This is a genomic window from Sulfitobacter sp. UBA1132 (assembly GCF_002311545.1).
GTDB classification, from domain to species: domain Bacteria; phylum Pseudomonadota; class Alphaproteobacteria; order Rhodobacterales; family Rhodobacteraceae; genus Sulfitobacter; species Sulfitobacter pontiacus.
The window spans coordinates 1-97,091 of record NZ_DCAN01000015.1; the positions used below are offsets into that span (position 1 = coordinate 1).

General features: G+C 58.7%; 98 protein-coding genes, 5 pseudogenes and 1 other annotated feature. Of the genes and pseudogenes, 29 read left to right on the forward strand and 74 right to left on the reverse strand.

From position 1 onward, the window contains the following. A partial coding sequence (locus B4F27_RS11515) for a transposase (RefSeq protein WP_414717699.1) occupies positions 1-238 on the forward strand: 238 nt, incomplete at its 5' end. A gap of 124 nt (positions 239-362) precedes the next feature. Here the strand turns inward: B4F27_RS11515 and B4F27_RS11520 are convergent. Genes B4F27_RS11520 through B4F27_RS11535 form a run of 4 tightly spaced genes read right to left on the reverse strand, consistent with a single transcriptional unit; the run spans position 363 to position 4,351 of the window. Continuing rightward, a complete protein-coding gene (locus B4F27_RS11520) occupies positions 363-1,943 on the reverse strand; it encodes a tripartite tricarboxylate transporter permease (RefSeq protein WP_286759718.1) in 1,581 nt (526 codons plus the stop codon). A 10-nt stretch (positions 1,944-1,953) separates the two neighbouring features. Then, positions 1,954-2,577 (reverse strand): hypothetical protein, encoded by a 624-nt coding sequence (locus B4F27_RS11525; protein WP_286759719.1) that lies wholly within the window; start codon positions 2,575-2,577, stop codon positions 1,954-1,956. After that, positions 2,574-3,512: a tripartite tricarboxylate transporter substrate binding protein gene (locus B4F27_RS11530; protein ID WP_286759720.1), complete on the reverse strand. Its 939-nt coding sequence runs from the start codon at positions 3,510-3,512 to the stop codon at positions 2,574-2,576. Before B4F27_RS11530 ends, B4F27_RS11525 begins: the two co-directional genes overlap by 4 nt. A 41-nt stretch (positions 3,513-3,553) precedes the next feature. After that, positions 3,554-4,351, reverse strand: coding sequence for a GntR family transcriptional regulator (locus B4F27_RS11535; protein WP_074637749.1), 798 nt, complete (start codon positions 4,349-4,351; stop codon positions 3,554-3,556). 90 nt (positions 4,352-4,441) lie between these two features. Here B4F27_RS11535 and B4F27_RS11540 point away from each other — a divergent pair, with 90 nt between their 5' ends. The 4 genes and pseudogenes from B4F27_RS11540 to B4F27_RS11555 all read left to right on the forward strand — a co-directional run bounded on the left by B4F27_RS11540 (position 4,442) and on the right by B4F27_RS11555 (position 9,357). Further along, positions 4,442-6,118: a gamma-glutamyltransferase family protein gene (locus B4F27_RS11540; RefSeq protein WP_074637748.1), complete on the forward strand. Its 1,677-nt coding sequence runs from the start codon at positions 4,442-4,444 to the stop codon at positions 6,116-6,118. After that, positions 6,115-6,573: a GAF domain-containing protein gene (locus tag B4F27_RS11545; RefSeq protein WP_005848481.1), complete on the forward strand. Its 459-nt coding sequence runs from the start codon at positions 6,115-6,117 to the stop codon at positions 6,571-6,573. Before B4F27_RS11540 ends, B4F27_RS11545 begins: the two co-directional genes overlap by 4 nt. 268 nt (positions 6,574-6,841) lie before the next feature. Beyond that, positions 6,842-7,970 (forward strand): annotated as a pseudogene (locus tag B4F27_RS11550) (IS3 family transposase). Between the two features lie 25 nt (positions 7,971-7,995). After that, positions 7,996-9,357: an IS1182 family transposase gene (locus B4F27_RS11555; protein ID WP_286759721.1), complete on the forward strand. Its 1,362-nt coding sequence runs from the start codon at positions 7,996-7,998 to the stop codon at positions 9,355-9,357. A gap of 402 nt (positions 9,358-9,759) precedes the next feature. On the opposite strand, the gene B4F27_RS11560 is transcribed toward B4F27_RS11555, so the two are convergent. The 18 genes from B4F27_RS11560 to B4F27_RS11645 all read right to left on the reverse strand — a co-directional run bounded on the left by B4F27_RS11560 (position 9,760) and on the right by B4F27_RS11645 (position 23,683). Beyond that, entirely contained in the window at positions 9,760-12,315 is a 2,556-nt protein-coding gene (locus B4F27_RS11560; protein WP_286759722.1) for an NAD-dependent epimerase/dehydratase family protein, read from the reverse strand. Positions 12,316-12,533: 218 nt separating this feature from the next. Beyond that, positions 12,534-13,262 carry a cytochrome c biogenesis CcdA family protein gene (locus tag B4F27_RS11565; protein WP_005848477.1) on the reverse strand — a complete coding sequence of 243 codons (729 nt, stop codon included), beginning with the start codon at positions 13,260-13,262 and terminating at the stop codon, positions 12,534-12,536. After that, positions 13,255-13,734, reverse strand: coding sequence for a hypothetical protein (locus B4F27_RS11570; RefSeq protein WP_074637741.1), 480 nt, complete (start codon positions 13,732-13,734; stop codon positions 13,255-13,257). Before B4F27_RS11570 ends, B4F27_RS11565 begins: the two co-directional genes overlap by 8 nt. Further along, entirely contained in the window at positions 13,731-14,378 is a 648-nt protein-coding gene (locus B4F27_RS11575; RefSeq protein ID WP_286759723.1) for a hypothetical protein, read from the reverse strand. Before B4F27_RS11575 ends, B4F27_RS11570 begins: the two co-directional genes overlap by 4 nt. Continuing rightward, positions 14,375-15,022 (reverse strand): SCO family protein, encoded by a 648-nt coding sequence (locus tag B4F27_RS11580; RefSeq protein WP_005848473.1) that lies wholly within the window; start codon positions 15,020-15,022, stop codon positions 14,375-14,377. The genes B4F27_RS11575 and B4F27_RS11580 overlap by 4 nt, the downstream gene beginning before the upstream one ends. A 54-nt stretch (positions 15,023-15,076) precedes the next feature. Then, positions 15,077-15,358, reverse strand: a complete 282-nt coding sequence (locus tag B4F27_RS11585; RefSeq protein ID WP_074637740.1) for a hypothetical protein — start codon at positions 15,356-15,358, stop codon at positions 15,077-15,079. Between the two features lie 22 nt (positions 15,359-15,380). Then, positions 15,381-15,644, reverse strand: coding sequence for a hypothetical protein (locus B4F27_RS11590; protein WP_286759724.1), 264 nt, complete (start codon positions 15,642-15,644; stop codon positions 15,381-15,383). 8 nt (positions 15,645-15,652) lie between these two features. Continuing rightward, complete coding sequence (locus B4F27_RS11595; RefSeq protein WP_074637736.1) at positions 15,653-16,168, reverse strand: TlpA family protein disulfide reductase; 516 nt, start codon at positions 16,166-16,168, stop codon at positions 15,653-15,655. Next, entirely contained in the window at positions 16,165-16,743 is a 579-nt protein-coding gene (locus tag B4F27_RS11600) for a DsbE family thiol:disulfide interchange protein (RefSeq protein WP_074637734.1), read from the reverse strand. Before B4F27_RS11600 ends, B4F27_RS11595 begins: the two co-directional genes overlap by 4 nt. After that, positions 16,740-17,216 (reverse strand): c-type cytochrome, encoded by a 477-nt coding sequence (locus B4F27_RS11605; protein WP_005848463.1) that lies wholly within the window; start codon positions 17,214-17,216, stop codon positions 16,740-16,742. The genes B4F27_RS11600 and B4F27_RS11605 overlap by 4 nt, the downstream gene beginning before the upstream one ends. Next, complete coding sequence (locus tag B4F27_RS11610; RefSeq protein ID WP_005848461.1) at positions 17,213-17,344, reverse strand: hypothetical protein; 132 nt, start codon at positions 17,342-17,344, stop codon at positions 17,213-17,215. The genes B4F27_RS11605 and B4F27_RS11610 overlap by 4 nt, the downstream gene beginning before the upstream one ends. Positions 17,345-17,351: 7 nt before the next feature. Beyond that, on the reverse strand, positions 17,352-17,846 hold the full coding sequence (locus tag B4F27_RS11615) for a DUF411 domain-containing protein (protein ID WP_005848459.1): 495 nt from the start codon (positions 17,844-17,846) through the stop codon (positions 17,352-17,354). After that, positions 17,843-18,790 (reverse strand): WD40/YVTN/BNR-like repeat-containing protein, encoded by a 948-nt coding sequence (locus B4F27_RS11620; protein ID WP_286759725.1) that lies wholly within the window; start codon positions 18,788-18,790, stop codon positions 17,843-17,845. The genes B4F27_RS11615 and B4F27_RS11620 overlap by 4 nt, the downstream gene beginning before the upstream one ends. A 98-nt stretch (positions 18,791-18,888) precedes the next feature. Then, positions 18,889-19,338, reverse strand: coding sequence for a hypothetical protein (locus B4F27_RS11625; RefSeq protein ID WP_083350926.1), 450 nt, complete (start codon positions 19,336-19,338; stop codon positions 18,889-18,891). 11 nt (positions 19,339-19,349) lie between these two features. Further along, positions 19,350-20,318 carry a cation diffusion facilitator family transporter gene (locus B4F27_RS11630; RefSeq protein WP_286759726.1) on the reverse strand — a complete coding sequence of 323 codons (969 nt, stop codon included), beginning with the start codon at positions 20,316-20,318 and terminating at the stop codon, positions 19,350-19,352. An 86-nt stretch (positions 20,319-20,404) separates the two neighbouring features. Next, the gene (locus tag B4F27_RS11635; RefSeq protein WP_286759727.1) at positions 20,405-20,839 is read right to left on the reverse strand and encodes a CBS domain-containing protein; all 435 of its coding nucleotides are present in this window, start codon (positions 20,837-20,839) and stop codon (positions 20,405-20,407) included. 95 nt (positions 20,840-20,934) lie between these two features. After that, positions 20,935-21,402 (reverse strand): DUF411 domain-containing protein, encoded by a 468-nt coding sequence (locus tag B4F27_RS11640; protein WP_286759728.1) that lies wholly within the window; start codon positions 21,400-21,402, stop codon positions 20,935-20,937. Positions 21,403-21,421: 19 nt separating this feature from the next. Continuing rightward, positions 21,422-23,683, reverse strand: a complete 2,262-nt coding sequence (locus B4F27_RS11645; RefSeq protein WP_286759729.1) for a heavy metal translocating P-type ATPase — start codon at positions 23,681-23,683, stop codon at positions 21,422-21,424. A 249-nt stretch (positions 23,684-23,932) separates the two neighbouring features. On the opposite strand from B4F27_RS11645, the gene B4F27_RS11650 reads away from it, so the two are divergent. Beyond that, on the forward strand, positions 23,933-24,358 hold the full coding sequence (locus tag B4F27_RS11650; RefSeq protein ID WP_074637724.1) for a MerR family transcriptional regulator: 426 nt from the start codon (positions 23,933-23,935) through the stop codon (positions 24,356-24,358). Continuing rightward, on the forward strand, positions 24,358-24,681 hold the full coding sequence (locus B4F27_RS11655) for a YnfA family protein (protein ID WP_286759730.1): 324 nt from the start codon (positions 24,358-24,360) through the stop codon (positions 24,679-24,681). Before B4F27_RS11650 ends, B4F27_RS11655 begins: the two co-directional genes overlap by 1 nt. A gap of 38 nt (positions 24,682-24,719) precedes the next feature. On the opposite strand, the gene B4F27_RS11660 is transcribed toward B4F27_RS11655, so the two are convergent. From B4F27_RS11660 to B4F27_RS11670, 3 genes are read right to left on the reverse strand one after another with little or no spacing between them, the layout of a single operon-like run. Next, entirely contained in the window at positions 24,720-25,376 is a 657-nt protein-coding gene (locus B4F27_RS11660; RefSeq protein ID WP_286759731.1) for a transmembrane anchor protein, read from the reverse strand. Between the two features lie 17 nt (positions 25,377-25,393). Further along, positions 25,394-26,122 (reverse strand): HupE/UreJ family protein, encoded by a 729-nt coding sequence (locus B4F27_RS11665; protein WP_286759732.1) that lies wholly within the window; start codon positions 26,120-26,122, stop codon positions 25,394-25,396. Positions 26,123-26,179: 57 nt separating this feature from the next. Further along, positions 26,180-26,485 carry a hypothetical protein gene (locus B4F27_RS11670; protein ID WP_286759733.1) on the reverse strand — a complete coding sequence of 102 codons (306 nt, stop codon included), beginning with the start codon at positions 26,483-26,485 and terminating at the stop codon, positions 26,180-26,182. 132 nt (positions 26,486-26,617) lie between these two features. On the opposite strand from B4F27_RS11670, the gene B4F27_RS11675 reads away from it, so the two are divergent. Together B4F27_RS11675 and B4F27_RS11680 are read left to right on the forward strand one after the other, a co-directional pair. Continuing rightward, positions 26,618-26,878: a metal-sensing transcriptional repressor gene (locus tag B4F27_RS11675; RefSeq protein WP_074637716.1), complete on the forward strand. Its 261-nt coding sequence runs from the start codon at positions 26,618-26,620 to the stop codon at positions 26,876-26,878. Between the two features lie 7 nt (positions 26,879-26,885). Beyond that, the gene (locus B4F27_RS11680) at positions 26,886-28,115 is read left to right on the forward strand and encodes an MFS transporter (protein WP_286759734.1); all 1,230 of its coding nucleotides are present in this window, start codon (positions 26,886-26,888) and stop codon (positions 28,113-28,115) included. 42 nt (positions 28,116-28,157) lie between these two features. Here the strand turns inward: B4F27_RS11680 and B4F27_RS11685 are convergent. Further along, positions 28,158-29,012: pseudogene (locus tag B4F27_RS11685) on the reverse strand (sterol desaturase family protein). 171 nt (positions 29,013-29,183) lie between these two features. Beyond that, positions 29,184-30,655, reverse strand: a pseudogene (locus B4F27_RS11695) (IS3 family transposase). On the opposite strand from B4F27_RS11695, the pseudogene B4F27_RS11700 reads away from it, so the two are divergent. Next, positions 30,619-31,767, forward strand: a pseudogene (locus B4F27_RS11700) (transposase); the annotation flags it as partial. The pseudogenes B4F27_RS11695 and B4F27_RS11700 sit on opposite strands and share 37 nt — an antisense overlap. Positions 31,768-32,005: 238 nt before the next feature. Here B4F27_RS11700 and B4F27_RS11705 read toward each other — a convergent pair. The 6 genes from B4F27_RS11705 to B4F27_RS11730 are packed head-to-tail and all read right to left on the reverse strand — an operon-like array spanning position 32,006 to position 36,110. Beyond that, complete coding sequence (locus B4F27_RS11705) at positions 32,006-33,352, reverse strand: dihydrolipoyl dehydrogenase family protein (protein WP_286759736.1); 1,347 nt, start codon at positions 33,350-33,352, stop codon at positions 32,006-32,008. 45 nt (positions 33,353-33,397) lie between these two features. After that, positions 33,398-33,760 (reverse strand): hypothetical protein, encoded by a 363-nt coding sequence (locus B4F27_RS11710; RefSeq protein ID WP_286759737.1) that lies wholly within the window; start codon positions 33,758-33,760, stop codon positions 33,398-33,400. Between the two features lie 4 nt (positions 33,761-33,764). Continuing rightward, on the reverse strand, positions 33,765-35,180 hold the full coding sequence (gene merA / locus B4F27_RS11715) for a mercury(II) reductase (RefSeq protein ID WP_286759738.1): 1,416 nt from the start codon (positions 35,178-35,180) through the stop codon (positions 33,765-33,767). Continuing rightward, positions 35,177-35,413, reverse strand: a complete 237-nt coding sequence (gene merF / locus B4F27_RS11720) for a mercury resistance system transport protein MerF (protein ID WP_074637451.1) — start codon at positions 35,411-35,413, stop codon at positions 35,177-35,179. The genes merA and merF overlap by 4 nt, the downstream gene beginning before the upstream one ends. After that, a complete protein-coding gene (locus B4F27_RS11725) occupies positions 35,410-35,706 on the reverse strand; it encodes a heavy-metal-associated domain-containing protein (protein ID WP_286759739.1) in 297 nt (98 codons plus the stop codon). The genes merF and B4F27_RS11725 overlap by 4 nt, the downstream gene beginning before the upstream one ends. 14 nt (positions 35,707-35,720) lie before the next feature. After that, entirely contained in the window at positions 35,721-36,110 is a 390-nt protein-coding gene (locus B4F27_RS11730) for a mercuric transporter MerT family protein (protein WP_039911262.1), read from the reverse strand. A gap of 75 nt (positions 36,111-36,185) precedes the next feature. Here B4F27_RS11730 and B4F27_RS11735 point away from each other — a divergent pair, with 75 nt between their 5' ends. Beyond that, positions 36,186-36,623, forward strand: a complete 438-nt coding sequence (locus B4F27_RS11735; protein WP_286759740.1) for a MerR family transcriptional regulator — start codon at positions 36,186-36,188, stop codon at positions 36,621-36,623. 201 nt (positions 36,624-36,824) lie between these two features. On the opposite strand, the gene B4F27_RS11740 is transcribed toward B4F27_RS11735, so the two are convergent. Next, positions 36,825-37,457 carry a tyrosine-type recombinase/integrase gene (locus tag B4F27_RS11740; RefSeq protein ID WP_286759741.1) on the reverse strand — a complete coding sequence of 211 codons (633 nt, stop codon included), beginning with the start codon at positions 37,455-37,457 and terminating at the stop codon, positions 36,825-36,827. Between the two features lie 268 nt (positions 37,458-37,725). Here B4F27_RS11740 and B4F27_RS17655 point away from each other — a divergent pair, with 268 nt between their 5' ends. Both B4F27_RS17655 and B4F27_RS11745 read left to right on the forward strand, forming a co-directional pair. Next, positions 37,726-37,962, forward strand: coding sequence for a helix-turn-helix transcriptional regulator (locus tag B4F27_RS17655; RefSeq protein ID WP_414717700.1), 237 nt, complete (start codon positions 37,726-37,728; stop codon positions 37,960-37,962). Between the two features lie 75 nt (positions 37,963-38,037). Then, positions 38,038-38,532: a GyrI-like domain-containing protein gene (locus B4F27_RS11745; RefSeq protein ID WP_286759742.1), complete on the forward strand. Its 495-nt coding sequence runs from the start codon at positions 38,038-38,040 to the stop codon at positions 38,530-38,532. 150 nt (positions 38,533-38,682) lie between these two features. Here the strand turns inward: B4F27_RS11745 and B4F27_RS11750 are convergent, their stop codons facing one another. Continuing rightward, positions 38,683-39,087: a hypothetical protein gene (locus B4F27_RS11750; protein WP_139283845.1), complete on the reverse strand. Its 405-nt coding sequence runs from the start codon at positions 39,085-39,087 to the stop codon at positions 38,683-38,685. A 438-nt stretch (positions 39,088-39,525) separates the two neighbouring features. Between B4F27_RS11750 and B4F27_RS11755 the strand changes: the two genes are divergently transcribed. From B4F27_RS11755 to B4F27_RS11785, 7 genes are all read left to right on the forward strand, one after another. Then, the gene (locus B4F27_RS11755; protein WP_286759743.1) at positions 39,526-40,413 is read left to right on the forward strand and encodes a LysR family transcriptional regulator; all 888 of its coding nucleotides are present in this window, start codon (positions 39,526-39,528) and stop codon (positions 40,411-40,413) included. A 175-nt stretch (positions 40,414-40,588) separates the two neighbouring features. Next, positions 40,589-41,257 carry a DUF4286 family protein gene (locus tag B4F27_RS11760; RefSeq protein WP_286759744.1) on the forward strand — a complete coding sequence of 223 codons (669 nt, stop codon included), beginning with the start codon at positions 40,589-40,591 and terminating at the stop codon, positions 41,255-41,257. 69 nt (positions 41,258-41,326) lie between these two features. Next, on the forward strand, positions 41,327-42,286 hold the full coding sequence (locus B4F27_RS11765) for a TRAP transporter substrate-binding protein (RefSeq protein ID WP_074637462.1): 960 nt from the start codon (positions 41,327-41,329) through the stop codon (positions 42,284-42,286). 96 nt (positions 42,287-42,382) lie between these two features. Further along, positions 42,383-42,892 carry a TRAP transporter small permease gene (locus tag B4F27_RS11770; RefSeq protein ID WP_278376517.1) on the forward strand — a complete coding sequence of 170 codons (510 nt, stop codon included), beginning with the start codon at positions 42,383-42,385 and terminating at the stop codon, positions 42,890-42,892. Positions 42,893-42,894: 2 nt separating this feature from the next. Then, positions 42,895-44,193 carry a TRAP transporter large permease gene (locus tag B4F27_RS11775; RefSeq protein WP_286759745.1) on the forward strand — a complete coding sequence of 433 codons (1,299 nt, stop codon included), beginning with the start codon at positions 42,895-42,897 and terminating at the stop codon, positions 44,191-44,193. An 11-nt stretch (positions 44,194-44,204) separates the two neighbouring features. Beyond that, the gene (locus B4F27_RS11780) at positions 44,205-45,410 is read left to right on the forward strand and encodes an amidase family protein (RefSeq protein WP_286759746.1); all 1,206 of its coding nucleotides are present in this window, start codon (positions 44,205-44,207) and stop codon (positions 45,408-45,410) included. Beyond that, on the forward strand, positions 45,407-46,261 hold the full coding sequence (locus B4F27_RS11785; protein WP_286759747.1) for a hypothetical protein: 855 nt from the start codon (positions 45,407-45,409) through the stop codon (positions 46,259-46,261). The genes B4F27_RS11780 and B4F27_RS11785 overlap by 4 nt, the downstream gene beginning before the upstream one ends. Before the next feature lie 219 nt (positions 46,262-46,480). Here B4F27_RS11785 and B4F27_RS11790 read toward each other — a convergent pair whose 3' ends face one another. Both B4F27_RS11790 and B4F27_RS11795 read right to left on the reverse strand, forming a co-directional pair. Next, the gene (locus B4F27_RS11790) at positions 46,481-48,451 is read right to left on the reverse strand and encodes a pyridoxamine 5'-phosphate oxidase family protein (protein ID WP_286759748.1); all 1,971 of its coding nucleotides are present in this window, start codon (positions 48,449-48,451) and stop codon (positions 46,481-46,483) included. Positions 48,452-48,620: 169 nt separating this feature from the next. Beyond that, positions 48,621-49,244: a glutathione S-transferase family protein gene (locus tag B4F27_RS11795; protein ID WP_286759749.1), complete on the reverse strand. Its 624-nt coding sequence runs from the start codon at positions 49,242-49,244 to the stop codon at positions 48,621-48,623. A 108-nt stretch (positions 49,245-49,352) separates the two neighbouring features. Here B4F27_RS11795 and B4F27_RS11800 point away from each other — a divergent pair, with 108 nt between their 5' ends. Further along, on the forward strand, positions 49,353-50,258 hold the full coding sequence (locus B4F27_RS11800; protein WP_286759750.1) for a LysR family transcriptional regulator: 906 nt from the start codon (positions 49,353-49,355) through the stop codon (positions 50,256-50,258). 6 nt (positions 50,259-50,264) lie between these two features. Here the strand turns inward: B4F27_RS11800 and B4F27_RS11805 are convergent, their stop codons facing one another. Beyond that, positions 50,265-51,152 (reverse strand): LysR family transcriptional regulator, encoded by an 888-nt coding sequence (locus B4F27_RS11805; RefSeq protein ID WP_286759751.1) that lies wholly within the window; start codon positions 51,150-51,152, stop codon positions 50,265-50,267. Between the two features lie 145 nt (positions 51,153-51,297). Here B4F27_RS11805 and B4F27_RS11810 point away from each other — a divergent pair, with 145 nt between their 5' ends. Beyond that, the gene (locus B4F27_RS11810) at positions 51,298-51,630 is read left to right on the forward strand and encodes a YybH family protein (RefSeq protein ID WP_286759752.1); all 333 of its coding nucleotides are present in this window, start codon (positions 51,298-51,300) and stop codon (positions 51,628-51,630) included. A gap of 119 nt (positions 51,631-51,749) precedes the next feature. Continuing rightward, positions 51,750-52,780, forward strand: a pseudogene (locus B4F27_RS11815) (IS3 family transposase). After that, positions 52,075-52,191, forward strand: a sequence feature (AL1L pseudoknot). It overlaps the preceding pseudogene by 117 nt. A 425-nt stretch (positions 52,781-53,205) precedes the next feature. Here B4F27_RS11815 and B4F27_RS11820 read toward each other — a convergent pair. The 9 genes from B4F27_RS11820 to B4F27_RS11860 form a co-directional block, all read right to left on the reverse strand. Next, positions 53,206-53,553: a cupin domain-containing protein gene (locus B4F27_RS11820; RefSeq protein WP_286759753.1), complete on the reverse strand. Its 348-nt coding sequence runs from the start codon at positions 53,551-53,553 to the stop codon at positions 53,206-53,208. Beyond that, positions 53,546-54,211: a cysteine hydrolase family protein gene (locus tag B4F27_RS11825; protein WP_286759754.1), complete on the reverse strand. Its 666-nt coding sequence runs from the start codon at positions 54,209-54,211 to the stop codon at positions 53,546-53,548. The genes B4F27_RS11820 and B4F27_RS11825 overlap by 8 nt, the downstream gene beginning before the upstream one ends. After that, the gene (locus tag B4F27_RS11830) at positions 54,208-55,743 is read right to left on the reverse strand and encodes an ABC transporter ATP-binding protein (RefSeq protein WP_286759755.1); all 1,536 of its coding nucleotides are present in this window, start codon (positions 55,741-55,743) and stop codon (positions 54,208-54,210) included. The genes B4F27_RS11825 and B4F27_RS11830 overlap by 4 nt, the downstream gene beginning before the upstream one ends. Continuing rightward, entirely contained in the window at positions 55,740-56,420 is a 681-nt protein-coding gene (locus B4F27_RS11835) for a cysteine hydrolase family protein (RefSeq protein ID WP_005848365.1), read from the reverse strand. Before B4F27_RS11835 ends, B4F27_RS11830 begins: the two co-directional genes overlap by 4 nt. Further along, positions 56,417-57,427: a formamidase gene (locus tag B4F27_RS11840; RefSeq protein ID WP_286759756.1), complete on the reverse strand. Its 1,011-nt coding sequence runs from the start codon at positions 57,425-57,427 to the stop codon at positions 56,417-56,419. Before B4F27_RS11840 ends, B4F27_RS11835 begins: the two co-directional genes overlap by 4 nt. An 11-nt stretch (positions 57,428-57,438) precedes the next feature. Next, a complete protein-coding gene (locus B4F27_RS11845; RefSeq protein ID WP_037942164.1) occupies positions 57,439-58,365 on the reverse strand; it encodes an ABC transporter permease in 927 nt (308 codons plus the stop codon). Next, entirely contained in the window at positions 58,365-59,471 is a 1,107-nt protein-coding gene (locus tag B4F27_RS11850) for an ABC transporter permease (protein ID WP_286759757.1), read from the reverse strand. Before B4F27_RS11850 ends, B4F27_RS11845 begins: the two co-directional genes overlap by 1 nt. Before the next feature lies 1 nt (position 59,472). After that, positions 59,473-60,594, reverse strand: coding sequence for a BMP family ABC transporter substrate-binding protein (locus B4F27_RS11855; RefSeq protein ID WP_074637495.1), 1,122 nt, complete (start codon positions 60,592-60,594; stop codon positions 59,473-59,475). A 158-nt stretch (positions 60,595-60,752) separates the two neighbouring features. Further along, positions 60,753-61,655 carry a LysR family transcriptional regulator gene (locus tag B4F27_RS11860; protein ID WP_286759758.1) on the reverse strand — a complete coding sequence of 301 codons (903 nt, stop codon included), beginning with the start codon at positions 61,653-61,655 and terminating at the stop codon, positions 60,753-60,755. 153 nt (positions 61,656-61,808) lie between these two features. Here B4F27_RS11860 and atzF point away from each other — a divergent pair, with 153 nt between their 5' ends. Continuing rightward, complete coding sequence (atzF, locus tag B4F27_RS11865; RefSeq protein ID WP_286759759.1) at positions 61,809-63,599, forward strand: allophanate hydrolase; 1,791 nt, start codon at positions 61,809-61,811, stop codon at positions 63,597-63,599. 213 nt (positions 63,600-63,812) lie between these two features. Here atzF and B4F27_RS11870 read toward each other — a convergent pair whose 3' ends face one another. After that, positions 63,813-64,697 carry a hypothetical protein gene (locus B4F27_RS11870; RefSeq protein WP_286759760.1) on the reverse strand — a complete coding sequence of 295 codons (885 nt, stop codon included), beginning with the start codon at positions 64,695-64,697 and terminating at the stop codon, positions 63,813-63,815. A gap of 153 nt (positions 64,698-64,850) precedes the next feature. Here B4F27_RS11870 and B4F27_RS11875 point away from each other — a divergent pair, with 153 nt between their 5' ends. From B4F27_RS11875 to B4F27_RS11885, 3 genes are read left to right on the forward strand one after another with little or no spacing between them, the layout of a single operon-like run. After that, positions 64,851-65,393 carry a hypothetical protein gene (locus B4F27_RS11875; protein WP_286759761.1) on the forward strand — a complete coding sequence of 181 codons (543 nt, stop codon included), beginning with the start codon at positions 64,851-64,853 and terminating at the stop codon, positions 65,391-65,393. Positions 65,394-65,441: 48 nt separating this feature from the next. Continuing rightward, on the forward strand, positions 65,442-66,002 hold the full coding sequence (locus B4F27_RS11880) for a LemA family protein (RefSeq protein ID WP_286759762.1): 561 nt from the start codon (positions 65,442-65,444) through the stop codon (positions 66,000-66,002). A gap of 4 nt (positions 66,003-66,006) precedes the next feature. Further along, a complete protein-coding gene (locus B4F27_RS11885) occupies positions 66,007-67,899 on the forward strand; it encodes a DUF2207 domain-containing protein (protein WP_286759763.1) in 1,893 nt (630 codons plus the stop codon). 93 nt (positions 67,900-67,992) lie between these two features. Here B4F27_RS11885 and B4F27_RS11890 read toward each other — a convergent pair whose 3' ends face one another. Genes B4F27_RS11890 through B4F27_RS11900 form a run of 3 tightly spaced genes read right to left on the reverse strand, consistent with a single transcriptional unit; the run spans position 67,993 to position 71,072 of the window. Further along, positions 67,993-69,240, reverse strand: coding sequence for an acyl-CoA dehydrogenase family protein (locus B4F27_RS11890; protein ID WP_286759764.1), 1,248 nt, complete (start codon positions 69,238-69,240; stop codon positions 67,993-67,995). Positions 69,241-69,274: 34 nt separating this feature from the next. Next, positions 69,275-70,009 (reverse strand): SDR family NAD(P)-dependent oxidoreductase, encoded by a 735-nt coding sequence (locus B4F27_RS11895; RefSeq protein ID WP_286759765.1) that lies wholly within the window; start codon positions 70,007-70,009, stop codon positions 69,275-69,277. A gap of 13 nt (positions 70,010-70,022) precedes the next feature. After that, positions 70,023-71,072, reverse strand: a complete 1,050-nt coding sequence (locus tag B4F27_RS11900; RefSeq protein ID WP_349676284.1) for a phosphotransferase family protein — start codon at positions 71,070-71,072, stop codon at positions 70,023-70,025. Between the two features lie 67 nt (positions 71,073-71,139). Between B4F27_RS11900 and B4F27_RS11905 the strand changes: the two genes are divergently transcribed. Next, a complete protein-coding gene (locus B4F27_RS11905) occupies positions 71,140-71,778 on the forward strand; it encodes a TetR/AcrR family transcriptional regulator (RefSeq protein ID WP_286759767.1) in 639 nt (212 codons plus the stop codon). A 182-nt stretch (positions 71,779-71,960) separates the two neighbouring features. On the opposite strand, the gene B4F27_RS11910 is transcribed toward B4F27_RS11905, so the two are convergent. From B4F27_RS11910 to B4F27_RS11995, 18 genes are all read right to left on the reverse strand, one after another. After that, positions 71,961-72,989 carry a phosphotransferase family protein gene (locus B4F27_RS11910; protein ID WP_286759768.1) on the reverse strand — a complete coding sequence of 343 codons (1,029 nt, stop codon included), beginning with the start codon at positions 72,987-72,989 and terminating at the stop codon, positions 71,961-71,963. 156 nt (positions 72,990-73,145) lie between these two features. Then, positions 73,146-73,916, reverse strand: a complete 771-nt coding sequence (locus tag B4F27_RS11915) for an SDR family NAD(P)-dependent oxidoreductase (protein ID WP_286759769.1) — start codon at positions 73,914-73,916, stop codon at positions 73,146-73,148. 39 nt (positions 73,917-73,955) lie between these two features. Continuing rightward, the gene (locus tag B4F27_RS11920) at positions 73,956-75,044 is read right to left on the reverse strand and encodes a CaiB/BaiF CoA transferase family protein (RefSeq protein WP_286759770.1); all 1,089 of its coding nucleotides are present in this window, start codon (positions 75,042-75,044) and stop codon (positions 73,956-73,958) included. 9 nt (positions 75,045-75,053) lie between these two features. Continuing rightward, on the reverse strand, positions 75,054-76,211 hold the full coding sequence (locus B4F27_RS11925; RefSeq protein ID WP_286759771.1) for an acyl-CoA dehydrogenase family protein: 1,158 nt from the start codon (positions 76,209-76,211) through the stop codon (positions 75,054-75,056). A gap of 51 nt (positions 76,212-76,262) precedes the next feature. Further along, complete coding sequence (locus B4F27_RS11930) at positions 76,263-77,087, reverse strand: enoyl-CoA hydratase-related protein (protein WP_286759772.1); 825 nt, start codon at positions 77,085-77,087, stop codon at positions 76,263-76,265. A 106-nt stretch (positions 77,088-77,193) separates the two neighbouring features. Continuing rightward, entirely contained in the window at positions 77,194-77,973 is a 780-nt protein-coding gene (locus tag B4F27_RS11935) for an SDR family NAD(P)-dependent oxidoreductase (protein ID WP_243251967.1), read from the reverse strand. Positions 77,974-77,994: 21 nt separating this feature from the next. Continuing rightward, positions 77,995-78,756 carry an SDR family NAD(P)-dependent oxidoreductase gene (locus B4F27_RS11940; protein WP_286759773.1) on the reverse strand — a complete coding sequence of 254 codons (762 nt, stop codon included), beginning with the start codon at positions 78,754-78,756 and terminating at the stop codon, positions 77,995-77,997. An 88-nt stretch (positions 78,757-78,844) separates the two neighbouring features. Continuing rightward, positions 78,845-80,092 (reverse strand): acetyl-CoA C-acetyltransferase, encoded by a 1,248-nt coding sequence (locus B4F27_RS11945; protein ID WP_286759774.1) that lies wholly within the window; start codon positions 80,090-80,092, stop codon positions 78,845-78,847. 234 nt (positions 80,093-80,326) lie between these two features. Further along, complete coding sequence (locus tag B4F27_RS11950) at positions 80,327-81,631, reverse strand: TRAP transporter large permease (protein ID WP_074637526.1); 1,305 nt, start codon at positions 81,629-81,631, stop codon at positions 80,327-80,329. Next, positions 81,624-82,172: a TRAP transporter small permease gene (locus B4F27_RS11955; RefSeq protein ID WP_286759775.1), complete on the reverse strand. Its 549-nt coding sequence runs from the start codon at positions 82,170-82,172 to the stop codon at positions 81,624-81,626. Before B4F27_RS11955 ends, B4F27_RS11950 begins: the two co-directional genes overlap by 8 nt. 75 nt (positions 82,173-82,247) lie before the next feature. After that, positions 82,248-83,405: a C4-dicarboxylate TRAP transporter substrate-binding protein gene (locus tag B4F27_RS11960; RefSeq protein WP_074637531.1), complete on the reverse strand. Its 1,158-nt coding sequence runs from the start codon at positions 83,403-83,405 to the stop codon at positions 82,248-82,250. A gap of 133 nt (positions 83,406-83,538) precedes the next feature. Next, positions 83,539-84,699, reverse strand: coding sequence for an acetyl-CoA C-acetyltransferase (locus tag B4F27_RS11965; protein WP_286759776.1), 1,161 nt, complete (start codon positions 84,697-84,699; stop codon positions 83,539-83,541). Positions 84,700-84,737: 38 nt separating this feature from the next. After that, complete coding sequence (locus tag B4F27_RS11970; RefSeq protein ID WP_286759777.1) at positions 84,738-85,529, reverse strand: enoyl-CoA hydratase-related protein; 792 nt, start codon at positions 85,527-85,529, stop codon at positions 84,738-84,740. A 35-nt stretch (positions 85,530-85,564) separates the two neighbouring features. Beyond that, positions 85,565-86,416: a crotonase/enoyl-CoA hydratase family protein gene (locus B4F27_RS11975; RefSeq protein WP_286759778.1), complete on the reverse strand. Its 852-nt coding sequence runs from the start codon at positions 86,414-86,416 to the stop codon at positions 85,565-85,567. Beyond that, positions 86,416-87,747, reverse strand: a complete 1,332-nt coding sequence (locus B4F27_RS11980; RefSeq protein ID WP_074637537.1) for an acyl-CoA dehydrogenase family protein — start codon at positions 87,745-87,747, stop codon at positions 86,416-86,418. The genes B4F27_RS11975 and B4F27_RS11980 overlap by 1 nt, the downstream gene beginning before the upstream one ends. 46 nt (positions 87,748-87,793) lie before the next feature. Next, positions 87,794-88,189: a DUF6285 domain-containing protein gene (locus tag B4F27_RS11985; protein ID WP_286759779.1), complete on the reverse strand. Its 396-nt coding sequence runs from the start codon at positions 88,187-88,189 to the stop codon at positions 87,794-87,796. Then, positions 88,186-89,196 (reverse strand): phosphotransferase family protein, encoded by a 1,011-nt coding sequence (locus B4F27_RS11990; RefSeq protein WP_286759780.1) that lies wholly within the window; start codon positions 89,194-89,196, stop codon positions 88,186-88,188. The genes B4F27_RS11985 and B4F27_RS11990 overlap by 4 nt, the downstream gene beginning before the upstream one ends. Continuing rightward, positions 89,193-90,743, reverse strand: coding sequence for a long-chain-fatty-acid--CoA ligase (locus tag B4F27_RS11995; protein WP_286759781.1), 1,551 nt, complete (start codon positions 90,741-90,743; stop codon positions 89,193-89,195). The genes B4F27_RS11990 and B4F27_RS11995 overlap by 4 nt, the downstream gene beginning before the upstream one ends. Before the next feature lie 416 nt (positions 90,744-91,159). Between B4F27_RS11995 and B4F27_RS12000 the strand changes: the two genes are divergently transcribed. Continuing rightward, the gene (locus tag B4F27_RS12000; RefSeq protein ID WP_005848303.1) at positions 91,160-91,804 is read left to right on the forward strand and encodes a TetR family transcriptional regulator; all 645 of its coding nucleotides are present in this window, start codon (positions 91,160-91,162) and stop codon (positions 91,802-91,804) included. Positions 91,805-91,848: 44 nt separating this feature from the next. Here B4F27_RS12000 and B4F27_RS12005 read toward each other — a convergent pair whose 3' ends face one another. From B4F27_RS12005 to B4F27_RS12025, 5 genes are all read right to left on the reverse strand, one after another. After that, positions 91,849-92,982 (reverse strand): acyl-CoA dehydrogenase family protein, encoded by a 1,134-nt coding sequence (locus B4F27_RS12005; RefSeq protein ID WP_286759782.1) that lies wholly within the window; start codon positions 92,980-92,982, stop codon positions 91,849-91,851. A gap of 12 nt (positions 92,983-92,994) precedes the next feature. After that, positions 92,995-94,200, reverse strand: a complete 1,206-nt coding sequence (locus B4F27_RS12010) for an acyl-CoA dehydrogenase family protein (protein WP_286759783.1) — start codon at positions 94,198-94,200, stop codon at positions 92,995-92,997. 42 nt (positions 94,201-94,242) lie between these two features. Further along, positions 94,243-94,980: an enoyl-CoA hydratase/isomerase family protein gene (locus B4F27_RS12015; RefSeq protein WP_286759784.1), complete on the reverse strand. Its 738-nt coding sequence runs from the start codon at positions 94,978-94,980 to the stop codon at positions 94,243-94,245. Between the two features lie 44 nt (positions 94,981-95,024). Then, entirely contained in the window at positions 95,025-96,002 is a 978-nt protein-coding gene (locus B4F27_RS12020) for an NAD(P)H-dependent flavin oxidoreductase (RefSeq protein WP_286759785.1), read from the reverse strand. Positions 96,003-96,054: 52 nt separating this feature from the next. Next, the coding region (locus B4F27_RS12025) for an acyl-CoA dehydrogenase family protein (RefSeq protein WP_286759786.1) at positions 96,055-97,091 on the reverse strand (1,037 nt) is incomplete at its 5' end.

Genomic DNA, 97,091 nt, shown 5'->3' on the forward strand with positions numbered 1-97,091 from the left:
CGATTACCCCATGTTTTGCGACCCGCAAGCGCCCTATCAGAAAGGCACGGTCGAGAACACGAACAACAGGCTGCGGAAGTACCTGCCCCGCTCAACCGACCCGACGGCGCTGACAAATCGATATTTGAGATCGATTTGCCACCGCCTCAACGCAACGCCGCGCAAGTGCCTAGACTACTGGACGCCCGCTGAGGTCTTTGAAAGCAGGCTGATGGAAATCAGGAACCGATTGGAATAACATTGCAAATCAGAAATTGCGCTTCAATGTGAGTCCACACTACATCATCGCTCTACGAAACAATAAGGTTTTGCCACTTGAGCTAGCTCAGAATGTGGGCATTTTCTTATTAAAGAACTTCAAGCTACGCGCGATTCTGCCGGAACATTCGCACCAGCAACCAGACGGACAGCGCAAGCATCACAAGCGCGATGGGCGACTTCAGGAGAAACCACGGATCGCCGCCCGAGGCGGTAAAGCTGCCGCGGATCAGCCCTTCGAGGGCCGGGGCCAGCAGGAAACCGATGACAAAAGGCAGGATCGAAATCCCGAGGCGCCGCAGCACGTAGCCAATCAAGGCAAAGACGCAGGCACTCAGCAGGCCGACATAGCCGCCGTCCTGCACATAGGCCGCGGTGAGCGAGACGGTCAGGATCACCGGCAACATCACGTCCTTCGGAATCCGAATGAGACGGCCCAACTGGCTCATCAGGAAACTGCCGACGCTCCAGTTGCAGAAGTTGGCGATCACCATCATCGTAAAGAGGCCGAAGGCCATGACCAGATCGCGGTTCATGATCGTATCGAAACCCTCGATCTCTTTAATCGGAGTGAACCGGAAGACCTGCGGCCCAAAGGCGAAATCGCCAATTGTCTCGACCGCCAGGATAATGAAGACGGCGGCGAAATTGCCAGGAATGCCAAGGCTCATTACTGGAATGAGGTTTGCGCCGGAAACGGCCGAGTTCGCCGATTCCGTCGCCACCACGCCCTCGATCGCGCCTTTGCCGAAGGTGTCGGGAGATTTCGAGCGGCGCCGCGCCGTGTCATGCGACAGGGTCGCGGCGGTAGTGGTGCCGATCCCCGGCAGCGCGCCGATCATCGTGCCGATGCTGGCGCCGCGCAAGATCGCCGGCATCATCCGCCAACGCTCGGCCCAGCTCAGCCGCGGCCCCATTTCGGGAGCGGAGACCGGCCCCTTGGCCGCCGCCCGATCGCGGCGCATGTCTTCGACCGCGATCAGCACTTCGGATAGTACCAGCACGCCCAGTACGCAGGAGGTTAGCGGCAGCCCGCCGCCAAGCTCGGGGATGCCAAGCGTCATGCGCGGCCCGTCGCCCGACATCGTTGTCCCCACGAGTGAAACGAACATCCCCAGAAGGCCGCCTATCAAGCCCTTCAACGGGGCCTTGCCGACAACGGCAGCCATGAAACATAGCGACAGGATAATCAGGGCCGATTTCTCGGGCAGGTCCAGTACCCGCTCCACCGCCACCGCCAGCACCGGGGCGGCGATGAAAAGCACGAGGTCGGAAAAGTTGTCCCCCACGACGGAGGCGAAGTGAGCCGTCTGGATCGCCCTGCGCCCCTGTCCCTTCTGCGCCAGCGGATAGCCGTCGACCGTAGTCAGGAAGGCATCGGGCGTGCCGGGGGTGTTGAACAGGATCGCTGGCACCGCGCCACCCACGGTCGCGCCTTTCATGATCCCCAGGAGGCAGCCCAGCACTGGATAGAGCGCCTCGTTCCCGTAGCCGAAGATCGACACCAGAACCGGCAGCGCGATGGCCATGGCGAAGGGGCCAGACAGTCCCGGGGTGGCACCAACAAGAATGCCGATCACCACCCCGGTCAGCACCATGCCCATAGGCAAAAGCCAAAGGCCGCCATCGGCGGCTGTGAAGACGGAAGTGATTCCGAGCGCGAGATATTGCAGCAATAGGTCCAAGGGGTGTCCTTCAGAGGTCGGCGTTCGGCGGCAGTTGGATGTTGTCGAGCAAGCCGGCAAACAGCAGGATCAAAAAAGCGGTCGAGAGCATGGAGACCACGATGTCCCGCGTCCGGAGACTGCGGCGGGTGATGTAAATATAGCTGGCGCTTAGCGCCGTACCGCCGAGGAAGAACCCGGCCACATTGTAGGGAAACCGCCCCGAGGCCGCTCGGTAGCCGGAGAAATCGGAGAAGCCCGCGGCGTTGCTGGCCCATACCACCATCGGCCCGCCCCATGTCATCAACGCCAGCGAAGCAGTGGTGACGAGACCGGCGCGGGTCAGAAACAAAAGGTTGTCGAGACCGAGACGCCCAACGGGCTCTCCCGCCTTGCGACCTTTGGACCGCAACTCTCCCGCAATCAGCAAGAGCGCCAGCGGCACCATCAGCAGAACCAGTAGCGTGGGAAAGAAGGCGTCACCGGGAATGGTATTGCCGGTCAGGCTCTTCTTTAGGAATCCGCTGCTGATGTCCCGCGGAAACCAAACCAGAAGGCAAAGCGCGACAAGCGCCAGCGTGCCCCCGCCCAGCCAGAGGTTCCAGCACCCCCCAGAGGGGGCGCCTTCATCGGTGTCCACGGGACCTCGCGTCATTCGGCCAGTGCCTTCATCATCGATACGTTGGCCTCATAGGTCGAGAGTATCTGCTCGCGCAGCTCCGCGCCCTGCGTCACGATCGGCGCAGGTGGGTACTGCTTTTCGATGAACTGACGTGTCTCACTCTCGGGGTCGGCGAGGATCTCGGCGATTACGCTGCCGATCTCGTCGCGGATCTCGTCAGGCATGCCCACGGGGGCGGTGATGATATACTGGTAGCCGAGGTTCAGGTCGATGCCCTGATCCATCAGCGTCGGCATCTCCGGGGCGAGCGCGACCGGACCGGTCTCGGCGGAGGAGAGGATCACCAGTTCGCCCGCCTCAACCAGCGGTTTCTGCACACCGCCACCCCAGGCGACGTTGGCGTCCATCGACACCAGCGCATTGAGCGTGCCTCGGCCACCCTTCATGCGCAGGTGGTTCACGTCGATCCCGAGCGCGCGGGCGACGATTTCGGCTCCGGCCTCGACCTGCGTGCCCCAGTTGGCCCACACGATGGGCTCATTGGCGGCGGCAGCCTTTAGGTCGTCGAGCGTCTTCCAGCCACTTTCGGCGCGCGCCAGAACCGCCATCTGCGAGCCTGCGGTCGTGGTGATATAGGTGAAATCCTCGGGCGACAGGTTGTCACTGTTCATCGGCGCGAAATCATAGGTAGTGGTGATCGCAAAGCCCAAGGTCTGGCCGTCGGGTGCCTCTCCCTTGAGCTGCGCCGACATCACGGTGCCGTCGTCGCCCGCCTTGTTTTCGGGGATCACCTGCCAGCCACGGTTGGCCTCGATCTCCTTCGCAAGGGTCCGGCCCTGCACGTCGGTCCCGCCGCCGGCTCCATAGCCGATCCACAGGCGGATCGGGCCGTCAGGGTTCCATTCGGCCAGCGCGGGCCCGGCGGCCAGCAGGGCGGTAGCGGCGGTGGTCATCAGAATACGTTTCATGGTCTCTCCACTGTTGATTGGGTTGTTTGTTTTTTTGGTCGTCAGAAGCCCGGTTTGCTTTCCACCAATTCCATTGGGCGGTGGCCCCGGGGCAATTCGAAGCGTTGGATCAGTTGCAGCCTGTCTTGAGCGTCATGCTCATGGGCGTCCCAGATCATCCCCACATGAGGCGCGGCAAGGTCGAGATGCTGGCACGCCTGTCGCGACAGCAGATCGGCGCGCGCCTCGTGGCGGACTTTGGCGGTTCGGATCTGGAACTGCTCCCAGAGCATGCGATGATAGGAAATCCCGTGCAGTTCTTCCAAGGGACGCGACAGCAGCGCTTCGGCGTGGTCGAACCGCAAGTACATAGTGCCGAAGGCAGGTTGCGATCCGGTGACCCAGACCAACCTGTCGATGCGGATCACCTGCTCGGCTTCGAAGCCGATGAGCAGCGGCCCGGATTCGGCGGTGGGCAGACGCTGGATATCGACAACCCGGGTATAGGGCATCTTCCAATCCCCCGTCTCGGGGTCGCGGAAGCGGTAGACATGCACCTCGGGCACTTGATGACGTGCGTCGGCGATGAAGCTGCCGCGCTTGCGGTGGCGCACGATCAGCCCCTGCTCGACCAGCCGCGACAGGCCCTTTTGCACCGTGGACAGGCCGATGGGCAGCGCGGCGGCGATCTCGGTCTCGCCGGGAAGCTGGCCGCCGGGCGCGAAGGTCCCGTCCTGAATGCAGCGGGTAAACGCCTCGCTCAGACGCAGGTACTTGGGCCGACCCTTGCCATCGGGAGCCGTGTCTTCCCATGCGGTGACCAAGGTCTCGAGGGACAGTCTATCTGACGAGATTTCCATACAACTATCATAGAACGAGGGGTATTGCACTTGTCAACTACGTAGTTAATAATTGTCACAGGAATATATTGCAGCGTTGAGAGGGTGGAGATGAGCGAAGAATGGGCAGTGGCAACCGGACACCCCACCGCCACCGGGGCTGCGGAGCGGGTGCTGCGCGCAGGCGGCAACGCCGTGGATGCCGGGGTGGCCGCCGGGATAGCGCTGGCCGTTGTGCAGCCCGATCTGGTGTCCTTTGCCGGGGTCGCGCCGGTAATCCTCTATGACGCGGCGCGCGAGCATGTGACCAGCTATGACGGTGTCGGGGTCTGGCCGCAGGCCGCTGACGTGGTGCAGATGCAGCGCGATCACGGTGACCACGTGCCCGAGGGCCTGCTGCGCACCGTCGTCCCCGCCGCCCCGGCAAGCTGGATCAAGGTTCTGGCGACCCACGGCACTTTCGGTTTCGGCGATGTCGCGCAAGAGGCGGTGCAGGCCGCCCGCGATGGTTTCGACGTCTATCCCCTGCTGGCCGATTTCATCGCATCGCGGGTGGAAAAATACGCGCGCTTTCCGTCCACGGCGGCGATCTTCCTCCCCGATGGCCGCCCGCCGAAGGTCGGAGAGCTTTTCGTTCAGACTGACCTTGCAAAAACCTTGCAACTGCTGATCGACGCCGAAAGCGCCACCCGTGCCGAGGGTGGAGATCGGCGCGCCGGCCTGGCCGCCGCCCGTGCGGCTTTCTACACTGGCCCGATCGCGCAAAAGATCGTTGCCTTTCACGCCAAGGACGGCGGCCTGCTGCGGGCCGAGGACCTCTCCTCGTACGAGGTCCGCGAAGAGCCTACCTTCGCCGTCGAATTCCGGGGCACGCAAATCCACTGCTGCGGCGCGTGGTGCCAGGGCATCTCAATGGCGCAGACGCTTGCCATGCTAGAGCAGGCCGGCCCTGACGCCACCCGCGACAAGGAACAGATTAAACTGCATTTCTTGCTCGAAGTGCTGAAACGAGTGTTCGCCGACCGCGAAGCGCATGTCACCGACCCTCGCTACATGCAGATCGCCCCCGAGGCACTGCTGGACCCCGCCTTCATCGCAGACCGGCTGCGCAGCATTCAAGAGACCTCCGATCCGCTTCCTGCCCCTATGGCCCCGGCTCTTGCGGCTTCGGGCGAACGCCCGGTGTTCGAGGTAGGCTGCGCCGATACATCTCACGTCAGCGTCATCGACGGTGCCGGCAACATCTTCTCCGCCACCCCGAGCGATCCAAGCTATGACACCGTGGTGATCCCCGGCACCGGGCTGTCGGTCTCCTCACGCGGGTCGCAGAGCCGTGCGATCCCTGGTCACCTAAATGCTCTCGCACCGGGCAAGCGTCCGCGGCTCACACCGAACCCTATTCTGGGACTGAAGGATGGCAAACCTTGGCTCGCCATGGGCACGCCCGGCGGCGACGTACAGGTTCAGGCCATGGCGCAGGTATTGTTAGGCATGCTGGACCACGGACAGGCTCCGCATGCGGCGGTCGAGGCGCCCCGCGTGGCTTCATATGCCTATCCCGGCAGCTTCGCGCCACATGACGTCCATCCTAACAAGGTGCTATACGAAGCCGATCTGCCACTGGAGCAGATAAAGGACTTACGCGCACGCGGACATGATCTCGAAGAATGGCCCGCCCGAACCTGGATGGCGGGCGGGATCTGCATCGCCCTGCGCGACGGGGCCGGCGTGGACGCGGTCGCCGACCCGCGGCGCGCGGGCACGGCCAAAACTGGAGCGAAACCATGACAACGGACATTTGCAAACGCATCGCCGATCAGAACATACCGCTGAAGGAGGCGTTTGACCTCTGCGGTGAAGCTCTCGACAATCAGTTGTTCACCGCGATGCGCTTCCACGCCACAACGATGGAGGTGGAACGCCTTCACTCTACCTTGCCCGAGAGCTACCCCGTCAGCGGTCGCAAACCAAAGCGGGATACGGAATGGGGCAAAAACGTTCTGATCGATCGAAAGATAAACCTCGGTTTCGGGGCCGCTGATATCAGATGGGCATTTTCGGATTACGAAACCATTCTTGGGCTCGGGCTCAATGCTGTGTTGAATGTTCCGATTGTTCGTGACCAATCGGTTTTGGGTACGGTCAATTACTTGCGTGGCGATCCGGCCTTCAGTTCGCGAGAAGTGGAGATCGCAGAACAAGTTGCTGCTGCACTGGCCGATCGAAGTGAACTGCTAAACTAACTTTAATACGCCATGGTGCCGTAAGCATCATTTATTCTCGCCGTCTGTTAATTGTCACCGAAACGCATCTTTGGGCTTATTTTGTTGAAAAACTCTTCCTTAATCGCGGCCTGAACTGCTGATTCAATTCCTTTATTCGGGGGGAGTATTGGCGATGATGGGACCACGACAGGAGGCGCAACCGGCGCTGTTATACGGGTAATCCCCCCCAAAATTAGCGGTGTTCAAAAGTAGAATTTTCTCGGCAAGATATCTGAGGAGATTTACGATGAAGAACGGACGATACAGCGACGCGCAAATCATGGCAGTGTTGAAGCAGGCGGAGGGCGGTGTGCCGGTCTCTGAGCTGTGCCGTGAGCATGGCATGAGCAGCGCCAGTTTCTATAAGTGGCGCGCTAAGTTTGGCGGCATGCACTGCACGGCAGGGTTATGCGTAGCATGATCCCGAGAGTGGACGCGTCCTTGATGTCCGAGATGAAGGATATGGCGGAAGAGAACCGTCGTCTGAAGCGCATGTATGCCGAGATGAGCATGCAAAATGATCTGCTGAAGGAAGCCCTTGGAAAAAAGCGTTAAGGCCGTCTCTGCGACGAGAGATGGCCATGAATGCGGTCGCACGACACGGCGTAAGCATCGCGTCGGCGTGCCGGGCGTTCGAGATCAGCGAGACCTGCTACAGATACAGCCCTGTAATGAGTGACGAGAATGAAGAGATCGCCGATTGGCTGGAACGTCTGACAGCAAACAAGCGCAACTGGGGCTTCGGCCTGTGCTTTCTGTATCTGCGCAACGTCCAGGGTTACGGCTGGAACCACAAGCGGGTCTATCGGATCTACTGCGAGCTGGAGCTAAACCTGCGTATCAAGCCCAAGAAACGCTTGAAGCGGGACAAGCCGGAACCCCTGTCTGTGCCTGATAAGCCCAATGAGACATGGTCGATGGATTTCATGGCGGATCAGCTGGCAGATGGGCGCTCGATCAGGACATTGAACGTGCTGGATGACTTCAATCGTGAGGGCCTATGCATCGAAGTGGACTTCTCGCTGCCCGCAGAGAGAGTGGTCAGAAGCTTAAACCAGATCATCGAATGGCGCGGTCAACCGCAGACAATTCGCGTCGATAATGGCCCAGAATATATTAGTGGTAAGCTGATGGAATGGGCCGAAAAACGCAATGTTCGACTGGAATACATCCAGCCAGGCAAGCCACAACAAAATGCCTACATTGAACGCTACAACCGCACCGTTCGCGGCGAATGGCTTGGGCAATACATCTTCGAAACCATCGAGGAGGCACAAGACCAAGCAACTGAATGGCTCTGGACTTACAACAACGAGCGACCCAACATGGGTATCGGCGGCATGACACCCGCCATGAAACTGAAAACAGCCGCCTGAATTCTACGGCTGGACCCCATTAAAAATGGGGGGATTACCCTACGAGTTCTCGCTGGAGGATCATGTTCCCCAAGATCACCTGCTTCGATCCATTGATCGGTTCGTTGACCTGAGCAGCATCCGCGCCCACCTTGCGGATTTCTACAGCCATACCGGCCGCCCGTCGGTCGATCCCGAGCTGCTGATCCGGATGTTGCTGGTCGGCTATTGCTTCGGCATTCGCTCTGAGCGACGGCTCTGCGAAGAGGTGCATCTGAACCTCGCGTATCGCTGGTTCTGCCGCCTCGATCTGAGCGACCGGGTCCCGGATCACTCGACGTTTTCCAAGAACCGGCATGGGCGTTTTCGCGACAGCGAACTGCTGCGCCACCTGTTTGAGACGACTGTCGCGCGCTGCATCGCCGAAGGACTGGTCGGCGGCCAGCGAATGGCGATTGACGCCAGCCTGATCAAAGCCGATGCGAACAAGCAGAACTCCACGCCGAAGGAAGACTGGGACGCAACGCACATTGATCCGGCTGATGCGCCCCGCGCCGTGCGCGAGTACCTCGACACGCTGGATAAGGCTGCATTTGGCGCGGCCAGCAAGGTGCAGCCCAAGTTCACCTCGCATTCTGATCCCGCCAGCCAATGGACGGCGGCGCGTAAGGGTCCGGCATTCTTCAGCTATTCCGATAACTACCTGATAGACACGGATCATGGTGTCATATTGGACGTCGAAGGCACCCGTTCGATCCGACAAGCCGAGGTTGGATCGACCCAGACCATGCTTTCACGGGTGAAAGCCAAGTTCGGCCTGATCCCCGACTGGATGATCGCCGACACAGCCTATGGTTCAGGCCCCATGCTCGGCTGGCTCGTGGAACGCAAGATCGATCCTTACATCCCTGTGATCGACAAGGCCGGACGCCCCGATGGGACCTGGACGCGCACAGATTTTGACTGGGATGCGCTGAACGACCAATACATCTGCCCCGAGGGCCACGCGCTCAAACAGTTCCGCCGGAATTACTCTGATCCAAGCCGGGGGCCGACGGGCAAGGGCACCGCGCACTATCGCGCATTGAAAGAAGTCTGCCAGCTCTGCCCGTCCAAGCAAAAATGCTGCCCCAACGCTGAGGCGCGCAAGATCACCCGCGAGGAGCACGAAGACGCGCGTCAGGTTGCCAGAGATTTGGCCAAAACTGAAGAGTATCAGATTGCGATGAAGCTCAGAAAAAAGGTCGAAATGCTCTTTGCCCACCTAAAACGCATTCTCGGGCTGGGACGACTGCGATTACGCGGCCCATGCGGTGCAAATGACGAATTCCTCCTCGCCGCAACCGCCCAAAACCTCCGCAAACTGGCTAGGATTTTTCCTGCACCGCAGCAAACGCGCAAAGCCTGATAGGAAAGACGCTCGCGCGCTCTTCAAAGCGCAGCTTTCTGCGCAAGCAACACGCTGTTTTTCCACAGAATGGGCGGAAACCGGTCTTTCGCCGCAGACGCGCCCTATACTTGCCGAGGCAGAGGAAGCCAACATCCACCCCAGTATTGCATGAGATCTTTCGCTGCATCGCCGCAAGGCTGCTCTGAGCCCCTTAGTGACCGTGTCACGCTTGGAGCTATGCGCAGTCGCAACCTCGCATTCTTTACAGGCGACGGCCCAAACCGGAGTTGGTCAAACTCGATATGTTGCACTGGGGCTATCAAGAGGCAGTTATTTGGGAGTTAGTCTTCATTTTTAGGCGTAACACGCACTCTAGAAACTCGACGCGGTTACCGCATGCGAATTCTGGACACTTCGACTTCAAACGATATAGCGGTCCCAACTGCCATAATGCTCCGCGTTGCGCTTTCCACGCGGCAGGGTCAACCCCAGCAGCGCGACGCCCGACAGCACACCGATCAGGCTGCCCGCGATGGTGCCGCCTCCCAGAACCCAAGGTGCCACGATCAGCCACAGCCCAAAGCCAATGTTCAAAAACCGAAACGGCCGCGCAACTTCGGCCCAGGCGATGACAGCGGTCGTCAGCACCAATGCGCCAACCAAGTGATCACTGCCCGCCAGCGGCAGGGCATTGTCAAAAATCGCACGCGACAACATCAAAAACAGGCCGATGGCAGCGCTCACCCCTAAGGTCCAAGGCACAGTGACCCCCCGCGCACTTTGCCGGGCGATCTCGCGAGGGTGCGCATCAAAACTCATCGTGCCGCCTTTGCTTGAGCCCGGCAGCGCATCGCCCCGGAAAAACGCCCGCCAAAAGGGGCGCCCACGGCGGGTGTTCCAGACCATGAACTGCAGCATCGCGACGATTTCATCCAAAGAGAACGGGATCATGATCAGCATCGCGGCGGCGGCCAGCAGACAGATCGTGCAATAGGTTCCGATTGCGATGGGCTGGATGATAATAAAATAGATGCTGATCACCCCCAGCGGACCTACGACAATGCCAAAAAGCGCCACCATCCACGGCATCGTGCGCCAGCGCATACGGCTGCCCATAACCCCCATAAGGATCTCGAACATATAGCTCATCGCCCCCAAGCCACCGTCAGCGATGGGCCAAGCCTTGGAGACATCTGAGGTAACAATATATTCGCTGCCGTTGAGGTTGGATGGAGAGGAAAAGAACGGCTCCCAGATTCCATCGACATGCCCCAATTGATAGGCCGAGAGAATGCGCGATAGCAGGAAACCGACCACCCCGAGCGCGATAATTGGCACCCGCTGGACGTAAGTGGAGGGGCAATAGGTCCACCCCGGCGGAATGTCCCCGTCGTCCATCATGCCCTCGCGCGACATGCCGGGCATCATCGGGATCAGGATCGTCAGCGCGATCACCAGCGCGCCGATCAGGGTGTCATTGGCATAAACCGCAGGGTCAGGCGTCCAGAACACCAAGGGCGCGGCAAGCAGCCAGACCCCAAGCGCCGCATTCGCCCATTGCGCCCAACCGTTGCCGGGTTTCATCGAGATGAAGGCCAGCGCGGTGATGGCCAGACCGGTAAAGACATTGTTCCACGCCGTAAGCCAACTGCGCATTGAAGCCGCCCAGAGCCCGCGATCTTCGGTCACGCGCTGCACGGCGGCGCTGAATTCGGTCTGGTCAAATGTTCCGAACACCGAGGGCGCGGTGGCGAGCCAGAGGCCCAATGCCGCAACCAGCCAATGCACCCAAAGCATTTGGAAATGCATCATGCGCATATGTTTGTCGTGCTCGCGCACAGCAATTTGCTGTCCGGCGGCACCCTCGTCTTTCTCCTCGGCTGCAGCCTTTTCTGCCGCCTGCTCCACCTTGGCCGCAGAAACCCGTGCGGCGTTCAAGCCGTTGTCCTTATACCAGCGATACGGATCGTCTTTCAGCTTTTGCAGCATGAGGGGCATATCGTGACGCAGGCTGTGCTTCGGGGTCCATCCCAGATGCTCCTTAGCCTGTGACAGATCAAGCTCGTAGTGATCGCTGGAGATATCCACCATCCACGCACGGATAAAGGCGTCCTCGCCAAAAATGCGGTTCTCGGCCCATGCCCCAAGTTTCGCGGCGGCGGGCGGGATATTCCATGTCACCCAATCTTCGCCATGCAGTTCGCGTCCGATCAACCGCTGCAATTCGCCAAAGGGGATTGGCTCAGCTTCGCCCAACAACACGGGAAAGACTTCCGGCAGGGTCTGGCGGCGGTCGACGATGCGTTCAATGGCATTGAGGAGATCGTCGAGATGCAAAAACGCCTGTCCGCGGGACAGGTCACCGGGATAAACTTTAGCGCTCAGCCGCTTTTCGTAAATACGGGATATTTGATGAGCCAAGAAGGTCGAATGCCCGTCATCATCGTAGATGCCAGCAGGCCGCATGAGAACAAGTTTTTCCTCGCCCTTTTCCTCGCGCAACATCGCCTCGGTGCGGATTTTCGAGGCGCGGTAGGGCAGCTTGGGGTCGAAGGGTGCTTCTTCGTCTATCTTGTCGCCTTGCACGGTGGGCGCATGTGCCAGCATGGTGGAGGTGAAAATGAATTGTTCCAGCTCGAAATTTTGGAGCCCTTTCAGCAGCCGCTTGCTCCCCTCTACCGTCACCGCGTCATAGGCCGGATCGTCCTCCCCGCTCAGGTCAAAAAACGCCGCAAGATGGACGCAGGCCGCGATACGGTCTCCGTAGGCCAACCGCAGTCGCGCCAAGGCTTTGTCGACGCTGCCCTGGTCAGTGATGTCGAAACAAACACATTCAGCCTGATGGGGCGGATGCGGGGGCGAGCTGCGGTCCAACCCCACAACGCGGTAATTTTCGTGCAATCGCTTAACGACCGCCGCACCAAGATAGCCGCTTGATCCGGTCACGACGACGACTGGCTTATCCGACGTTTCCATACCCCACCTATCGTCTTACTTACGCAGATATTTAACCAACGCCGCGATCACCAAAACCAAAAGCACGATAACCAGAAGCCAGCCGACCCCCATGCCAAACATCATGCCCCCGCCCATCATATCACCGTTCATCATCGCTTTTCTCCTTACTGAGCCCCTCCGAAACTAGGTTATACAGACTCAACCAACCTCCTCCGCTGGAAGGTTCCGACATAGTTTCACCCGATTGCTCCCAGGATTGGGAATGTTTCCAATAGCCACCAAGAAAAGGCGCTAAGCTGACCCGTCATCATCCCGATCCCCATCAGGACCATGACCGCGCCCGCCACTTGATGCAGACGCCGCCCGACCGCACCAATCGTCCGCAAGCGCGTTGCAACCTGATCGGTAAAAGCGGCCACGATCAAAAACGGCACGCCAAGACCTGCCGAATAGATCCCTAACAGCCAAACGCCTTCTGATATCGTGGCGCTTGCTGCACTGGCTGTCAGGATCGCACCAAGGATCGGTCCAATACAGGGGGTCCAACCAAAGCCGAAGGCAAGGCCCAGGACATAGGCCGCCACCGGCTGCCCGCCGGGAAGGTCGAGGTTAAACCGCAGGTCACGCTCCATTGTTTGAACGCGCGCGGCCCCCAGCATGAACAACCCAAACAGGATCACGACCGCGCCCCCGATCAGGTTCAGCTCGAACCGCCAGCGCAAGAGCGCCTGCCCCAATGCTGTGGCCGATGCACCGAGCGCCATGAAGATCGTTGAGAACCCCAACACAAAGCAGAAGCTCAGCCAAACCGCTTGGCTCCGACTACGCTCCGCGCCCGCGGCGCCAGTGCGCCCGGCAATATAAGAGACGTAGCCCGGCACCAGCGGCAAGACACAGGGCGAGACAAAGGAGATCGTTCCGGCCAGTAAAGCGGCAATCACCCCGAGGGAGGAGACATCAAGCACCCGGCGCCTCCTTCCCCTTTGATAAGCGCCTGAGCGCACCGAAGTAAGCTGCGAAAGGCACGACGAGCCATTGCAACATCGGTGTCAGTCCTGCGTCGATGAACGGGATGACTGGCATGATCTCGCGGTAGGCCCAAGCCTCACGGACCTCGATATTGAGCCATTCGCTAAAAATCGTGTATCCAAACCCGATCGCTATCATCGCGGTGAATACGGGATAGACCCGCGCCCGTGGCCATGCGCCTGTGCTAAAGATGAACAACGCAAGCAGAAGGCTGCTCATGGCGATTAGCAGGTCGCCTCCGGTGCAATGGACCACGGCAAAGATGATATCGCCCCATGTCCCCTCAACCCAGATTGTATAGAGCGGAATATGGGCAACCTCCCAAAAAAGGTGCCCCAGCAGCGTTAGCAAGGCAAAACGGCGCAGGGTGGTGAGCCAATGTGGCCTGACCAGACTTTGGCTTGTCATTGAAACCACCCCGTTATGCGTTGCCAAAAACCGGGTTCGGCATGGGGCCGCTGGTGCGTCAGCCCGTTGATGTAAAGAACGAGGTTTATCGGCTCAAAGTCTGACCCGTGGAATATGCCAACCTGCGCACCCTCACGGTTGAGCAAATGCACCATCGGGGCTCCATCTTTCCGGGCGCTCACAGAGGCGAAGGCATTCACCGTGTCACCAAGGCGATCAACGTCGGAAAGTTGCGCAGCTGTCCAGTTCTGCTCGGCCGGGACCGCAGGTGCCGTATCGCGCAGGGTGACAAAGATGACCATTTCGCGCATGGCACTGGCATTGAGCGCGGCAAGCGTTTTGCTGAGTTGGTCCTGCTGCGCGTCACAGGGGCTGCCGCAAGCATCAGGAGCAAAACTAAGCACCGTGATCTTGCCCCTCATTGCGTCCAGAGAGCCCGTGTCGCCATCTGGTGCCGTCCATTTCACCTCTGGCACCTCTCGCGCCGCAATGGGTTCAAACGCGGCCTCCTTGCCCACCATCGCTTGGTTCAGGTTCTCCCCTGGGTGGTCCGCAAAGGCAGGCGTTACGGTGAACAGCATCGCGGCGCAAATGCGCGCAGCCCGCAACCCGAAGCGGGGTGGTAACAGTAAATTCTGTGTCAATGGTTTCTCTTCTCTTTCGCGATGCGCATAGAAATTTGTTCAGCCATTTCTTCGACCGGCTGCGCGCTTTCGAGAAATACAGCATCAAACCGACCGTCAGGGGCCATCAGGTAAATGTGACCCGCATGGGCCATCATGTAGCCGTCCGGCGCGGTCTCGTTCGAGAGTTTCTCATGGTAGACCTTGAAGGCATCCGCTGCCGCGGAAACCTGCGCTGTGCTGCCCGTCAACCCGGTCAATTGCGGATGGAAATTTGCAACATAGTCCTTGAGAACCTCAGGTGTGTCGCGCTCTGGGTCCACGGTCACAAACAGCGGGGCGACCTGATTTGCTTCAGATCCAAGCTTGTCCAGCACGCTACCCATATAGGCCAGAGTGGTTGGGCAGATGTCCGGGCAATTGGTAAAGCCGAAGAATACAAGCTGCCAACGACCTTTATAATCGTCTTGGGTGACGGCCTGCTCGTCGTGATCGATTAACGCGAATTCGGAACGAATATCTGCGTCGCCGCGATAGACGGCCTGATGCGAGGGGATATGGCCGGGGCGCATAACCGCAAAACCTGCAACGACAACAACAGCTGCGATTGCTGTGGTCCAAAGAATTATGCGAAGCCGACGATGGGTCGTGGTGATCTTGGTCATAGTATGTCTTTCACTGGTGGTTCGCCCGCCTCCTGGACGGGCGAACCAAGGGCGTCAGCCTTTTTGATCTTCGGTATGGGGCGTTTCCATATGCTCTTTCATGGACTGCATCATCTCGTTGCAGGTCTCCATCATCGGCCCCATCTCGGCCATCATTTTCATCATGGGCATCATCCCTTCCATGCCCTTCATGTCAGCCATGTCGCCTTTCATATGCTCGCCATCGGCCATCGGCATATCCCCGGTCTCGGGTTTAGCCTCCTGCGCCTGAGCGATAGTGGCGACAAGCAGCAAACCTGTCAGGGCTGCGGTGGTAAGTTTCACTGTGTAGGTCATGTTAGTTCCTTTCGATTGAGGTTTAGTCTGTCGAGGTGTCCGGTTTTGCCACCGGATCGTTTTTGGCGCAGCCAGAGCCGCCGCGCATGCACAGCCCTAGGGCGCACATGGCGGCACAAGGGGCGAGACTGAGGAGCAAGGGAGCGGCCCCCACGGCGGTCAACCACTCCCAATTCAGCGCTGCACCTCCACCGATGGCGGCAAAGCCGGTCAGCATGAGGATCTGGCGCCGCGAAGGCATGGTGATCGCGAATGAGGGCCGGTTCGCTTTTGCAAAATGGGTCATAGTTGGGTTCATCCTTTTGTAATGACGCGTTGGATTTGAGAAATTGCTGCCCGGCTGTCCCACGCAGCGGGGCCAATCTTGCGGGCAACCTCGCGGCCTTGGGGGTTAACCAGCAGTGTTGTGGGCAGGCCGACAACGCCAAAGGCCATCATCCCCCGCAACTGATTTGCCAGATAAAGGTCGAGATGCGTGATGCCGATCTCCGTATAGAACGCGCGCACAGCGTCGAACCCGCCCTTGTCGATTGAGAGTGCAAGAACGTGAAACTCCGGGCCACCCAATCGTTCCTGAAGCCGGTCAAGGGTCGGCATCTCATGGCGGCAGGGAGCGCACCATGTCGCCCAGATGTTGAGCAAAAGCGTCCGGCCACGAAACTCTGCCAAAGTCAGGCTCCGCCCGGCCCCATCCGTGATGGGCGGCGACAGCATAGGTAAAGGCTTTTGATGCTCTACCATCAGGGTCCGCGCCGCGACAGGCGTGGACCCAAGCGCCAGTGCGCCGCCCAGAAAAACGCGCCGCTTCACGCCCCCTGCTCCTGTTGCAGACGACGCACCACTGGAAGAATGTCGTTCTCCAGAGACTGCCGGTCAAATGGACCGACATGTTTGTAAGCGATGCTCCCTTCGGCATCGATAACAAAGGTTTCCGGCACGCCATAGACGCCCCAGTCGATTGAGGTCCGGCCAGAACTATCGGCACCGATCCGGTCATAGGGGTCGCCAAGCTCAGCCAGAAATCTTCGGGCGGCAGCGGGCTTGTCCTTGAGGTTAATACCGTGGATCAGCACGGTTTTCGTTTGGGCCAGTTCCACCAGCAGCGGCATCTCAACCCGGCATGGCACGCACCAAGAAGCCCAGACGTTCACCAGTGAAACTTCGCCGTGCAGATCTGCCGCAGACAAGCCGTTTTCGCGTCCGTCAATGGGGGGCAGATCAAACTCCGGGATGTCCCGGCCGAGCATTGTGCTGGGAAGGCTGTCTTCATTGTTGAACAGCCCCCACAGGAAGGCCGCTGCGATTGCTACGAAGACCGTCACAGGAAGTGCGGCGATTAGCACAAACCATCGCGGCTTGCGGACATTTCGCTCAATACCGCTCATGATCCCTCCTCGCTTCTGGAGGTAATCTCGGCTTGATAGTCGCGTTCCCGCTCGGGCCAAGTGCTCTTGATATAGCCGAGGATCGCCGTAATTTCGTCATCGCTTAAAATGCCATCAAACACCGGCATGTCGCTTTCATAACCGGGCACAACCGAGGCCAGCCCGTTCTTGGTAATGTCGAAAAGCTGCTGATCCGCGTGGTGCCATGTATGACCCGTTTCATCATGCGGCGGTGCGGGCATGCGGCCATTGTCGAGCCGCCTGCGCCAGTCAGGTTGGCCCTCGAGGTCTGTGCCGTGGCAGGAGGCGCAGGTCTCCTCATAGAGTCCCGCGCCAAGCTCAATCATCTCTGCGTCCACCGGCACGCCGAACACGGCGAGCGCCGGAGGGCTGTCCTCCTTCCCCCCGGCCCAGACAGCGACCGCCGCCGCGCCCGCGACACCGATAGCGGCGGTCAGACCCAACCGGTTCATGCGGGCCGCCGCAGGTATTTGATCAAGGCCAGCACACCCAGCACCAGCACCGCTAGCACCAAGAGGAAGAGCAGGCCACAGACGATAATCATTCCGACCGACATCGGCCCGTTCATCATGCCCATCATTCTATCCTCATTCATTTGAATACACGGCCACGCCGTCCTCACCGAAGGCGTAGGTCTTGAGCGTGCCGCTCTTGCCTGCCATGCCGGGCGCGTTCTGGGGCATACCGGGCAGCGTGATGCCGGTGACCTCGGGGCGCTCGGATGTCAGACGCTGGATAATCTCAACAGGCACCAAACCGCTGACGTAGTAGCCATCGACCTCGGCAAGGTGGCACCCCAGCCCCTGTTCTGGCACGCCGACCTCGACCGAGCGTTTGTCGAAATTCCGGTCGTCAATACGGGTGACGTGATAGCCATTCTCTTCGGCATAATCGGCGTAAGCATCGCAGCAGCCGCAGGACGGATCGCGCCAGATGGTCATTTGGCGATCTGCGGGGACGGTGCTTGCCGCAGTGTCGGCGGGCGTCGTGTTGTCGCTTTCAGCCATGCCGAAGGTGGCAAAGCCGATGATACCGGCGGCGGCTACGGCCGCGGCCGCGCCGAAGGTGTATTTCCTGTTCATGTCTGATCTCCTTGAGGGATGTTGAGAGGTTCAAAGGTCATGCCGCCATCGCGGCTGACGGAAAGAATGCCGTCGCGAACGGCGGCAAGATGCTGAGGGTCGACAGGATCGACAGCCAGCGCGTCGATCTTTCCCGCCGCCGCGCGCGTCCAATTCACTCCAGCATCTGTCGACGTCCAAAGGCCGCTTTCCAGCCCGGCATAGAGCCGTTCAGACGCTTTGGGCGACAGCGCGAGATGGCGGACAGACTGTCCCTCAGGCAAGGGTTCGGCAGACGGCGGTGTCTTGCCCGCAGCCAGCGCATCCATCGCGTCGCCCGGTGTCACATCCTGCCAGCGGCAAAAGCAATCAGGCACGCGGGTCAGCCCGGCGTCGGTTCCGGCATAGAGCCAGATGCCGCCCATGCCGGTCGGATTGCCAACCGATGCGAGCGTCAGCACTTCGCGTTCAGCCCCGTTGAGGTAGGGCCGATCCATGACGAACTCCCAGCTTTCACCCGCATCTATGCTGCGCCAAAGCCCGTCCTCTGCAAGAGCGGCGTAGAGCATGTCTGGCTCGAGCGCACTATGGGTCAGTGCCGTGACGCGGGTCGCGGGCAGGCCCGCGCCGGCGTCGGCCCATGTGCTGCCCCCATCGCGACTGCGCATGAGCCCGACAGGATCGATTGCCGCGAACATCGTGCCAGGAGTCTCGGGATGGCTTGCGATTGCGGCAATTGAGCGCTCCACCGGCGAAGGCTTGGCTTCTTGCGAAGATGACAGGTACCATAGCCTGCGCTTTGAGGCCGCGACAAGCACGGCGCCGTCGAAACCCAAGGCTTGGATCGGCACCCCTTTTGATAGCGCGAAAGAGGGATCAGGTAGGATCAGCGTGGCACCAACTGCGGCAAGTCCGCCGGTCAGCACACGCCTGCGCGACATCGCGCGAGTGGATTGAATAGGCATGAGGGTCGTTCCCGAAAGTGACAGGTAGGGTCGAGCGCGCCGCTGCCCGTTGGCAGCAAGCGTCGCGAAACCGGGCCGTCACCCTTGGGTGCGGCCGGTCAACTCAGGGAGATGGTTCGCGGTGGGAAAGGATCAGACCCGGGATCGACCCCGGTGAGGTCAAGATCGCCCGGCACCGGCACAAAGAAGCCCTGGACGCTTTCGGGTTGGGACTGAAGCATCTGCGAGGTCACAAAGACGGGTGCTGTGCAATCAATGTCGCACACCGCTTCGCCTTGATTTTCCTGCAAACAAGCGGTGCAGCCACCGTCCTCTTCCATTATTGCGGATGAGGTCACACCTGACATCTGCATCGACATGTTCGCCGCCGCCAAATCATGCGCCAAGATGCCCGTTAAAAGCACGAGCGAGAGGCAGAATGTGGCAAGGCGAAGCAGGATGCGCATGGAAGAGATATAGGGACCCGATGTGTTGCTGTCGATCCCCTCACCAGAAAGTGAGGGTGCGCAAAACGCCGCACGCTCATAGATCAGCAAGACGCAGCGCATGGCAAGCGACCTCAGCGGTCGTGCGACGCCCCATCACTGAGTTTTCCCTCTTCGCCAGCGCCCGTCGCACCGCCTTCATGCCCGAACAGCGCGGCATGCTTATGGGAATTCCCAGAAGTTTCAAATTCAAGACTCGAGTGGCCAATGCCGAATTCGTCTGCGAGACTTTTCTTGACCGCCTGCTTTACAACCTCCAAGTCCGTCCAATCTCGTCCGCTCAACACCACATGACAATCAAGCGCCACTTCATGCTCTTGCATCTGCCAGAGATGGACGTGATGCACATCGCGGACGCCCTCGACATCGGTCATCGCCTTAACCACTGCGCCAGCATCCATGTCGGGCGGGCTGCCCAGCATCAGCATGCGGATCGGGCTCCCGATTTCGGTAAGTGCGAGGTAAAGGATGTAAAGCGCGATACCGATGGTGATCGCGGGATCGACCCAGCGAAGGTCATATAGAATGATCAGTGTGCCACCAATGATTACCGCTACCGAAGCCAGCGCATCCGACAGGTTGTGCAAGAACAAGGCCCTGATGTTAACGCTGCCCTTTTGCATCGAATAGGTCAGCAGCGCCGTCAGCGTATCGACCATGAGCGCGACACCACCCAGAATGACTACCGTCCACCCTGCCACCTGAGGTGGATCAATCATGCGCATCCCGCCTTCGTAGATCAAATATACTCCAACGAGAATAAGCGTGGTGTAGTTAATCAGCGCCGCGACGATTTCGATCCGGCCATAGCCAAATGTCATCCGAGCATCTGCCGGGCGCCGCGCGATCTTACGTGCAACGAAGGCGATGACAAGCGACGCCATATCGGAAAAATTATGCAGCGCGTCCGCAATAAGCGCGAGCGACCCCGCAAGAATACCGCCAATGATTTGCGCCACGGTCAGTAGGGCATTCGCCCAGATGGCCAATGATACTTTGCGGTCGCCGCTCTCGGGGTCAATATGAGCATGATCATGTGCCATCAGCGTTTCCCTTTAATGCTATGTGTATCAAAACGCGGGGCGCCCCGCGTTTTGATGTCTTGCCCCGCAAGCAAAGCAAAGCCTGGTTAGCAGCAGCCCGATGTTTTTTCGTCACGGGAGATTTTCTGCACCAGTTTTGCTGTTTCGTTGCCGCTGGCTTCCCGTGCCACATCGGCCTGTGCGACGATGCCCCAGCATTTACCAGCCGCATCAGTGACTACTGCACGCCTTACCTGCTTCTCTTCCATCTTGGTGCAGCACTCCTCGACATCATCGTCGGGCGCGGTAGTCAGCACGTCTTTTGACATGACGTCAGACGCGCGCGTATCGGTGCCTTTTCCCTGCGCAACCGCACCGCAGCAAATGTCGCGATCCGTAACAACGGCAAACGGCGCGCCGGCGTCGTTCACCACCGGAATGGAGCCGACCGAATTGTCATCCATCAGCTTCGCGGCCTCCTGAACCGAGGCGTCGGGGCCGCAGCAGGTCGGGTTGCTCGTCATGATTTCCTGAACTTGCATGATCTTACTCCTTCATTGGGTAACAGGGTGAAAACCCGAAGGCCGACATGCAAGTTCCAGGGGGCACGACGCCAAGCCACTCTCAGCGCATGGCCCTATGTAGCGTCATAGCTTGAGAACACCTCGCTGCTGCCATCACGGGCAATCAGATAGACGTCATAGGCGTCGCGCTCACTCTCCGGCCCCATCCCCGGCGAGCCATAGGGCATCCCCGGCACGGCAAGACCGATGGCATCTGGGCGCTCGGCCAGCAGGTTGCGGATGTCGGCAGGTGGGACGTGACCTTCGATCATATAGCCGTCGATCTTTCCGGTGTGACAAGAGGCCATTTTCTGCGGGATGCCGTTGTCTTGCTTGTATTTGATCAAGAGCGTTCCCATGCTGCGTTCGGTGGTGACGGCAAAACCTTCGTTCTCCAGAATCTCGATCCACGCCGAACAGCAGCCGCAGTTGGGGTCTTTCATCACGTGGATGGAGGGCTTGTCTTCGGCCCAGGCGGCGAATGGTGCGGCGGCGGCAAAGCTTGCGGAACAGGCCAGCAGGCTACGTCGTGTGAGAAACATGAGAAGTCCTTTCAAAGGTTCAAGCGGTCGTTTCATAGGTCGCATGGGTTGTAGGGCGGCGGCCGAGGATGGCCAACCGCTCGGCGGTGGACGGGCGGAAATACAGCAGCCGCAGGGCGTTGAGCGTCACCAACACAGTCGCCCCGGTATCCGCCAAAATCGCAATCCAGAGGCCGGTAATGCCGAGCACTGTGGTGACAAGGAACACGACCTTTAGCCCGAGCGCTATGGCGATATTCTGCCGAATATTGCCCATCGCGGCGCGGGCGAGACGGATCTGGCCGGGCACGTCTGTCACCCGGTCACGCAAGATCGCGGCATCGGCGGTCTCGAGCGCCACATCGGTGCCGGAGCCCATTGCGACACCCACGTGCGCTGCGGCCAATGCAGGGGCGTCATTGATGCCGTCGCCGATCATCATGACCTTCGCCTCAGCCGTGAGGTTTTGAATGGCCGCGACCTTATCTTCGGGCATCAACTCAGCACGGTGGTCTATACCCAGCCCTTCAGCGATGGCCGCTGCTGTGCGTTGGTTGTCCCCAGTGAGCATCACCGACGAAATTCCCAAGGCGTTCAATTGCGCCACCGCCTCTGCGGCATCGGCACGCGGTTCATCGCGCAGCGCGATGAGACCGTGGGCCACGTCATCGCGCAACACGATTACCACGGTTTTACCCTGTGCTTCGAGCGTTTCCACTTGGGCGCGCAATGTGTCTGACAGCGCCCCGCGCTCTGCCGCCAAACGGGGCGAACCGACGCAGATGGTCGCCCCGGCGATCAACGCCTCGGCCCCTTTGCCGGGCAAGGCGCGGGACTGTGTCGCGGCAGCGGCCTCAATTTCACGCGCATTAGCTGCGCCGCAAATTGCCTGGCCAAGTGGGTGGCTTGCGCCGTTCTCGACACCGGCGGCAAGGGACAATAGATCGTCTTCATTTCCTACAAGCACCTGCACGTCGGTTACCCGCGGCTTGCCTTGGGTCAGCGTCCCGGTCTTGTCAAAGGCGATCTGGGTGATCTGCGCCGCAGCTTCAATCACCGCGCCGCCCTTCATCAGCAACCCGTTGCGCGCCCCGGTGGACAGGGCCGAGGTGATCGACGCAGGCACCGAGATCACCAGCGCACAGGGGCAACCGATCAGCAGCAAAGCCAGCGCTCGATAGACCCATTCGCCCCAAGCGCCTCCGAAGACGAGCGGCGGCACTACGGCCACCAAAGCGGCCATGCCAACTACAGCGGGCATGTAGACGCGGCTGAACCGATCAATGAAACGCTCGGTCGGCGCTCGGGCACTTTCGGCCTCTTCCACCAGCCGCACGATGCGGGCGATGGTATTGTCCGCAGCGGCTTTGGCAACCCGCACGCGCAACATGGCTTCGGTGTTGATCGACCCGGCAAAGACATCCGATCCCGGCTCTTTGAGCCGAGGCACGCTCTCGCCTGTTACGGGGCTTTCGTCGACGCCCGAAGTGCCGCTGACCACTTCGCCGTCACATGGCACTCGATCACCGGGGCGCACCTGCACAATCTGCCCGACACGGAGTGTCTCAGCCGCCACCTCCCGCGTTTTGCGGCCGACCTCAAGCCGCGCCGACTTCGGCACCAAGTTTGTCAGAGCCCGAATGCTATTGCGCGCCTTGCCGGCGGAGACACCCTCCAACAATTCGCCTACGGCAAAAAGAAAGACTACCAACGCGGCTTCCTCCGACTCTCCGATCACCAACGCACCACTCGCGGCGATCGTCATCAGCATTTCGATGGTAAACGGCATGCCCACCCTCGCCATGGCAACCGCGCGACGGGCGACAGGGATCAGCCCGATCAGCGTAGCGATAACAAATCCCCAGTGGGGAACCTCAGCCGGCAGGAAGAGCCGCGACACCCAAGCCGCCGCGAGCAAAGCGCCGCTGCCTAGGACCAAGCGGCCTTTTGCAGTTTGATGCCACGCGGAGTCTGCTGTCTCTTCGGGCGCAGGCCCCTGAGGCACGGCCCCTGCCCCGCCGATCAACGCATCGTCCGGTAGGATGAAACCGCCCTTCGGCCTCTCTGCCTTTGCCCCCTTCGGAGAGATGCCAAAACCGATGCCGCGCACGGCTTTCTCGATCCGATCGGGCGCGGTCTCACTCTCATCCAGCGTCAGGCGCAGGCGCTCGGACATCAGCGCGACATCGACATCCGCAACCCCTGGCAATCGCTCCACCGCGCCGCGCACCTTGCCTGCGCAGGCGCCGCAGTCCATCCCCGTGACGCGCCATTCCCGTTGTGCCGTGCTGCCGTCCGCCATGTCTGTTTCCAATCCGATTCACCGTCAGACGCAGAGATACGACCTACAGCAACTGTAGCTTCAAGCGCTTTTTTAGATCTTTTTTTCTCCCGATCATCTTTCTTTTAGGCTGCGGGAATGGCCTCGTGGTGGAGTATGATACGACGAGTTGCAGAAATTTAGCCCGGGGTAGCACCCCGTTCACGGGCTGCCGACTTGCGCGACACCCTTCAAAAACCTACAGAGACTGTAGAATGAAAGGGACCAGATATGCTTGCCATCGGCACACTCGCAAAACGCACCGGCACCAAAGTGCAGACGATCCGGTATTACGAACAGATAGGTCTGATGCCCGAGCCCGGCCGGACCGAAGGCGGCCAGCGGCGTTACGGCGATGCGGAACTGGACCGTCTCTCCTTCATCCGTCATTCCCGCCAGCTCGGCTTTTCGCTCGAGGCAATTCGGGAGTTGTTGGACCTCTCTGACACGCCAGACCGGTCCTGCGCTGAGGTCGATGCGATCGCCCAAAAGCAACTTCGCGACGTCGAGGCGCGGCTGGTGCGGCTCGAAGCCCTCCGCGTTGAATTGCAGCGCATGATCGGGGCGTGCAATGCGGATCGGGTGGCTGATTGTCGCATTCTTGAGGTGCTGCGCGACCATGAAGAATGCCTTGCCGATCACGGGACCACCGCCTGATGCCCGCTGCCCTGCTCTATCCGCTTGCGGCATTGGCTGAGATCGTCGGGTGTTTCGCGGTCTGGGCGTGGTGGCGCGGCGCTTCGCCGCTATGGCTGGTGCCGGGGCTGCTGAGCTTGGCGCTGTTTGCGGGGTTGTTGGCCTTGGTCGAAGCCGGGTTCGCCGGGCGCGCTTTTGCGGCCTATGGCGGTATCTATATCGCGGCTTCGCTTGTGTGGATGTGGGCTGTAGAAGGGCAGCGGCTTGATCTTTGGGATGCTGCCGGGGCAGGCCTCTGCATTCTTGGCGCAGCGGTGATTATTCTCGCGCCCCGCGCCGGATAGGCTGCCGACCCTCCTCAAAGGGCCGGCAGCCACGCGGTTTAGCTGGCGTCTTTGAATTCGTCGTATTCGCCGCGCACCTGAACGGTCACAGTCACCTCAGTCTTGTCACGGTTGCGCCAGAACCAACCGTGCTGACCTGCGAAACCGGCGGTGATTTCGCCCTGTTCACCTGTCGAGCCGCGGCCCTTTTCATAGGTCTCGGATTGGCCCGAGCCATGACCGTGCAGGTCAAAGTTCACGCGCCCCCCGTCGACCAACATGACATATTCCGCGGTCTGGCCTTCTTCCATCACCAACTTCCACTCGGCGGACTCGCCCGGTGCCAGCGTAAAGGTGATCTCATCGCGCCATTCTTGCACGGGTTCAGACGGCACTTCTTCTGCATGGGCGGCCCCGACGAAGACGCTGAAGATGTCGTTCATCAGGCTTGACTGCTCTTGGGGCACAAGCGCGCCCTGCTCTTCCAGCGCTTTGATGCGGTCCGCTTCGGCCTCTGCGGCAAGCTGGCTTTTGATCTCGCCCATTTCGGCCAGACCGAGCACGCCGCCGATCCCCGTAGGGTCGATGTCGTATTCCGCGGGCAGCACCACGGTCACGAGGATCACTGCGGCACTGGCCGCAGCAATGGCGGTGGAGCGGATGAGTTGCGCGGAGGTTGGCAATTCGTTGAGGCTTGGTTTTTCTGCGTTGAACATGTGGTTCTCCTAATTGGTTAAGCGGCTACGAAATAGCCGGTGATTTGAAGGCCCATGAGGATGAACCCCATAGCCATCATGATGACGTTTGCGGTGTAGGCTTGGCGGAAGAAGTTAGGTGATTTCCGCCAAAAGCCCATGACGATAAGGATGACGGCAAGCGCCATCAGTTGGCCCATCTCGACGCCCACATTGAACGCCAGAAGGTTAGCCAATAGGCCGTCCGGGGCGATCTCGTAGTCGAGAAGCTTGGTGGCCAGACCGGTGCCGTGGAAGAAGCCAAAGATCAGCGTGGCGACCTTGGTATTGGGCTGCGCGCCGAACCAGCGTTGATAAGCGCCAAGGTTGTCGAGCGCCTTATAGACGACCGACAGACCGATGATGGCATCAACGATATAGGCGTTGATGCCCCAGCCGAACCAGACACCCGCCAGCATCGTCGTCGAATGCCCCACAGCAAAGATGCTGACATAGATGCCTACGTCTTTCATCTTGTAGAGAAAGAAGACGACGCCAAACAAAAACAGGATGTGGTCGTAACCCGTCACCATGTGTTTGGCACCGAGATACATGAAGGGAATGATGTTCACCCCCCAGATCTCCTGAATATAGCCCGCATCCCCGGGCGTGACGTTATGCGCCATGGCATAGCTTGCGCTCTGAATGAGCAAGGTAACTGTGACAAGGGACAGGATCGCGATCCGGCGTGCGCCAAAATCGGTCCAGCCCCGTGGGACTGTGTTCATGGATTGAACTCCGCGTATGTGATTTGTGAGGAATGGGAGCGCCAATGGCGCGGCCAGTCACACGCGCGGCGGTCGTTCGATCAGGTAGACCCTTGAAGTATTTGCAGAAGCGGCACTCAGCCGCCATGCGGCCCTGTAGACCTCAACAGGTTGCGCGGCCAAGGCGCGGCCAAACACGACGGCTTGGCTATGATCATGGTCCGCATTGTCGTGGCTGTGCCCATGCATGGCCCAAGCAAGGTCTTCTTCTAACCCGTGAGAGTGCCCGTGATCCGCGATCATCTGTTCATGTTCTTGAAGAACATCCAACACCGCAGGAACATGGGAAGAGGTCGGCACCACGGACCAGACGAGCACGGCCATACAGAGGAGCATCGCAAAAGCGGCTTGCCCAGTTGTCCGTAGAAAAGTCATCTGTCCTGTCTGCCCTCTCGTCAATTACGCGGCGCTTTTCGCCGTCTTGCTCTATCCCCCCCAGGGGGATAGAGTCTTAGTATGTCAGATACCCATATTCATGCAAGTCATCCCGCCCTCATTGCCCGGCTGAAACGTGCCGATGGGCATCTGCGTGCGGTGATCGCGATGTTGGAAGCAGGCAAGCCTTGCGTTGATGTGGCCCAGCAGTTGCAAGCCGTCGAGAAGGCCGTGACCAACGCCAAACGCGTGTTGATCCATGACCACATCGACCATTGCCTTGAGGTCGATGGCTCCGAGAGTGACCGTGCGGAACTCAAAGCTATCACCCGTTACCTCTGAGGGCATCATGCTGGCTGTTCTATCGGACCGCACCTACAGACATCTGTTCTTTGCCCAAGTTGTCGCGTTACTTGGCACTGGATTGGCAACGATGGCGCTTGGCCTATTGGCCTATGATCTGGCCGGGGATCGGGCTGCCATGGTGCTTGGCACCGTCTTCACGATCAAAATGGTGGCCTATGTCGGCATCGCGCCAATTGCCGGCGCCTTTGCCGAGCGTCTGCCGCGCCGTGCTCTATTGGTCACGTTGGACTTGGTGCGGGCTGCGGTGGCCTTGGCCCTCCCCTTCGTAACCGAGGTTTGGCAGATCTATATCCTGATCTTCTTCCTGCAATCGGCCTCAGCCGCCTTCACGCCGACCTTTCAGGCAACCATCCCTGACGTGCTACCGGATGAGGCGCGCTATACCAGGGCTCTGTCCTTGTCCCGCTTGGCCTATGATCTGGAAAACATCATCTCGCCCGCGCTGGCCGCTGTGCTGCTGGCGGTGATGAGCTATAACACCCTGTTTCTTGGGACGGTCGCGGGTTTTGGGGCCTCGGCGCTGCTGGTGTTGACGGTCATTCTGCCCGTTCCCAAGGCGACAGTCGCGCGCGGGATTTATGATCGCACCACGCGGGGGCTTCGGATCTACCTCGCAACGCCCCGGTTGCGCGGACTGCTGGGGCTGAACCTCGCTGTGTCGTCTGCGGGCGCGATGGTTCTGGTAAACTCGGTAGTGTTGGTGCGGGGGCAACTGGGGCTTGATGATATAGCACTGGCTTGGTCGATGTTTGCCTTCGGGGCTGGCAGCATGATCGCGGCGCTGGCTCTGCCCAGAGTGCTGGACAAATTCCCGGATAGACCCGTCATGTTGACAGGGGCTTGGCTGATGATGCTGGCTCTGTTTGGGATCGCAGCGGGCATCATAGGTTTCGGCTTATCTTGGCCTCTCCTGCTGACGATTTGGATGCTTATCGGTCTGGGCAATTCTGCGGTTTTGACACCCTCGGGCCGTCTCTTGCGCCGATCAGCCCAGCCAGAAGACCGGCCTGCTGTATTTGCAGCGCAATTCGCGTTGTCTCATGCCTGCTGGCTGGTCACTTATCCTTTGGCAGGTTGGACCATGACCGCATTCGGAACGGCTCCGGCGTTTATACTGCTGGGGGGTTTGGCTGCGTTCGGGATCGTAGCAGCTTTGCGCTTTTGGCCCGCTGACGAGTCGGACAACGTGGGTGTGTCTCGCACGCAGTTCTGAATATGACGGGCCCGCGCCAGGCCCATTCCGGATGAACTCTGATCAATCGACAGGCTCTTTCGTCGTGACCTTCGGGTCGAGTGCGCCGCCCGAGGCTGGGCCGCGAACCGGCTGGATCAACATGCGATCAAGCCAGAGGTCCCGGCGCTTGCGGAACTGCTCAATCCCGATCTCCATCCCCTCATGCCCTTTGGCTGGCTGCGCAACATACGTCCCCAAAAGGTGGTCCCACCACGGCAGGTTAAAGCCGTAATTCGAGTTGGTCTCACGTGGATCGACGGAATGGTGAACACGGTGCATGTCAGGGGTCACCACAAAAAGGCGCAGTATCCGATCCACCGGGCGCGGCAGGTGGATATTGGCGTGGTTGAACATCGCGGTCGCGTTCAAGACCACCTCGAACAGCATCACTGCCACGGCGGGCGGGCCGATGGCGGCGACCACCGCGAGCTTGATGCCCATCGATATGAGAATTGCAACCGGGTGGAACCGCAACCCTGTTGTCGCATCGAACTCGAGGTCGGCGTGATACATGCGGTGCAGCCGCCAGAGGCCGGGGACCGCGTGGAACATCACGTGCTGTAGGTAGATCGTCAGATCAAGCAGCAGCATTGAGGCGGTAATTGCCACCCAGACGGGCAAGTCAAAGTTATTAAAGAACCCCCAGCCCCGTTCTTCAGCCATGACGGCAAGGCCAACCGCTACGATCGGAAATGAGAGCCGCAAGATGATCGTGTCGACGGCCACCAGCGCGAGGTTGTTCGTTCAACGGATCACCCGCGGGATCTGCCGCCGACGCCGCGGCGCCGCGACTTCCCAGAGGGCCATAGCCACAAGCACACCCAGAAAGGCAGCAAGGCGGATCATGGGTTCGGCAGAGAGAAAGGTCTCAAACATCAAAAGAAGCTTTCCGGATTGTCTGGCACAGCAAAATAGCTATCATTCAAGCAATTGATTGAATGAAGTTATCGTTAGGAGACCCCCGATGTCTGAATTGTCAGTCGTCATATAAAATGGGACATCAGAGCGGCTTGAACATTGGAGGCTCTGGTTCGGTTGCGTGATTGATTATGCGGCTTGTTTTTGATGTTGCAAGCGGCGCTGTCGGATCGTCAGTTTCTTGATCTTCTCCCTTTCTCTCAGAATGGCTTTGTCCCGTCCAAAGTAGACGTCGGCGAGTGTGACGTTGTTCAGGCTCTCGTGGTAGCGCTGGTTGTTGTAGTAGTCGACGAAGGCCCCGATCTGTTGTTCGAGATCACCGGGCAGGTAGTAATTCTCCAGCAGAACACGGTTCTTCATGGTCTGGTGCCAGCGTTCGATTTTGCCCTGGGTTTGTGGGTGGAATGGCGCCCCGCGAACGTGGTCCATTTTCTGATCGGTCAGCCATTTGGCCAGATCGCCAGAGATATAGCAGGAGCCGTTGTCGCTGAGCAGACGGGGTTTGTGTCGGACCACGGCTTGGTCGCAGCCCGATGCCTGAAGCGCCAGCTCGATCGTGCTGGTCACATCCTCGGCCTGCATGTTCGTGCAGAGCTTCCAGGCGATGATGTAGCGGCTGTAGTCGTCGAGGATGGTGGACAGGTAATACCAGCCCCAGCCAATGATCTTGAAGTAGGTAAAGTCAGTCTGCCACATCTGGTTGATGGCGGTGGTCTTGTCCGTGAACTCATCCATTGCCCGGCAGGCGATTGCAAAGCAATCTGCCGAGAGGGGGCGGCCTTGATCACCACGTAGTCCGGCGCAGTAATCAGATCAGCGGCTTTCAGGATGCGGTAAACCGATGATTCAGAGACAAAATATCGCTTCTCATCGGTATATTTAACGGCCAGCTCGCGTGTGGTCAGTGCCTCATGCTCCAACGCAAACTCGATCAGATCGTCACGGCGGACATCAGGGATGCGGTTCCAGACCGACTTTGGACGTGGCGAACGATCTGCCAGGGTATCAAAGCCACCTTCGACATATCGGCCATATCCCGCTGACCGGCAGCACATGCGCAGCATGTGAGAGATGTGTCGGTAAAATGTGGTGCGCGGGATGCCCAGCATATCAAGGGTCTTCTTGGTTGGCAGATGCGACCCTTCAACTGTGCGAATGATCTCCAACTTCTCGGTTGCTGGATACCTCATTCCTCGAACTCCCCAGCCCCTGTCATGCTTTTTTTGAGCAGACGGTTCTCAAGGGTTAGGTCAGCCACGCATTCCTTCAGAGCCATGGCCTCGGATCGCAGATCCTTTACCTCAGGCGATGTCGCTTGACGCGCGTTTCGGGGCTTTCGCGGCCCCACCGGGGCCACGGTCCCCTTCACCGCCGGAAAGGCGACGCTTTCCAGCCTCAAGGAATTCCTTCGACCAAGTATAATACAGGCTGTCAGAGATACCCTCGCGGCGACATAACGCAGAGATGCTTTCCTCCCCGCGCAATCCGGCCAAAACAATGCGGATCTTCTCCTCCGCCGAGTAGGTCTGGCGGGTCTTGCGGCGGATGTTTTTGACCAGCTTGTCAGCTGCATCTTTCGATGTTCCGGGCTTCTTGTTCATCTTCGCTCCTTAAAGGCTACGATGAATCAGAAACCCATTCGACGTTCTCCAAGAACCGGCACGGGCTCTTTCAGAAAAGCAAACTTCTGCGCCACCTGTTCGAGAAGACCGTTGCACGGTGTATCGCTGATGGCTTGGTGAGCGGGCAACGCCTTGCGGCAGGTGTCAGCCTGATTGAGGCTGATGCGAACAAACAGAACTCTACACCGAAGGAAGATTGGGACCGCAGTGCCATCGATCCAAAAGATGCGCCGCGTGCGGTGAAGGAATATCTCAACGTCTTGGATGACGCGGATTTTGGTGCAGCATCCGAGGTTGAAACCAAGTTTACGTCCCATTCTGATCCCGCCAGCCAGTGGACCGCAGCTCGGAAAGGCCCCGCGTTCTTCAGCTATTCTACCAATTATCTGATTGATACCGGCCATAGCGTCATCGTGGACGTTGAGGGAACGCGGTCGATCCGGCAGGCAGAGGTCGGGTCAGTGCGCACCATGTTGGATCGCATCAAAGACCGGCACGACATTGATCCAGAAAGACTGATCGCAGACACTGCTTATGGATCAGGGCCAATGTTGGGATGGCTGGTTGATCGTAACATCAAACCCCACATTCCAGTGCTGGATAAAGCTGGACGGACTGACAGCACCTGGTCTCGCGCCGACTTTGAATGGGACCCTGAGAACAACCAATACATCTGCCCGGAAGGCCAGCCGCTCAAGCAATTCCGCCGCAACTACTCAGATCCAAACCGTGGTCCCACCGGCAAAGGCGTCGCCAAGTATCAGGCTTTGAAACACACCTGTCAGGCCTGCCCATCGAAGATGAAGTGCTGTCCGAAAGCCGATGCACGCAAGATCACCCGCGAAGAACACGAAGATGCCCGGCAGGCCGCCCGTGATATTGCCAAGACCAAGCAGTATGCGATCTCGATGCGGTTGCGAAAGAAAGTCGAGATGCTCTTCGCACACCTCAAACGCATCCTTGGCTTGGGGCGGCTCCGATTACGTGGTCCATGCGGCGCAAATGATGAATTCCTCCTCGCCGCAACCGTCCAAAACCTCCGGAAACTTGCTAAGATCTTTCCTGCGCCGCAGCAAACGCGCAAAGCCTGATAGGAAAGGCGCACGCGCCGGATCTGGAACAGCTATTTCTGCGTTTGCAAACGTTAGTTTTTCCACAGAATCGGCGGAAAGCGGTCGTTCGCTGCGGGCGCAAGAGAGCCCCCCCGCGACATTAAGAGCAGACGCTCGCGCAATGCATCTGACATACTGGTTTATGACGTCCTTTTGGTCATGTTAGGGTGCCGCGTCGCATGCTCTCGAAGCGGGGGTTGGCAGCAACTCGGCAACCTTAGAGCATCGAACCGATGTCCGACGCCCCCGTTGGATATGCCGCGGGCATCGTCTTGATCTGATCAACCGTGAGCCCCAGCTTGATTGCCAAAGAAAAGATATTGATGAGTTCCGCGTAGTCCGGACCGAACATATGCGCGCCCAAGATCTTGCCCTCTGAATTCGAGATGATCTTGGCACCTGCATGGGTCTCGCCCAGACGTTTCTGGGAGAACCAGCCGGAAGTATCTGTGAATGATACCTCTACATCGCCGGTCTCGCGCGCTTCTTCTTCCAGCATGCCGACCCGTGCGAGCTCGGGGATGGTGAACACCACGCTGGGCACGCCTGTGTAATCCGGCTCGGTCTGCTTGCCTTTCAGCATGTTCGAAGTGGCGATCTTGCCTTCGAAGACAGCCACCGGGGTTAGAGGCTTGCCCGGGGAGGCTGCGGCGTCACCGGCTGCGTAGACGCGGGGGTTGGAGGTGGATTGCAGCCAAGGGCTTACCTTCACACCGCCATGCTCGGCTTCGATTCCAGCAGCGCTTAGATTCAACTCATCGACGGCCGGCATGCGACCTGCGCCGTGAACCATGAGGTCGGCCTCTTTGACATGAGTATTACCGTCTTTGCCGTAGAAAATGCGCTGCGCTTTGCCTGCAGCTTCAATCTTTTCGGGGGTTGCTTCGGAAATGATTGCGATCCCCGCCGCGCGACTGCGCTCCAGCAGCATATCGACAAGATCAGGATCGAACAGCTTGAGCTGCCGTGCGCCGTGGTCAAGGATCGTGACCTCGGCGCCCGCTCGTGCGGCGATATGAGCAAATTCGAATGAGATGTAGCCGCCCCCCACGAAGATGATGCGCTTTGGCAGGTTCGACAGGTTTAAGAAATCAGTGCTGTCGATTAGGCGCTCGGCACCAGGAAAATCCAGCGGACGCGGTTTCGCGCCAGTGGCGATCAGCGCGTGACCGAATGTGATTTCGCCATGGCCATCGATTTCGATCCGATCCGCTGCGGTGAAGCGGACTGATCCATGCAAGGTTTGCACACCGGCTTTCTTCAGCCCGTCCTCCATGTTCTCAGGCACCGGGTCGGTGAAGCTTTCCTTGTGCTGCATCAGCGCGGGCCAATCGATCCGCGTGTCACCGGCCACTCCCTTGCCGCTCAGCAGCCGCGCGGCGTCGACCGTCTCGGCCCCGGCGCGCAACATTTTCTTTGGATCACAGCCCCGCAGGGCACAGGTGCCGCCGTAGGGGAGCTCGTCCACAATGGCGACTGACCAGCCTGCACGCGCGGCCTTTTTCGCAGCGTTGACCCCGGCCATGCCGGCGCCGATGACGATCAGGTCAAGTGTTTCGGTCATGAGATTTCCTTAAAGTCGAGAGTTCGGAACGCGTCTGTCGCAGGCTCAACGATATCGCCCGAGCATTCGTTCACTATGCCACCAGTTTCCAATCACGCCGAGACCGATCGAGAGCCCAAGCCAGCGCCAATCGTCGCCGCCCAACGGCAACACGCCTGCGCCATACGCCAGCACCGGTAGTGTCATCGCCAGCAGAAACGGTCCTGTGTAGCGGCAATGCACAGGGCCACAGCGATGGGCATTGTGCAGACAGGCGATGCCCATCCAAGCCAGTGCGGCGACCCAGAACGCGGTTTTGGGGCCATCGGCAAGCGGAATCGCCAGAAGCATTGCGCCGATGGGGAGCCACCAAGCAAGCAGGCTGTCGCGCCGGGTGCTCAGCCAATCGTGGTTTGAGCGGTCTGCCATGTCTTCACCCCGCGCAGCACGACAGGGCGGCCACATCCTTCTCGAAGGTCTGTGCTGCCAGTTTCAGCCCTTCGACCGTCGTTAAATAGGGCATGATGGTATCGCCAAGTTCCTCGTAAGTCAGCCCGGCTTTCAGCGCCATGGCCGCGGTTTGGATGCTATCGGCACCTTCTGGCGCGAGGATCTGTGCGCCGAGCAGCCGTTTGCTCCCGGCTTCGGACAACAGCTTGATCAACCCGCGCGTATCGCGGGCCGCCAGCGCACGCGGCACAGCGTCAAGTGGGAGAATGGAGGTCACGACCTCAAGGCCAGCGGCGCGGGCCTGCGCTTCACTAAGCCCGACACCGGCCACTTGCGGATCAGAAAAGACGACCCAAGGCATGGTCGCGTTGTCGTAGGTGCGTGTCTCATCCGCCACAGCATTCCGGGCGGCGATCTTGGCTCCATAGGCGGCCATATAGACGAACTGATCGCGGCCAGTAACATCACCTGCCGCCCAGATGTTAGGGTTGGTGGTGCGCATATGAGGATCGGTCTGGATGCCTCCGCGCGCGCCCACCGTGATCCCGGCAGCCGCGAGGTTCAGCCCGTCACTGTTTGGCACGCGGCCCGTTGCGAGCACGAGCCGTTCTGCTGTCAGCACTTGGTCATCCGAAAGGTTCAGTGCGATGGCGGCGCCTTGCTTTGAGATGCGATCATAGCCTTTTGCACGCACCAGTCGGATGCCCTCGTCCGCCAAATAGCCCTCAAGCGCCGCCGAAACCTCGGGCTCCGCTTCGGGCAGCACGCCACGACGGCTAACCAGCGTCACGTCGACACCGGCGCGCGCGAAAAGCTGCGCCAGTTCCACGCCGATATAGCCCGCGCCGAGAACCAACAAGGAGGATGGCAATGCGGTCAACTCCAGCGCTGATGTGCTGTCGAGCGTATCGACCTCCTCAATCCCCGGGATGGCAGGCACATGCGGGCGTGAGCCGGTGGCGATGATGAACTTTCCCGCCGGAAAGAGGCTGCCATCGACCGTCAACTTGCCTTCATCATCGAATGTCGCCCGGCCTTCAACGTAATCAACATTCTCATGCCGGGGCAGAACATCCGCGTATTTCGCTTGGCGCAACTCTTCGACCAGCGCCTGTTTCTGCGCAACTGTAGCCGCCCAATCAGTCACGCGGGCCTCGGCCTCAATCCCATCGAACCGACCCGCCGCACGCGCGTGGTGCAGGCTCTCGACCGCGCGGATCAGGGCTTTGGATGGCACGCAGCCCACGTTAACGCAGGTGCCGCCGATGGTGCCTGCGCCAATCAGTGCCACGCGCGCACCAGCTTCGGCCGCGGTGATGGCAGCGGAGAAACCAGCGGAGCCGGCGCCGATCACGGCGAGATCATAGGGGCCGTTTTGGGGTGAACTGCTATCTTTCATGAGGGGTTCTCCGAATTACGGCGCTTCCAGAGCGCGTAAACTGTGATGCCGATAAAGACGGCGAGCGCGGGCAGCAGCACGTAGTCGAGCCAGCCCAGCAACGCCGACAGTCCGACCACGCCGAACAAAATGACCAGCACAGGCGTGAAGCAGCAGAGGGCAGCGATAACCGTGCCGATAAGACCAACCTTGAGCAGACGGCTCTGGTTGTCGGGTGTCTTTGCTTCCTTCACGATCCGCTCTCCGTGGCCAATGACGCGCCATAGCCTACGCCGGTCACGGCAGCGACGATGGCCTCCGGGTCGGTGAGCGCATTGTCATAGCGCAGGACATAAAGACCGTTTTCCGTATCGCCCTCGATGAACTCAAGGATTTCGACGCTTTCCACGCGCTTCATCGCGGTGGCGACGATGTAGCTGCACGAAGGGCAAGTGAGCCCCTCAACAGCGACGCGTGTGGTGGCCTCTGCGGCCATTGCTACGCTGGCTGAAAGGATGAGCGCAGCGGTGGAGATAAGAAGTTTCATGGGAGACCTCATGGTCAGAATGTCAAAAGGAAGGGCGAGAGTGCCGGAAAGGCCAAGGCGAGAAGCACGACAAGCAAAGCGCCCCAGAGCAGCCCGCGCATCAGCCCGCGATCAATTGGGCGCGCACAGGTGCCGTCCGCGCAGGCGTCAGTAGGGACTGGGCGATAAGCTTTCCAGAACCCATAGGCGAGCGCCGCTGCCGCGAAGCTCAAAGTCACCCACTTGTAGGCATAAAGGGCGGTAAGCTGACCAATGAAGACCCCGGTCACACCCAGACTGACCAGAACAAGCGGTAGTATGCAGCAGGAGGTCATGGCGAGCGCGCCAATCACGCCAGCGCCGGTGGCGAGCCAACCGGATCGGTCTTCGTGCTGGTCTGTGGTCGCGGGGGTGTGATCTGTCATCTCTTTGCTCATTGTTGCCCTGTGATGACTTGCAAGATAGGGTCTGTAGCAACTACAGGATCAAGGAGAAAACGCATGGTTGATGATCACGGTGTTGTGAGAGACCTTAAACGCTCTGACCTTGCACGCCTGACCGGCTGCAACCTTGAGACTATCCGCTATTATGAAGGCGTCGGTCTGATGCCCGACCCACCGCGCAGCCCCGCTGGACACCGCCGCTATGGGCCGACGCATGTCGAGCGGCTTGGCTTTATCATCCGGGCGCGTGAACTGGGCTTTACGATGGAGGAAATCCGAGGACTGCTCAGCATGGTAGATCGCGGCAGCCATACTTGTGCAGAAGTTGAGAAGCGCGGGCGGCATCATCTCGACGTCGTGCGGACGAAGATAATGGATCTTCAGAACATCGAGGCCGTCTTGGCGGAAACGATTGCGAAGTGCAGCGGTTCGGACAGTCCAGAGTGTCCTCTCCTCACGGTGCTGTCAGATGGGACTGTGGGCGAAACAGATTGATCCGAACTGGACGGAACATGAAGGATTGTTGTGTACCGCGTTTGAAGGTGCGGCAAACACGCGAAGATTGCCCTTTGGTTTCCAAAGGATCAGAACGTTCGCCGACCGCAGTGGAATGTCGGCTTTCTGCATGCTGTTGCGCAGCAATACTCTAAGACCCGGACGGCAGCTAAGGGCCGTCTGTGGCGACGGCCCAGCGGTTTAGATTTCGATAGCTTCGGCGATCACCAGCGCATCTTCAAGCTCGACGCCGAGGTACCTGACAGTGCTGTCCATCTTGGTGTGACCCAACAGCAGCTGGACCGCCCGCAGGTTGCCTGCCTTCTTGTAAATCTGCGTGACCTTCGTTCGCCGCATCGAGTGCGTGCCATAGGCGCTTGCCTCCAGACCAATGGATGTCACCCAGTCACGCACAATGCGCGCGTACTGGCGGGTAGAGATGTGAAGCCGCTCGTGAAAACGCCCAGGCCAGAGGTGTTCGGATCCGACCATCAGCGGCTCCCGCATCCATCTTGCCAGCGATGCACGGGTGCCTTCGGAGCTTTCAAAGCGCACAGATTTCTGGGTCTTGCTCTGAAGAACCGACGCGCGTTCTTTGATTTGGCCTGAGGCCATGACATCGACCACCCTCATTTTCACCAGATCGCAGCCGCGCAGCTTGCTGTCGATGGCAAGATTGAAGAGGGCCAGATCACGGTGGTTCTCGGCCAATTCCAGCCGCACCCTGATCGCCCAGACGTGTTTGGGCTTGAGCGGCCTTTTCTGGCCGACGATCCGGCCTTTGTTCAAGGCTGGGCGTAAGGCGCGGATGGCCGGTAAGTTTGATGTTTCCATGATGCATCCTCCGATCCACCACGCCCTCCCACATCGACAACCCGACGTTGACAAGACATCATACCATATGATGCTGCGCCGCATCCGAGGTCGGCTTTGAGCCCGATGTCGCGGATGCTGCGTTTTGCACAAGAACGCTTCAGCAATTTTTTCTGATCGGGACTACCGCAATCCCGGTCAAGAATTCCCTTTCCACACCCCGTATCTTAACTGTGGCTTGTGAGAGAGAATTATGAACCCAATCGGTAGAGCAGCCTGGTATATAGAAATGCACTTTGGCAACGAGATATCGCTTACGGGCGTGGCTCGGGCATGCGGTCTGTCCAAATTCCATCTTGTCCGGGCGTTCGGCACCTATGCGGGACGCTCGGTCATGCGGTATGTCCGTGCCAGACGTCTCAGCGAAGCCGCAAAACGGCTTACTATAGAGTCGAGTGGCATTCTCGATGTAGCACTTGAAGCCGGTTACAACTCTCACGAGGCATTCACCCGGGCGTTCAAATAAAAGTTCGGGATTACGCCGGACCAGTTCCGAAGAAACCCTTCCTTTGAGACTATCCAAATTGTGGAGCCTATTAAGATGGACGACAACAAGAAAGACACGTCAACTGATCTATCCGAACCCCGGATTGTCGATGGTGATGCGATGGTGATCGTTGGACTGAAGAGGCGTTACGACGATGAAACGAGCACGCAGATGTCGTCGCAGTGGCAAGCGTTTCAAGCGCATATCGGCAACATTGATAACCAAAAGGGGAATGTGGCCTTTGGCGTGCTGTGCAACAGCGATGACGATGGTAACATCGACTACATCACCGGGGTCGAAGTCAGCAAATATCCGGAAGCCACTAAAGAGCTGGTTGGCATCCGTATTGCCGCGCAAACCTATGCCGTGTTCCGGCACGAGGGCCATGTGGCCGAAATCGGCCGAACTTGGAAATCCATCTTCGCTGACTGGCTGCCAGAAGCGGAATACAAACCGGTCGATGCACCGCAGTTGGAACGCTATGGCGAGGATTTCGATACGGAAACAGGAACCGGCAATATCGAGATATGGATACCCATCGGAAAGTGAGCGGATCAAACTTGCTCTGATGGAAGCGGACCTGCGATGCCTGATTGCGAAGGTCTCATAAGTCCGCGTTCCACACCTTTGCACCTGCGCTGCGGCGTCGGCACAACGTGGGAGTGGACGGTCTGGGCCGTTAACGGCACCGATCACTTTTTACAAATCATGTTGATTGAGAATATCGCGCTTGCAGCGTTCAAAAGCCGTGTTGCGCTGCGCTTCCTCAGCTGCGTCCTTGGGCCTGGTCGGCGGCAGATAGTACTGAACGCAATTTGAATGGGTCTGATACTTAATGCGCTCAAGCGCACATGTCGTCACATCGTTGGAGGGCATCGGCATGGTGCTGGTTGAGCATTCCTCACGGTAATACGCCAATCTTTCCTCGGCGCTGGATTGCCAAAGGAACCAAGACGGTCCTCCGATGCGATCAGGGTCCGGCGTGCTGCTTCCCCCACAATAGCCTGTTGGGTTAAAGCATAAGAGGCGTTCGTTATTAGAGCAGGAAGCAACTGCGCCTCCCAATACGACGATGCCAGAAACTAACCATATGAACTTTTTCATAGATATCGACCTCTTATCCGATCGGTTGATCTATGCATGCCAAATCGTTCCTACCGAGGCAAGTTCGGCAAGCTCATCGCCCTATTGGCCAAATTGACATCTTCTTCGACGCACCGTGCTGCACTCCAAATTTCCGGCTGCACGTCCTGAATGTCAATATCAAGACAGCCTTAATTGAGTTGGTTCAAAACCGCCTGACATTTTCCGTTTTTACCGCATGCACACGGTTTTTGGGTGAAACGGCCGTCTGTATGACAATTCTCAAAGACAGCTAAGTCCCGCACACCGGACATCTACAAATGCTATAGCGAAGGGCCCTCACCGCCCAATTGTTGCTCACCACCTGATTGGTCCAGCGTTCTTTGACGACAGGTGACTTCACCGTCGGGCTGAATTACCCTCTTCCTTCGCGACCGAAACAAGAAATAGAGGCTCTCCGTGAACACGCGCTTTTTAGAGACATTCGTCACAGTCGCCAATTTAGGCAGTTTCCGAGCGGCGGCCGAGCAATTGAATGTGAGCCAAGCGACGGTCTCCAGCCGGATTTCGTCGCTGGAGACGGACCTTCAGGTCGACCTGTTTGACCGTGAGTTTCACGCCACCCGGATCACCGTGGCCGGAGCCATGATTCTTGAAACAGCGCAAGAGATGCTAGCGACGGAGCGCAATCTGCGCGCCACCTTGTCCGATCCGACCACCGCCGTGGGGCGGGTGCGTCTGGGGCTGGTATCTTCAGTCGTTCATACCTGGCTCTGTGACCTGATTGAAGAAGTGGCGCGCTGCTACCCACGGCTGGAGCTTGAATTGACGGTTGAGCCTACACCGAACATCGCAACAGCCTTTGAACGCGGTGCTTTGGATATGTTGCTGACGACAGATGACCGCCACGATCAAACCTGTGTTTGCGCCGACTTGCCGCCACTGGCCATGGGCTGGTTCGGGCCAGAGGGGATGCGCGACGAAAAACTCTCCCTCGCTGATGTTGTCACCAGCCCGCTGATCACCTTCACCCGCAATTCGCGCCCCCATGCCAATGTACTCGCGCTTTTCAGCGATCGCGGCCTGCGGCCTTCGATCGTGCATTGCATCACCTCGATGGCTGCGATTGCGCGGTTGACGCAGCGCGGACTTGGGATTGCGACCATGCCACTGGCCTGTGATTTGGCCGGGCCAGGTATTTACGAGCTTGATGTCGATGCGGAACTGCCGCCGCTGCCGCTGTATTGCATCTGGCGGCGCAGTTCCGATGTGGCCACTTACAAGGCAATCGCCGATCTTGCGCGGGTCTGTGCAGAGCGTCATCAGCGCCAACCTGACGCGGTCTGAAACGGGCCTGATCGGAAAACCCTATCACCCCCCCCTGAATAATCCCGTTTGTCGTTGGGCCCCATCTCGGCAAGGGTGCCCCAACAACAATCGACAGAGCTTGACCGCACCTCGACGGAGGCGGGCCGTGCCCCGCCACGTGACGGGAAAGCTATGTCCAAGATCAGGATGCAGAATGAGCAATATCCGTACAACCGATCAGGCACAGCTTTTCGTCTGGAGCGATATCGACCCAGATCATGAAGCAGATTTCAACCAGTGGTATGACAGAGAGCATATGGAGGAGCGCGTTCGCATTCCGGGCTTCACCGGTGCGCGGCGCTATCGTGCGGTATCCGGCTCGGCCCGGCGATACCTTGCGCTTTACCGCGCCAGCAGCCTTGCCGATTTCACCTCCGACGCCTACCGCAAAGCCTTTACCAAACAGACCCAGTGGTCGATCACCAACTTCGGGCGCATGTCCAACACCCGCCGCCGGGTGATGCATGTCGCGCAAGAGGGCGGCTTTGGCTGGGGCGGCGCACTGGTGCTGATCGAACTGGTGCCGAATGCAATGGATACCGACGCCGTCAGCAACGTGCTTGGGAAGTTGATGGCCGAAGAAGGCGTGCTGCGCGTACATCATATGATCCCCGACGAGACCCTTTCGACCCCGCTGCCGTCCGAAACCATCGAAGGGCGCGTTCTGGCCCCTTGCATCGCGATAGATGTGACGTCAGAGCCTATCGCCGAAGCGACCCTGCGCCAATTGACCGAGAAATTGGGCGGCGCGGTGCGCGAGGCCGAAACCTTCCGCCTGATGTGGTCATTGGATGCGCAGGACCTGCCCGTATTAGAAGACTGAGTGAACCACCCTGCCCTGCCACAACGGCAGGGCAAGAACAACAAACCACCCCAACAGGAGATACCCCACATGAAACACCTTCTCATCGGAACTGCGATCGCAGCCCTGACAGCCGGTCTGGCCCATGCCGAAACGTGGAAAATGTCAGCGGACGCACCAGACGGCAACTATCTGACCCAGAACATCCGCGCCTTCGCCGATGACGTGGCCCGCCTGTCGGATGGCGCGCTGGAAATCGACGTTGTGTCGAACTCGGTCCTGCTCAAGCGCCCCGAACTGAAGCGCGGCGTTCAGCGCGGCATCGTTCCCATCGGCGAGGTCCTGATCTCGGCCCTTGGCAACGAAGACGCCGTTTACTCTGCCGATGCCGTACCGCTTTTGGCGACCACATTTGACGAGGCCCGCGCGCTTTGGGAAGCCTCCCGCCCCATCTACGAAGAAAAACTGGCCGACGATGGACTGGTTCTGCTGTTCGCTGCCCCTTGGCCACCGCAAGGCGTCTACATGAACCAAGAGGTGACCGACGGCTCCTCTTTCGACGGGGTGAAATTCCGCGCCTATAACCCATCGACCGCGCGCCTGGCCGAGCTTTTGGGTGCCGTTCCCGCCACCATCGCCACCTCCGAGATCAGCCAAGCCTTCTCCACCGGGGTCATCAACGGTATGATCACCTCGCCGTCGACGGGTGTGGACAGCCAAGCGTGGGATTTCGTGTCGCATTACTATGACGTTCAGGCCTTCCTGCCCAAGAACATGGTGATCGTGAACAAAGGGGCCTACGACGGTCTGTCCGACGAGGTGAAAACCGCGCTGCAAGAAGCGGCTGAACTGGCGGAAACCCGTGGCTTTGAAATGGCCGAAGTGGCCACTACCGAAGCGACAAATACAATGGCTGACAATGGCATGAACGTGCTGCCGACCCCCGAAGGACTGGCTGCCGACTTCGAGACGATTGCCGCGACCATGCGTGCAGAATGGCTGGAACAGGCAGGTGAAGACGGTCAAAAGATCGTCGATGCGTTGAACTGATCCAAGCAGGCTCGGGCTGTCAAATGCCCGGGCCTTTATGCAAACAGCTAGGGGTGTCCCTACCCCGCCCGCCCCACCAATCCGGAGCCCCCCGCCATGTTGCTAACCCGCCATTTATTCAACTTTTGCGGAGCCTTGGCCGCGCTGTCCCTTCTGGGGATCGCGGCCCTGATCCTGTCGCAAATCGGCCTTCGCCTGATGGGAAGTCAAATCCCGTCGGCGGATGATTTCGCGGCATGGGGGCTGAGCGCATCGATTTTCCTTGCGCTGCCGGCGACCCTGATACGGGGCGATCATATCCGCGTCACGTCGTTACGCCAGCTGATGCCGGATCGTCTGGGACATATCGCTGACATTCTGGCCGCTGCCTTTGCCACCGCGATGATGGGCTGGGTCGCTTGGGCGATCTTTGGCTATGTCCACGAAAGCTGGACCTACAACGAAGTTAGCCAAGGTGTGGTGGCGGTTCCGCTTTGGTGGCCTCAATCTGCGATGGTTTTGGGGTCGGTGCTCTTTGCGCTAGCCTTTGCCGAGCGCACGCTGCGCCTCATTCTCGGCCTACCGGTCGAAAGCGACGATACAAACGAACAAGGTCGGGGCGAATAATCATGGATATTTTTCTGCAATCCGCCGTTCTGGTCGTGTCCCTGCTCATACTTTTGGGCTTGGGCATCTGGGTTGGCGTGGCACTCATGGCATCGGGCGTCGTGATCTTCATGATGTTCACCTCGACGCCGGTCGATGCGATCCTCGGCACCACTATGTGGGCGCATTCCGCCAGCTGGACGCTAACGGCGCTGCCGCTGTTCATCTGGATGGGCGAAATTCTCTACCGCACCCGTCTGGCCGAAGACCTGTTTTCCGGTCTCGCCCCTTGGGTCGGGCGGCTGCCCGGTGGGTTGGCGCATGTCAACGTTGCGGGCTGCGGTATCTTTGCCGCTGTGTCGGGATCATCGGCTGCCACCACCGCCACCGTTGGCCGCATTTCCCTGCCCGAGCTGAAATCGCGCGGCTATGCCGACCGTCTCGCCATCGGCTCTTTGGCTGGATCGGGCACGCTTGGCCTGTTGATCCCGCCGTCGATCGTGATGATCGTCTTTGGCGTCGCGGCCCAAGTGTCCGTGAACCGTCTGTTCATTGCGGGCGTGGTGCCGGGGCTGATGCTCATGGCGCTGTTCTCGGGCTATATCGCCATCTGGTCAAAAATGAACCCCGATGGCGTGCCCGCCCCCGAACCCCGCCTACCGATCGCTGAGCGCCTGCACCGCCTGCGCATGTTGCTGCCGGTGGTCGGTTTGATCATCGGGGTCATCGGGTCGATCTATGCCGGGGTCGCCACCGCGACCGAAGCCGCCGCCATCGGTGTGGCCGGGGCGCTCATCATCGCGGCCTTTGGCCGCTCGCTGAACCGCGACAGTTTTATCGCCTCGCTTTTGGGGGCCACCCGCACCTCTGCCATGATCGGCCTGATCCTGCTGGGCGCGGCCTTTCTCACTTCGGCCATGAGCTTCTCCGGCTTGCCCGGGCAACTCGCCGAAATCATCTCTGACAGTGGGTTGGGCGCACCGGGGTTGATTGCTGTGCTGACGGTGTTCTTCGTGTTGCTTGGCTGTTTCCTAGACGGAATTTCCATCGTGGTGCTCACGACCTCGGTTGTGATGCCCGCCGTGGCTGCCGTTGGGATCGATCCGGTATGGTTCGGGATCTATCTGATCATCGTCGTCGAAATGGCGCAGATCACGCCGCCGCTGGGGTTCAACCTGTTCGTGATCCAGAACCTGACAGGCAAGTCGATCTTCGAGATCACTCGTATGATCGTCCCCTACTTCTTGATCCTTGTGCTGGCCGTAATCCTGCTGACGGCTTTCCCCGGCATCGCGACATGGCTTGTAGAGCAAACGATTTAAAGGCTGATTTGATGACACAGACCCCTCAATCTCTCCTCGACGCGGCCCGCGCGCGTGCAACCTCGCCCGATTTCACCCGCACTTTCGATGATCCGGTCGAAGGCGAAGGGCCGCTATCAGGGCTGAACGTAGCAGTCAAAGACCTGTTCGACGTGCGGGGCCAAGTCACCCGTGCGGGATCGCTGGTCCGTAAAGACGCGTCACCCGCCATCAAGGACGCTGTGGCGGTCGCGCGGCTGCGCGGTGCAGGTGCGGGGTTCGTTGGTCACGCAAATATGACGGAATTCGCCTATTCCGGTCTTGGCCTGAACCCACATTACGGCACCCCCCTCACCCCGTTGAAAGAAGGCTGTATCGCGGGTGGATCGACCTCGGGCGGTGCCTCTGCCGTGGCGCGAGGTGTGGCTGACATCGCGCTTGGGACAGACACCGGCGGCTCCGCACGTATTCCGGCGGCCTTTTGCGGGTTATTCGGGTTCAAAGCGACAGCCCAATCGATCTCTCGCGAGGGGGCGGTGCCGCTGTCGCATTCGCTGGATAGTGTCGGGGTGCTAACCCGACACGTTGGCCTGCTGCGGCCGGTCTTGAACGTGCTACGAGACAGACCGCTTCCCGCATCCTCTGCACCGCGCGCAGTCATCGTGCCGGAGAACTTCGGCATGGACGGGTTGGATACCGAAGTCGTCGACGCCTTTGAAGCCGCGCTCGAAGTGCTTCGGGCATCTGGCGTCAGCGTACGACGACAGACCCTCGATTTTTTCGAGGACTACCGCGCCCTACTCGTTTGGCAATTCTCGGCAGTCGAGTCCCGCGCCCACCACGGGGCCTATTTTGACCAGACACGTACCGAGCTTGATCCGCGCGTCGCCTCGCGTATGGCCCGGGCGGACGGCGTCACCGGCATCGAATTCGCCCGCACGATAGCCGCGCGGGAAGCACTGATCGCGCGGGCAGACCGGCTCTTTGGCGACACGCCCGTGGCCTTGCCAAGCGTAGCCATCATGCCGCCGAAGCTGGATGATCTGAACGACGACGCGACCTATGACCGGATCAACCTGCTGGCGCTGCGCAATACCAGCCTTGCGAATGTGATCGACGGCTGTTCGGTCAGCATACCCATCACCGGCCACCCCGGCACGGGCCTGATGCTGACCGCTCCGGCGGGCCGGGATGCGATGCTCATCACCATGGCCGAAACATTGCAGGGCGCATTGTGAGCGCATTGACGAAACGCCCTTGCGCCTATGTGGCTTTGGGCACGCAACGCTACCGCGTGAGCCATGTCAGCGATCCAATGCTGTCGGGCCTTTCCGATGTCGCGGTCTTGGGCGACAGGATCGTTGTTCTCAGGCGGCAAGCGCCTGAGCTGGTCATACTCGGGCCAAACGGTGCAATGAGTGGCGAAGGCACCGATCTGCCGCAGTTCGTATGCGGCCACGGGCTGCGCGCCACCTCTGCAAACCAATTGGCCGCCACGGACATGGATGGCCACAAGATCGTGCTACTTGATGAAACGATGCACGAGATCACCCGGATGGACTGCGCGGAGCGGCCGGGCTTGGGGCGCCCCTTCAACCATCCCTGCGATTGCACCCAAGGTCCCGACGGCCGCTATTATGTCGCTGACGGATACGGGAACAGCGCTGTTCACATCTTTGACCCGGAACTGCGCCACCTCAAGACCTTTGGACACCCCGGTGCTGAACCGGGCGCGTTCTCGACCCCGCACAGCCTGTTGTTCGACGGCCAAGGCAGACTCTGTGTAGCGGACCGTGAAAACAACCGCGTTCAGCTTTTTGATGGGGATGGCACTTGGCTGGGTCAGATTGAGGGATTGTACAAGCCGATGGCGCTAGCGCTAACGCCTGATGGACTATTGCTGGTCAGTGACCAGACCCCGCGTCTGTCCGCTTATACTCCGAGTGGTGATTTGGTCGGTCGCTGTCGCACCTTTTCAACCTTTGGTCATGGATTGGCTGTTCAGCGCGATGGGACCATCATCATCGCAGAAATGAACCCGGACCGTGTCACCTTGCTGATCCCGGTGCCCGACGTGGATACATTCTGACGTGCCACTGGAATGCAAACGTAAAGTATCTAAGATTTCGCGGTGAGCTGCGCACGGTGTCGCTCGGCGCGCATGCAGCATGGGAAATGCTGCGTCGGTGTAAAATCTAGTGCTGCCGCGCGGTGGATAGACCAGCCATGTGTACATAGCGCCGCGAAAATTTGGTTCAAAATTCAGTGACTGCGGGCAAAATCGTCGTTGGCTTTATGAATTTTGTACTCAGAAGACGAAGGACTCGCGATGACGTCGCCCTTCTTCGACGTTTAGTGTGATGAGGGTTGCGTCGCTCCACCTCATTAACGCATCGGGTCCGCACATATAGACCTCTCGCTTGTCGAGTGCGGAGATGGATTGGATATCTTCAATCTGCGCGCGACGTTCTTTGATCTGCAGCGCATCCTCAGAAAATGCCAGACACAGATCCTCCCGTGCAGATTTTGCGACCAATGTATCATCGCCGATGCTTTGAAACGCCACAATGCGCAGTTTCACATTGGCTGGGACAGGACCGATTTGCCGGACAAAATGCTTCAGAACTTTGATGTCATCACCACGACCAGAAAACAGGAGGACGATGTCAGTCGTTGTTTGCGGGTGAGCGTTCGCCAGTTGGAGGATACCGTCCCACATCGCCATAAATGGTGTAATGCCGACACCGCCCGCGATCCAGAGCATCTTGGATGAAACACTTGGAGGAGCATTCTGAGTACCCGGCGAAAAGCATGTGAAGCCTGCACCAGAACCTTTGAACTCGACCCGTAGCCTTTGTTCGATAAGTTTGTAAGCGTTGGCGTGAAGAACATTGGACATCAAGCCGCCCGGTTTCCTTTTGACGGTGACGCTCACCTGATTGGTGGCAGCAAACTCGTTGCTGTCAGGGTCGAAAACGGGCGTATTCGAAATCGTCCAAGTTCGCACGTAGTCTTCGTTGACCAGCTGCGGATTGGCTTCGTTCATATGCCTGTATCCCGAGCCCAAAAGGTTTGAGAAGTCGAAGACACCGAACCCGCCGGGCAATGGCACACTGACAGGCTGTGACAGCTCGAAATTGAAAGTCTTGATGCTCTCAGAAAGCGTTTCTGTCGATGCGAGTGTGGCTGTGATGGGGGTTTCGGTTTCGTGAGCAACCAGTACATGCCCCATTTCTTGCATTTCCCGACGCAGGAGCTTGACCGGCGGGTTATACGGCGAGAACTGCTCTTGAGATGTTAACTTGAGGTTTAGACCGTCTTTAACAAAGACGGCACCTGTCACTTTGATACGCGTGAGCAGGCTCACGCGTGGAATAAGTGCTTCTGCATCGTCATCAAGCAAGTTTTCGGCATCCCCCGTAATGTAAAGGACACTGCCTGTCGTGAAATCTGGAAAAACGAGTCCGACTTGTGGATCCGTCTCGATATTTCCCAAAGACTGATAGAAGCGATTGCCAGAATGGTCGGGCAAAACCAGATACGTCGTGATGTCATCACCATTGGCGTCTTCGTAGATGCGGGTAAAACCCGGTGCGCCGCCGCGGTGATTGACGCCCATGTCGGACTTGATGCCAGAACTGGCCTCATCTGCACTGTGCTTTGTCGCCAAAAACACCGTGCTGGCTTGGTCCACAACGGCTTTGGCGGCATCCGGCAAAGCGGCGGTGTGGGTTTCAAAGCTGTCATACACGAGGCCTGCACTGCGTTTTTCATACGCCAACTCACGCACGGTAATATATTTGGGACAGTTTCCCAGATGTTGATCGGACGCCAAGTGCAGGCTAATTTTTCCGCTCTCTTCAACCGATGCCGCACTAATTTGTCCGGCGATTTTGTTGCGCCGGCGATTGCTGAAATCGACCCCTACGCCGGCAAAGAGTTTCTGTGCATGGCCAGCGATTGGATTCTGTATCAATGCCCGCGCGAAGGGATCGTATGGGTTGCTTTCGGCAACAACCTCCATTGTGTTTTGATCGGAAATTTTGATGTCTACCGACGGGTCACTCTCCGATCGTGTAACCAGAAGGCTCACCCAAGGCCGCCCGTCGTGATCCAGTGTCGCGAGCGGCAAATAAGGCAGTTCAGCAAAGAAATCCGCGTGCTGCTGTGGCATGTCAGGGGCGATGTACTGGGGAATGGAGGAGATCATTTCCTTGGGCGTATTGCGCCGCTCTTGTAGCCGCAGCTCGCCTTTATGGGATTTATGAAACTGGGCCATTTCGTGTTCCAATCGTTCGTCTGAAAAGCGGTCGTGTTGCGGTGTTTGCGCTGACGCCTTTCTTTAGGCCTGAAAGGCGTCAGCGGTTATTGGTGTTACGGCGTCAGCGCTATAGCCCCAGATCGCTTAGACCCGGATGGCGCGGGGCTTCGGATGTCATGGCCGCCCCCTATTCAGCCGCAAGGCCAACAGCGGTTGCTGGCATGGCCTGAAACCCCGGCAGGGCTTCGAAACGGGCGAGCCATGCGCGGACATTCGGGTAGGGGTCAAGCGAGACGTTCCCCTCGGGCGCATGGGCGGTATAGGAATAATTCGCAACATCGGCGATTGTCGGGCGATCGCCAACCAGCCAATCGCGACCTTCCAGCCCATGTTCCAGTTTTTGCATTGCCTTGGTCGCTGTTGCATCGGCGAAATCTACGTCCAAGGGCGCGCCGAAAACGGTGATCAGTCGTGCGGCACAGGACCCGAAGGCAACTTCGCCTGCCGCAAGCGTCAGCCAGCGTTGAACATTGGCCTCTTCGATCGGAGTGCTTGGCATCCAGTCCGGCGCATATGTCCGTGCGAGGTAGACGAGGATTGCGTTGGAATCCGATACGGTTACATCGCCATCTTGCAAGACGGGGACCTGCCCGTTCGGGTTCATGGCCAGAAATTCAGGCGATTTATGTTCACCACCTGCCAGATCTACGGGAACTTCCTCATGTGCGATCCCTGCGAGTTTCGCAAACACCAAGGCGCGGTGAGCGTGACCTGATTTTGCGAAGTGGTGAATGCGAACGGCGTTTGACATCGATGTCTCCAGTCATTTTTCAAGATATGTGCAAGCCCTACCAGTTGCGTATTCCGGCGATAATTGTCTAAATTGGCGTATATTTAAGCCCTGATAAGGCGCAATGAGATGGATAAAATCGACCGGATGCGGGCCTTTGCGCTTGTCGCCAAGAACGCCTCTTTCACGATTGCCGCGCAGCGTATGGGGCGATCTGCGCGATTGGTCAGCAAATATGTCGCTGACTTGGAAAATGCGCTCGGGGTGCAGTTGCTTAATCGCACGACGCGGAGTGTCTCTTTGACGGACGCTGGTGCGACATATCTTGCGCTATGTGAGCCGCTTCTTGATGGCTTTGACGAGTTGGAGGAGAGGGTCAGACACGATCAGACGTCGCTACGTGGTGTAATACACATTTCGGCCCCCACCGGATTCGGAGCTTTGCGGCTGACGCCGTCGCTGGCAAGGTTCGGGGCGAAACACCCCAATGTGGACCTTAATTTGCAATTCTCTGACCGCCGCGTGTCGATCATTGAGGAGGGCTTTGACCTCGCCATCAGGATTGGCCCGATGCGCGACAGCGCGCTCAAGGTACGGCAACTGGGCCCGATGCCGTTGGTCGTATGTGCGTCGCCCGCCTATCTGGAGCGCACCGGAACGCCGGACCATCCGCGGGCGCTGGCCACGCATGAGTGTATTCTTGACGGGAACATGACCGAGCCGACCATCTGGAGGTTTGATATCAATGGTCAGGAGGAGGCTGTTCCGGTCCACGGGCGTTTTCGCATGAACGCGTCCGCAGCTGCAGCCCGGCTTGCCGCAACAGGCGCTGCAATTGCCCGTTGCCCCGCCTACACGGTGGCGGATGCCTTCAGGTCCGGTGATCTGGTGGAGCTTTTCGCCGAGCATCGGGTTTCGCCCTATGCCGTTGCTGCGCTCTTCCCCCAGAATAGGCGCCTTACCACGCGGGTGCGGGCGCTTATTGACCATCTCGCGGATGATCCGGAGCTTTGTTCAGATAGCGCCAAGACCTGACTTGCGCTACGCCTTTGCCATATCGACGAAAGCTCTGAGCCGGCGCGTCATGTTCCGCTTGCTGCGGTAATTCAAGGAATAGCGCGGAAGCTGTCCCACATGGCCGCTGAGAACTTCGGTCAGGCCACCTTTTTCCAGATGAGGCAGGGCTATTTCCCTGTACAGATACGCAAGACCAAGCCCTTGCTGTGCATAGGTCAGAAGCGACCGCATGTCGTTCGCCACCATGCGCGGTTTCGGCTGCATCGTGTACAGGCCCTCCGGCCCGTCGAACCCCCACGGGGCCAGATGAGCGCCCGAGCCAAAGGCATAGCAGATTGCATCGTGCTTCAGGATATCGCGCGGATGCGCAGGTGTCCCCTTCCCCGCAAGGTACTCGGCCGAACCGACGATGGTCATTTCCAGTTCTGGTCCAACAGAGACAGCATGTGTATCTGGTCCAAGCAACGTGTTTGAACGGATCGCGGCGTCGATGCCTGACGTCAGAAGATCGACCTTTTTGTCATCATAGATGACTTCAACATCGACCGTTGGAAATGCAGTCGCGAAACGTGCGACCAGATCATCCAGAAAGAAGGGACCAGCGCTGTAGGGGGCCGAAAGCCTTAAGGTGCCTGCGACCTCGTCCTTCTTCGCGTGGATGTCATCCAGCGCATCTTCCAGATCCACAATGGCGGGCAGGCTCTTATCATAGAGCTGTTCGCCTGCGCGTGTCAGCACGACGGAGCGTGATGACCGTTCAAACAGACGCACACCCAGACGGTCCTCGAACCGTTGGATGGCCTCGCTCACCGAGGCGGGGGCTTGCTGAAGATGCTCGGCAGCTGCACGGAATCCGCCGCGGCGCGCGACTTCGACAAATACACGAATGTCACCAAAGCTGCTACGGGCCATTGTCCGCTTTTCCGATCACGGCGTTAGGTTAAAATAGGGTTATCCTTACGATAACAGCCGTCTACATTCTCAGCAAGATGGAAATGAAAACGCGAAGATCAGGTCGATGACTGGGCCTTCAATCAACAGACCAAGGAGCAAGACAATGACAGTACTTGAAGAAATCCAAGCCGCCATCGCTGAGTGGAACACTGGCCTCGACAATGGTGACATCGAACGGATGGTGGCCTCGTGCCATCCCGAGGTGATGACGGTGAACGAACGCCAGCCTGTCACAACAGGCACGCAGGCGATCCGCGCAAAGTACAACCCGCGTATCGCCGCCGCAGAAATCACCTCTGGTTATGATATCGAAGACCTGCAGGAATACGGCGACACTGTCATCGTATCGGGCCGTTTCTACGGCACGATGAAGATGCACGACACAGGCGAGGTCAAGACGCCCGAGGGCCGCTTGGTGCTTGGTGCTTGGCTATAAGCGCGACAAAACCGGCGCCTGGAAGATGTTCCTCGACATGGACAACAACGGCCCGGCGTAGGCCGTTACTGAACCGCCCCGGGTTTACCGGAGAGTAAAACTCTCAAAGGATGAGCCCTATGACCAGGCAGAGATTCACCCCCGCCTATCCTGCCGAGCTTCGCGAACGCGGTGTTCGGCTTTTCCGAGAGAACCGTGCTGATTATGCCAGCGACACGGCAGCCTATAAGGCGATTGCGCCGAAGCTTGGCTGTTCACCGGACAGCTTGCGCGTCTGGTGTCAGCAGGCCGAACGCGATGCCGGGCAACGGGCCGGGCTGACAAGTGCCGAGAAAGATCGGAGTGAGCCATTGGAACGCCATTGGTCCGAGAGACAATGGCGAACGAACTTGAGCGTGAGGTCCGTGAACTGCGCCAGGCCAACGAGATCCTGAAGAAGGCCAGCGCATATTTCGCGGCGGCGGAGCTCGACCGCCCGTTCCGCAAATGATCGCGTTCATCGACGATCATCGTGGCGTCTTTGGTGTCGGGCCGATCTGCCGGGTCTTGGGGATCGCACCATCGACATATTACGCCTTCAAGGCCGTGGAGCGTGATCCGGACCTGGCATCGGACCGGGCTAGGCAGGATCAGCTGGACATGGCCGCCATCAAGCAGGCGTTCGATAGCAGCTGGGGCCGGTATGGCGCGCGCAAGGTCTGGCATCAACTGCGCCGCAGCGGACATGACATCGCCCGCTGCACGGTGGAGCGGCTGATGAAGATCTTGACATTACAAGGTGTTGTCCGTGGCAAGAAGGTGATCACGACCAACCCCGATACAGCCCAACCCTGCCCGGCTGACAAGGTGAACCGGGCCTTCGTCGCCGATATGCCGAACCGGCTCTGGGGTCGTTCATTGTGGTGCCATTGGTCCGAGCCCAATGGACGACGATTTCACCTATGTCTCAAGCTGGCAGGGTATGGTCTATGTCGCCTTCGTGATCGACGTCTTCGCCCGCAAGATCGTCGGCCAGGTCGAGTGGGAAACACTGAAGTGGGTCGACTGGTATAACAACACTCGACTGCACAGCGCCATCGGCTACGTCACGCCGCAAGAAGCAGAGGAAGTATTCTACGAAACCTTGAACGCTGCCGAAAAAGCAGCTTAATCATTGAACCAGAAACTCTCCGGTAAATCCGCGGCGGTTCACCACTGGCCGCTCTCTTGGCGGCGGCGCGCGTGGCCTTGGGGTTGACGTTACTCTTCGTCCGGCCTGATCCGAGCGCGCCGCCCCATACCGACGATCGCGCTCTGCGCGGGGGGGCTGATAGTTGTATTCTCAGGCCTGTGGTTTTGACCAATTTAGTGTAGTTGCCGCTGGCTTAAACAAATGCACGTTAAACTGGGCGTACACCTGCCCGAACGAATGGGATCACGATCAAGCCCGGAGACATTTGTGGCTAATCCCTCGGCTTTGCAACGACACGGCTTACGGCCAAATTTAAATCCAAGACACGTATGAAAATTGACCTTACAATTTTGCAAAAGCAGCAGTTCCGCGATCAGCAAGGCGATCCGGATAAGCTTTGTCGCTCAGTCGACAAACGTCACCGGGCGTTCCCACTGGATCAGGACCGTACATCCGTCCTCGGACCAGACCTCATGTTCGCTTCCTTTCGGGTTCAGCACGACATCCCCGGCGAGATACCGCCCATGGTCATCGCTTTGGCTGCCGGACAGGACGATGATCACCTCTAACCCTTGATGGCGGTGGCGGGGAACAGAGGCGCCGGGGGCGTAGCGCAGCAAGGCGACGTCCGGACCACCGCGGCCAAGGTGGCAAATCTCGACGCCTTCGCGGAAGGGCTCGAACGTCATGTTTTGCCAACCGTCGGGCACGAGCCCCCGAAACACGTTTGGTGATGGCAGACCCTCAGCCATTGATCGCTCCTAGAATTGTATCCGTATCGGTTGCCCAGCCGACGATACCCCCTTGGGCGACGATCATCTCTATCGCGGCAGCTTTGAAGCTTGGGAAATAGCTTTCGGTGGCATCGGTAGCCAAGAGGCATTCAAACCCGCGATCATTGGCCTCGCGCATCGTGGTTTGTACGCAAACCTCGGTCGTGACACCTGCGCAGACAAGCTGGGTGATCCCCCGTGCGGCAAGCTGATCGCCGAGGTCTGTGGCGTAGAAGGCACCTTTGCCGGGTTTGTCGATGACGGGTTCATCGGGCAGCGGGGTCAGCGCGGGGATGATCTCGCAACCGGGCGCGCCTGCGATCAACACACGGCCCATGGGCCCCGCGTCCCCGATGCGCAGCGCAGGCGCACCGCGCAGACGTTTGGCAGGCGGGCAATCGGACAGATCGGGGCGGTGTGCTTCGCGGGTGTGGAAGATCGGCAAGCCAGCGGTGCGAAAGCCTGCAAGCAGCCGCGCAACCGTGGGCACGATTGCCTGCAGCGGGCGGACATCGTTGCCGAGGCTTGCACCAAAGCCACCCGGTTCGACAAAATCGCGCTGCATGTCGATAATGACCAGCGCAACCCGATCACGGGCAAGCGGAAAACCGAAAGGTCGGGCGGGGATCTGTGTCATGCGGCATGCCCTGCCATATGCTGCCCGATCTCCGTCAGATCTGCCGCGGCGGCGGTGGTTTCAAAGGCAATGCGCCCTTCTGACATGACCAATATGCGGTCAGAAAGCTCCATGATCTCGTCAAGATCCTCGCTGATCAGCAGCACCGCCGTGCCGTTATTGCGGGCTTCGATGATGCGGTCGCGAATGGCGGAGACCGCACCAAAATCCAGCCCGAAACAGGGGTTTGATATGATCAGCGCATTCACTTCGCCGGTCAGCTCGCGCCCCAGAACAGCCCGCTGAACGTTCCCGCCCGACAGCGAAGCGATACGGGCATCGGGCGAGGTTGTCTTGACGTTGAACTCGGCAATCAGCCGATCGGCATTGCGCGCCATATCTTTGCGATTGCACCAGAAGGCAGGCCGGCCGTTGCGCCTGACAGCGAACATCTTGAACGCAAGATTATCGGCGACGCTCATCTTGGGGGCACAGGCATTGCGCAGGGGTTCTTCGGGCAGGTAGCGGATTTTATGCTGCCGCGCCTCTGCCCGTGTGGCGGTATAGCGGGTGCCGTTTGCCCGTATCTCTCCGGCTTGAAGACGACGCTGACCTGTCAGGATTTCCATCAGCTCCATCTGGCCGTTACCCGAGATGCCAGCGATTCCCAGAACCTCGCCGGAATGCAGGGTAACGTCGTCGATCTGGATGCCTTTCAACCCGCTGCGGTCTTGTGCCCGAATGCCGTTTAGGTGCAGCACAGGTTTGCGTACCGTATCAACGCGAACACGCGGATTGTGTACAGGCGCTTTGCCCATCATGGCGGCGCTCATGTCTTCCACGCTCATCTCGGAAACTGCGCCACCGGCGACGTATTTACCGTGGCGCAAGATCGTGACGTGATCGGCAAATGCGGTCACCTCACGGAACTTGTGCGAGATCATGAGGACAGTCAGCGCGCCCGCGTCCGTCATAGCGCGGATATGGCCAAGAACCTCATCTGCCTCGGCAGGGGTCAGCACGGATGTCGGCTCGTCTAAGATCAGAAAGCGGTTGCCAAGGTAGAGCTGTTTGATGATCTCGAGCTTTTGCTTTTCGCCTGCAGCAAGCTGGCTCACCGGTCGGTCGAGCGGCACGTGGAATGGCATCGTCGCCATGAAGGACCGAAGCGACTGATGTTCTTGCGCCCAGTCGATAACGCTTGGGGTGTCGGTGCGGCTGATCACGAGGTTTTCTGCACCGGTCAGCGCGGGCACGAGGGTAAAGTGCTGATAGACCATTCCCAGCCCTAGCGATTGCGCGACCTTCGGATCGGTCATAAAGGCCTGCGCCCCGTCCACGATCATCTCGCCCTGTGTCGCGCGGTTAAACCCCATGAGGCATTTCACCAACGTCGATTTCCCGGCACCGTTTTCGCCCAACAACACATGGAAGCTGCCCGCCGGTATTTTGAGAGAGACATCGTCGAGCGCTGTGAAATCGCCAAAACGCATGGTCATGCCGATGGCTTCGACGCTGATGGCATCGCCAGACGTACGCGCAGGCACTGTCATGACGGCAGCCCCGCAATCAGATCAGCGCTGGTCGTCACGGCCCCAAAGACGCCGCCTTGCATTGTGACCATCTTGATGGCCGCGGCATGGTTTGCAGGATCGGTTGCGCCGCAACAATCCTCGACGACCACACATTCGAACCCGCGATCATTCGCCTCTCTCATGGTGGTGGAAACGCAGACATCGGTTGTGATACCGGTGAGGATCAGATTGTCGATCTGCCTTGTGCGCAGGATCAGCTCCAGATCAGTGGCATAGAAGCTGCCCTTGCCGGGTTTGTCGATGATTGTCTCTCCCTCCAGCGGGGCGAGCTCCGGAATGATGTCCCACCCCGCCTCGCCGCGGATCAGGATCTTGCCGCAGGGGCCGCTGTCACCGATCCCGGCCCCGATCTGCTGACTGCGCCAGCGCTTGTTCGCGGGCAGATCCGCCATGTCGGGGCGATGCCCTTCGCGGGTGTGGATAATGTGGTAGCCTTTGGCCCGCATGTCCGCCAGTAGCGCCTTGATTGGCGCGATAGGTGCTTGGGTCAGCGACAGATCATAGCCCATGTGATCGACATACCCGCCGACCCCGCAGAAATCGGTCTGCATATCGATAATGACCAGCGCCGTATTCTCGGGGCGCAGATCGCCGTTATAGGGCCAGGCGTAGGGGTGGCTTTGAACGGTGGTCACGACTGCGGCTCCTGCTCGTTGAATCTACGGTTGGGCAGCGGGAAGCCACAGCTTGTGCCGTCAGTGACCTTGACCTCATCCTCCCATGGCAGGCGATAGGCCCCTTTCGCGAGATCGGTCATATAAGTATAGGGGCAATCCTGCGCGCCCCCCTTCACGGCAACATATCCGCGATGCCCGAACTGATAGGGGTTGTTTTCCACGCCCCAGCCAATGCGCGCCTCGCGGACGATATCGGGGCGGACCTCGGCGGTAATGATCTCGTCCACGCGCCCAGTTTTGCCATGCGCGATGACGGTGCCTTCGTGGTCGATGATCATTGCCTCGCCCATGCTGTCGAACGTCCCGTCAGAGCCGCACATACACACGTTCGCGGTGATCATCAGGTTGCAGAAGCTGTTGGATTGGTTGGTGAACCGCCACGCCTCGCGCATCGGGGCGGTATAGCCCGCAGTGCGGATCATGATCTCGGCCCCTTTATATGCCGCTTCACGGGACATTTCAGGAAACATCCCGTCGTGGCAGATGATCAGCCCGATTTTGGCCCCTTTGGGGCCGGTGCAGACCGGAATGCCGCCATTGCCCGGCTCCCACGGTTCTACGGGGACCCAAGGATGCATCTTGCGGTAGTACAGCTGCACCTCGCCCTGCGGGTCGATGATCAGGCCCGTATTATAAGGGTAGCCGCCGGGGTTCAGCTCCATAATCGAAAAGCAGCCCCAGATGTCATTGTCGACGCAGGCCTGCTTGAGCGCTGCGACCTCGGGCCCACCCATCGTACACATGATCTCGGGGTCAGTGTTCATCGACAGCCCGTGCAACATGTATTCAGGGAATACCACGAGATCCATCGTCGCCATATTGCGGCGCGCCTTGCCCACCAGATCGACCACGCGGGCGGTTTGTGCTGTCAGCTCGGCTTTGGTCGCGACAGTCGGCAATTGCAACTGAACCATGCCAATCACAACACCTTGGTCAGATTTGTTCAGTCCACCTAAACCATTCATAATCTCTATCCTTATTTCGTCAGTGTCAGCGCAAGCGGTGCGCCTTGTACCGCGCGATCCGGCGCGCTGGTGAGGATCAAAAGGCCCAGTGTCAGGGCGTAGGGTGCCGCACCAAAAAGGTAGTAGCCTTCGGTGATGCCCACCGATTGCAAGGCGGGGCCAAGTGCGCCCGCCCCGCCAAAGAGCAATGCCGCCCAAAAGCAGTTGATCGGGTTCCAACGGGCAAAGATCACCAGCGCAATGGCCATCAGGCCTTGGCCCGAAGAAATGCCTTCCGTCCAGCTGCCGGGATAGTAAAGCGACAGATAGGCACCGCCGACGCCCGCCAATGCCCCACCTGCGCCGGTTGCCAGCAGCCGGATGCGATCGGGGCTTAGCCCCATAGCACGCGCCGCATCGGTACTGTCCCCGACCACGCGCAAGCGCAGCCCCATGCGGGTGGTACGCAGCATCCATGCAATGGCAAGCGCCAGCAGCCCGCCGACGATGAACAACACATTTACCTCAAGTGCCGCCCGAAGCTGCGGGATATCCGACCACCAGCCCAAGCTGATCGCAGGCAGATCAGGTGCCTGCGGCTGGATGTAAGGTTTGCCGAAAAAGAAGGCGAGCCCCATGCCAAGCAGCATCATGGCGATGCCCACAGCAATGTCGTTCACCCCTTTGAACTTGCAGATCCACCCGTGCAGTAACCCAAAGCAGGCCCCCGCCGCAGCCGCCGCCAAAACGCCGACAAACGCACTGTTGGTCTCGTAAGCAACGGCGTAGCCGCTCATCGCGCCGAAGACCAATGTCCCTTCCAGCCCAAGGTTGAACCGACCAGAACGTTCGGTCAGCAGCTCGCCCAGAGAGACAAATATAAACGGGGTCGACACACGGATGGCACCGCCCAGAATGGCGATGAGAACGCCCCAAAGGCCGACATCTACCTGTTCCATCAGCGTTTCTCCCAATATGCAGCGGTAAAGATTGGCACCCGCCCGTACAGCGCCTCGCTCAGCAAGATCACCAGGAACACGATGCCTTCAAAGACAAGGATCGTCGCATCGGGCAGCTCCATACGCCGCTGGATCAACCCGCTAGAGGCTTCGAACCCGCCGAACAGAACCGCAACCGGCAGGATCGCCAACGGGTTATGCCGCGCGAGAAAGGCGATCAGGATGCCGGTATAGCCATAGCCCGCGATCAGCGAAGCGTTTGCAGAGCCGTGCACCGCCGCCACTTCGAAATAGCCCGCCAGCCCTGCAAAGGCACCGCCAAGTGCGGTAAAACCGATCACCAGACGCTCTACGGGTAGCCCTTGCACCTGCGCGGCACGCACATTGTCACCCGCAATACGCGCGGCAAACCCCAGCGTCGTGCGTTCAATCAAGACCCATGCAAAGAGGCAGGCAAGCACGCCCGCAAGAATGCCCCAATGCGACGGCAAAAACGGCATATCCCCGACGCGCAAACTCTCTGTCAGTGGCACGGTGGAGGGTTTGTTGAGCGATGCCGGATCGCGGAACGGCCCCTCGACAAAATGGTTCAACAGCGCAATCGCGATATAGGCCATCAACAAGGATGCAATCGTTTCGTTCACGCCCCGTTTGATCCGCAGCGCGCCCACGGCACCGATCCAGACACCGCCGACGATCATCGCGGCAATCGCCATTGTGGCCATGCCAAAAGCGGCGGGCATCCCCGCAACGGCGGTGCCTGCAACGGCGGCGGCAAGCCCGCCCAGGACGATCGCACCTTCGCCGCCAATAACAACAAGCCCCAGCCGCGCGGGAAGTGCGACGCACAGTGCCGCCAGCACCAGAGGTGCCACGCGCGACAGCGTGTTCTGCCACGAGAAAGCAGACGAGAATCCCGCCTTCCAGACCAGTTGGTAAAACGTGACCGGGGATTTCCCGACCATCAGCAAAAAGACACTAAATAACGCGAAACCGGCCAGCAAAGCACAGATCGGGATCACCACAGCCTCGGCCCGCGGCGCGATCCCGATAAAGGACCGCGCCGCAGTGGCCGCGGGCTTTTCAGTTTGAGCAACCAAAGTCATCTTAGCTTGTCGACCCAATCACGCCTTCGACAAGGTAGTCCATGCTCTCGATCGCGACATCGGTTTCGACAAAGGATTCCCCTTCGGCGGCGATCACATTGCCTTTGTTGTCCTTCAGCGGCCCTTTGATCGCGGCAAAGCCGCCTGCCTCGATCTCTGCTTTCGTGGCTTCAAACTGTGCACGCGCCGCATCGCTGACCGCGGGGCCGAGGGGGCTCATCTTGATGAAGCCGTCCGCCAGTCCGCCGCGCACGAAGTTCGGGATCGGCTCCCCTGCCAAGGTCTTGGCCACCATGTCGGTATAAACACTGGCCCAGTTCCATTCCGCCCCTGTCAGGTATTTGTCCCCTGCAATCGGTGTCTGGTCAGCGTGGTAACCGCAAACAAAAATGTCGCGCGAAACAGCGGTTTCACAAATCACCTTCGGCCCGTCGACGTGGCAGGTGACTACATCGCACCCTTGGTCTGCCAAGGCATTGGTGGCTTCGGCTTCTTTTACGGCAAGCGACCATTCACCGGTAAAGATCACCTGACAGACGATCGTGGGATCAACCGAACGCGCACCCAATAGGAAGGAGTTGATATTGTTGAGCACCTGAGGGATCGGCTTGGCCGCGACGAAACCGATCTTTTTGGTCTTGGTCGCATGACCTGCGGCAACGCCGTTCAGATACTGCCCCATGCCGATATAGCCAAAGTAGGAACCGGCGTTCGACGGGTCATTTTCGGACCACAGGCCGCCGCAATGTTGAAAGCGCACGTCAGGGTGTTTCGGCGCTGTCTCAAGCACATGGGGTTTGTAATAACCGAAGGACGTGGGGAAGATCAGCTTGGCCCTGTCAAAATTGATCATCGATTCCATGGAATTCTGCACGTCCTGGCTTTCGGGGACGTTCTCTTCTTCCAGCACGACCACGCCAGACATCGCCTTGACCGCCGCTGCCCCTTCGGCATGCGCCTGGTTATAGCCGAAATCATCTTTCGGACCGACGTAGATGAACCCCACGGTCAAAGGGTCAGCCGCCATCGCGGGGCGGGCCAGACCACCGACTGCGGCAGTGCCCAGCAAAGCGGCGGAAGTACCAAGGAAACCACGGCGGTTCAGGAACGGTGCATGTGTCATTCAAATCTCCAATGATGATGCGCCGCCCTGGGAGGAGAGAGCGCATATGATGTGATTCAATGACTACAAAATCTCAGCGGTGATTACGTCTGCTCATTATTCCACAAAGCGGTGCAAAAAATGCATCACTCGGTGTGTGGTCGCCCCAGGGTCGCCTGCTAGACGTCGGAAAACTGTTCCAATGCGGTGGAAAGTACCAAGCCGAAACGGGCGGAAGCCACGGGCAAGGTCCGACCGCGCAACTGACACAGGACCAGACTACCCGCCGCTACGTCACGTAACGACAGCGGGCGCGAAGTCAGTTCGCCGCAGTGATCCATATCCAGGCCGATGGGGATCTGGAATGCGATGGCATCCTCATGCAGCACATAGTGGCGCATGAACTCGAAACTGTCGGATGTGGCAATGGGGCGTAGCGGGCGCGACCCCCGCGCCGCGGCATCATCCAGCATAGCCCGCACCCCATACCGGCGGGACGGGATGACATGCGGCTGATCCAGACAGTCGCGCAATCGTACCTCGGTCTTAGACGCCAAGGGGTGATCCCGTTTCATGATGGCATGGATGACCTGAGGGATACGCATCAGCACATCGAGGTCTACCATATGGACAGGCTCGAATACCAAGGCCAGATCGCTTCTGAACTCGGCCAGATCGCGCTCTGCGTCTTCGCGATCACGCACTTGCACAGAAAAAGACACCCCGGGATGGTCACGCCGGTAAGCTGCGGTGTGCGCAGGCATAAAATACGGGATCAGCGCCTGAGAGCAGGCCACCGTCACATGGCCCCGACGTTCGCCGGACAGATCAGCCACTTGGCTTCTCACCCGCCGCAAGTCGGACTCCTGCATTAGGAAATGCTGCATCAGCAACTCACCGGCCGGGTTCAAGCGCACACCACGCGGCAGGCGTTCAAAAATTTCGACGCCAAACTCTTCTTCGAACCGCTGGATCCGACGGTTCAGGGCAGAGGCTGTGATGTTCATATCGTCCGCCGCTTTCCGGATTGAGCCCGCGCGCGACACTGCCTCGATGAAGCGGAAAGTTTGCAGATGTTTCATAGAAAAGACCTTCCGACCCATGATGGTGCATTTTTTGCACCGCTTTTGTGAATTCTTAGCATTTGAATTCCGCAGCGCAACAGAGGACGACTGAGACACGTCAGCGGCACGGCCCGCAACGATGACCCCAGTGCAACTACAAAAGAGCCTCCTATGACCGATATTGCGATGACCATCCCAGACCTTCACGCGGCCTACGCGCGCGGTGTGTCTCCTGAACAAATCATCGCACAGGTCTATACCCGACTGCGTGAAGTAGACGACCCATGCATCTTTCTATCCATGGCAAGCGAGGCTGACGCCCAAGCGGCGGCGGCGGGTCTTGGCCCATACGACCCTGCCAAACCGCTTTGGGGTGTCCCTTTTGCGGTGAAAGACAACATCGATGTCGCGGGGTACGAGACAACCGCCGCATGCCCTGCCTATGCCTATACCCCCACGCAAGACGCCTTCGTCGTCGCCAAACTGCGCGAGGCGGGGGCAATTTTCATCGGGAAAACCAACCTTGACCAATTTGCGACAGGGCTTGTGGGCGTCCGCACCCCTTATGGCGCGCCGCGCAATTCTATCGATCCTGAAATTGTGCCCGGTGGGTCCTCAGGCGGCTCGGGCGTGGCAGTAGGCCATGGTATTGTCGCCTTCTCGCTTGGCACCGATACCGCAGGGTCCGGGCGGGTGCCAGCAGCGCTGAACAATATTGTGGGCCTGAAACCAACCCTCGGTGCCTTATCTGCAACTGGTGTCGTGCCCGCGTGCCGGTCGGTCGAGACGGTCTCGATCTTCGCACTTACCGTCGCCGACGCCTATACGGCTTTCACTGTCGCCTGCGCCTATGATGCCGCCGATGCCTATGCACGACACATCTCGGCCCCTCCCCTCGCTGCGCCAAAATCCGCCCCTGTGATCGGCATCCCCAGTCGTGACAGCATCCGCTTTTCGGGTGACGCCGTCCAAGAGGCTTCGTTCACCGCAGCGGTGGACCTGCTACGCGGCCAAGGTGCCGAGATACGAGAGATTGATTTCACGCCGCTCTATGATGTGGCGGATATGCTTTATGAAGGGGCGTGGGTCGCGGAGCGGTATACCGTCATCGAGGATCTCTTGTACAAAGACCCAGAGGCGATCCTGCCTGTCACGCGCCAGGTCATTTGCAAGGCGGAAGCACTTTCTGCCGCAGATGCGTTTCGCGGCATGTACCGCCTGAAAGAGCTGTCGCGCATTGCTGAAACTCCAATGGATGGCTTGGATATGCTCTGCGTGCCAACCATTCCGACCTTCCACACTGTCGCCGAGCTAGAAGCTGACCCCATCGGACCGAACTCGAACTTCGGCACCTATACGAACTTCGTCAACCTGCTGGATATGTGCGGTATCGCCGTGCCCGTGCCGGCGCGCAGTGATGGCCGCCCGGGCAGCGTCACATTACTAGCAGCCGCGGGCAAAGATGCGGATATCGCCGCCTCAGGTCTTGCACTAGAGGCGGCGGGACAACGCAAATTAGGCGCTACGGGTTGGCCGTTCAACGGAACGCCCACATTTGAAACTGCGACGACCGACGGTCTGATCCTCGCGGTCTGCGGTGCCCATATGCACGGGCTGCCGTTGAACCATCAATTGACCCAGCGGGGCGCGACCTATCACGGCGCAGCGACGACCACCGACAGCTATCGTTTCTACGCGCTCGCCGACGACCCTCCTGCAAGGCCGGGCTTGGTGAAAGGCACCCCCGGATCAGGTGCTTCCATTGCGGTAGAACTGTGGTCCCTGCCCTTTGAAAAGGTTGGCGGCTTTCTGGACGTCATTCCCGCCCCTCTTGGTATCGGCACTGTCGATCTGTCCGACGGGCGGCAGGTAAAAGGGTTCATTTGTGAAGCCGAAGCCGTTGCGGAAAGCACAGAAATCACTCAGATCGGCGATTGGCGAAATTATCTAGCGCAGCTGTGAGGTACGTAGCGCCCCATCTCTAAGGTGGCTTCGTATCTTCGGTTTCCCCGCTGTTCGGAATCGACGAGGGTTCATCTCTGGTAGTCGCAATTGCTCCCCATACCCTAACAACTTGGCAGAAGGCTTGAACTTTCCTTGCATATAAACACGCCACCAACTCTCATACTTCAGGTTCGATGCAGCTAAGTGTCATCGAGCGATTTAAAGTTGCCCCTATGCGGTTGCGCTGACGCACCGATTAAACGCGCTCGATAACGCAGCCAGTTTTTCGGCCTGCCATAAAAGATAAGCGTCGCGCAGTGTCGTTGACAGCCAGCACGCCCCGCGTCGCCTTTCGTTTTCCCAGCCGATACCGCCGACCTGCTGTGCCTTTATCAGTATGCGCGAAATATGAGCGCCAGATACGTGGTAGCGTGCGGCCAAACCCGCTGTCGACACGGTGCCGAGCCAGAACCGGCCATCTCCATCCGGCTCGTTGGATTGGGTGGACAGCACCATTTCATGCAAGATGCTGCTGCCGGAGACGCTATTGGTAAAGCAGTTGACCATTGCCGGCGGATTGTACCACGCAGGGTTCAAACAAATTTTGCGGGCGAAAGCGGGTTGAAGCTTATGCAAAAGCGTCGGGGTCCGGTTAAAGAGTGCACTACGCCCGCCCCCATCAACCATATCGAGCGCGCGAAGGTGGATGTCGATGTAGACAAACATAAGCTTTTCGCTTTTTGCGGAGACTTCAGTCGCATGCTGACGCAAAGTCCCGGTTTTTGGCGGTTCTGTCAGCTTAATTCGCAAAAGTTCTCGCAAGAAGGACTGCACAGTATTGCGACTGGCGATCCCCGTGCCAGCCAGTTCGGTCAGAAGCTTTTTCGGCGTTAAGGGCGGCGCAGCCGGGTCAATCTTGCGTTCGAAATGCAAGGCAATCGCCATATGGATCAAGATCCAGTGCCGTATATCGGCGAGGTAATGCACAACCTCTGGAGCAACGGCGTGGACCTTCAACAGATCGCTTGCCTCTCCCTTCAGCGCCTCCCAGAACATCGGGCGCGCAATTAGCTGTGCTGCGTCATAAGAAGGTGCGGTATCGGCAGTCTGGATCATGATCTATCTAGTTTCGCTTTTCAGAGGGGCGCACAACAGCATCGACCGCGCCGCTCTCAACTCATATCTGGGCTAAAAATTTTTGCCCATTGTGAACAAACGAACAACTTATAAACATCTCGTCTGAAAACATTTTCTTCAGAAGGTGCTCCCATGCATATCCAATCAGCGTTCCGCCCACTGCTTTGCGCAGGGTTATGCGCGGTGCTGCCGTACACCCAGGCACAAGCTAAGGAACCCGCGCTACATGTGACCGCCGCATCAACGTATTACGACAATAGATCAACAGCGCTTGATCTCGTCCAGTCTTACTACAACGCAATCGGCACGGGGCAGCTGGCACGCGCTTTCAGTTACACCCTTAGAGGCACTCCCGAAAAAGATGCGAACCAGCTTGCCGCTGATTACAATGCGTTTCGCAACAAATTTCAGGATATCCGCAGCATTAAACTGCGCTTCGAACTGGGATTCACCAGCGCTGGTGTCGGTACAGAGGTCTCGGCGGTGCCAGTCGTTGTAGAGATGGAAACCAATGAGGGTGCGACCATCGTCAGATCGAGTTGTCACTACGTCGTCCGGCTTTCCCCCGACGCCCAAGACTATGCCCCTTTCGATCCGATCAGAATAGATGCCAGTTTCGACGAGCCCGTGGAAGGGGGTTTTGACGCGACTGCCCTGCCCGATTGCCGGTTCTGATCCACTTGCCCCAACCCTGAATGCTCCACTTGGAATAGGAACCACCCTTTGAATACGCTTCTGATTATTATTACCGTAGTTGCGATTGCTGGTGTCTTGGTAATCTCTTTGTACAACGCGCTTGTGCGCGCCCGTCAGCGCGTTCGAGAGGGGTGGTCCGGTATCGATGTACAGTTGAAACGACGCGCAGATCTGATCCCCAACCTGATCGAAACCGTAAAAGGATACGCCGCGCACGAACGCGCCACCTTTGACGAGATCGTTGCAGCCCGTAATTCGGCGGCCACCCTGAACCCTTCTGATGTGCAAAAACGTGCACGCGCGGAAAACTTGGTGGGGCAGGCCATCGGAAAGCTGTTTGCCCTGGCCGAAGCCTATCCGGACTTAAAGGCAAGCAATAACTTCCGCGATCTGGCAGCTAACCTTGATACTGTCGAGAGTGAGATCCAAATGGCCCGACGCTACTACAATGGCGCGGCGCGAGATCTGAATATCAAGGTCGAAAGCTTCCCCTCCAATCTGGTCGCCAAAAGCTTCGGCTTCGAACAAAGTGCTTTCTTCGAGATCGAAGAGCCCGCGGATCGCAGACTCCCAACGGTTGGATTTTAACGCTGTGACCAAACACATCGCGCGCGTCCTTGCCGCTGTATTACTTTCTATCTGGGCCTACGGGGCGCACGCTGGCGACGTGATCCGATCTTTCAACGCCGATATCCTCGTGCGGGAGGATGGTGTGCTTGATGTGACCGAAACGATCAAAGTGAATGCCGATGGAACAGATATCCAGCACGGGATTTATCGCGACTTCCCGCAATATGTCACTACGCCGGACGGCACGCGATACAAGGTAAGCTTCGAGATCCTTTCGGTCACACGCAACGGGGAAAATGAACCATGGGAGGCAACTGACACCGATCTGGGCACCAAGATTCGCATCGGTGATCAGTTTCAGCTCGTTTCGACCGGCAACCACATCTACCAGATCCGCTATTTGACCGACCGACAGATTATCTTCGGAGACGCGAGCGACAGATTGCGCTGGAACGTCACTGGCGACGAGTGGAGTTTCCCGATCCTGAGTGCATCTGCGCACGTCATCCTTTTGAGCGGCGCACAGCCTTTTGAACCGATAGCCTTTACCGGTTCCCGCGGCAGCAAGTTGGACGATGCGGTCGCGACAGTATCCGGGCGCGGTGCCACGTTTGAGACCACCCACGCTCTTGATCCATTCGAAGGGCTGACGATCATGGTACAGCTCCCCAAGGGCGCTGTTGCACCTCCAACCACCGCGCAACTGTCAGACTGGTGGTGGCGGGACAATCTGGGATGGGTCGTCTTGATCTACGGCTTTGCGGCCGTTTTTGCTTATATGATGTTTATGTGGGTTTGGTTCGGGCGCGACCCCAAGGCAGGGACAATCGTCCCACGGTGGGATCTACCAATGGGAATTTCGCCAGCATTGATGAGCTATATCGTTGATGGAACCTTGCGGGATGAAGGGAAAACGGCGCTTACTGCCACGGTTCTGGATCTCGCTGTGAAGGGCTACGTTGTTCTGGACGGCCTTGATCATCTGGTCACCATCAGGCGGACTGACTTGCCCATATCAGACGGGCTGCCTGCCGGTCATATCGCTATTCTGGACATGCTTCATGCGCATGAAGGTGAGATGTCCCTGGCCTCACTACACGAAGATGATATCGAAGCAGTTTTGCTCAACTTCAAAATTGGCGTCGAGGCTGAAAACGACGGGCGCTTTTACCGTCAAAACAAAATTCTGTTCTATCTGGGCATTATCATATCGGGTGCGGCTGCCTTTGCCTGGCTCGTGGCTATTGATCTTAATGAGTCGGCCATGAAGCTCGTATTCTTCTTCAGTCTCGCGCCCCTATTCCTTAACGCAGGCATCTGGAAGCTGCTGAAATCGCGCAGGAATCCGTACTCTTGGATGAAGCGGCTCCTGAATTTTTTGGGATTGGCCATCTTTGCGGGCATGTGGGTCTTCGGAGCGCTATTGTTTTGCGCCATGCTCTACGAAGACACAGGAATGAATATCGCGTTTCAGGCTTTGTTGGTCGTCTGGGGTGGCGTGACGTTCAACCAGATCTTCCTTGTGCTGATCGGATCAACCACACGTGCAGGGGCAATGATAAGGGATCACATCACGGGGCTGCGCCTCTATCTCACGGTAGGAGAGATGGACCGCATGAACATCCGCGACGCACCGGAATTATCGCCAGCGCATTTCGAGACCCTACTGCCAAGCGCGATCGCTCTCGGTATCGAAAAACCTTGGCGCGCGGCGTTCAAAGCTCATTTAATATCAGGCCAGTCACTCACAGGACCCAGTTATGCACCAAGCTGGTTTGTGGGCGATGATGACGACGCAATCAGCGGACTATCACGTTTCGCAGAGTCTGTTGCTGCATCGCTCCATAGCGGTGCAGACGATAGCAACAGTTCTGCCGGATCGGGCGGCGGCGGAGGTGGCGGTGGAGGTTGGTAGCCCCTGCGAAATCCCGTTAGGGTCAAGGCCTTGCAGGGTCGACGCCCTGCGCGGACGGGCAGAGCTGCAATACCATACTCACAATCGTAGCCGTCAAGTTTCAGAGATGTTATTCCAACCGGCACCGGGTTTTGCGTATTGAGCGATCTTGAACTTGCCAAGCTGGGATGCGTGCACTTCGTCGGGACCATCTGCAAGGCGGATAAATCGTTGTGTGGCGAGGATTTCTGCCAAGGGCACGTCATCGCTCACCCCCATGCCGCCGAAGATCTGAATCGCGCGATCCGCCACGGTTTGTGCCATTTGCGGGGCTACGACTTTGATCGCGCCGATCAAATCCTTGGCGTTCCTGGCCCCATGACGGTCAATCGCATCCGCCGCTTTCAACGTGAGCAGGCGCGCCTGTTTGATGTCGCAATAGCTCTTTGCGATTTCCATCCGAATGCTGGAACGATCCGCAAGCATCCGGCCAAAGGTCTTGCGCTCTGTCACGCGCTGACACATCAGTTCCAAGGCACGCTGCGCCGATCCGATGGAGCGCATGCAGTGATGAATGCGGCCAGGCCCAAGGCGGCCCTGTGCGATTTCAAAGCCCCGCCCCTCGCCAAGAATGATGTTCTCTTTGGGGATGCGCACATCCTTCAGATACACTTCGCAATGCCCGCCGGGCGAATGGACATCGCCGAATACTGTCTGGGCGCGGATCACCTCAACACCCGGCGCGTCACGCGGAATGATAACAGTTGATTGCTGCGTGTGGCGCGGGTTTTCCGGATTGGTCTGGCCCATCAGCAGCAGGACCTTGCAGCGCGGGTCCATGACGCCTGAAATCCACCATTTCTTGCCGTTGATGACATAATCGTTGCCGTCACTGCGGATTTCAGTGCGGACATTCGTCGCATCGGAGCAGGCATGATCGGGTTCGGTCATCAGATATGCAGACCGAATTTCCCCCGCGAGCAACGGCAGCAGCCATTCCTTTTTCTGGGCGGCGGTGCCGAACTTGGCAAAGACTTCCATATTGCCGGTGTCAGGTGCGGAGCAGTTGAAGACTTCGGCAGACCACATATTTCGGCCCATGATCTCTGCCAGCGGCGCATACTCCAGGTTTGTCAGGCCGGGGCTGTATTCGCCATATTCCTCGGGCAGGAACAGGTTCCAAAGGCCAGCCGCCTTGGCCCTTTCCTTGAGAGGTTCCAAGCCGGGCCAAGGCTTCCAGCGGTTGGCCGGATCGGCGTTCCATGCATGGACCTCGCGATCCACGGGAAGGATGTTGGCATCGACAAAGGCTTGCAGCTTGTCGATCAGGTTTTGTGTTTTTTCGGTGTAATCAAAGAACATGATTTGGGCGTCCTAAATTGTTCTGGATCGCTTGTTACAGCGTGAGACCGCCATCAGCGATGAGAGTGTGGCCCTGCACATAGGAGGCGAGCGGCGAGGCAAGGAACATGGCGGCACCGGCCATTTCTTCCGGCGTGCCCAAGCGGCGCACCGGGATTGCGCGCAAAGAGGCTTCCGCGCGCTCCTTGTTCTGTGTGGTAACGGCAGTCAGCTTGGTTGGTACCAGTCCGGGGGCCAGACCGTTCACCCTGATCCCGTCACGCGCCCAAGACTGGCCGAGCGTTTTGGTAAGGCTGATTGCGGCAGCCTTGGAAGCGGCATAGGCGGGGTTGCCGATATTCGCCTGCAAGCCAGAGACCGAACTGACAATCACGATGGCGCCTTTGGCCGCGCTGAGCATGGGCTTGAACTTGGTCGCCGTATGCATGACCGAGTTGATGTTGATATCCATCACCTCGTCCCATCCTTTCTTGGCATATTCCGCCTGCTTGTACCGGACAAAGCCCTGAGACTGGACGAGCACATCCAGACTGTCGAAGGGCGGCGCATAAGCGTTTAACTCGTCGAAGTCCGCCACATTGACCTGCGCATAATGCAGCCCTTCCAGATCAGAGCCTTCTTGGCCCGCGTAATCCTCTGCCGTGGCGCGCGTGCCCCAGACATGCACCTCTGCCCCACGCGCGCTAAAGCCGCGGGCAATGCCGTTGCCGATCCCGCTGGAACCGCCGACGACCAGCACCCGCTTTCCCGAAAAGTCCAAATCATTCATAACAGTTTCCTTCTCAGTTCTTCGCGATCAATCGGTGGGCGCGATTGAACAGTGAAATCGTCATCGCATGCAGGTGATCGCCGGTTTCCTTTGGTGCCTTGCCAGCGCTTGCGCGAGCATGGGTCCCCTCCAGAAGTGTCCCCAGCTTGAAACAGGCGAGCACACCATACCAGGCGACCGCATCCAGACTGCGTGTCGAATGCCTGTCGTAATGTGCGATGAGTTCATTGAGGCTCGGGAAACCATCCCAGGGTTCGATATCGCCCACCACGGGCGTATGTTCATCAGCCCAAGTGGCCATGACCCAGCCAAGGTCGATCAAGGGATCGCCAATCGTGGCCAGCTCCCAATCGACAAAGGCGACGAGTTCGGGACTGTCAGGGGCAAAAATCGTGTTTGCCAAATGGCAGTCACCATGAAAAATTCCGCTCGTAAAATCTTGCGGGAGATTATCCTCAAGCCAAGAGACAATCCTTTCGACATCGGGCAGTTCTTGGAAGCCAGTCCATTCGTCGAAAGCGGCGTAGCCTTCCAGCTGGCTCATCCACCGGCCTGTCTGCCGTTGCAGAAACCCGTCGGGCTTGCCAAATCCTTCCAAGCCTACCGCCTTGTAGTCAACCGCCCCGAGTGCGGCCATCCCTTCGATATAGGAATACCCCATGCGCGCGCGGATCGCCGGGTCGCTGGCGTGAAGCTGCGGCAATCCGTTTGCAGGATTAAAGCCCTCAACCGGAGCCATAAGATAAAAGCAGGCACCAAGCACGGCTTCATCGTCACAACCTGCGATGAACCTGGGGTGCGGCACGTCAGTCGCGCTGAGCGCTTCCAGAATACGCGCCTCGCGCTTCATCGTCTCATTGGAATTCTTGCGCAGATGAAGCGGCGGCCTGCGCAGCACGAACTCTCTGTCGCCCCGGTCAAAGCGCAGCAAGATGTTCTGCGTCCCGCCTGCAAGAAGCTGCAGATTGCTCAGCGGGCCGCGTTCCAACCCGATATCGTCCATCCACGCTGTGAGCGCCTGCAGGTCGACCGGGATCGTTTCTGTGTTTGCTTGATTCATCATAATTCATTTGTATTAATCATTTGAATTATTGCAACCCATAATTTTCTGTGCTCTAGAGGATCGTGATATGACCAGACTGTCTTCAAAGGTGCCCAGCCCATCGGTTGAACGGCTCAAGGGCGAGGCACAGCGCCTCTTTGCCAATCGGGGCATTGATGGCGTTACAGTGCGTGACATCGCCAAAGCTGCTGGCCAAAAGAACCCCGCCGCTGTTGGCTATCACTTCGGCTCGAAGGAGGCGCTGATCCGCGAACTAATCGTGGACGGTGCAAAGGTTATCGATGCACGCCGAAACGCCCAGCTTGATGCTCTGGAAGCAGACGACGGCTCCACGCGGATTTCGCAGATCGCGGATATTCTTATCTATCCTTCTGTCAACTTAGCAGCAGATGGCGAAACGGACACATACAACCGCTTTCTCCACATGCTCACCATGTCCCACAGGACCCTGTTCGATGACGCCCTAGAGGGCCGCTGGAACTCAGGCTATCAGCGTTGCCTGGAACATCTGCGTATGTTGATGCCGTCGCAAAGCCGGACCATACAAAATCAGCGATTTATATTTCTGGAATCCTATCTAGGCGGAGTGCTCAGCGCGCGTGAGACAAGGCTGGGTGACACGAGCCGCGCCCACGCCACTTGGAGCGATGCATCAACGCTGGCGCATTTCGCCGCCACAGTCACATGGATGCTTGAGATGGAGTGATCCTTGCAAGCAATGTAGATAGCATGGCACGGGTTTTCCGACCCGAGTGCGTTGACACGTATCAAAGATGTCAAAGCGCACGAAGTCCCCGCCACCGAAAGTGCCAGAGACATATAGCGGTCAGGTTCGAGATGTCTCGCTAAGATTGGGTGCTGGCCATCAGCCCCCTAATGGAGTTCTCGTCAGCCGCGCTCGATCACTTCCAAACCACGTCTCGCGAAACATCTGGCAAGATGTACGGGGTCCGCGCCGCCCGCGCCCGCGGCATTGCCCGCACGCACGCGGTCGGCGATGCCCACCCAGATGACAGAAAACCGGAACAACGCGAAAGCCTTGTGAAACGAGGTCAGCGGTGGCAGGTCGGGGCAGTGTGACATGTAGCGCTCAACGAATGCCTCTTCGGTCGGCAGGTTTTCTGCCGCGAGGTCCAGCCCTAGGAGTCCGCCGTATTCTTCGGGTGCCGTGTGCCAGGCCATGCAGCAATAGCCAAGATCGGCAAGCGGATGCCCCAGCGTAGAAAGCTCCCAATCCAGAATGGCTTCCACACGCGGTTCGGTCGGATGAAAAATGACGTTCCCCATCCGGTAGTCCCCGTGAGCGAGGCTCACCCGTCCGTCATCCTGCGGTTGATGTTCGACAAGCCAGGCCGACAATTCATCCAGCTCCGGGATCGGGTCGCTCTGGCTTTCTTCCCACTGTCGTGACCAGCGCGCGATTTGCCGGGCAAAGTAATTTCCCGGTTTGCCAAAATCCTCCAGCCCTACCGCTTCGGGGCGGACGTTGTGCATTGCGGCCATCGCGTCGGCCAAACCCATCCACAAGGCATGGCGTTCTTTTTTGTCTGCCGCCGCCAAAGCACCATCCGCAAAAACCCGCCCTTCGATCCGCTCCATCAGATAAAACGGGGTGCCCAAAAGATCAGGGTCCGCATGATACAGGATCGGGCGCGCCACCGGGACGCCTTGGGGGTGCAGCGCCTCGAGCACGCGGTACTCGCGATCAATGGCATGGGCCCCCCGCAAAATCGGGCCGCCCGGTTGTTTGCGCAAGACCAGCCGTACGTCCCCGCGGGTGACAAAATACGTCGGGTTCGATTGCCCGCCCGCAATCCGCTCGATCGTGACCGGCGCCTTGCCTCCGAAAGTTTCAGCAAGGAAATCGGCAAGCGCTTCCGGCTCGAAATCCATTGCACCCTTTGTTACCGTATCCATACGCGCCCCCATATCCCAAAATCCCGTCGTTCTGTCTTTATGCTACCGGCAATGCGGTCGAATTGGCCAATCCACAGATATGCCATCACGGCACCGGTTTGGGCTTTTGATGTAGATCGAATTCTATTCGTTGTTCTTTACGCCCATGTCGCCAGCTCAGAACACCATATACCCGCCGTCTATGATGAAATCCTGAGCGGTATGCCATGCGCTGGCATCGCTCATGATATAAGCCGCAATCGCGCTGAAGTCCGACCCCTGCCCCAGACGCCTTGCAGGAATTCTGGGCAGCACCTTGTCGGCGAACGCCTGCGAGGCAAAGCTTTCGTCCGTCAGCGGTGTTTCGACAAACCCCGGCAGAATGCTGTGGGCGGTCACACCGTATCGGGCGTACTCCACCGCCAGCGATCGGATCATCGAGATCAATGCGCCCTTGGCAGCCGCATAATGCTGATTGCGGGGCATGCCGTTCAAGGCACCGATACTGGAGGTGCCGACCAAACGTCCGAACCTGTCACCGCCTTCGGCCCGCTCCCGCATATGAGCTGCCGCCGCGCGGAGGACATAATAGGCACCATTAAGGTTGATATCGATCATTTGCTGCCAATGCGCATCCTCGGATTGGTCAAAGCCCGAACTAGGCGTGGAAAATCCGGCATTGGCAAAGCAGCCATCGACGCGACCATGGTCGTTCAGAATGGCGGCGAATGTGTCATTCACGGCCTCTGAACTGGTCACATCGCAGATATATGCGCTGACCTTTGTGCCATGGGTCGACAGGTTTTCTAACGCTTGAGCGTTCTTGTCAGCACTTCTGCCCCAAATGGCAATATCGCAGCCGCATTTGGCAAGCCCCTCGGCCATGCCCAGACCAATTCCGCTGTTGCCGCCGGTGATCAAGGCGGTTTTTCCTGTCAGATCAAACATGTGCAGCCTCCATGCGGCAAGAGTTTCCCGCCGCGATGTTCATTCGGACTTCGGAGCCTCACGCAGCGCTCGGCGGATCGCAGCAGTGTCCCCGCCCATTGCCTTCGGCGTATTGATCCCTGTCGGTTTGCTGCGCGAGAAACGTGGCGCAGGAGCGGCCTGCAAAACGCCATCCACTTCGACCAGCGTTTGACGCGCGGCCATATGAGGATGGTTTACCGCATCATCCATGCTCAGCACGGGGGCCACGCAGGCATCGGTGCCACTAAAGATGCCGGACCACTCTGCCTGTGTCTTGCTTGCGAAAGCCTGTGCGTAAAGCTCGGCACGCTCGCCCCAAGTGGCAGGGTCGTTTTGATCCACGCTATGCTCGGCGGGCAGCCCGGCTTTCTCCAGCAGCAGGGCAAAAAACTGAGGCTCTAGCGGGCCGACGGACATGAACAGATCGTCCTTGGTCCGGTAGCAGCGATAGAAAGGCGCACCCCCGTCCAGCAGGTTGGACGCGCGGTTTTCGCTCCACGCGCCGCGCGCTTTGAAGGTGTGGAAAAGCCCCATCATCGCGCTTACGCCATCAACCATTGCCGCATCGACCACCTGACCTTTGCCGGATGTCTGCCGCTCGAACACGGCGGCAAGGATGCCAAGCAGCAGGAACATCGTGCCCCCGCCATAGTCCGCGACCAGATTCAACGGCGGCGGCGGCGGGTTATCAACCGTGCCCATTGCAGCCAAAGCACCCGTCAGGCCCAGGTAATTGATGTCATGACCCGCCGATTGGCTCAGCGGACCGTCCTGCCCCCAGCCCGTGATCCGGCCAAAAATCACCGTCTCGTCAAGGTCATCTGGCCCGAGCCCCAACCGTTCCATCACGCCGGGCCGGAAACCTTCGATGACGATACCAGCCCGATTGATCAGCGCCTGCGCGGTACTGCGCCCCTCTTCAGACTTCAGATCCAAAAAGACGGACCGCTTGCCGCGCCGGTTCACATCGGTTTTGTCAGCTGGCGCTTCGGCGCGGTCGATGACGATCACATCCGCGCCCAGATCGGCCAGCAACTGCCCCGCCAAAGGGCCGGGACCGATCCCGGCCATTTCGATGACTTCCAGGCCTTTCAGTGGTCCCGACATAACTAACCCTCAGCCTTTTTGACGATCATCCAGCCCAAGGCCGCGACCGATGATTTCACGCATGATCTCGGACGTGCCAGCATAGATACGGCTGATCCGCGCATCGACATAAAGCCGAGAGATTTCATACTCTTCCATATATCCAGCACCGCCATGCAACTGCAGGCAGGCATCAATGATTTCGCCTTCGATCTCCGATGTGAACAACTTGGCCTGCGCCGCCATTTCCGCAGTGCATTCCCCATCTATATGGGCCATCGCACAGTGATCGAGGTAGGCCCAGCCGACATCGAGTTTGGTGCGCGCATCAGCCATGACAAAGCGGCTGTTCTGGAAGGTTCCGACCGGTTTTCCGAAGGCCTTGCGCTCTTTGATGAACTCCATCGTGATCTCGAACGCACGTTCCGCACGGGCGAGATAGCCGTCCGCCCCCACCAGCCGCTCTTCGGCCAGATTGGTCATCATCAATTTGAAACCATCTGTACCATCGCCAACCAGATCCGATGCGGGCACTTTGACGTTATCAAAGAACAGCTCGGACGTATCCTGCGCTTGCAGCCCCATCTTCTTGAGGTTCTGACCCTTGGAGAAGCCTTCTGCCCCTTCTTGAACCCAGAACAGCCCGATAGAGCGCGGATTATCGGGGTCCGTTTTCGCGGCGATCAGGTAGAGGCCAGCAATCTGACCGTTTGAGATGTAGGTTTTTGACCCGTTGATGACCCAATGGTTCCCCTGCCTTTCGGCGCGGGTTTTGATCGCCGCAAGATCCGAGCCGCATCCCGGTTCGGTCATGCCGATCGCAAGAATGGTGTCCCCCGAAACAATCCCCGGCATGTACCGGTCGCGCTGATCGTCAGTGCCGAACTTTTGCAGATAGGGCGCCACGATACGGTTGTGCAGCGTGATGAAGAAAGAGCTTTCCACCTTGCCCAGTTCTTCGTTGAGAACCATGTCAAAGCGGAAATCATCAAGGCCCATGCCGCCGTATTTTTCATCGGCAAACATCGCCAGAAAGCCGTTTTCGCCTGCGGATTTCCAAGCTTCCTTGCTAACGTGTTTGTTCTGACGCCAGCTTTCGGCATGGGGGGCAACTTCGGCCGCGATCCATTTGCGAACGCTGTCACGAAACATGTCGTGCTCTTCTTCAAAAATACGTCTTTTGATCATGGGACATCCCTCGTTGCTTTGATGGGTCTGGGCATCGGTGGCACAAACGGCTTAGCTATTTGTCCAGTTCGGCGCGCGTTTTTCGACAAAGGCTTTGACGCCCTCTTTACCGTCGTTGGATTTTAGCACGACGTCAAATTCAGCCGTGTTGCCCGCGAAGGCTTCGGGCAGACGCTCGATATCTTCTTCAAGGGCGTTGAGCACCCGCTTTGACGCCCTGACGGCAGTCGGCGATACCATCGTGATTTCCTTCGCGATTTCACGTGCGATATCCATCGCCGTTTCACCTTCACCTGCAACGCGGTTAATGATGCCTAGGTCACAGGCACGTTCGGCTGTAATCGCACGGCCTGTCAGGATCAGCTCCATCGCGGCTTTACGACCGATCTGGCGCGTGAGGCGTTGGACGCCACCCGCCGCTGCGAACAGGCCAACCTTCACCTCGGGCAGCGCGAATTTCGCATGGGCATCCGCCACGGCAATATCGGATGCCAGAACGATCTCGCATCCACCGCCCATTGCCACGCCATTCACCGCCGCGATAACCGGCTTTTCCCGGCCCCAGCGATCAGTGAGACCGCCAAAGCCGCTGCTGGCGGGTTCAATATTCTGCCCTTCGCTTGTGGCTTTCAGATCGTTGCCCGAGCAAAAAGCTTTGTCCCCGGCCCCGGTGATGATGGCGACCCACAGATCCGGGTCCTGCTCGTATCCATCAAAGATATAGTGCAATTCCTGATGCGCCCCGCCGTGGAGGGCGTTGTAGCGATCCGCGCGATCGATCGTAATTTCAAGGATATGGCCGTCACGTTTGACCGAGATATAGTCGAAATCGCGCGCCCAGATATCCTTGGCATCTTTGGTTTTTACGTCAGTCATTCCATTCTCCATTTTCCCGCGGCGCAGTCAGGTTCCCACGTCGACTTTTGCAGTGCCGTGATGTGGCAGGAGGGACCGCCCCCTCCCCCAACGTCACAGCGGCCAATCAGCGCGGTGCCATCCTGATAGCACCATCCAAGCGAATGTCTTCGCCGTTCAGGTAGGGATTGCGCACCATTTCGAGAGCCAGAGAGGCATATTCTTCCGGCTTACCAAGGCGAGCAGGGTTGGGCACCATCGCCCCCAAGGATTGCCGGACGTTTTCGGGCAGGCTCATCAAAAGCGGCGTCTCGAAAAGACCGGGCAGGATTGTGTTGACGCGAATATGCTCGGCCGAAAGGTCACGGGCGATTGGCAAGGTCATACCAACAATCGCGGCTTTCGACGCCGAATATGCGACTTGGCCGACCTGACCGTCCTCTGCCGCAACGGAAGCGGTCGAGATGATCGCGCCACGCTCACCGTCCTCTGGGTCGAGGGTCATCATACCCGCGGCGGCCTTGACGGTACAGATAAAGGTACCGATCTGGTTCACCTCGATAACCTTGCGATATTCGGCAATGGGGAACTGGGAAATCCCGCCGGTCTTGCGATCCCGACCAGCGGTCTTGATCGCGTTGCCGATGCCCGCGCAATTAACGAGAATACGTTCCTGCCCGTTTGCCGCGCGCGCCTTTTCAAAGCCAGCGTCGACGCTGGCTTCGTCCGCCACGTTCACCTTGCAAAACACGCCGCCCAATTCAGATGCAATTGCTTCGCCCGCTTCCTCGTTCAGGTCAAACAATGCCACCTTCACGCCATGTGAAGCCAACGCACGCGCTGTGGCAAGCCCCAGACCGGAGGCGCCCCCAGTGATGACTGCCGAGATTGAGTTATCAAGTTTCATTCGCGTTCTCCGTAATTTATCTCAAAGGGCGTTGATGCTATGACCGCCATCCACGGTTATGGTCGCGCCGGTCATGTAGCTGTTCTGTTTGGCCGCCAGCATGAGCAATGGAAGATTCAACTCCTCCATAGCCCCAAACCTGCGTTGCGGAATGCGCGCAGCCATGCGGTCCCCCGCTTCGGATCCCAGAAAATCCGCATTCAACTCTGTCTGGAAATAGCCCGGTGCCAATGCATTGACTCGAATGCCGTCACGCGCGACCTCAATCGCAAGCGATTTGGTCATATGAATAACACCGGCCTTAGTTACCGCATACGCCCCTGATTTGAGCGCAGTGCGCGATGCTGTAATTGACGCAATGTTAACGATGGCCCCGGCTGTCTTCTCTTTGCGAAACATCGCGACAGCCTGTTTGGACACACGCCAGACCCCGCTCAGGTTGACATCTATCAACTGCTGCCACTCGTCTTCATCCATATCGGCAAGCCAAGAATTCTGACCGATACCCGAATTGTTAATAACGATGTCACAGGGTGGCATATCCGCAAACGCCGCCTGAACCGCTTCGGGGGAGCCCACATCCATTTGAACAACCTGGACATCGCGCCCCATCGCACGCAATGGCGCTGCGACCTCCTCCAGCTTGTCTGTGCGTCGTGCTGCAAGAACCAGATCAGCCCCTTGCGCCGCAAGAACAGAAGCGAAATGTGCGCCCAGGCCGCTAGATGCTCCTGTGACGAGCGCTCTGCTTTGGCTCAAGTCGATACTTAAGGGTGGGGTCATTCTAGGTCTCTTCTTGGGGTCGTCTCGTTTCGAGGGAGCCAAAATTTGCAGAGGGCGATCATGACCAGCCCTCTGCACGGATAAAGGCTTACACCCGCTCGATGATGATTGCGGGGGCCATGCCACCGGCCGCACACATCGTGATCAGGCCATACCGACCACCAGAACGCTCTAGTTCATCCAAGGCAGTACCGATCAGAATGGAACCGGTCGCACCGATGGGGTGACCGAGCGCCATCGCGCCGCCGTTGATGTTCACCTTGGAACGGTCGAGCTTGAGATCCCGAATGAACTTTTCCGCAACCACGGCAAAGGCTTCGTTGATTTCATAAACGTCAATATCGTCAGTGGTCAGACCCGCTTTCTCCAGAACCTTGCGCGCTGCCGGAACAGGCGCGTTCAACATCAACGTTGGATCGTCGCCAATGTTCGCCGTCGCCACGATGCGCGCGCGCGGCTTCATGCCTGTCTTTTTCACATAGCCTTCGGACGCCAGCAAAAGCGCCGCCGCGCCATCCACAACGCCAGAGGAATTCCCCGCATGGTGAATGTGCTGCATTTTGCCCTTCAACTCAGGATAGCGGGCATAGATCATGTCACCGTAGGTTGTCCCCTTGTCGTCAATCGGGAACTCCATGAACTTGTCGAAAACCGTGTTGAGGGTTGAGAGAGAGTCAAGCGTGGTGCCGGGACGCGGGAATTCTTCCTTGTCCAACACCAGTTCGCCGGTCTCGGGGTCGCGCACTGGTACGATAGAACCGTCGAAACGCCCTTCGGCGATGGCTTTGGCGGCGCGTTCTTGGCTCGTCACGGCCAGCTGATCTGCTGCAGCGCGATCAATGCCTTCAATCGTCGCGATGGCGTCTGCACTGCAGCCCTGCTGGGTCTGCGGGTGCTTTGCGCGCAGGCTCAGGTTGCCCGCGTCCATCATAAAGGGTTTCTTCGGGTCAGCGATCTGCCCGGTATAGCTCATCATCTCGGTACCGCCCGCGATGACGACATCCTCCATCCCTGACATGATCTGGGCTGCAGCCAGCGAAACCGTGGTGATCCCGGAGCCGCAGAAACGGTCAAGCGTGACGCCTGACGCTTTGACGTCATAGCCCGCATCCAGCGCCGCCATGCGACCAAGGTCGCCGCCCTGCTTGTCTTTTTGCGTACTCGTACCCCAAATAATGTCATCCACATCAGCTGTGTTCAGACCGTTGCGATCCCGCAGCGCGGCTAGGACAGTGGCCCCCAAGTGTTGAGGATGCAGGTGCGCGAGCGCGCCCTTCCCGACCTTCCCAACACCGCGAGGGGTGCGGCAAGCGTCAATGATATATGCTTCAGCCATTGAGGGTTTCCTTCTTTAAAGTTCAGCTGGCGCGCCGCCTGCCGTTTGCTTCGCTGTCCAGTTCACCGCCGCCTAAAGCGACAGTTAAATTCATTCACTGCAGGCATCTCACCACAACGTTACTTAGTCAAGTAGTTAATTAAATTAACTACGCGAATAGTCCGGTAGTTATAGCGCCGCCTCGTCCACAAAGTGAGGCGACACAATAAGTGTTGCGAGGGAACTCGGTGCGTCTCACTTCATGATTTCGGGCAAGAACAATGTGATCTCAGGCCAGATTGCCAGCACCGCCAGCACCAGCAGATCCATAAGGATAAACCACATCACGCCACGGAAAATTTGGGTTGTTGTGGCGATGTTCCCGACGACACCCTTGATGACAAAAATGTTCATCCCGATTGGGGGCGTCACCATGCCGATTTCCAACAGTTTGGTGAGCACAATCCCGAACCAAAGCAGTGACCAATCGGCGTCCTGCACGATTGGCAGGACAATCGGCATCGTCAGCAGCATCGCGCCAATCGGCTCAAGAAACATACCAAGAATGAGATAGACCAGTATGATGCCAAAGAGGATCATGGCCGGATTGGCGGATAATCCGATGATGGAGTCTGACAGGTAATCTCCGGCACCTGACAGGGTCAGAAATCTTGTTAGCAATGTCGCGCCAACGCCGATGACGATCAAGGCGGCAGTCGTGATCATCGTTTCCTCAACGGCAAGCCGGAAGCGACGCCAATCCAGTGTCCTGCGGGCCAGCCCCACCAGACATGAAAGGAACGCGCCAATCGCGCCAGCCTCTGTCGGAGTGAAAGCACCAGAGAAAAGCCCGCCAAAAATCCCGATCATGACCACGACAATCGGCCAGGTATCCTTGAGCGCCGAAAGACGCTCTGCCCATGAGGCGCGAACCCCTACGGGTGCCATAGCCGGATTAATTTTGACACGAACCAGAATGACCACGCAGTAACCGATCGCCGAGATCACCCCCGCTGTGATGCCGCCCAGAAACAACTGCGGCACTGATACCTGTGCGATGACACCATACAAAATCAAGATGATCGAGGGCGGAATCAAGGCTCCGATGGTGCCCGCGACGGCAACTGTGCCTGTCGCAAGTTCCGCATTGTAGCGCGCGCGCATCATCTCGGGCACGGCAATACGCCCCATTGCCGCGGCGCAAGCAACCGACGACCCGCATACTGCCGCAAAGCCTGCGGAACCAAAGACCGCCGCAATGGCAAGCCCACCGGGGAGCGCAGACGTCCATACCCTTGCGGCCCTGAACATCCCTTGGGTCAGCTCAGCATGATAACAGATAAATCCAAGAAGTAAGAACATGGGAACCGAGCTAAGTACCCAGTTTGCGGAAAACTGATAGGGCATGACCGCAAGCGCGCCCCAGGCAACCCGCCAGCCCAAAAGAACATAAAGCCCGCCGAAGCTTACCCCGATCAAAGCAACGCCGATAGGAACGCGCAAGGCGATCAGGACAAACAAAAGCCCCAAGCCACTGAGACCAATACCGATATCATCCATTTGCAAGCTCCTCCGCTGGCAATTCGCCATTCATGTCAGAACCAAAAGTAGATTGTGCGCCTCTGGCAATTGCCTGCGCACGCCAAAGCGCGGTTATAGCCATCAATCCGCAGCCCAAAGGCAGCGCAAAATAGCTGGGCCAGACAGGGATGGTCAGCGACCCTTGCTGGATTGCCGCGCTGATTTCCATTTTGTGAATGGCTTCTATCCAGGTTCGAACTGTGACGAACCCGAAAACAATCGCAGCCAGAAACGCGGCCATCGCGGCCAGCCCGCTTTGAACATTGCGCGGCATCAGCTCGGTGAAGACTTCGACAGACACATGGGCATCGCGCGATTCAGCCACTGCCAGCGAACAAAAGCCAAGTATCACCATGTAATAATGGGAAACGATGGTGATCGTACCTCTGATCGGCGAATTAAAAACAAACCGTAAAATTACATCGGTCGTAATGTGCAACATCATGAGTGTTACGCAGATGATGCCGACCAGTCCCATTACCGAGACCAACGGTTCAAGCAAGCGTTGAAAAAGCTTCATTCGAGCCTCACTTGTCTGTGGGATGAAGATTGCTGCACCGTCGGAAAACAACGTACCGTCGGTGCAGCAGATCGCTTACTGTCCGTAGGTCGATACATCGACCTTCGACAGTACTTCGGTCCAGTAAAGATCGGACAGTGCATCAGCATCCTGCACGTCTTCCACCAAACCAACCCATTTGGTCATGAGCTCACGCACCTTCGAAACACTTTCTTCACCGCCCGTAACGCCACGCTCGGCGTAGATGTCAACGACGTTCGAGATGTCTTCGTTGATCCACTCGACGCTTTGCGTGCGCAGACTTGCTTCTGCCTCGTGGAAAGTGATCCCCTGTTCCTTGGCCTTGGCAATGTTGTCTCGTGCCTCACCATAATAGGCCCAGTTCATTTCCGCCGCCACGACGGCAGACCCTTTCAACATCGCGGTTCTGCCTGCGTCATCAAGGCCAGCCCATGTATCGGCATTCACATTGGTAAGACCTGATACAAAGGAAGACCCCGGCAGGTTTGTCGTGATGTCTGTCGCCACATCAATAAAGCTGAAGTTCGTCAGCTCCGAAGCTGATGATGCAGTACAGTCAATGACGCCCTGGTTCAGCGCCTCGAAAGTCTCGTTGATCGAAATGGAGACGGGCGTGGCCCCCATCGCTTCGATCCAGCGGCTCCAGAAGGCACCTGGTGTGCGGATACGAGCACCCTTCAGATCCTCGGCCGAAACGACCGGTTTTGTGCACTGCAGCATGTAGGGGGGTGTCCCCGCACCCGCTGTGTAAACGTGGTTCTGGGCCGCAAACTCGCTCAAGCAGTCGCCACAATTGAACATGACGTATTCCATGATCGCGCCGGTGAAAGCAAAGGCCATCCGATCAGGGTCGCCTTCCACCACTTCACTAAAGCTCGCCAGCTCGGTCACGAAGTTTGTGTTGGGGAACTCGGATAGGAAATACGGTGTCAAAACAGTTGTTATGTCGGCAATCCCGTCACGCACACCCGATGTCGACTCCAGAAAGTTAAGCAAAGATAGTGGGAAAACCTTTACCGTGACGTCGCCGCCAGATGCCTCTTCTACGGCATCAGCATAGGTCTCGATCGCCTCTGTCGGCAGCGCGCCCGGGGGCCAGCCAATCGCATAGCGTAAATCGCGTGCCTCGGCCGATGTCGAGAATGTGCCCACTGATGCCGCTGCAAGAACCAAAGCAGACCCGCTGCTTTTGAACAACTTAGAAAACTTCATTTAACTTCTCCCTTTGATTTTCAGTAAGTCGTCGGGTTTCCCCCGACTTGTTGGTGACTGTCTGTGCTCCGAAGCCACGCAGCGGAGCGGTCATTCGGCTGAGATACTCCACGAACCGCAGCCAGAATTTAGCTTAAAGCGCTTCGACGATGGTGACGTTCGCCAGCCCGCCGCCCTCGCACATGGTCTGCAACCCGTAGCGTTTTCCGCGGGCGCGCAATCCATGCACCAATGTCGCCATCAGCTTGGCGCCCGAAGCGCCCAATGGGTGACCCAGCGAAATGGCCCCGCCGTTGACGTTCAAACGATCAGGGTCGGCACCTGTGTGCTTGAGCCAAGCAAGAGGGATCGAGGCAAAGGCTTCGTTAACCTCGTAAAGATCAATCTCGTCGATCGTCATGCCTGCGCGGGCCAAGGCGCGATCGGTGGCGAAAAGCGGCTCTTCGAGCATGATCACCGGATCCCCACCCGTTACCGTCATGGACCTGATCCGTGCGAGGGGGGTCAGCCCGTGGGCCTTGACCGCCGCGGCACTGGCAATCAAAACCGCCGAGGCACCGTCGCAAATCTGGCTGGCGTTGCCGGCGGTGATCACGCCGCCCTCTTTCAGCGTCTTCACGCCGGCCAGCGCCTCCATCGAGGCGTCGGCACGGATGCCTTCGTCTGTCCGGTGCATTTCGCCATTCTCGAGCTCAAGGGGCACGATCTCTTGGTCGAATGCACCTGCTTCGGTCGCCTTTGCCGCGCGCTGATGGCTCAGCAAAGCAAAGGCATCAAGATCCTCGCGGCTGAAGTTATGCTTGCGTGCAATCGCTTCGGCGCCGGAAAACTGGCTAAAGGCCACGCCGGGATATGTGGCGTCCAGCCCCGGCGACTTGGCCGAGCCGGGCTCGAAGTTTCGCGTGAAGACGCCTGTGGTCCCCATCGGTACCCGCGACATGGATTCAACGCCCGCAGCAATCATCAGGTCCTGAGTCCCGGACATGACGGCCTGCGCCGCAAACTGGATCGACTGCTGGGAAGAGCCGCATTGACGGTCAATCGACACCGCCGGTACGCTTTCGGGCAGGGACGAGGCCAGCACGGCATTGCGACCGATATGCAAACCTTGTTCGCCACTTTGGCCGACGCAGCCCATGATGACATCCTCAATGGCAGCGGGATCGATGCCGGTATTCTGCACCGTGGCATCCAAAACGCGCGCGGCCAGATCGACGGGGTGCCACCCGGACACCTTGCCGCCACGACGGCCACCAGGGGTGCGCAATGCAGAACAGATATAAGCTTCGGTCATTTTATTACCTTCCTTTACGTAGGGCGCAGAACGCCTGCTTAACCGCCGAAACGCGCGGCACGCTTTTCCATGAATGCCGCGACACCTTCGGCAAAATCGGGGTGATTGCCCGCGTCGCGTTGTAGAACACGTTCCAATTGCAGGGTTTCGGTGAAACTGGAATCCGCCGCTGCCCATGCAGATTGCCGGGTCAGCGCCAGTGCACGGGTTGGCCCGTCCGCCAGTTTTTGCGCAATCTTCATCGCTTCCGCCTCGACAACGTCATCCTCGAACAACCTGGTGATCAGGCCCCACTCAAACGCCTTTTCCGCTGGTAGTTTTTCTGCAAGCATCATCAATTCCATTGCCCGCACCCGTCCGACCGAGCGCGTCAAAAACCACGCTGCGCCGCCATCGGGAACCAGCCCGATCCGCGCAAAGGCCTCAAGAAAATAGGCCGATCGACCGCAGGTGATGATGTCACCGGACATCGCCAAAGAAGCACCTACCCCCGCCGCCGCACCGCGCACCGCTGTGATAAAAGGCACTGGCAAGGTCCGGATTGTTTCAACCAAGGGGTTGAAGGCGTCCTCCAGTGTTTGACCTGCATCCAGTTCCCCGTCGCCGGGGGCAAGATCGCCGGACAAGTTGGCACCAGAGCAAAATCCGCGCTCTCCGCCCGCCAGAATGATGCAACCGGAAACCTTGGCCTCGGCACGCAACACTTCGCGCAGGGACAGTGCCATCGGCGTATCCATGGAATTCAACGTCTTAGGGTCATTCAGGCGAACCGTGCTGACACGCCCCTCGCGGGTGACTGCGAGACGGTCATCAAGGGTAGAAGTTGTCATCGGCGGGGCTCCTCTAATTTCGGGGATCGGGTTGGCTATTGCCATTTCGGCGCCGACCAATCGGGAAAGATGTCGGGCAAATCTGTACTGACCTTGTCGGGAAAAACCGCCGGACGCTTTTCCGTGAAACTGCGCACACCCTCTGCGGCATCGGCGGAGGCGCTTCGCAGTTCAATCGCAAGGCTGTCGACGCGGTGCGCCTGCATTGGGTGATCGGCACCCAACATCCGCCACATCATCTGACGCGTCAGCGCGACAGAAACCGGGGCGTTGTTTGCGCCTATTTCCTCGGCCAGTTCCTGCGCGGCCCCAATCAGATCGGCGGGTTTGTGGACCGAGCGGACCAATCCGGCGGAAAGTGCTTCCTGCGCATCAAAGATGCGACCCGTCGTGCTCCATTCCATCGCCTTGGAGATGCCGACAACGCGCGGCAGAAACCATGACGAACAGGCTTCCGGCACGATGCCACGGCGGCCAAAGACGAAACCGAATTTGGCATCCTCGGAGGCAAGCCGCATATCCATCGGCAACTGCATCGTGGCACCAACGCCGACAGCCGCGCCGTTGACGGCGGCGATCACAGGTTTGAGGCTGTCAAAGATGCGCAAGGTCAACAGACCGCCGCCATCGCGCACGATGCCGTCGCCTACCTTGCGCTTTTCCACATCCACAAAGCCCTTGGTCCCGCCGGAAATATCCGCACCGGCACAAAACGCCCTGCCCGCCCCGGTCACCACAACAGCGCGGACCGCGTCATCTGCATCGGCCACATCAAAGGCGTCGATAAGCTCTTGCATCATCTCAATCGTGAAGGCGTTCAGCTTTTCCGGCCGATCGAGGGTGAGCGTCATGACCCCGCCCGTCAGATCAGTGCGTACAACAGCCATCAGTTCTCTCCCTTTAGCGGTGCCGCAACGCTGCGCGGCGCCGGATCGGGAATGTTGCCGCGTCGGGGGCCAAGGTAGCCGAACAGCCATGCACCGACTTTTCGCATCTGGATCTCTTCTGCGCCTTCGGTGATGCGGTAGCGGCGGTGATGACGGTAGATATGTTCGAACGGTTTGTGCCGGGAATATCCGATGCCGCCATGAATTTGCATGGCGCGGTCTGCGGCCTCGCAACACAGACGGTTGGCCTGATAATTGCACATGCTCACCTTGTCAGACAGTTTCTTGGCGACCTCGGGGTGTGGCATGCGGTCCATCTCCCAGGCTGTCTTGCGGATGAGCTGGCGCAGCATTTCTGCCTGCGTGGCCAATTCGACCAAGGGGAACTGGATCGCCTGATTTGCCGCCAGCTCTTTGCCAAATGGTTTGCGGGCGCGGGCATAGCGCACGGATTCCTCGATACAATATACCGCAGCCCCCAGCGAACTCGCCGCCTGCCGAATGCGGTTTTCATGCACAAAAGCCTGCGCCAGCGCCAAGCCGCCGCCCTCTGGTCCGAACATCAGATCATCCGGCACCCAGACGTCGTTGAAACTGATCCGCGGATGATCGGTGGGCATGTTGAAGGTCCAGAGATATTCCTCGATCTTCAGCCCCGGTGTCTGGGCAGGAACCAAGAAAGCGGTGATCCCATCCGCCGCGCCATCCTCGCCAGAGGTGCGCGCGAAGGTGACGCAATGGGTCGCGGTGTGCATCCCCGTGGTCCACATTTTTTCACCGTCAATGCGCCAGCCGGATTTGCCATCGCGGGTCTCGCGCACAGCACGGGTTTCCATATGTGTGGCATCCGACCCATGCGCTTCCTCGGTCAACCCAAAGGCCATGCGGATGTCGCCGCTCAGCGCGCCCGAGATGAATGTCTGCTTTTGTGCCTCTGTTCCGAAATCGCGCAGCATGACGATGACCGGGAAATTGCCAATTACCGAATGCTCTGACTGCAGGTCGTTGAACAGCCCCAGCCCCTTGGCAGCCATATGCTCGCGCACAACGGCCATGGCCAGATTGCCGCCGTCCTGCCCGCCGAATTCCGCAGGCAAGGAAAAGCGATACAGCCCGGCCTTGTCGGCGCGGCGGACGGCTTCGGCCATCAAGGCTTCCCACTCGGGCCGGGGCAGCCCGCCGTTTTCAAAATCCGTGCGAGCGTATTCCCGGCGATGGTCGAAAAACCGTTCGTTATCGTCCTCGGCCTGCAACGGTACGATTTCTGCTTTGATAAACGTATCAAGGCGCGTCACAAGATCGGTAATTTCAGAAGGTAGATCAAAGTTCATCTGCGGGTGTTCCTTGTGTCGATTGGCGGCGGCTCGGGTGGCTCTGCTACGGCAACCCTCGCCTGCGCTGCGCCAATGCCCGCAAGCGGGCTGCCGCGGAAAACTCCGGTTGATCGATGTCGATCTTGTTCAGCGTGGTTGCGATCAACAGGTCCGACAGCCCCGGCGTCGATAGATCCGTTTTGCCATTTTCGATCTGTGCGCAAAGACGCGCGGTCAACGCGTCCAGCCCGCCCGTGTCACCCACCAGCGCCGACAGCATCCGGGCTTCCTCGCTTTCGGACGGTTCCGCCCCAATCTGGCGCCGGGCCAGTTCAACCGCGCCTGCCGCGACCTTGGCCTCGAACCGGGCATGCGCAGGCAGTGCATCCGCGGCGGTGTCACGCAGCCATGCAGCAACGGCCGCCAAAATCGCGTCGGGGCTTGGCTGGTCCTGCATCATGCGGCCCCTTCCAGCAGATGAAGCAACAATATCGCTTCTGTTTCCGAGGCGCGCCGCGCGATCACATGACGTTCCACGCTGGTATCAGTACCATCGCGCACCCAAGCGGCCATTTCTTCGATGATGACACCCCACCGCAGCGCCGACAGTATTTCCCACCACCGCACTGTAGCCGGATCGACAGGATCACCCCCTGCCGCTTCATACCCTGCAAACAAATCCTCGCGACGGCCCAAACCGCCAACGGGATCGGCATGACCAAAGCGCCAGCTTTCCATGCAAAGCCAACCCATGTCGGCCATCGGATCACCGATATGCGCCAGTTCCCAATCCAGAACGCCGCGTATCCCTTCAGAACCAAACATCAGATTGCCCATCCGGAAATCCCCATGCACCAACTTTGGCGCGCGCGGCTCTGGCGCATTTTCGGCCAGCCAGCGCAGCGCCAGCGAAAAGACCGGGCGCGCGGCGCCGAATGCGCGGTGTCGATCGCCAAGATCATCCAACACCTCGCGCGGAGACAGCACGGGAATGGGCAGGCCAGTCGGGTCGCTCTGGTGTATCCTCGCCAGAATTTCACCGGCCTGACGGGCGAACTTCGCCCGCGCGGGGGCATAGCTGTCGTCGCGCAGGATGCGATGGGGCAGCGCCTCCCCGTCGATGCGCAGCATGACAAAGCCTGCGCCGATGCCGTCATCTGGCGTCAGCTCATGTTCGATCTGTGGTGCGGGCACGCCTGCTGTAACCACGCGTTTGATCACTCGGGCTTCGGCCGCCATGCCGATGCCGGTGCCGCCCGACCGCGCCGCGGCAGGTTCGCGGCGCAAGATCAAGTGGTGCCCCTCCCCACCATCCATCTGAAAAGACCAGGTTTCCTGGCTGGCCCCGCCCGATAGCCGCCGCAGCCCCTTGATACCCTGCGCCGCAGGATCGAGGGTGGGCACCAGCCGCGCCAATCCGTTCTCGAGGGTTGTCTGAGGATGCAAGATGTCTTGTGCTGCGTTCAATTCACCTGCCGCTCGCGGCCCTCCCAATAGGGCGCGCGCAGGTCGCGCTTAAGCAGCTTGCCGGACGCATTGCGCGGCATCACGTCGATGACGTCAATCGCCTTGGGACATTTGAATGCAGCGAGCTTACCGCGCATCCAAGCCAGCACTTCTTTCTCGTCAAGGGTTGCATTGGGCTTGAGCGTCACAACCGCCCGAACGGCCTCGCCCCACTTGGGGTCAGGCACGCCAATCACAGCTGCCTCACTGATGGAGGGATGCGCATATAGCGCGCTCTCCACCTCGGCCGGGTATACATTTTCGCCGCCGGAAATGATCATGTCCTTGATGCGGTCGTGGATGAACAGGTAGCCGTCCTCGTCAAGATAGCCCGCATCGCCCGACAGCAGCCAACCGTCGTCGCGCAGCGTCTTGGTCGTCGCCTCTGGGTTCTTCCAGTATCCCAGCATATTTGCCGGTGCCCGGACGGCCACTTCGCCGATCTCGCCAGCTTTGACGGGTTTCCCGTTTGGGTCGAAAATAGCGATTTCACACCCCATCGCGGGCCGCCCGGCGCTACGCATCCGCTCGGATCCCTCGGGCACGTGGTCCTCTGGCGGAAGTATCGCAATCGTGCCCGTCGTCTCCGTCATGCCGTAACATTGGATAAACTGGCAACCAACGACTTCGATGGCCTCTTTCAGTAGCGGCAGGGGCATGGGCGCAGCACCGTACATCACGGTTTTGACGCAAGAAAAATCGACGCGCTTTGCTTCTGGGTGCTGGATGACGATCTGCAAGGCAGCAGGCACTACGAACAGCTTTGAAACGCGCTCTGTGTGGATTGCATCAAGGGCCGCAACAGGGTCAAACTCTCGGAGGATGACGCTGGTACAGCAGTTTACAAAGGCGATTGTCCAAAAACCAATGCCGCCGATATGCGCCAAGGGCATCGCAACAAACCCGATATCCTCGTCGTCCCAGTGGTCATAGATATGTTTGACGGCCAGGGAGTCCAGTTTCGGCTGTAGCAAGTTACTGTGGCTCAGTAGTACGGCTTTCGGCACACCCGTGGTGCCGGATGTAAACAAAACCATAGCCGGATCATGCGTTGAAGCACGGTCAACCGCAGGCTCGCTCGACTGAGCATCACGCCACGCCTCGTATGTTTCCCAAGGTCCGTCACCGTCCTCCATAGCGAGGATCTGAATGTCCGGAAGTGCTGCGTTGATTTCCTTGATCGCTTCCGAGAACTCAGGCCCGAAGAACAGCATCTGTGGCGGGTATTGGCGCAAAATCTCGATGATCTCGGCAGGTGCAAGCCGCCAATTCAAGGGCGCGAACATTCCACCGACGCGCGTCGCGCCGATGAAAATCTCGAAGACGTGGTCGCAGTTTTTCCCAAGGTAAGCGACGACCTTAGCGGCACCCGCGTCCAAGCCGTGTGCAACCTGATCAACGTGACGATCAAAATCCTTGAAGGTCGTATCGCGCCCTTCAAACCGATTGCAGATCTTGTCAGGTGCGCGCTGTGCAGCGCTTCGTGCGACCGCGCTAATCGAGCTCATTGCCTCTGGATCAATCATCTCGTCTCCTCCCGACGTTACCGACATCCTCATCGCCCGGCGGACGGCACCGCGCTGCGACACAGCCTTCTTGGTATGCGAAAACGTCGCGCTTAATTACCTATCGTGATGGGCGACCTCCCAGACCAAACACATCACATAGGCATATTAGCTACGCAGTTAAGTCCTACCTGTAAAGTGGTAATTGTGTGATTAATGAGGTTTTTGAAACCATGCGCCACCGCTATAAAGAACAGTAATATCACAAACCCTAATGCGATCCCCTAGCCGATCTCGTCGCAAAGGAGGCGCGACTGGCAAGCTTCAATGGCTTCTTGGCTTGAAGTGCGACCGAATCGTCCGTGACATTCTGATCGGCACTAAGTAATAAGGTTCTACCTACAGGAGTTAGTTGAGCAATGAATTCAAAGGTAGCCGCAGTCACCGCACCGCTCGAAGAACGTGCGTCAACAAGAGATGATTTGCTCACCGCCGCAAGCGAGCTCATGTGTGAACGGGACACCTTGCTGGTGCCCATTATCGATATTGCGGCGAAGGCTGGGGTGAACTCTGCTTTGGTGAAGTATTACTTCGGCAACAAAAGCGGCTTGATGCGCGCCCTTCTTCACCGAGATCTGGCAGAAGCGGTCACCCAGCTTGAAGCCTTGGTCGAGATGGACATGCGCCCGACCGCGAAGATGCGGTACCACCTCTCCGGTCTCGTCAACATGTACTTCAAATACCCTTACTTACAGCGCCTGCTGACCGCGACGATGCGCGACGAAACCGAAGAAGTCAGACGGACCATGATAAAGTCGTACATCGAACCGATCCATGACGCCTACAAGCGGATGATTTCCGAAGGTGTCGCGGCAGGAGAGTTCCAGTCTGTCGACTACAAGTTTTTCTACTTCATCGTCATCGGGGCATGTGACCAGATATTTTCGTCCCGAGAAGTGCTGAACTATATGCACGGCGTCGATAGAATTGATGACGACATACGCCGCTCCTATACGGAGCAAATGATCGCGGTCATCTTGGGCGGCCTAATGGCGCGTAGCTGATATCGCGGAGGTGAGATAGCCACACCTCCCTCCGCATCATATTTCTACGCTTTGGCAGTGGCGAGAGATTTGCCAACCGCACGGAAGTGGTATTCACTATCTCCGAACAGCGCATTGATTGTCAGGATACGCTTGTGGAAGTGACCGATGCTGACCTCGTCCGTCATCCCGACGCCGCCATGGGTCTGGATCGCTGCTTCGCCGATGTCCCGTCCCAAGGCACCAATCTGCCCTTTCAGGACCGAAATATCCTGCGCGCCTACCTGTCCGGCATCCATCAGCGCCGTCGTGTACAGCAGGCAGGAGCGAGCCTTTACATAGGCGATCTTCATATCTGCCAAGCGGTGCGAAATGGTCTGAAACGTGGCGATAGGCGTGCCGAACTGTTTGCGCGTCGATGCATATTCGCTTGTCAGTCGCAGCAAGGCGCCCATAGCGCCCACGGCTTCAGCGCAGAGCGCGACGATTGCCCTAGAGATCACTGTTTGCAGCACGCTATGGGCATCTTCGGCGATCCTGCGGTCGGACGGGATTTGAACCGCATCGAAGGTGATATGCGCGGCGTGGCGGCCGTCAATGGTGATGAAAGATCTGATGCTGACCCCTTGCTGTTTTGGATCGACCATAAACAGGGATAGGCCATCCTTGTCAGGTGCCGTGCCGCGCGTTCGTGCCGATACGACAAGCGTGTCGGCCTGCGCGCCCCCAAGGACCATCCGCTTTTCACCGCTCAGCGTGAAGCCCTCCGCTGCCTCGGTTGCGGCCAATGAAACAAGTGCCGGATCCGCGATCCCCTTCCCCTCTTCATGGGCAAAGGCTGCCGTATGTTCACCCGTTATGATTTTGGAAAGTTGCGCTTGCGCTGCAGGGCTATCGGATTGCCCCAGACAAGACCCCGCCAGCAGGATCGAAGAAATATAAGGCTCGATCAGCAGATGCGCCCCAAAGGGTTCAGCCACAGCAACGACATCCGCCATGGACCCACCAAACCCGCCGACATCTTCGGCGAAAGGCAGGCCAAGGATACCCATCTCGGCCAGTGCCTGCCAAATCTCGGGAGACCACGGGCGGCCGGATTGCAGCATTTTCTGACGGGTCTCGAAATCATAGCTCCGCTCCAATAGGCGCTTCACGCTCTCTTGCAGCATCTTCTGTTCGTCGGTCTGAGAGAAATCCATCTGAGTACCCTTTCAAGCGATCGGCAGGCTGCGTGCGATCAAGTCGCGCTGAACCTCATTGGTGCCCGCGTAGATCGTCGTCGCGCGGCTGTTGAGGTAAAACGGCATAGAGATCAGATCCAGCTCGCTTCCCATCTGATCCACCCCCGACCCCACGGTCAGCGCGTCAAGCTGCATGGACAGCCCCTCGAGCCCGGCCACCCGCGTCATCATCACCGACACACGTTGGATCAGCTCCGAGTTCATGGTCTTGGCAATCGAAGGCAGCGCCGGGTCGTTGATCATCTCGTGACCGCTCATGATCAGCCACTCGAACTGGGCCAGCGTCGCGACATCCGCGTACAATGCGCCCAGGTCGCGCTGGAACACCGGGTCGTCAGACAGCTTGCCGCCAAAGGGGGATGTTTCATCCTGCGCCGCCTCGGTGATCCGTTTCAGATAGCGGACCAGAACGGGGCTATTGGCCGATCCGTTGCGCTCGTGCTTCAGCAGATGTTTCGCAACGCTCCAGCCTTCGTTTTCTGCCCCGACCCGACCGGATTGCGGCACACGAACATTGTCAAAAAACACCTCGCAAAATTCCGCATGACCATCCAGCCCCTTGATCGGGCGAATGTCCATTCCGGGAAAGTCGGTTCTGTCCAGCAGCAGAAAGGTGATGCCCTGCTGTTTTTTGCCCTCGCTGCTGGTGCGCACCAACATGAACATCCGGTTCGATTTATGGGCGAAGGTTGTCCAGATCTTGCTGCCGTTGATGATGTAATCGTCCCCATCCGCAACCGCGCTGCATTTCAGCGATGCCAGATCGGAACCGGAGTTCGGCTCCGAATACCCTTGCGTCCAGTAATCCTCGCCCGACAGGATCCGGGGCAGGTATTTGGCTTTTTGCTCTTCGGTTCCCAAGTCGATCAACAACGGCCCCACCATCTTGAGAGAGTTTGGCAGCAAGGGCGGCAGATCCCGCTTGCGGTATTCTTCCTCGAAAATGGTGCGCTGCTCGGCGGACCAGCCCGTACCACCGTATTCCTCGGGCCAATCGGGCGCGGCCCAGCCTTTTTCGTTTAGAATGGCCTGCCAAGCTGCCCCTTGTTCAAACGGTGCAAAGGCGCTGGTGGTTTTACGCCCGGCTTCGCGGATCGCGTCGGTGGGGGCCGTGTCCAGATAGGCTGCCACCTCTTCCCGGAACGCGTCCAGTTCCTCTTTGGTCTGGGTCGTCATCCTGCAATTCTCCTGAAGAAATTCGTCCGAAACGCGCCGGATTTACTTTTTGGTGAAGGCGGCGATCCGCTCCGCCATGTCCGGGCCGATGCCGGCAGTCTCCATCACTTCCCACTGCAATCCCGCATCCATCGGGCGCATGTCTGTCGCTTCAAGCAATTGCTTGTTCGCGGCATGGGAAAACGGGGAATTTGCGCTGATGCGGGCAACCAAACGTTCGATCTCGGCGTCGAACTGATCAAGCGGAACCGCATACTCGGCCAGCCCGATCCTCACCGCTTCATCGGCGTCGATCATGTCCGCCGTAAACATCAACCGCTTGGCTGTTGCGATGCCCACACGCCGGGGCAGCCGCTGGCTCATCCCCCAAACTGGGGTCAGGGCCCACTTGGCGTGGGTGTCTCCGAAACGGGCGGTATCGGCCGCGACGATGAAGTCAGCGGCCAGCGCCACTTCGAGCGCGCCGGTGTAGCAATGCCCATGCACCGCGGCGATCACCGGCTTTGGCAGCTTTTCCATCAGCCGCAAGGTTTCGGAGTGCCACCCGGCTGACGGTACATCCTCCCCTTCGGCAATGTCGCCAAGGTCATGGCCCGCCGAAAAACACTTGCCCGCGCCGCGCAGGACAACGCAACGGACCGCGTCGTCATCGCGCAGATCAATAATATGCTGGCGCAGCTCCTTGAACAGCGAGACGGTCAGAGAGTTCAACTTCTCCGGCCTGTTCAGCGTCAGAACCGTCCAACCGTCCTTGTCCTCGCGTAGTACCAATTCAGCCAATGTACTCTTCCCTTTCCCAAACCGTCGGGCATCAAAGGCGGCCCTTACGCAACCAGTCGTGCAAGCCGTGTAGAGATGATGGATTCTGCGTCTGCCACGATCCGCGCGATCAATGCCTCGCAGGTGGGGATGTCGTTGATCAGCCCTTGCACCTGCCCCGCCCAGATCAACCCCCGGTCAAGATCACCGGACATCAAAGCCTCGCGGCCTTTGACGCCGGAGACATAGGGTTGGACATCGCCAAATGCGGCACCCGGTTTCGACCCGACCTCGACCACCATGTCAGAGACCGAGTTCTTGGCGACGCGGCCCGTGTTCTTGAACCCCCGGAAAATCAGGTTGGTGTCCCGTTCCCCGTTCGCCACCAAAAACTGTTTAACCTTCTCATGGATCGGCGCTTCTACCGTTGCGCAGAACCGCGTTCCCATATTGATCCCGTCGGCCCCCAGGGCCAAAGCAGCGGCAAGCCCGCGGCCATCGCCGAACCCGCCTGACGCCAGCAAAGGCACATCAATCTGGTCAGCGGCAGCAGGGATCAGAACCAGACCGGGCACGTCATCTTCGCCCGGATGGCCCGCACATTCGAACCCGTCGATAGAGATGATATCGACACCCATCTTGACCGCCGAAAGCGCGTGACGGACCGAGGTGCATTTATGCAGGATCGTAATGCCATGGGCCTTGAAATCCTCCACATGCTCCTGTGGCCGCCCCCCTGCGGTTTCTACGATCTTGACCCCCGCTTCGATAATCACACGGCGATAGTCACTATAGGGCGGCGGGTTCACCGATGGCAGCACGGTCAGGTTCACGCCGAAAGGTTTGTCCGTCATAGCCTTGCAACGCTCGATCTCTGCGGCCAGGGCGTCAGGCGTTGGCTGGGTCAGGGCGGTCAGGATACCAAGCCCCCCGGCATTCGAAACCGCGGCAGCCATCTCGGCGGTGCCTACCCACATCATGCCACCCTGTACAATCGGGGTTTCAATCCCCAGCATTTCGGTGACCCGCGTATGAAGAGCCATCAGAGTATCCCCGCTTTCATCATGGTTGAATTCAGACTGAGACGGACAGGGCTCATTCGCCCTGCGCCTTTTTCCAATCCCGTTTGACCTTTTTGGCCAGCGACCATTTGTGCACTTCGGTCGGGCCGTCATAGATCCGGAACGCGCGCACTTCGCGGAACACCTGTTCGACGATCGTATCGCCAGTCACGCCCTGCCCGCCCATCACCTGAACGCATCGGTCCGCGACCCGCATCAGCGCCTCGGACACAGCCACCTTAGTCATGGAGCTTTCGACCGTACCCAACTCGCCGGTATCCAGCACGTCCGCGCACCAGTAAACCATCTGCTCGGCCTGCTTTAGGTCGATCATATTCTCGGCCAGCATAAAGCCGACGCCCTCGTGATCCACCAGCGGTTTGCCAAAAGCCATACGCCGGTTGGCATAGTCGCTCGCGATCTCATTGGCACGGATCGCCGCACCGAGCCAGCGCATGCAATGGGTCAGACGCGCAGGCGACAGACGCACCTGAGCATAGCGGAAACCTTCACCGCTTTCCCCCAGCATCTGGCTCGCAGGGACCCGCAGATTGTCGATGTTGATGACCGAATGTCCGCCGATCATGGAATCGTCGATGGTGTCCAGCACCCGTTCAATCCGGATCGCGGGATCAGGCAGATCAACAAGGAACATGCAGGCCCCGTCCTCGGATTTTGCCATGACAATGCCAAGCCCCGCCCCATCAGCGCCGGTGATCAGCGTCTTGCGCCCGTTGATAACCCAGTGGTTCCCGTCCATCTTGCAGGTCGTCTGCATCATCATCGGGTCAGACCCGGCACCCCCTTCGGCCGCGGGCTCCGTCATGAAAAAGGCTGATCTCATCTTGCCTTCGACCATCGGTGCCAAAAACCGCTCTTTCATCTCGGCCGATCCGACCTTGCCCAGCAGATACATGTTGCCCTCGTCGGGCGCGCCCACGTTGCAAGCGACCGGACCGAGCGGCGACAGGCCCGACCGGATCAACACACATGCTGTTTCAAGGTGGGTCAGATGCGTGCCGTCCTCGAGGATATGGGGCGTCATCCCCCCCGCCTGTCGGGCCGCCTCCT

What these genes read in the sequence shown, in the direction of transcription:
- B4F27_RS11780 (WP_286759746.1), top strand. Translation starts at nt 44,205, where the DNA reads ATGACACAGACCCCTCAATCTCTCCTCGACGCGGCCCGCGCGCGTGCA.
- B4F27_RS11770 (WP_278376517.1), top strand. Translation starts at nt 42,383, where the DNA reads ATGTTGCTAACCCGCCATTTATTCAACTTTTGCGGAGCCTTGGCCGCG.
- B4F27_RS11605 (WP_005848463.1), bottom strand. Translation starts at nt 17,216, where the DNA reads ATGAACCGGTTGGGTCTGACCGCCGCTATCGGTGTCGCGGGCGCGGCG.
- B4F27_RS11805 (WP_286759751.1), bottom strand. Translation starts at nt 51,152, where the DNA reads ATGGCCCGTAGCAGCTTTGGTGACATTCGTGTATTTGTCGAAGTCGCG.
- B4F27_RS11590 (WP_286759724.1), bottom strand. Translation starts at nt 15,644, where the DNA reads ATGACCCATTTTGCAAAAGCGAACCGGCCCTCATTCGCGATCACCATG.
- B4F27_RS11555 (WP_286759721.1), top strand. Translation starts at nt 7,996, where the DNA reads ATGGGGGGATTACCCTACGAGTTCTCGCTGGAGGATCATGTTCCCCAA.
- merA (WP_286759738.1), bottom strand. Translation starts at nt 35,180, where the DNA reads ATGAAAGATAGCAGTTCACCCCAAAACGGCCCCTATGATCTCGCCGTG.
- B4F27_RS11935 (WP_243251967.1), bottom strand. Translation starts at nt 77,973, where the DNA reads ATGAAACTTGATAACTCAATCTCGGCAGTCATCACTGGGGGCGCCTCC.
- atzF (WP_286759759.1), top strand. Translation starts at nt 61,809, where the DNA reads ATGACCGATATTGCGATGACCATCCCAGACCTTCACGCGGCCTACGCG.
- B4F27_RS11615 (WP_005848459.1), bottom strand. Translation starts at nt 17,846, where the DNA reads ATGAACAGGAAATACACCTTCGGCGCGGCCGCGGCCGTAGCCGCCGCC.
- B4F27_RS11845 (WP_037942164.1), bottom strand. Translation starts at nt 58,365, where the DNA reads ATGGAACAGGTAGATGTCGGCCTTTGGGGCGTTCTCATCGCCATTCTG.
- B4F27_RS11965 (WP_286759776.1), bottom strand. Translation starts at nt 84,699, where the DNA reads ATGACCGAAGCTTATATCTGTTCTGCATTGCGCACCCCTGGTGGCCGT.
- B4F27_RS11870 (WP_286759760.1), bottom strand. Translation starts at nt 64,697, where the DNA reads ATGATCCAGACTGCCGATACCGCACCTTCTTATGACGCAGCACAGCTA.
- B4F27_RS11745 (WP_286759742.1), top strand. Translation starts at nt 38,038, where the DNA reads ATGGACGACAACAAGAAAGACACGTCAACTGATCTATCCGAACCCCGG.
- B4F27_RS11540 (WP_074637748.1), top strand. Translation starts at nt 4,442, where the DNA reads ATGAGCGAAGAATGGGCAGTGGCAACCGGACACCCCACCGCCACCGGG.
- B4F27_RS11635 (WP_286759727.1), bottom strand. Translation starts at nt 20,839, where the DNA reads ATGCAAGTTCAGGAAATCATGACGAGCAACCCGACCTGCTGCGGCCCC.
- B4F27_RS11680 (WP_286759734.1), top strand. Translation starts at nt 26,886, where the DNA reads ATGCTGGCTGTTCTATCGGACCGCACCTACAGACATCTGTTCTTTGCC.
- B4F27_RS11760 (WP_286759744.1), top strand. Translation starts at nt 40,589, where the DNA reads ATGAGCAATATCCGTACAACCGATCAGGCACAGCTTTTCGTCTGGAGC.
- B4F27_RS11925 (WP_286759771.1), bottom strand. Translation starts at nt 76,211, where the DNA reads ATGATCAAAAGACGTATTTTTGAAGAAGAGCACGACATGTTTCGTGAC.
- B4F27_RS11655 (WP_286759730.1), top strand. Translation starts at nt 24,358, where the DNA reads ATGCCCGCTGCCCTGCTCTATCCGCTTGCGGCATTGGCTGAGATCGTC.
- B4F27_RS11980 (WP_074637537.1), bottom strand. Translation starts at nt 87,747, where the DNA reads ATGAACTTTGATCTACCTTCTGAAATTACCGATCTTGTGACGCGCCTT.
- B4F27_RS11625 (WP_083350926.1), bottom strand. Translation starts at nt 19,338, where the DNA reads ATGCGCTGCGTCTTGCTGATCTATGAGCGTGCGGCGTTTTGCGCACCC.
- B4F27_RS17655 (WP_414717700.1), top strand. Translation starts at nt 37,726, where the DNA reads ATGCACTTTGGCAACGAGATATCGCTTACGGGCGTGGCTCGGGCATGC.
- B4F27_RS11985 (WP_286759779.1), bottom strand. Translation starts at nt 88,189, where the DNA reads ATGATGCAGGACCAGCCAAGCCCCGACGCGATTTTGGCGGCCGTTGCT.
- B4F27_RS11860 (WP_286759758.1), bottom strand. Translation starts at nt 61,655, where the DNA reads ATGAAACATCTGCAAACTTTCCGCTTCATCGAGGCAGTGTCGCGCGCG.
- B4F27_RS11665 (WP_286759732.1), bottom strand. Translation starts at nt 26,122, where the DNA reads ATGAACACAGTCCCACGGGGCTGGACCGATTTTGGCGCACGCCGGATC.
- B4F27_RS11530 (WP_286759720.1), bottom strand. Translation starts at nt 3,512, where the DNA reads ATGAAACGTATTCTGATGACCACCGCCGCTACCGCCCTGCTGGCCGCC.
- B4F27_RS11910 (WP_286759768.1), bottom strand. Translation starts at nt 72,989, where the DNA reads ATGGATACGGTAACAAAGGGTGCAATGGATTTCGAGCCGGAAGCGCTT.
- B4F27_RS11955 (WP_286759775.1), bottom strand. Translation starts at nt 82,172, where the DNA reads ATGAAGCTTTTTCAACGCTTGCTTGAACCGTTGGTCTCGGTAATGGGA.
- B4F27_RS11820 (WP_286759753.1), bottom strand. Translation starts at nt 53,553, where the DNA reads ATGGCTGAGGGTCTGCCATCACCAAACGTGTTTCGGGGGCTCGTGCCC.
- B4F27_RS11710 (WP_286759737.1), bottom strand. Translation starts at nt 33,760, where the DNA reads ATGGCAGACCGCTCAAACCACGATTGGCTGAGCACCCGGCGCGACAGC.
- B4F27_RS11525 (WP_286759719.1), bottom strand. Translation starts at nt 2,577, where the DNA reads ATGACGCGAGGTCCCGTGGACACCGATGAAGGCGCCCCCTCTGGGGGG.
- B4F27_RS11705 (WP_286759736.1), bottom strand. Translation starts at nt 33,352, where the DNA reads ATGACCGAAACACTTGACCTGATCGTCATCGGCGCCGGCATGGCCGGG.
- B4F27_RS11850 (WP_286759757.1), bottom strand. Translation starts at nt 59,471, where the DNA reads ATGACTTTGGTTGCTCAAACTGAAAAGCCCGCGGCCACTGCGGCGCGG.
- B4F27_RS11740 (WP_286759741.1), bottom strand. Translation starts at nt 37,457, where the DNA reads ATGGAAACATCAAACTTACCGGCCATCCGCGCCTTACGCCCAGCCTTG.
- B4F27_RS11970 (WP_286759777.1), bottom strand. Translation starts at nt 85,529, where the DNA reads ATGACAACTTCTACCCTTGATGACCGTCTCGCAGTCACCCGCGAGGGG.
- B4F27_RS12020 (WP_286759785.1), bottom strand. Translation starts at nt 96,002, where the DNA reads ATGGCTCTTCATACGCGGGTCACCGAAATGCTGGGGATTGAAACCCCG.
- B4F27_RS11905 (WP_286759767.1), top strand. Translation starts at nt 71,140, where the DNA reads ATGACCAGACTGTCTTCAAAGGTGCCCAGCCCATCGGTTGAACGGCTC.
- B4F27_RS11735 (WP_286759740.1), top strand. Translation starts at nt 36,186, where the DNA reads ATGGTTGATGATCACGGTGTTGTGAGAGACCTTAAACGCTCTGACCTT.
- B4F27_RS11950 (WP_074637526.1), bottom strand. Translation starts at nt 81,631, where the DNA reads ATGGATGATATCGGTATTGGTCTCAGTGGCTTGGGGCTTTTGTTTGTC.
- B4F27_RS12005 (WP_286759782.1), bottom strand. Translation starts at nt 92,982, where the DNA reads ATGGATTTCTCTCAGACCGACGAACAGAAGATGCTGCAAGAGAGCGTG.
- B4F27_RS11830 (WP_286759755.1), bottom strand. Translation starts at nt 55,743, where the DNA reads ATGACAGTGCCTGCGCGTACGTCTGGCGATGCCATCAGCGTCGAAGCC.
- B4F27_RS11825 (WP_286759754.1), bottom strand. Translation starts at nt 54,211, where the DNA reads ATGACACAGATCCCCGCCCGACCTTTCGGTTTTCCGCTTGCCCGTGAT.
- B4F27_RS11750 (WP_139283845.1), bottom strand. Translation starts at nt 39,087, where the DNA reads ATGAAAAAGTTCATATGGTTAGTTTCTGGCATCGTCGTATTGGGAGGC.
- B4F27_RS11610 (WP_005848461.1), bottom strand. Translation starts at nt 17,344, where the DNA reads ATGATGGGCATGATGAACGGGCCGATGTCGGTCGGAATGATTATCGTC.
- B4F27_RS11775 (WP_286759745.1), top strand. Translation starts at nt 42,895, where the DNA reads ATGGATATTTTTCTGCAATCCGCCGTTCTGGTCGTGTCCCTGCTCATA.
- B4F27_RS11585 (WP_074637740.1), bottom strand. Translation starts at nt 15,358, where the DNA reads ATGACCTACACAGTGAAACTTACCACCGCAGCCCTGACAGGTTTGCTG.
- B4F27_RS11810 (WP_286759752.1), top strand. Translation starts at nt 51,298, where the DNA reads ATGACAGTACTTGAAGAAATCCAAGCCGCCATCGCTGAGTGGAACACT.
- B4F27_RS11560 (WP_286759722.1), bottom strand. Translation starts at nt 12,315, where the DNA reads ATGGAAACGTCGGATAAGCCAGTCGTCGTCGTGACCGGATCAAGCGGC.
- B4F27_RS11930 (WP_286759772.1), bottom strand. Translation starts at nt 77,087, where the DNA reads ATGACTGACGTAAAAACCAAAGATGCCAAGGATATCTGGGCGCGCGAT.
- B4F27_RS11580 (WP_005848473.1), bottom strand. Translation starts at nt 15,022, where the DNA reads ATGACCAAGATCACCACGACCCATCGTCGGCTTCGCATAATTCTTTGG.
- B4F27_RS12010 (WP_286759783.1), bottom strand. Translation starts at nt 94,200, where the DNA reads ATGACGACCCAGACCAAAGAGGAACTGGACGCGTTCCGGGAAGAGGTG.
- B4F27_RS11630 (WP_286759726.1), bottom strand. Translation starts at nt 20,318, where the DNA reads ATGGCACATGATCATGCTCATATTGACCCCGAGAGCGGCGACCGCAAA.
- B4F27_RS11730 (WP_039911262.1), bottom strand. Translation starts at nt 36,110, where the DNA reads ATGACAGATCACACCCCCGCGACCACAGACCAGCACGAAGACCGATCC.
- B4F27_RS11545 (WP_005848481.1), top strand. Translation starts at nt 6,115, where the DNA reads ATGACAACGGACATTTGCAAACGCATCGCCGATCAGAACATACCGCTG.
- B4F27_RS11795 (WP_286759749.1), bottom strand. Translation starts at nt 49,244, where the DNA reads ATGTCAAACGCCGTTCGCATTCACCACTTCGCAAAATCAGGTCACGCT.
- B4F27_RS11670 (WP_286759733.1), bottom strand. Translation starts at nt 26,485, where the DNA reads ATGGCCGTGCTCGTCTGGTCCGTGGTGCCGACCTCTTCCCATGTTCCT.
- B4F27_RS11960 (WP_074637531.1), bottom strand. Translation starts at nt 83,405, where the DNA reads ATGAAGTTTTCTAAGTTGTTCAAAAGCAGCGGGTCTGCTTTGGTTCTT.
- B4F27_RS11875 (WP_286759761.1), top strand. Translation starts at nt 64,851, where the DNA reads ATGCATATCCAATCAGCGTTCCGCCCACTGCTTTGCGCAGGGTTATGC.
- B4F27_RS11535 (WP_074637749.1), bottom strand. Translation starts at nt 4,351, where the DNA reads ATGGAAATCTCGTCAGATAGACTGTCCCTCGAGACCTTGGTCACCGCA.
- B4F27_RS11975 (WP_286759778.1), bottom strand. Translation starts at nt 86,416, where the DNA reads ATGGCTGTTGTACGCACTGATCTGACGGGCGGGGTCATGACGCTCACC.
- B4F27_RS11675 (WP_074637716.1), top strand. Translation starts at nt 26,618, where the DNA reads ATGTCAGATACCCATATTCATGCAAGTCATCCCGCCCTCATTGCCCGG.
- B4F27_RS11650 (WP_074637724.1), top strand. Translation starts at nt 23,933, where the DNA reads ATGCTTGCCATCGGCACACTCGCAAAACGCACCGGCACCAAAGTGCAG.
- B4F27_RS11940 (WP_286759773.1), bottom strand. Translation starts at nt 78,756, where the DNA reads ATGACCCCACCCTTAAGTATCGACTTGAGCCAAAGCAGAGCGCTCGTC.
- B4F27_RS12000 (WP_005848303.1), top strand. Translation starts at nt 91,160, where the DNA reads ATGAATTCAAAGGTAGCCGCAGTCACCGCACCGCTCGAAGAACGTGCG.
- B4F27_RS11660 (WP_286759731.1), bottom strand. Translation starts at nt 25,376, where the DNA reads ATGTTCAACGCAGAAAAACCAAGCCTCAACGAATTGCCAACCTCCGCG.
- B4F27_RS11765 (WP_074637462.1), top strand. Translation starts at nt 41,327, where the DNA reads ATGAAACACCTTCTCATCGGAACTGCGATCGCAGCCCTGACAGCCGGT.
- B4F27_RS11725 (WP_286759739.1), bottom strand. Translation starts at nt 35,706, where the DNA reads ATGAAACTTCTTATCTCCACCGCTGCGCTCATCCTTTCAGCCAGCGTA.
- B4F27_RS11790 (WP_286759748.1), bottom strand. Translation starts at nt 48,451, where the DNA reads ATGGCCCAGTTTCATAAATCCCATAAAGGCGAGCTGCGGCTACAAGAG.
- B4F27_RS11620 (WP_286759725.1), bottom strand. Translation starts at nt 18,790, where the DNA reads ATGCCTATTCAATCCACTCGCGCGATGTCGCGCAGGCGTGTGCTGACC.
- B4F27_RS11855 (WP_074637495.1), bottom strand. Translation starts at nt 60,594, where the DNA reads ATGACACATGCACCGTTCCTGAACCGCCGTGGTTTCCTTGGTACTTCC.
- B4F27_RS11915 (WP_286759769.1), bottom strand. Translation starts at nt 73,916, where the DNA reads ATGTTTGATCTGACAGGAAAAACCGCCTTGATCACCGGCGGCAACAGC.
- B4F27_RS11570 (WP_074637741.1), bottom strand. Translation starts at nt 13,734, where the DNA reads ATGACAAGCCAAAGTCTGGTCAGGCCACATTGGCTCACCACCCTGCGC.
- B4F27_RS11640 (WP_286759728.1), bottom strand. Translation starts at nt 21,402, where the DNA reads ATGTTTCTCACACGACGTAGCCTGCTGGCCTGTTCCGCAAGCTTTGCC.
- B4F27_RS11920 (WP_286759770.1), bottom strand. Translation starts at nt 75,044, where the DNA reads ATGTCGGGACCACTGAAAGGCCTGGAAGTCATCGAAATGGCCGGGATC.
- B4F27_RS11900 (WP_349676284.1), bottom strand. Translation starts at nt 71,072, where the DNA reads ATGATGAATCAAGCAAACACAGAAACGATCCCGGTCGACCTGCAGGCG.
- B4F27_RS11840 (WP_286759756.1), bottom strand. Translation starts at nt 57,427, where the DNA reads ATGAATGGTTTAGGTGGACTGAACAAATCTGACCAAGGTGTTGTGATT.
- B4F27_RS11800 (WP_286759750.1), top strand. Translation starts at nt 49,353, where the DNA reads ATGGATAAAATCGACCGGATGCGGGCCTTTGCGCTTGTCGCCAAGAAC.
- B4F27_RS11895 (WP_286759765.1), bottom strand. Translation starts at nt 70,009, where the DNA reads ATGAATGATTTGGACTTTTCGGGAAAGCGGGTGCTGGTCGTCGGCGGT.
- B4F27_RS11945 (WP_286759774.1), bottom strand. Translation starts at nt 80,092, where the DNA reads ATGGCTGAAGCATATATCATTGACGCTTGCCGCACCCCTCGCGGTGTT.
- B4F27_RS11890 (WP_286759764.1), bottom strand. Translation starts at nt 69,240, where the DNA reads ATGTTCTTTGATTACACCGAAAAAACACAAAACCTGATCGACAAGCTG.
- B4F27_RS11645 (WP_286759729.1), bottom strand. Translation starts at nt 23,683, where the DNA reads ATGGCGGACGGCAGCACGGCACAACGGGAATGGCGCGTCACGGGGATG.
- B4F27_RS11995 (WP_286759781.1), bottom strand. Translation starts at nt 90,743, where the DNA reads ATGAGCTCGATTAGCGCGGTCGCACGAAGCGCTGCACAGCGCGCACCT.
- B4F27_RS11600 (WP_074637734.1), bottom strand. Translation starts at nt 16,743, where the DNA reads ATGAGCGGTATTGAGCGAAATGTCCGCAAGCCGCGATGGTTTGTGCTA.